Origin of the sequence: Rhizobium sp. NFACC06-2, from assembly GCF_900101425.1 — a bacterium.
Lineage (GTDB): Bacteria > Pseudomonadota > Alphaproteobacteria > Rhizobiales > Rhizobiaceae > Agrobacterium > Agrobacterium leguminum.
The window spans coordinates 558,206-669,729 of record NZ_FMVA01000001.1 but is presented as its reverse complement, the minus strand read 5'-3'; the positions used below and the strand labels follow the sequence as shown (position 1 = coordinate 669,729).

General features: G+C 60.6%; 114 protein-coding genes, 1 tRNA gene and 1 pseudogene (2 of these 116 running past the window's edge). 69 read left to right on the top strand and 47 right to left on the bottom strand.

All coding sequences use genetic code 11. The annotated features are described in order from the left end of the window. The 3 genes in view from F3H58_RS03520 to F3H58_RS03510 are tightly spaced (each overlapping or abutting the next) and all read left to right on the top strand, a layout consistent with a single transcriptional unit that may run on beyond the window. Positions 1–338, top strand: the 3' end of a protein-coding gene (locus F3H58_RS03520) for a heme/hemin ABC transporter substrate-binding protein (RefSeq protein WP_149741211.1). The gene continues 556 nt to the left of window position 1, outside the view; 338 of the gene's 894 nt are visible here — the last part of the coding sequence; its start codon lies beyond the left edge, outside the window; its stop codon occupies positions 336–338. After that, positions 335–1,423 carry a FecCD family ABC transporter permease gene (locus F3H58_RS03515; protein ID WP_149741210.1) on the top strand — a complete coding sequence of 363 codons (1,089 nt, stop codon included), beginning with the start codon at positions 335–337 and terminating at the stop codon, positions 1,421–1,423. Before F3H58_RS03520 ends, F3H58_RS03515 begins: the two co-directional genes overlap by 4 nt. Then, positions 1,420–2,202, top strand: coding sequence for a heme ABC transporter ATP-binding protein (locus tag F3H58_RS03510; protein WP_149741209.1), 783 nt, complete (start codon positions 1,420–1,422; stop codon positions 2,200–2,202). The genes F3H58_RS03515 and F3H58_RS03510 overlap by 4 nt, the downstream gene beginning before the upstream one ends. 16 nt (positions 2,203–2,218) lie before the next feature. Here F3H58_RS03510 and F3H58_RS03505 read toward each other — a convergent pair whose 3' ends face one another. Continuing rightward, a complete protein-coding gene (locus F3H58_RS03505) occupies positions 2,219–2,575 on the bottom strand; it encodes a YbaN family protein (RefSeq protein ID WP_149741208.1) in 357 nt (118 codons plus the stop codon). Between the two features lie 257 nt (positions 2,576–2,832). Between F3H58_RS03505 and F3H58_RS03500 the strand changes: the two genes are divergently transcribed. From F3H58_RS03500 to F3H58_RS03480, 5 genes are all read left to right on the top strand, one after another. Then, entirely contained in the window at positions 2,833–3,228 is a 396-nt protein-coding gene (locus tag F3H58_RS03500; RefSeq protein WP_080815914.1) for a VOC family protein, read from the top strand. 23 nt (positions 3,229–3,251) lie between these two features. Continuing rightward, a complete protein-coding gene (ung, locus tag F3H58_RS03495; RefSeq protein ID WP_149741207.1) occupies positions 3,252–3,965 on the top strand; it encodes a uracil-DNA glycosylase in 714 nt (237 codons plus the stop codon). Between the two features lie 71 nt (positions 3,966–4,036). Further along, positions 4,037–5,113, top strand: coding sequence for a siderophore-interacting protein (locus F3H58_RS03490; RefSeq protein ID WP_149741206.1), 1,077 nt, complete (start codon positions 4,037–4,039; stop codon positions 5,111–5,113). 163 nt (positions 5,114–5,276) lie between these two features. Then, positions 5,277–6,221 carry a VOC family protein gene (locus tag F3H58_RS03485; RefSeq protein WP_149741205.1) on the top strand — a complete coding sequence of 315 codons (945 nt, stop codon included), beginning with the start codon at positions 5,277–5,279 and terminating at the stop codon, positions 6,219–6,221. Positions 6,222–6,475: 254 nt separating this feature from the next. Beyond that, a complete protein-coding gene (locus tag F3H58_RS03480; RefSeq protein ID WP_149741204.1) occupies positions 6,476–7,090 on the top strand; it encodes an alpha/beta hydrolase in 615 nt (204 codons plus the stop codon). A 54-nt stretch (positions 7,091–7,144) separates the two neighbouring features. On the opposite strand, the gene F3H58_RS03475 is transcribed toward F3H58_RS03480, so the two are convergent. Further along, positions 7,145–7,729: a transglycosylase SLT domain-containing protein gene (locus F3H58_RS03475; RefSeq protein WP_149741203.1), complete on the bottom strand. Its 585-nt coding sequence runs from the start codon at positions 7,727–7,729 to the stop codon at positions 7,145–7,147. A gap of 664 nt (positions 7,730–8,393) precedes the next feature. Here F3H58_RS03475 and F3H58_RS03465 point away from each other — a divergent pair. After that, on the top strand, positions 8,394–8,927 hold the full coding sequence (locus F3H58_RS03465) for a transglutaminase-like cysteine peptidase (RefSeq protein WP_149741202.1): 534 nt from the start codon (positions 8,394–8,396) through the stop codon (positions 8,925–8,927). A gap of 90 nt (positions 8,928–9,017) precedes the next feature. Here the strand turns inward: F3H58_RS03465 and F3H58_RS03460 are convergent, their stop codons facing one another. After that, on the bottom strand, positions 9,018–9,905 hold the full coding sequence (locus F3H58_RS03460) for a DMT family transporter (RefSeq protein WP_188128753.1): 888 nt from the start codon (positions 9,903–9,905) through the stop codon (positions 9,018–9,020). Between the two features lie 241 nt (positions 9,906–10,146). Here F3H58_RS03460 and F3H58_RS03455 point away from each other — a divergent pair, with 241 nt between their 5' ends. Both F3H58_RS03455 and F3H58_RS03450 read left to right on the top strand, forming a co-directional pair. Further along, complete coding sequence (locus tag F3H58_RS03455; protein WP_149741200.1) at positions 10,147–11,445, top strand: adenylosuccinate synthase; 1,299 nt, start codon at positions 10,147–10,149, stop codon at positions 11,443–11,445. A 70-nt stretch (positions 11,446–11,515) separates the two neighbouring features. Then, positions 11,516–13,804: a hypothetical protein gene (locus tag F3H58_RS03450; RefSeq protein ID WP_188128752.1), complete on the top strand. Its 2,289-nt coding sequence runs from the start codon at positions 11,516–11,518 to the stop codon at positions 13,802–13,804. Between the two features lie 431 nt (positions 13,805–14,235). Here the strand turns inward: F3H58_RS03450 and rpoH are convergent, their stop codons facing one another. The 3 genes from rpoH to F3H58_RS03430 form a co-directional block, all read right to left on the bottom strand. Continuing rightward, entirely contained in the window at positions 14,236–15,138 is a 903-nt protein-coding gene (gene rpoH / locus F3H58_RS03440) for an RNA polymerase sigma factor RpoH (protein WP_003522581.1), read from the bottom strand. 166 nt (positions 15,139–15,304) lie between these two features. Then, positions 15,305–16,129 carry a class I SAM-dependent methyltransferase gene (locus F3H58_RS03435; RefSeq protein ID WP_149741198.1) on the bottom strand — a complete coding sequence of 275 codons (825 nt, stop codon included), beginning with the start codon at positions 16,127–16,129 and terminating at the stop codon, positions 15,305–15,307. Between the two features lie 274 nt (positions 16,130–16,403). Then, a complete protein-coding gene (locus tag F3H58_RS03430; RefSeq protein WP_149741197.1) occupies positions 16,404–17,426 on the bottom strand; it encodes an RluA family pseudouridine synthase in 1,023 nt (340 codons plus the stop codon). 38 nt (positions 17,427–17,464) lie between these two features. On the opposite strand from F3H58_RS03430, the gene F3H58_RS03425 reads away from it, so the two are divergent. Together F3H58_RS03425 and F3H58_RS03420 are read left to right on the top strand one after the other, a co-directional pair. After that, positions 17,465–17,857: a hypothetical protein gene (locus F3H58_RS03425; RefSeq protein ID WP_149741196.1), complete on the top strand. Its 393-nt coding sequence runs from the start codon at positions 17,465–17,467 to the stop codon at positions 17,855–17,857. After that, positions 17,847–18,701, top strand: a complete 855-nt coding sequence (locus F3H58_RS03420) for a TrmH family RNA methyltransferase (RefSeq protein ID WP_149741195.1) — start codon at positions 17,847–17,849, stop codon at positions 18,699–18,701. Before F3H58_RS03425 ends, F3H58_RS03420 begins: the two co-directional genes overlap by 11 nt. 234 nt (positions 18,702–18,935) lie before the next feature. On the opposite strand, the gene F3H58_RS03410 is transcribed toward F3H58_RS03420, so the two are convergent. Beyond that, the gene (locus F3H58_RS03410; RefSeq protein WP_149741194.1) at positions 18,936–20,162 is read right to left on the bottom strand and encodes a hypothetical protein; all 1,227 of its coding nucleotides are present in this window, start codon (positions 20,160–20,162) and stop codon (positions 18,936–18,938) included. 274 nt (positions 20,163–20,436) lie between these two features. Further along, positions 20,437–21,033 (bottom strand): DUF1134 domain-containing protein, encoded by a 597-nt coding sequence (locus tag F3H58_RS03405; RefSeq protein WP_003522931.1) that lies wholly within the window; start codon positions 21,031–21,033, stop codon positions 20,437–20,439. A gap of 251 nt (positions 21,034–21,284) precedes the next feature. On the opposite strand from F3H58_RS03405, the gene chpT reads away from it, so the two are divergent. The 3 genes from chpT to F3H58_RS03390 all read left to right on the top strand — a co-directional run bounded on the left by chpT (position 21,285) and on the right by F3H58_RS03390 (position 23,732). After that, positions 21,285–21,932: a histidine phosphotransferase ChpT gene (gene chpT, locus F3H58_RS03400; protein ID WP_149741193.1), complete on the top strand. Its 648-nt coding sequence runs from the start codon at positions 21,285–21,287 to the stop codon at positions 21,930–21,932. A gap of 85 nt (positions 21,933–22,017) precedes the next feature. After that, the gene (locus tag F3H58_RS03395) at positions 22,018–22,545 is read left to right on the top strand and encodes a GNAT family N-acetyltransferase (RefSeq protein WP_149741192.1); all 528 of its coding nucleotides are present in this window, start codon (positions 22,018–22,020) and stop codon (positions 22,543–22,545) included. Between the two features lie 140 nt (positions 22,546–22,685). Continuing rightward, on the top strand, positions 22,686–23,732 hold the full coding sequence (locus tag F3H58_RS03390; protein ID WP_188128751.1) for an alpha/beta hydrolase family protein: 1,047 nt from the start codon (positions 22,686–22,688) through the stop codon (positions 23,730–23,732). A gap of 52 nt (positions 23,733–23,784) precedes the next feature. On the opposite strand, the gene F3H58_RS03385 is transcribed toward F3H58_RS03390, so the two are convergent. Both F3H58_RS03385 and ctrA read right to left on the bottom strand, forming a co-directional pair. Continuing rightward, on the bottom strand, positions 23,785–24,300 hold the full coding sequence (locus F3H58_RS03385; RefSeq protein ID WP_149741191.1) for a GNAT family N-acetyltransferase: 516 nt from the start codon (positions 24,298–24,300) through the stop codon (positions 23,785–23,787). Between the two features lie 292 nt (positions 24,301–24,592). Next, complete coding sequence (gene ctrA / locus F3H58_RS03380; protein ID WP_003522926.1) at positions 24,593–25,297, bottom strand: response regulator transcription factor CtrA; 705 nt, start codon at positions 25,295–25,297, stop codon at positions 24,593–24,595. 480 nt (positions 25,298–25,777) lie between these two features. Between ctrA and F3H58_RS03375 the strand changes: the two genes are divergently transcribed. Both F3H58_RS03375 and F3H58_RS03370 read left to right on the top strand, forming a co-directional pair. Beyond that, positions 25,778–26,128, top strand: coding sequence for a flagellar export protein FliJ (locus F3H58_RS03375; RefSeq protein WP_003491821.1), 351 nt, complete (start codon positions 25,778–25,780; stop codon positions 26,126–26,128). A 287-nt stretch (positions 26,129–26,415) separates the two neighbouring features. Beyond that, on the top strand, positions 26,416–26,619 hold the full coding sequence (locus tag F3H58_RS03370) for a DUF1059 domain-containing protein (RefSeq protein WP_003522925.1): 204 nt from the start codon (positions 26,416–26,418) through the stop codon (positions 26,617–26,619). 253 nt (positions 26,620–26,872) lie between these two features. Here the strand turns inward: F3H58_RS03370 and F3H58_RS03365 are convergent, their stop codons facing one another. The 4 genes from F3H58_RS03365 to cysQ form a co-directional block, all read right to left on the bottom strand. Next, a complete protein-coding gene (locus F3H58_RS03365; protein WP_149741190.1) occupies positions 26,873–27,154 on the bottom strand; it encodes a GNAT family N-acetyltransferase in 282 nt (93 codons plus the stop codon). Between the two features lie 225 nt (positions 27,155–27,379). After that, positions 27,380–27,655: a CtrA inhibitor SciP gene (sciP, locus tag F3H58_RS03360; RefSeq protein WP_003491799.1), complete on the bottom strand. Its 276-nt coding sequence runs from the start codon at positions 27,653–27,655 to the stop codon at positions 27,380–27,382. A 191-nt stretch (positions 27,656–27,846) separates the two neighbouring features. Then, on the bottom strand, positions 27,847–28,887 hold the full coding sequence (locus F3H58_RS03355) for a DUF2793 domain-containing protein (protein WP_149741189.1): 1,041 nt from the start codon (positions 28,885–28,887) through the stop codon (positions 27,847–27,849). 323 nt (positions 28,888–29,210) lie between these two features. Next, positions 29,211–29,999 carry a 3'(2'),5'-bisphosphate nucleotidase CysQ gene (cysQ, locus tag F3H58_RS03345; RefSeq protein WP_149741188.1) on the bottom strand — a complete coding sequence of 263 codons (789 nt, stop codon included), beginning with the start codon at positions 29,997–29,999 and terminating at the stop codon, positions 29,211–29,213. Between the two features lie 334 nt (positions 30,000–30,333). On the opposite strand from cysQ, the gene F3H58_RS03340 reads away from it, so the two are divergent. The 7 genes from F3H58_RS03340 to F3H58_RS03310 all read left to right on the top strand — a co-directional run bounded on the left by F3H58_RS03340 (position 30,334) and on the right by F3H58_RS03310 (position 36,859). Continuing rightward, a complete protein-coding gene (locus F3H58_RS03340; RefSeq protein ID WP_004430050.1) occupies positions 30,334–31,236 on the top strand; it encodes a branched-chain amino acid ABC transporter permease in 903 nt (300 codons plus the stop codon). Between the two features lie 49 nt (positions 31,237–31,285). Then, positions 31,286–32,638, top strand: coding sequence for a high-affinity branched-chain amino acid ABC transporter permease LivM (livM, locus tag F3H58_RS03335; protein WP_371259707.1), 1,353 nt, complete (start codon positions 31,286–31,288; stop codon positions 32,636–32,638). Continuing rightward, positions 32,638–33,516: an ABC transporter ATP-binding protein gene (locus F3H58_RS03330; protein ID WP_149741187.1), complete on the top strand. Its 879-nt coding sequence runs from the start codon at positions 32,638–32,640 to the stop codon at positions 33,514–33,516. Before livM ends, F3H58_RS03330 begins: the two co-directional genes overlap by 1 nt. Further along, entirely contained in the window at positions 33,516–34,244 is a 729-nt protein-coding gene (locus F3H58_RS03325) for an ABC transporter ATP-binding protein (protein WP_107341631.1), read from the top strand. The genes F3H58_RS03330 and F3H58_RS03325 overlap by 1 nt, the downstream gene beginning before the upstream one ends. 182 nt (positions 34,245–34,426) lie before the next feature. Continuing rightward, a complete protein-coding gene (locus F3H58_RS03320) occupies positions 34,427–34,780 on the top strand; it encodes a DUF6867 family protein (protein ID WP_149741186.1) in 354 nt (117 codons plus the stop codon). 119 nt (positions 34,781–34,899) lie between these two features. Next, a complete protein-coding gene (locus F3H58_RS03315; protein WP_004430064.1) occupies positions 34,900–36,018 on the top strand; it encodes a branched-chain amino acid ABC transporter substrate-binding protein in 1,119 nt (372 codons plus the stop codon). A gap of 124 nt (positions 36,019–36,142) precedes the next feature. Beyond that, the gene (locus tag F3H58_RS03310; protein WP_149741185.1) at positions 36,143–36,859 is read left to right on the top strand and encodes a polysaccharide deacetylase family protein; all 717 of its coding nucleotides are present in this window, start codon (positions 36,143–36,145) and stop codon (positions 36,857–36,859) included. A gap of 24 nt (positions 36,860–36,883) precedes the next feature. Here F3H58_RS03310 and F3H58_RS03305 read toward each other — a convergent pair whose 3' ends face one another. The 5 genes from F3H58_RS03305 to F3H58_RS03285 form a co-directional block, all read right to left on the bottom strand. Further along, positions 36,884–37,408 (bottom strand): AAA family ATPase, encoded by a 525-nt coding sequence (locus F3H58_RS03305; protein WP_149741184.1) that lies wholly within the window; start codon positions 37,406–37,408, stop codon positions 36,884–36,886. A 281-nt stretch (positions 37,409–37,689) separates the two neighbouring features. Further along, positions 37,690–38,619 carry a response regulator gene (locus F3H58_RS03300; RefSeq protein ID WP_065656763.1) on the bottom strand — a complete coding sequence of 310 codons (930 nt, stop codon included), beginning with the start codon at positions 38,617–38,619 and terminating at the stop codon, positions 37,690–37,692. Further along, positions 38,616–42,011 (bottom strand): hybrid sensor histidine kinase/response regulator, encoded by a 3,396-nt coding sequence (locus F3H58_RS03295; RefSeq protein ID WP_149741183.1) that lies wholly within the window; start codon positions 42,009–42,011, stop codon positions 38,616–38,618. The genes F3H58_RS03300 and F3H58_RS03295 overlap by 4 nt, the downstream gene beginning before the upstream one ends. Before the next feature lie 31 nt (positions 42,012–42,042). Beyond that, the gene (locus tag F3H58_RS03290; protein WP_149741182.1) at positions 42,043–42,813 is read right to left on the bottom strand and encodes an SDR family oxidoreductase; all 771 of its coding nucleotides are present in this window, start codon (positions 42,811–42,813) and stop codon (positions 42,043–42,045) included. 154 nt (positions 42,814–42,967) lie between these two features. Continuing rightward, a complete protein-coding gene (locus F3H58_RS03285; RefSeq protein WP_006700347.1) occupies positions 42,968–44,002 on the bottom strand; it encodes a glutamine synthetase beta-grasp domain-containing protein in 1,035 nt (344 codons plus the stop codon). A gap of 481 nt (positions 44,003–44,483) precedes the next feature. Between F3H58_RS03285 and F3H58_RS03280 the strand changes: the two genes are divergently transcribed. The 21 genes from F3H58_RS03280 to aidB all read left to right on the top strand — a co-directional run bounded on the left by F3H58_RS03280 (position 44,484) and on the right by aidB (position 62,379). Continuing rightward, positions 44,484–44,690, top strand: coding sequence for a DUF2735 domain-containing protein (locus F3H58_RS03280; RefSeq protein WP_065656767.1), 207 nt, complete (start codon positions 44,484–44,486; stop codon positions 44,688–44,690). A gap of 356 nt (positions 44,691–45,046) precedes the next feature. After that, positions 45,047–46,336, top strand: a complete 1,290-nt coding sequence (gene urtA, locus F3H58_RS03275; protein WP_149741181.1) for an urea ABC transporter substrate-binding protein — start codon at positions 45,047–45,049, stop codon at positions 46,334–46,336. Between the two features lie 285 nt (positions 46,337–46,621). Then, complete coding sequence (urtB, locus tag F3H58_RS03270; RefSeq protein ID WP_149741180.1) at positions 46,622–48,235, top strand: urea ABC transporter permease subunit UrtB; 1,614 nt, start codon at positions 46,622–46,624, stop codon at positions 48,233–48,235. Continuing rightward, positions 48,232–49,407 (top strand): urea ABC transporter permease subunit UrtC, encoded by a 1,176-nt coding sequence (gene urtC, locus F3H58_RS03265; RefSeq protein ID WP_149741179.1) that lies wholly within the window; start codon positions 48,232–48,234, stop codon positions 49,405–49,407. The genes urtB and urtC overlap by 4 nt, the downstream gene beginning before the upstream one ends. Positions 49,408–49,414: 7 nt before the next feature. Beyond that, positions 49,415–50,176, top strand: a complete 762-nt coding sequence (gene urtD, locus F3H58_RS03260; RefSeq protein WP_164865521.1) for an urea ABC transporter ATP-binding protein UrtD — start codon at positions 49,415–49,417, stop codon at positions 50,174–50,176. 211 nt (positions 50,177–50,387) lie between these two features. Next, positions 50,388–51,083, top strand: a complete 696-nt coding sequence (gene urtE / locus F3H58_RS03250) for an urea ABC transporter ATP-binding subunit UrtE (RefSeq protein WP_031233384.1) — start codon at positions 50,388–50,390, stop codon at positions 51,081–51,083. 255 nt (positions 51,084–51,338) lie between these two features. Then, complete coding sequence (locus F3H58_RS03245; RefSeq protein ID WP_149741177.1) at positions 51,339–52,592, top strand: CE1 family esterase; 1,254 nt, start codon at positions 51,339–51,341, stop codon at positions 52,590–52,592. After that, entirely contained in the window at positions 52,499–53,350 is an 852-nt protein-coding gene (locus F3H58_RS03240) for an urease accessory protein UreD (protein ID WP_188128750.1), read from the top strand. Before F3H58_RS03245 ends, F3H58_RS03240 begins: the two co-directional genes overlap by 94 nt. Before the next feature lie 107 nt (positions 53,351–53,457). Then, positions 53,458–53,760 (top strand): urease subunit gamma, encoded by a 303-nt coding sequence (locus F3H58_RS03235; protein ID WP_149741176.1) that lies wholly within the window; start codon positions 53,458–53,460, stop codon positions 53,758–53,760. Positions 53,761–53,782: 22 nt separating this feature from the next. Continuing rightward, entirely contained in the window at positions 53,783–54,340 is a 558-nt protein-coding gene (locus F3H58_RS03230) for a hypothetical protein (RefSeq protein WP_149741175.1), read from the top strand. Then, positions 54,337–54,642: an urease subunit beta gene (locus F3H58_RS03225; RefSeq protein WP_149741174.1), complete on the top strand. Its 306-nt coding sequence runs from the start codon at positions 54,337–54,339 to the stop codon at positions 54,640–54,642. The genes F3H58_RS03230 and F3H58_RS03225 overlap by 4 nt, the downstream gene beginning before the upstream one ends. 1 nt (position 54,643) lies before the next feature. Continuing rightward, complete coding sequence (locus tag F3H58_RS03220) at positions 54,644–55,000, top strand: GFA family protein (protein ID WP_149741173.1); 357 nt, start codon at positions 54,644–54,646, stop codon at positions 54,998–55,000. Between the two features lie 3 nt (positions 55,001–55,003). Then, positions 55,004–55,420, top strand: coding sequence for a lysozyme inhibitor LprI family protein (locus F3H58_RS03215; RefSeq protein ID WP_149741172.1), 417 nt, complete (start codon positions 55,004–55,006; stop codon positions 55,418–55,420). Positions 55,421–55,424: 4 nt separating this feature from the next. Beyond that, the gene (locus tag F3H58_RS03210; protein WP_144577071.1) at positions 55,425–56,069 is read left to right on the top strand and encodes a Urease operon accessory protein; all 645 of its coding nucleotides are present in this window, start codon (positions 55,425–55,427) and stop codon (positions 56,067–56,069) included. Between the two features lie 4 nt (positions 56,070–56,073). After that, positions 56,074–57,783, top strand: a complete 1,710-nt coding sequence (gene ureC / locus F3H58_RS03205) for an urease subunit alpha (RefSeq protein ID WP_149741171.1) — start codon at positions 56,074–56,076, stop codon at positions 57,781–57,783. A gap of 9 nt (positions 57,784–57,792) precedes the next feature. Next, positions 57,793–58,476, top strand: a complete 684-nt coding sequence (locus tag F3H58_RS03200; RefSeq protein ID WP_188128749.1) for a TIGR02117 family protein — start codon at positions 57,793–57,795, stop codon at positions 58,474–58,476. A 143-nt stretch (positions 58,477–58,619) separates the two neighbouring features. Continuing rightward, on the top strand, positions 58,620–59,156 hold the full coding sequence (locus tag F3H58_RS03195; protein WP_003520599.1) for a peroxiredoxin: 537 nt from the start codon (positions 58,620–58,622) through the stop codon (positions 59,154–59,156). Between the two features lie 355 nt (positions 59,157–59,511). Next, positions 59,512–59,997 carry an urease accessory protein UreE gene (gene ureE, locus F3H58_RS03190; RefSeq protein ID WP_003520598.1) on the top strand — a complete coding sequence of 162 codons (486 nt, stop codon included), beginning with the start codon at positions 59,512–59,514 and terminating at the stop codon, positions 59,995–59,997. Positions 59,998–60,000: 3 nt separating this feature from the next. After that, positions 60,001–60,672, top strand: coding sequence for an urease accessory protein UreF (locus tag F3H58_RS03185; protein ID WP_188128748.1), 672 nt, complete (start codon positions 60,001–60,003; stop codon positions 60,670–60,672). 267 nt (positions 60,673–60,939) lie between these two features. Beyond that, a complete protein-coding gene (gene ureG / locus F3H58_RS03180) occupies positions 60,940–61,551 on the top strand; it encodes an urease accessory protein UreG (protein WP_003520595.1) in 612 nt (203 codons plus the stop codon). 3 nt (positions 61,552–61,554) lie between these two features. Next, positions 61,555–62,379 (top strand): AidB family quorum-quenching N-acyl homoserine lactonase, encoded by an 825-nt coding sequence (gene aidB / locus F3H58_RS03175; protein ID WP_149741170.1) that lies wholly within the window; start codon positions 61,555–61,557, stop codon positions 62,377–62,379. A gap of 72 nt (positions 62,380–62,451) precedes the next feature. On the opposite strand, the gene F3H58_RS03170 is transcribed toward aidB, so the two are convergent. From F3H58_RS03170 to F3H58_RS03105, 11 genes are all read right to left on the bottom strand, one after another. Continuing rightward, on the bottom strand, positions 62,452–63,141 hold the full coding sequence (locus F3H58_RS03170) for a Crp/Fnr family transcriptional regulator (RefSeq protein ID WP_003520592.1): 690 nt from the start codon (positions 63,139–63,141) through the stop codon (positions 62,452–62,454). A gap of 467 nt (positions 63,142–63,608) precedes the next feature. Further along, entirely contained in the window at positions 63,609–66,929 is a 3,321-nt protein-coding gene (locus F3H58_RS03160; RefSeq protein WP_149741169.1) for an efflux RND transporter permease subunit, read from the bottom strand. A gap of 13 nt (positions 66,930–66,942) precedes the next feature. Beyond that, on the bottom strand, positions 66,943–68,136 hold the full coding sequence (locus F3H58_RS03155) for an efflux RND transporter periplasmic adaptor subunit (RefSeq protein WP_149741168.1): 1,194 nt from the start codon (positions 68,134–68,136) through the stop codon (positions 66,943–66,945). A 556-nt stretch (positions 68,137–68,692) separates the two neighbouring features. Next, positions 68,693–69,685 carry an ABC transporter substrate-binding protein gene (locus F3H58_RS03150; RefSeq protein ID WP_149741167.1) on the bottom strand — a complete coding sequence of 331 codons (993 nt, stop codon included), beginning with the start codon at positions 69,683–69,685 and terminating at the stop codon, positions 68,693–68,695. Positions 69,686–69,706: 21 nt separating this feature from the next. Continuing rightward, on the bottom strand, positions 69,707–70,579 hold the full coding sequence (locus F3H58_RS03145) for an ABC transporter permease (RefSeq protein ID WP_149741166.1): 873 nt from the start codon (positions 70,577–70,579) through the stop codon (positions 69,707–69,709). Then, positions 70,576–71,451 (bottom strand): ABC transporter permease, encoded by an 876-nt coding sequence (locus tag F3H58_RS03140; protein WP_149741165.1) that lies wholly within the window; start codon positions 71,449–71,451, stop codon positions 70,576–70,578. Before F3H58_RS03140 ends, F3H58_RS03145 begins: the two co-directional genes overlap by 4 nt. Before the next feature lie 234 nt (positions 71,452–71,685). Further along, positions 71,686–72,480, bottom strand: a complete 795-nt coding sequence (locus F3H58_RS03130; RefSeq protein WP_080856698.1) for an ABC transporter ATP-binding protein — start codon at positions 72,478–72,480, stop codon at positions 71,686–71,688. Further along, complete coding sequence (locus F3H58_RS03125; protein ID WP_188128747.1) at positions 72,477–72,920, bottom strand: NUDIX hydrolase; 444 nt, start codon at positions 72,918–72,920, stop codon at positions 72,477–72,479. Before F3H58_RS03125 ends, F3H58_RS03130 begins: the two co-directional genes overlap by 4 nt. Further along, the gene (gene hydA / locus F3H58_RS03120; RefSeq protein WP_149741164.1) at positions 72,917–74,374 is read right to left on the bottom strand and encodes a dihydropyrimidinase; all 1,458 of its coding nucleotides are present in this window, start codon (positions 74,372–74,374) and stop codon (positions 72,917–72,919) included. Before hydA ends, F3H58_RS03125 begins: the two co-directional genes overlap by 4 nt. Further along, on the bottom strand, positions 74,371–75,000 hold the full coding sequence (locus F3H58_RS03115; protein ID WP_286169002.1) for an endonuclease domain-containing protein: 630 nt from the start codon (positions 74,998–75,000) through the stop codon (positions 74,371–74,373). Before F3H58_RS03115 ends, hydA begins: the two co-directional genes overlap by 4 nt. Then, positions 74,997–76,244, bottom strand: a complete 1,248-nt coding sequence (locus F3H58_RS03105) for a Zn-dependent hydrolase (protein WP_149741162.1) — start codon at positions 76,242–76,244, stop codon at positions 74,997–74,999. The genes F3H58_RS03115 and F3H58_RS03105 overlap by 4 nt, the downstream gene beginning before the upstream one ends. Positions 76,245–76,504: 260 nt before the next feature. Between F3H58_RS03105 and rutR the strand changes: the two genes are divergently transcribed. The 3 genes and pseudogenes from rutR to F3H58_RS03090 all read left to right on the top strand — a co-directional run bounded on the left by rutR (position 76,505) and on the right by F3H58_RS03090 (position 78,095). Continuing rightward, the gene (gene rutR / locus F3H58_RS03100; protein ID WP_003520582.1) at positions 76,505–77,146 is read left to right on the top strand and encodes an HTH-type transcriptional regulator RutR; all 642 of its coding nucleotides are present in this window, start codon (positions 76,505–76,507) and stop codon (positions 77,144–77,146) included. Positions 77,147–77,500: 354 nt separating this feature from the next. Then, positions 77,501–77,824: pseudogene (locus F3H58_RS03095) on the top strand (DUF2325 domain-containing protein); the annotation flags it as partial. Then, positions 77,805–78,095: a hypothetical protein gene (locus F3H58_RS03090; RefSeq protein ID WP_149741341.1), complete on the top strand. Its 291-nt coding sequence runs from the start codon at positions 77,805–77,807 to the stop codon at positions 78,093–78,095. The pseudogene F3H58_RS03095 and the gene F3H58_RS03090, both read left to right, overlap by 20 nt. 104 nt (positions 78,096–78,199) lie before the next feature. Here F3H58_RS03090 and F3H58_RS03085 read toward each other — a convergent pair whose 3' ends face one another. The 3 genes from F3H58_RS03085 to uppO all read right to left on the bottom strand — a co-directional run bounded on the left by F3H58_RS03085 (position 78,200) and on the right by uppO (position 80,542). Then, on the bottom strand, positions 78,200–78,595 hold the full coding sequence (locus F3H58_RS03085) for a DUF423 domain-containing protein (protein WP_188128746.1): 396 nt from the start codon (positions 78,593–78,595) through the stop codon (positions 78,200–78,202). Next, positions 78,592–78,993, bottom strand: a complete 402-nt coding sequence (locus tag F3H58_RS03080; RefSeq protein ID WP_149741160.1) for a group II truncated hemoglobin — start codon at positions 78,991–78,993, stop codon at positions 78,592–78,594. Before F3H58_RS03080 ends, F3H58_RS03085 begins: the two co-directional genes overlap by 4 nt. A gap of 133 nt (positions 78,994–79,126) precedes the next feature. After that, positions 79,127–80,542 (bottom strand): polysaccharide biosynthesis phosphomannomutase UppO, encoded by a 1,416-nt coding sequence (uppO, locus tag F3H58_RS03075; protein WP_149741159.1) that lies wholly within the window; start codon positions 80,540–80,542, stop codon positions 79,127–79,129. A gap of 257 nt (positions 80,543–80,799) precedes the next feature. Between uppO and uppM the strand changes: the two genes are divergently transcribed. Further along, positions 80,800–82,422, top strand: a complete 1,623-nt coding sequence (uppM, locus tag F3H58_RS03065) for a polysaccharide biosynthesis protein UppM (RefSeq protein ID WP_188128745.1) — start codon at positions 80,800–80,802, stop codon at positions 82,420–82,422. 22 nt (positions 82,423–82,444) lie between these two features. Here the strand turns inward: uppM and F3H58_RS27085 are convergent, their stop codons facing one another. Next, positions 82,445–82,654 carry a hypothetical protein gene (locus F3H58_RS27085; RefSeq protein WP_003509414.1) on the bottom strand — a complete coding sequence of 70 codons (210 nt, stop codon included), beginning with the start codon at positions 82,652–82,654 and terminating at the stop codon, positions 82,445–82,447. A 245-nt stretch (positions 82,655–82,899) separates the two neighbouring features. Between F3H58_RS27085 and uppL the strand changes: the two genes are divergently transcribed. Together uppL and F3H58_RS03050 are read left to right on the top strand one after the other, a co-directional pair. After that, positions 82,900–83,700 (top strand): polysaccharide biosynthesis UDP-hexose transferase UppL, encoded by an 801-nt coding sequence (uppL, locus tag F3H58_RS03055; RefSeq protein ID WP_149741338.1) that lies wholly within the window; start codon positions 82,900–82,902, stop codon positions 83,698–83,700. 176 nt (positions 83,701–83,876) lie between these two features. Further along, on the top strand, positions 83,877–84,125 hold the full coding sequence (locus F3H58_RS03050; protein WP_149741158.1) for a hypothetical protein: 249 nt from the start codon (positions 83,877–83,879) through the stop codon (positions 84,123–84,125). Positions 84,126–84,149: 24 nt separating this feature from the next. Here F3H58_RS03050 and uppJ read toward each other — a convergent pair whose 3' ends face one another. Beyond that, a complete protein-coding gene (gene uppJ / locus F3H58_RS03045; RefSeq protein ID WP_149741157.1) occupies positions 84,150–85,094 on the bottom strand; it encodes a polysaccharide biosynthesis UDP-hexose transferase UppJ in 945 nt (314 codons plus the stop codon). Positions 85,095–85,102: 8 nt separating this feature from the next. Further along, a complete protein-coding gene (gene uppH, locus F3H58_RS03040) occupies positions 85,103–86,014 on the bottom strand; it encodes a polysaccharide biosynthesis endo-1,4-beta-xylanase UppH (protein WP_286168998.1) in 912 nt (303 codons plus the stop codon). 177 nt (positions 86,015–86,191) lie between these two features. On the opposite strand from uppH, the gene uppI reads away from it, so the two are divergent. Next, on the top strand, positions 86,192–87,262 hold the full coding sequence (uppI, locus tag F3H58_RS03035) for a polysaccharide biosynthesis UDP-hexose transferase UppI (protein WP_149741156.1): 1,071 nt from the start codon (positions 86,192–86,194) through the stop codon (positions 87,260–87,262). 2 nt (positions 87,263–87,264) lie between these two features. After that, on the top strand, positions 87,265–88,344 hold the full coding sequence (uppG, locus tag F3H58_RS03030) for a polysaccharide biosynthesis glycosyltransferase UppG (protein WP_188128772.1): 1,080 nt from the start codon (positions 87,265–87,267) through the stop codon (positions 88,342–88,344). Between the two features lie 40 nt (positions 88,345–88,384). On the opposite strand, the gene F3H58_RS03025 is transcribed toward uppG, so the two are convergent. Then, on the bottom strand, positions 88,385–89,455 hold the full coding sequence (locus F3H58_RS03025; RefSeq protein ID WP_188128771.1) for a GNAT family N-acetyltransferase: 1,071 nt from the start codon (positions 89,453–89,455) through the stop codon (positions 88,385–88,387). A gap of 545 nt (positions 89,456–90,000) precedes the next feature. Here F3H58_RS03025 and uppW point away from each other — a divergent pair. The 9 genes from uppW to F3H58_RS02980 all read left to right on the top strand — a co-directional run bounded on the left by uppW (position 90,001) and on the right by F3H58_RS02980 (position 98,855). After that, the gene (uppW, locus tag F3H58_RS03020) at positions 90,001–91,371 is read left to right on the top strand and encodes a Wzy-type polysaccharide biosynthesis protein UppW (RefSeq protein WP_149741154.1); all 1,371 of its coding nucleotides are present in this window, start codon (positions 90,001–90,003) and stop codon (positions 91,369–91,371) included. A gap of 174 nt (positions 91,372–91,545) precedes the next feature. Continuing rightward, positions 91,546–92,325: an ABC transporter ATP-binding protein gene (locus tag F3H58_RS03015; protein ID WP_149741153.1), complete on the top strand. Its 780-nt coding sequence runs from the start codon at positions 91,546–91,548 to the stop codon at positions 92,323–92,325. A 41-nt stretch (positions 92,326–92,366) separates the two neighbouring features. Next, positions 92,367–93,137, top strand: a complete 771-nt coding sequence (locus F3H58_RS03010) for a transporter substrate-binding domain-containing protein (RefSeq protein WP_080815993.1) — start codon at positions 92,367–92,369, stop codon at positions 93,135–93,137. A gap of 22 nt (positions 93,138–93,159) precedes the next feature. Beyond that, positions 93,160–93,882 carry an ABC transporter permease gene (locus tag F3H58_RS03005; protein WP_078051708.1) on the top strand — a complete coding sequence of 241 codons (723 nt, stop codon included), beginning with the start codon at positions 93,160–93,162 and terminating at the stop codon, positions 93,880–93,882. A gap of 12 nt (positions 93,883–93,894) precedes the next feature. Beyond that, positions 93,895–94,584, top strand: coding sequence for an ABC transporter permease (locus tag F3H58_RS03000; RefSeq protein WP_149741152.1), 690 nt, complete (start codon positions 93,895–93,897; stop codon positions 94,582–94,584). Between the two features lie 19 nt (positions 94,585–94,603). Further along, complete coding sequence (locus F3H58_RS02995; protein WP_149741151.1) at positions 94,604–95,515, top strand: homocysteine S-methyltransferase family protein; 912 nt, start codon at positions 94,604–94,606, stop codon at positions 95,513–95,515. A gap of 44 nt (positions 95,516–95,559) precedes the next feature. Further along, positions 95,560–95,763, top strand: coding sequence for a hypothetical protein (locus tag F3H58_RS02990; RefSeq protein WP_149741150.1), 204 nt, complete (start codon positions 95,560–95,562; stop codon positions 95,761–95,763). Between the two features lie 319 nt (positions 95,764–96,082). After that, positions 96,083–98,032: a methyl-accepting chemotaxis protein gene (locus F3H58_RS02985; RefSeq protein WP_149741149.1), complete on the top strand. Its 1,950-nt coding sequence runs from the start codon at positions 96,083–96,085 to the stop codon at positions 98,030–98,032. Between the two features lie 472 nt (positions 98,033–98,504). Next, entirely contained in the window at positions 98,505–98,855 is a 351-nt protein-coding gene (locus F3H58_RS02980; RefSeq protein ID WP_286168991.1) for a hypothetical protein, read from the top strand. 117 nt (positions 98,856–98,972) lie between these two features. Here F3H58_RS02980 and F3H58_RS02975 read toward each other — a convergent pair whose 3' ends face one another. Both F3H58_RS02975 and F3H58_RS02970 read right to left on the bottom strand, forming a co-directional pair. After that, positions 98,973–99,113 carry a hypothetical protein gene (locus F3H58_RS02975; RefSeq protein WP_149741148.1) on the bottom strand — a complete coding sequence of 47 codons (141 nt, stop codon included), beginning with the start codon at positions 99,111–99,113 and terminating at the stop codon, positions 98,973–98,975. Between the two features lie 212 nt (positions 99,114–99,325). After that, positions 99,326–99,402: transfer RNA gene (locus F3H58_RS02970), tRNA-Arg, on the bottom strand. A 520-nt stretch (positions 99,403–99,922) separates the two neighbouring features. Between F3H58_RS02970 and F3H58_RS02965 the strand changes: the two genes are divergently transcribed. Then, entirely contained in the window at positions 99,923–100,429 is a 507-nt protein-coding gene (locus F3H58_RS02965; RefSeq protein WP_003520548.1) for a MarR family winged helix-turn-helix transcriptional regulator, read from the top strand. A 258-nt stretch (positions 100,430–100,687) separates the two neighbouring features. Next, positions 100,688–100,951, top strand: coding sequence for a hypothetical protein (locus F3H58_RS02960; RefSeq protein WP_149741147.1), 264 nt, complete (start codon positions 100,688–100,690; stop codon positions 100,949–100,951). 54 nt (positions 100,952–101,005) lie between these two features. On the opposite strand, the gene F3H58_RS02955 is transcribed toward F3H58_RS02960, so the two are convergent. Both F3H58_RS02955 and F3H58_RS02950 read right to left on the bottom strand, forming a co-directional pair. Beyond that, a complete protein-coding gene (locus tag F3H58_RS02955; protein WP_065655069.1) occupies positions 101,006–101,482 on the bottom strand; it encodes a hypothetical protein in 477 nt (158 codons plus the stop codon). Positions 101,483–101,553: 71 nt separating this feature from the next. Further along, positions 101,554–102,558 (bottom strand): LysR family transcriptional regulator, encoded by a 1,005-nt coding sequence (locus F3H58_RS02950; protein WP_020808912.1) that lies wholly within the window; start codon positions 102,556–102,558, stop codon positions 101,554–101,556. A 255-nt stretch (positions 102,559–102,813) separates the two neighbouring features. On the opposite strand from F3H58_RS02950, the gene chvE reads away from it, so the two are divergent. The 4 genes from chvE (at position 102,814) to araD1 (ending at position 107,815) form a co-directional block, all read left to right on the top strand. Next, complete coding sequence (gene chvE, locus F3H58_RS02940) at positions 102,814–103,878, top strand: sugar ABC transporter substrate-binding protein ChvE (protein WP_065655068.1); 1,065 nt, start codon at positions 102,814–102,816, stop codon at positions 103,876–103,878. A gap of 90 nt (positions 103,879–103,968) precedes the next feature. After that, a complete protein-coding gene (gene gguA, locus F3H58_RS02935; RefSeq protein WP_149741146.1) occupies positions 103,969–105,507 on the top strand; it encodes a sugar ABC transporter ATP-binding protein GguA in 1,539 nt (512 codons plus the stop codon). Further along, a complete protein-coding gene (gene gguB / locus F3H58_RS02930; RefSeq protein ID WP_078051715.1) occupies positions 105,504–106,700 on the top strand; it encodes a sugar ABC transporter permease GguB in 1,197 nt (398 codons plus the stop codon). Before gguA ends, gguB begins: the two co-directional genes overlap by 4 nt. A gap of 119 nt (positions 106,701–106,819) precedes the next feature. Next, the gene (gene araD1 / locus F3H58_RS02925; protein WP_149741145.1) at positions 106,820–107,815 is read left to right on the top strand and encodes a 2-keto-3-deoxy-L-arabinonate dehydratase AraD1; all 996 of its coding nucleotides are present in this window, start codon (positions 106,820–106,822) and stop codon (positions 107,813–107,815) included. A 188-nt stretch (positions 107,816–108,003) separates the two neighbouring features. On the opposite strand, the gene F3H58_RS02920 is transcribed toward araD1, so the two are convergent. The 6 genes from F3H58_RS02920 to F3H58_RS02895 all read right to left on the bottom strand — a co-directional run. Beyond that, positions 108,004–108,657, bottom strand: coding sequence for a histidine phosphatase family protein (locus tag F3H58_RS02920; RefSeq protein ID WP_149741144.1), 654 nt, complete (start codon positions 108,655–108,657; stop codon positions 108,004–108,006). Positions 108,658–108,680: 23 nt separating this feature from the next. Continuing rightward, on the bottom strand, positions 108,681–109,091 hold the full coding sequence (locus F3H58_RS02915; protein WP_149741143.1) for a VOC family protein: 411 nt from the start codon (positions 109,089–109,091) through the stop codon (positions 108,681–108,683). Positions 109,092–109,141: 50 nt separating this feature from the next. Beyond that, complete coding sequence (locus F3H58_RS02910; RefSeq protein WP_149741142.1) at positions 109,142–109,606, bottom strand: GNAT family N-acetyltransferase; 465 nt, start codon at positions 109,604–109,606, stop codon at positions 109,142–109,144. 117 nt (positions 109,607–109,723) lie between these two features. Beyond that, positions 109,724–110,320, bottom strand: coding sequence for a class I SAM-dependent methyltransferase (locus F3H58_RS02905; RefSeq protein WP_149741141.1), 597 nt, complete (start codon positions 110,318–110,320; stop codon positions 109,724–109,726). Positions 110,321–110,324: 4 nt separating this feature from the next. Continuing rightward, positions 110,325–111,146: a transglutaminase family protein gene (locus tag F3H58_RS02900; protein WP_149741140.1), complete on the bottom strand. Its 822-nt coding sequence runs from the start codon at positions 111,144–111,146 to the stop codon at positions 110,325–110,327. A gap of 21 nt (positions 111,147–111,167) precedes the next feature. After that, on the bottom strand, positions 111,168–111,524 hold the 3' end of the coding sequence (locus F3H58_RS02895) for an alpha-E domain-containing protein (RefSeq protein WP_149741139.1). The gene runs 585 nt beyond the window's last position; the window shows 357 of its 942 coding nt (coding positions 586–942); its start codon lies beyond the right edge, outside the window; its stop codon occupies positions 111,168–111,170.

Below are 111,524 nucleotides of genomic sequence, written 5' to 3'. Positions count from 1 at the left end.
GCCGCATCATGGCGGCGGGCAAGGATACCGAAGCGGCCGCAATCATCGAAATGGCGGGCGGCATCAATGCGGCTCAGGAGATCACGGGTTACAAGCCGCTGACGGATGAGGCGGTCATTGCCGCGGCACCCGACGTGGTGCTGACCATGGCGCGCGGCGACCACGCCGCCAAGGCGGATGAGACTTTCGCGCTTCCCGCCTTCCAGTCCACGCCGGCCGCCGCCAGCAAGGCGTTCATCAGCATGGATGGGCTTTATCTCATCGGTTTTGGCCCGCGCACGCCCGCTGCGGGCCGCGAGCTGGCAGCCAAGCTCTATCCTGAGGTGGTGAAGCCGTGAGCCTTGCCGCCTTGAGTTCCGCTGAAGGCAGGGTTGCGGGCGACAGATCCCGCCAGCGGGTCGTCACTCTTGCCGTGCTCGTCGGCATCCTGCTGTTTGCCTGTGGTGTGTCGCTGGTCAGCGGACCCACGGGCGTCGGCATGTCCGAACTCTGGGCCTATTTCACTGGCGGCGCGGATCAGCTCGATGCGCGCGACAGGGTCATTCTTGAGGCGGTGCGCCTGCCGCGCACGGCGCTCGGCATGTTGATCGGCGCGGGGCTTGCCGTTTCGGGGGCGATGATGCAGGGCCTGTTCCGCAATCCGCTGGCCGATCCCGGCATTGTCGGCGTCACCTCGGGTGCGGCGCTGTTTGCGGTCGCGGCCATTTCTCTCGGGGAAGGCGCGCTTGCCACCGTCGCCGTGTTTTTCGGCCCGCATTTCCTGCCGCTCATGGCGTTTTTCGGCGGCTTGCTGAACACCTGGGTACTTTACCTGATCGCGACGAAGGATGGCGCCACCTCCACCACCACGCTCATTCTGGCCGGCATTGCGGTGGCGGCGATCAGCGGTGCTTTGACGGGGCTGATGATTTTCATGGCCGATGACCGGGCGCTGCGCGACATTACCTTCTGGTCGCTCGGTTCGCTCGGCGGGGCCACGCCCGCCAAGGTGCTCGCGACCCTCCCTTTCATCATCGTCGTTCTCGCCATCATTCCCTTCGTTGCCCGCGGGCTGGATGCGCTCATTCTCGGCGATGCCGCCGCCTTTCACATGGGCATTCCGGTGCAGCGGCTGAAGCGGATCGTCATTCTGGCCGTTGCCGCCGCCTGCGGGGCAAGCGTGGCGGCTGCCGGCTCCATCGGTTTTGTCGGCATCGTCGTCCCGCATCTTCTGCGGCTCGCCATCGGCCCGTCGCACCGCTTCCTGCTGCCGGCCTCCGCACTTGGCGGGGCAGCACTTCTGCTTCTGGCCGATAGTTTCGCCCGCACCGTCGCGTCACCGGCGGAACTGCCCATCGGCGTCGTCACGGCGCTCATCGGCGCGCCGGTCTTCCTGGTCCTGCTATTGGGACGCGGCGGTTTTTCCATGCGGAACATGTCATGATCAGGGCCGAAAATCTCACCCTCATCCGCTCCGGCCGCCGGCTTCTCGATGCGGTCAGCGTCGATCTGAAGCCCGGCAAGGTCAATGTCATCATCGGCCCCAACGGTGCCGGCAAATCCACGCTGATGAAGGTTCTCTCGGGCGAGATGCGGGCGGAAAGCGGTTCGGTGACCTATAACGACATCGACCTGCCGGCCTTCACGCCGGTCCAGCTCGCCCGTCTCAGGGCCGTGCTGCCGCAGAGCACCCAGCTTGCTTTCCCCTTCACCGCGCTCGAAATCGTGCGGATGGGGGCTGTCGCACAGGGCTCCCGCGCGCCGGAAGAGCAGGCCCGCCGCGCGCTCGCCAGGGCCGGGCTGCGCGGTTTCGAGCAGCGGTCCTACAACATGCTCTCCGGCGGCGAGCAGCAGCGGGTGCAGTTTGCCCGGGCGCTAGCGCAGGTGCCGAACCCGATGGAAAATGGCGAGGCGCGGGCGCTCTTCCTCGACGAGCCCACCGCAAGTCTCGATATCGGCCACCAGATCGCCGTGCTGGAAACGGCGCGCGATTTTGCAAGCGGCGGCGGGCTGGTGCTTGCCATCCTGCACGACCTCAACCTTGCGGCCGAATTTGCCGATCAACTTATTGTCATGCATGGCGGCCGGGTGACGGCGAGCGGCCCCTCCCTGGAAACGATCAGCGACGAGACGATTGCAAGGGTCTATGGCATTGGCGGTGTCGTCGGCCGGCTGCCGGCGCGGCATATTCCTTACGTGCTGCCGCAGTCGCGCCACCGTTAAGGACCTGTTCTTCGCCTCAGCTTTCCGGCCGGGTGGCGATGAAGAGCGCGGAGCCGAGCATGACGGCGGCGACGATGGCGGCCCGCAGTGGCGGCGGCTCGCTCAGGAACCAGAAAGCGGCGTAGCTGACGGACATGGCCGAAAGCGCCGCGATCTTGGCCTTGCGGGCGATTGCGCCGCGTTCGCGCCATCGCCGCAGCGAAGGTCCGAATCTGGGGTGGGCCAGCAGCCATGCCTCGAGTTTTGGCGAGGAGCGGGAAAAACACCAGAGCGCCAGAAGCAGGAACGGTGTGGTGGGCAAAACGGGAAGAAACGCGCCGACAATGCCGGTCGCGACCATAAGCCAGCCAAGACAGAGGTATAAAAGGCGCATGCCTAGCCGGTATCATGAGTTCACCACTCAGGATAGAGCGGCAGAGCCAAAACCATGCGGTCTCGTTGCCGCAGGTCCCAACCGCACCGGAAAAACTAAGGGGTTTTTGCCATCACATTTGCCGTGATCGGGCCGTTACGTCCTGTCGCAGAGTGCCTTTAGGGTTGAAAGCGAAGCACGCAGTCTTTATCCCCTTGGGCCGCGATGCCCGGAGCATAACCGGGCCGTCAAAGCTTAAGAAGAAGAAGGAAAACACCATGGCCAAGCTGATCCACTCGATGGTCCGGGTGCTGGACGAAAAGCGTTCGGTGGAATTTTACAGGCAGGCTTTCGGGCTTGAGGTTGCGGAACGCGCCGAGTTCGAAAACTTCACGCTGATCTATCTCAGCAATGCCGAGGGCGATTTCGAGCTGGAACTGACCGTCAACCGCGGTCGCGAAGTGCCCTATGCGCTGGGTGATGGTTATGGTCACCTTGCGGTCAGCGTGGCCGATGTGGATGGCGAGCACCAGCGCTTCACCGAGATCGGCCTTTCCCCCGGAAAGATCATCGAAGCCGATTATAAGGGTCAGCCTTTCGCGAAATACTTTTTCATCTGCGATCCGGACGGTTACAAGATCGAAGTGCTGCAACGCGGTAACCGGTTCAAATAAGCGCGATTATGGGAGAGGCGGGCATGGCAGAGGCAGGCGTCAAACTCGAGGATAGCTGGAAACGCGTTCTTTCCGGTGAATTCGCCAGCCCCTATATGCTCAAGCTGAAAGAGTTCCTGCTTGCCGAAAAGACCGCCGGCAAGCGCATCTTCCCCAGGGGTGCGGAATATTTCCGGGCGCTGGATCTCACGCCTCTCGATGAGGTCAAGGTCGTCATTTTAGGCCAGGACCCCTATCACGGGCTCGGTCAGGCGCATGGGCTGTGCTTTTCCGTCCAGCCCGGCGTGCGCATTCCGCCTTCGCTCGTCAATATCTACAAGGAATTGCAGAGCGATCTCGGCATTCGCCCGGTGGGTCACGGCTTTCTGGAAAGCTGGGCGAAACAGGGCGTGCTTTTGCTCAACAGCGTGCTGACGGTGGAAGAGGCCCGCGCCGCCTCGCATCAGGGGCAGGGCTGGGAAAAATTCACCGACGCCGTCATCCGCGCCGTCAACGACGAATGCGACCCTGTCGTCTTTCTGCTCTGGGGCTCCTATGCCCAGAAGAAGGCGGCCTTCGTGGACCAGCGCAAGCACCTCGTGCTGCGTTCGCCGCATCCGTCTCCGCTTTCGGCCCATAACGGCTTTTTCGGCAATGGCCATTTTTCCAAGGCAAACGCCTTTCTCCTCTCCCATGGCCGCCAGCCGATCGACTGGCAATTGCCGGAAACGGTGGGAAGCGACAAAAACCTTCTCTAGGCACTCATAAAATACCTTTACGCTTTGCGGTTGTCGGGATTAAAGATAACCGGACTACGAAGTGAAGGATTATGCCCGTGTCTCTCCTGTCTGCCGAAACCTCCGTCTCGCTGCCCGATCCGCTGTCGATCGTCGATGCTTTCGAGGATCATTTTTCCGAGCATATGGAGATGGAACGCGAAGGTACTACCGTGCGGTTCAAGACGGAATACGGCCATGGCAGCTTCAGCGCCGAGGGCGGGCGTTTCGCCGCAAGGGTGAGCTGCATTTCCGAACATATATTGATGTCGGTAAAGGCGATGGTCGCCGAGCATATCGTCGAATTCTCCGGCGAGACGGGGCTGGATTTCCGTTGGAGCGGCCATGGCGCAGAGCAGCGTGAGCTGCCCAATCTTTTCGTCGGCAAGGTTGCCCGCGCCTATAATCTGACGCCGCATATGCGCCGGCTGGTGGTTTCCGTCGAAAGCGGCATCGAAAGGCTGCTCTCCGGCGGCATGCATGTGCGCCTGCTTCTGGTGCCCGATCAGGCCCGCGCGCCGGTCTGGCCTTATCTAGCGCCCACCGGCGCCATCGTCTGGCCGGCGGGCGACGATCTTCTCACACGGCGTGTCTATACCATCCGTTCCGGCGATATCGCGCGCTGTGAAGTCGATATCGACTTCGTCATGCATGAGGGCGATCACATGCCGGGCGCAACCTTCGGCGCGACGGCGAAGCCCGGCGATGTTCTCGGCATCATCGGCCCGAGCGGTGTCTGCCCGGAAGCCGAGCGTTATGTCTTTGCCGGTGACGAAACGGCGCTGCCGGTGATGCTGCGCATGGCCGCCGAAATGCCGGCCGGCAAAAAACTCAGCGTCTATGCCGAGATCGACGATGAAGCCGAGCGGCAGGAGATCGTCTGCGCGGCAAATGTCGAGTGGACATGGCTTTATCGCCGCGGCAAGCCCGCCGGCACCGCGGGCCTCATCGAAAAGGCGCTGCGCGACCATGGCTGGAGCGCGGATCATGACGGCCTGCATGTCTTTGTCGCCTGCGAAAAATCCGAGGCGAGGGCGGCAAAATCCTTCCTCACCGACGAGATAGCTTTCCCGAAAGCATCGCTGCGCGCTGTCGGCTACTGGACCTTGGGCGTCGCCGACGATCATTGAGCTGCCTTATCGGGCCTGTTGAACAGTCGGTTTTATCGTTCATCATTCGGGAACAATCCGTTCCCGTTGTCCACTCTATGCCTGAGAGCGCTGTTACCCCATCTTTACGCCATGAACAGGGCAGGCCCCAACCGTGAGGCCCGCCAGGCAAAAGGGGTTTATCATGCTCAACCAGATCAAGGGCCTGCACCACGTCACGTCCATGGCGGCGAGCGCGCGCCAGAACAATAGTTTTTTCACCGATACGCTTGGCCTGCGCCGGGTGAAGAAGACGGTCAATTTCGACGCGCCTGACGTCTATCATCTCTATTATGGCGATGAAGTCGGCACGCCCGGCTCCGTCATGACTTACTTTCCGTTCCCGCATATCGCACGCGGCCGTCCCGGCACCGGTGAGGTGGGCACGACGCTGTTTTCCGTTCCAGAAGGATCGCTCGGCTACTGGCAGGACCGTCTTTCCAGGGCCGGCGTGGATGGCCTGAAGGCCGATGAAGCCTTCGGCAACAAGCGCCTGCATTTTGCAGGTCCCGATGGCGACGGTTTTGCGCTGGTCGAGGTCAGGGATGACAACCGTGCGCAGTGGATCGGCAACGGCGTCGGCGTGGATCAGGCGATCCATGGTTTTCAGGGCGCCTCGCTGCGTCTTCGCGATGAAGGTGCGACGGCCGAGCTTTTGAAATTCATGGGCTATCAGGAAGTGGATCGTCAGGATGGCGTTCTGCGCCTCGGCATTCCCGGCGGCAACGGTGCCGACTTCATCGACATCGAAACCATGCCGAATATTTCTGGCGCGCGGCTGGGTGCGGGGTCCGTGCACCACATCGCCTTTGCGGTCGAAAACCGTGAAAAGCAGCTGGAGGTGCGCAAGGCGCTGATGGATACTGGCTATCAGGTGACGCCGGTGATCGACCGCGATTATTTCTGGGCGATCTATTTCCGCACGCCGGGCGGGGTGCTGTTCGAAGTGGCCACCAACGAACCCGGTTTCGACCGCGACGAGGACACCGCCCATCTCGGCGAGGCGCTGAAGCTGCCGACCCAGCACGCGCATCTGCGCTCCGTGCTTGAAGAGCATCTGGAGCCGCTGGGGGACGAGAAGGGAGCTTAACCGCTCGATAGCGCTTGGCAGGACGTTGCGACCTGCTTCTTCTCCCCGCCGGGGAGAAGGTGGCCCGAAGGGTCGGATGAGGGGGTAACGTTGCCGGATTTCGGAGAGCTTGCCCCCTCATCCCGCTGCCGCGGACTTCTCCCCGGCGGGGAGAAGACACAAGCCGCGTCCGTTCGCTTCATATGATTGCTCCGCTTGGCCGAAGAGGCCTTGCGGAAGCCGTTGAACCTCTTCCTTTCAGAAAGGATACTCCCATGACCAGGGATGGCTATTTCCACAAATCCCGCGCCGGCGCTGCCGGTGCACCGCTCTTCGTTTTGCTGCACGGCACCGGCGGCGATGAAAACCAGTTCTTCGATTTCGGCTCGCGCCTGCTGCCTGAGGCGACCATTCTCTCACCCGTCGGCGATGTCTCCGAACATGGCGCGGCGCGGTTTTTCCGGCGCACGGGAGAGGGTGTCTACGACATGGCCGACCTTCAACGGGCGACCGTCAAGATGGTGGATTTCATCAAGGCGAACCGGGAGCATTATCAGGCCGGTCCGGTCATCGGCCTCGGTTTTTCCAACGGCGCGAATATTCTCGCCAATGTGCTGATCGAAGAACCCGGGCTTTTCGACGCCGCGGTGCTGATGCATCCGCTCATCCCGCTCGAACCGAAAATCTTGCCCGCCAAGGCTTCGCGCCGGGTGTTGATCACGGCCGGCGAGCGCGATCCGATCTGCCCGGTGCCGCTGACGAAGGCGCTGGAACAGAGCCTCAAGGCGCAGGGCGGCACGGTGGAAACCGTGTGGCATCCGGGCGGGCATGAAATCCGCTCCGGCGAGATCGATGCGGTCAGGGGTTTTCTGGCGGCTTATAACGCTTAGCTGGATGTCTGCGCTATGCCGGCTTTCAAGCCGGCATTCGCCTGTGCTGCCGCCTCAGCGATATCCGCATTGCTGCAGCTGCGCCTCGTAACGCAGCGCCATGTTGGCGGAGCGGCGGGCGGCCTTCTGGACCGCGGAATTGTTGCGCCAGCTGCCCTTCGCATAACCGGCATGGCCGGAATAATAGGCGAGGTAGAGATTATAGGGGTCGTTCAGCGCAATGCCGTTTTCGCGCCGGCTCTTGGCGTGATACCAGCCGACGAAGTGGATGGCGTCGGTGAAATCGGTGCGGCTTGCCGACCAGCGGCCGGTTTCACGCTGGTAAACACTCCATGTGCCGTCCAGCGCCTGTGCGTAGCCGTACGCGCTCGACTGGCGTGTCCAGGGAATGAAGCCGAGAAGCTTGGTGCGCGGCGGCCGCGCATAGGGGCGGAAGGCGGATTCGGTGTAGATCGTCGCCATCATGACAGGCACGGGCACGCCGAATTCGCGCTCGGCCGCTTTGGCATCGCGCCGCCAGTTGTTGAAGATGCCGTTCCGCTGCTCGAAAATCGCACAGGCATTGGTCACCTGCGACGGTGCGGTGGCGCAGCCGGCCAGAACGAGCATCAGAAAAACAACGGCAAATACGCCACGCATAACGGAACCCTTTCGTTCCGCTATTCTTAAATTGCTAACCATTAACGTCGGGTTTTAAGACAAGGTTAATTCAAATGCCGCCGATCGGCCGGCCGTTAACCCGCTGAAAATTCCTGTGGCCGGGATGGGGCGAGGCCGCCTCCTGAGCGCCTTCTTTCAAGAAGCGTTCATCCCCGCACGTCCACGGTGCCGCCGGCCCGGCTATACTTGGCCCATCCCGGTCATCAGGCGTGCGCGCGGCGCAAGGTGGACGGGGCAGGCGGCCGAAACCGGGGAGTTTCCCGATGTCACGGTTGAGGCGGCCGGCATATGCCCATCCTCCAAACAGGAACCGGTTTGGCGGGCGGGTCATATGTTTCAAGCCGGGGCCGCATCGCCTGCAAACCCTGCAATACCCTTTGATACCCCCGCAGCGATGCGGCCCCCTTTATCGCTTCCCAACGTTGCCGCGGAATTCGCGGTGACGGTATCGGCGCATATTCGAAAAAAAGCGTCCCCTGTACAAAAATGAAAACCGATAAAATTGTAGCAATCGGCTTAAAGCGGCTGAAAACAGTGCTGTGCCATTGTGGGATCACAGACGGGGAGCGACCTCTTCAAGAGGTGCTCCACAAAACAGAAATCGAGACCGGCACAAGCCGGCGGATCGCAAACGGGGTATGAAATGCTGAAGAAGATTATTGCTGCCGCCATCTGCGGAATTGCCGTTGCTTCCATGTCCAATCATGCCGACGCGGCTGGCGCTGCCGGTTTTGCCCGCGGTTTTGCCGCCGTCGAGAAATCCGCGGCGACGCAGATCGGTGTTTCCGCGCGGGGCGGTTTCGATGGCTGCGTTCTTTCCGCCGGCCAATGCGTCTCCACCATCGCCGCGCCGCTGACGGTCGAGCGCCGTGAGGAACTGCTGCGCGTCAACCGCGATGTGAACGCCACCATGGGCGCGCTCGACGATTATTTCTCCGGTTTTACAACCGATGTTCCGGCAACGCCGTCGTTGAGCCTTGGAGATTGCGGTGACTGCGCCGCCATCAAGCGCACGGCCCTTGCCGGCGCCGGCTGGTCTTCCAGCGCGCTGCGCCTTGCCTTTTCCCTGAACAATGACGGATCGCTCGAAAAAGTGCTGATCGTCACCACCGACAAGGGCGATATCGTCCTTGGCAACGCCGTCTTTTCTCCGGCTGAGCGCGAAACCGCGCTCTGACCTTTCGCTCGAGCATCGGAAAGATTTTCGGTCCGATGCTCCATTCTTTCATGCCTGCCAGACTACGCCGGTTTTCCTGACCCTGTTGGTTCAGGAAGCCGGCGATTTTTTTCGTTCCGCGACGGCAATGCCCGCCAGCGCCATGATGAGAGCGACGATCTGATAGGTGTGCAGCGTCTCGCTGAGCACGATAACCGACAGCAGGGTGCCGAAGACCGGAACGAGGTTGATGAAGAGGCCGGCGCGGTTGGCGCCGATCTGTTCAACGCCCTTGATATAGAGGATCTGCGCGATCAGCGACGCAAAAATGGCGGCATAGACCACCAGCACCCAGCCCTTCTGATCCGGCCAGACGACGCTCTCGCGTGAGATTTCCCAGAAGATCAGCGGCACCGAGGTGAGGAGGGCGAAGAAGGCGGGAATGGCCATCAGCGTGCGCCAGTCGACCGCCGGTTTCCAGCGCAGGATGACGGTGTAGATGGCATAGACCAGCACGGCCAGCAGCATGATCGCGTCGCCGACATTCATTTCCAGTTGCAGCAGCGAGACCGGATCGCCATGCGAGGCGAGAAGCGCGACGCCAGCGATGGTGAGGCAGAAGCCGGCGACCTGGCCGAACAGCACACGGGTGCGGAACAGGATGAAGTTCAGCACAAAGATGACCATGGGAATGCCGGCCTGGATGACGGCGGCATTGATGGCCGAGGTGTGTTGCAGGGCCGTGTAGAGAAACACGTTGAAGGCGGTATAACCGACGCTGCCGAGCACGAGGAAATAGGGCAGGCGTTTTTTCACCACCGGCCAGTCCTTAATGAGCTGCGGCACGGAAATGGCGAAGATGATGGCGACGGCGAAGACCCAGCGCAGGAAGGTGAAGGCCATGGGGCTGATGTGGCCGACGGCGAGCTTGCCGGCAACGGTGTTGCCGCCCCAGCAGAGCGTGGCGATGATGAGGGCGATGTAGGCTTTGGAGGGCACGCTGATGTTTCGCTTCTTCACGGGGCGGGAAAACGGCTAAGGGGTGAATGGCGGTCTTGCGCCCGCGCTTGGCCCCCACGGGGCGAGATAATGCGGGAAATCCGCGCCTTGTCACGGAAAAAGCAAAATTCTCCATAAGAAACAGGGTCGCTTTCCGTAAAACAACACAGTATACATTCGCGGGTTTGGGTTTCCCATCGGGTTATCGGGCGCGCAAGCGCCATGAGCAGGAAAGCAAGAAATGACGAATGTTGTGGTGGTCGGCTCGCAGTGGGGCGACGAAGGCAAAGGCAAGATTGTCGACTGGCTGTCCGAGCGGGCAGATGTCGTCGTGCGATATCAGGGCGGCCATAATGCCGGCCATACGCTTGTCATCGATGGCATCAGCTACAAGCTTTCGCTTCTGCCGTCCGGCGTCGTGCGTCCCGGCAAGCTCGCCGTCATCGGCAATGGCGTCGTGGTCGATCCGCATGCGCTGATCGCCGAAATCGGCCGTCTGGAATCGCAGGGCGTGAAGGTTACCCCGGAAAACCTGCGTATCGCCGACAATGCCACTCTCATTCTTTCGCTGCACCGCGAGCTGGACGGCATGCGCGAAGACGCGGCCTCGAACAGCGGCACCAAGATCGGCACCACCCGCCGCGGCATCGGCCCGGCCTATGAAGACAAGGTTGGCCGCCGCGCCATCCGCGTCATGGATCTTGCCGACATGGAGGCGCTTTCCGCCAAGGTTGACCGTATCCTCACGCATCACAATGCGCTTCGCCGCGGTTTCGGTGCAACCGAAGTCTCGCATGAGACGATCATGGAAGAGCTGGGCTCGATTGCCGAGCGCATCCTGCCGTTCAGCGAAACCGTCTGGCTGCTGCTCGACAAGAAGCGCCGCGCCGGTGCGCGCATCCTGTTCGAAGGCGCCCAAGGCTCGCTGCTCGATATCGACCATGGCACCTATCCTTACGTGACCTCATCCAACACGGTTGCCGGCCAGGCCGCTGCCGGTTCGGGCATGGGTCCGGGTTCCCTGGGTTATATTCTCGGCATCACCAAGGCTTACACCACCCGTGTCGGCGAAGGTCCGTTCCCGACGGAGCTGAATGACGAGATCGGCCAGTTCCTCGGCGAAAAGGGCCATGAATTCGGCACCGTCACCGGCCGTAAACGCCGCTGCGGCTGGTTCGACGCCGCACTGGTGCGCCAGTCGGTCGCCACCAATGGTATTACCGGCATCGCGCTCACCAAGCTTGATGTGCTTGATGGTCTCGACGAGCTGAAAATCTGCGTCGGTTACAAGCTGGACGGGCAGGAAATCGACCATCTTCCGGCCAGCCAGGGCGCGCAGGCGCGGGTCGAGCCGATCTACATCACGCTGGAAGGCTGGAAGGAATCTACCGTCGGTGCCCGAAAATGGGCGGATTTGCCTGCTCAGGCAATCAAATATGTCCGTCAGGTCGAGGAATTGATCGGGGCGCCTGTCGCACTTCTGTCGACAAGTCCGGAGCGTGACGACACCATACTTGTGACTGATCCGTTTGAGGATTAATGTCCTCGGCGATCTAGATTCATAAACCATATCGGGCCGGTACGTCGCCGGTCACGACGAGAAAGTGCTTATGGCGGATTTTGTAGCAGTCATTCGCAAGGCCGTGGATGGCTTGGCGAACAATACTCCCGAAAACCGGGCGAAGGTTTACGACAAGGCGCGCAGTGCGGTTGTGCGCCAACTCGAGAATATGAAGCCACGTCCGCCGGAAGAATTGTTGCGCCGGCAGATCGCCAAGCTGGACGCCGCCATAGCCGAGGTGGACAGCGAATATGCCGAGGCGCTTCCGGCGCTGGAGGATGATGACGCTGTCTCTCCCGCCGCGGAAGAGACGGCGGCATCCTATTACCAGCAGGATGCTGCCGACGAAGACGAGGCCCGCGCCGCCGAGCCGGCAGAGGATGCCGACCGGGAAGAGGCGCGGCACGAGCCGGCCTACGAAGAGCCGGCATCCGCTGAACCCGCGCAATCGGAGCCGGCTTACGAAGAAGCGGCCGAAGAGGAAGAGCCCCGGCACGCTGACACCGCTGCCGATGAGGAGCAGCATCACGGCGCGCCGGAAGAGCTTTATGATGCGCCGGAAACGGTTCATGCCGCTCCCGCCCCGGCACACGCTTCCGACGAAACAGTCGGCACCTATTTCACAGGGGCGGATGAAGAGCCGGCTCACCAGTCGGAGCCTGAAACGGCGCTCGGCGCTGCCGATGATTCCGTTCCCTCCCATTGGGCGCAGCCGGTGGATGAGGATGACTGGCGCAAGCTCGATGAAGCGCAGGACGACGATGTGCGTCCGGCCGCCGAGGAATATGAAGAGGTTCGCAACGAGACCGACGACCGTCCGCTCGTTGCCGGTTATGCCGCCCAGCATTACCAGGAGCCGGAAGTAAGTTTCGAGCCCGCCCCTTACGAAAAGGATGAGCGGCGCGAGGCGGACGACCATTTCGGCCCCGCCGCCGTGGAGCATGCTCCGGCGTTTGGCGGCCGGCACGATTTTGACGACCATCGCCAGCCGGAAGAGCAGGCTCCAAAAAAGGCGGCCGTGGTCGAGGATTTCTCGTCCTATTTCCAGGATGCGGATATTGCCATTCCCGCCAAGGACGCGCCGGCGCTGCCGCGCGCGGATAACGATCTCTTCGGCGATCAGGCAGCGGCAAAGGACAACAAGGAACGCACGCCCTGGGACGATCTGGACGAGCTGATCGGTTATGACGGCGCGTCGTCCTCCACCCGTCAGGCTTCGGGCGAAACGAATGGCGTGGGCGCTGCCGCCGCAACCCCCGCCTATATGGTCAAGAAGAAGCCGCGCCGCAATTATGCGTCGCTGGTGCTGGCTCTTGTCGGCGTGGCGCTGCTTGCCGGCGGCGGTTATGCCGTGTGGATGAACCGCGATGCGCTGAACGATATGGTCGGCGGGCTGGTCAGTTCCGCACAGAACGGCGGCACCAGCCAGACGGCTTCGAACGGCACGGGTGAGGCGCAGACTTCGACACCGCCGGCGACCCAGCAGCCGCCCGCCACGGGGCAGCAGCCGACAACCCCGACCAACCATCAGACGCCTACCCATGGCGATGACGGCTCCGTCACCGGCACCAAGTTCACCCAGCGGCTTCTGGCCGACGGCACCGAGCGTGACGAGGGACCTGCCGCCGGTGCGAACGGCCAGCCGGTCACCGCCGAAGGCCAGTCGGTCTATGAGCAGAATGTCGCGCCGCCGCCCGCTGGCGAGGCTCCGGCCAACAATGCCGGTGCGCCCGCCGGAACGCCTGCCGGCACGCCGCCGGCGCAGCAGCCCGCCGCCGCTGCCGGCGACCGCATGTTCCTTTATGAGGAAGTGCTGGGCCAGACGGTGCCGACCGCCATTCAGGGCAGCGTTTCCTGGTCGCTGCAGCAGGAAAACGACGGTGAGGGCAAACCTTCTCCGACCGTGCAGGGCCAGATCACCGTTCCCGGCCGTGGCCTCAGCGCGCTGATCACCTTCAAGCGCAATATCGACCCGTCGCTGCCGGCCAGCCATCTGATCGAGATCGTCTTCTCGGTTTCGCCCGGCTTCGAAGGCGGCGCTATCGACAGCGTCCAGCGCATCGCGATGAAGAGCACCGAGCAGGATCGCGGCAACGCGCTGATCGCGGTTCCGGCCAAAATCACCGACGATTTCCACATGATCGCGCTCAACGACTTCCCGGATGCGATGAAGACCAATCTGGAGCTTCTGAAGAGCCGCAACTGGATCGATATTCCGGTTTCCTACCGCAACGGCCGGCGTGCGCTGCTGACCCTGCAAAAGGGCAATGACGGCATCGCCGCCTTCGACAAGGCGCTCAGCGAATGGGCGGCGGCAACGCCGGCGACCGGTCAGTAATGATTTAAGGGCGGCTCAGGCCGCCCTTTTCGTTATATGGCTGCGGCGGCGTTTTTGCGTTGGCGGGTGATGGGTGGGTTAGTTGGTGCTGGTGGGTGTGGCTTACCCCCCTCTGCCCTGCCGGGCATCTCCCCCACAGGTGGGGAGATCGATATGCCGCGAGGTCGCGGCCAACTCAACGGTCAAGGATGAAGCGGCGGTAGAGCGTCTTGCCAATCTCCCTCCTTATAGGGGAGATGCCTGGCAGGGCAGAGGGGGGTAAACGGCATACTCCGAAGCGCGGATATTTTCCCTACTGCTTTTCCTCCAGAACAATCACGGGTCTCAGAGACAGGCCATTTGCCATCGCCCGCCTTTTACCAACAAAAAATCCCCGGCCGAAGGCCGAGGATGATTCATGGTCAGCGCATTGGCGTCAGGCGCGTGTTGCCTTAGGCATCCACCACGCGCAAGGCGCGCGCAGCTTCCAGCGCTTCCTTCTGCACCGCTTCCTGCACCTTCTCGAAGGCGCGAACCTCGATCTGGCGCACGCGTTCGCGGCTGATGTCGAACTCGGAAGAGAGTTCCTCCAGCGTCACCGGGTCTTCGGCAAGCCGGCGGGCTTCGAAGATGCGGCGTTCGCGGTCGTTCAGCACGCCCATGGCTTTCGCCAGCATGCGGCGGCGGGTTTCCAGCTCGTCCTGTTCGATCAGCACGTCTTCCTGGCTGTCATGGTCGTCCACCAGCCAGTCCTGCCATTGGCCGGACTCGCCTTCGGAGGCCTTGATCGGCGCATTCAGCGAGGCGTCGCCGTGCAGGCGGCGGTTCATCGAGATGACTTCTTCTTCCGACACCTGAAGCTTCGTCGCGATTTCCTTGACGTGCTCCGGCTTCAGATCGCCATCGTCGATTGCCTGGATGCGGCCCTTCAGCCGGCGCAGGTTGAAGAACAGACGCTTCTGGTTGGCGGTCGTGCCCATCTTCACCAGCGACCAGGAGCGCAGGATATATTCCTGGATCGAGGCCTTGATCCACCACATGGCGTAGGTGGCCAGACGGAAACCGCGCTCCGGATCGAACTTCTTCACCGCCTGCATCAGGCCGACATTGCCTTCGGAGACGACTTCGCCGATTGGCAGGCCGTAACCGCGGTAACCCATGGCGATCTTGGCGACGAGACGCAGATGGCTGGTGACGAGTTTATGCGCGGCGTCGCGGTCGCCATGCTCGGCATAACGCTTGCCAAGCATGTATTCTTCCTGCGGTTCCAGCATCGGAAATTTACGGATTTCGTCGAGATATCTATTGAGACCGGCTTCGCCGGCTGTAATCGTAGGCAAACTATTGCGGGCCATAAAGCACCCCCTTATCTATGGTCTGGAACGGCACCCTCTTTGATCGGCGATCAACCCGCCGCAGGCACACCGTAAGCTGCGGGTCGTTACCGACCCCGCACGAACCCATCTGACAGATATGTACGCGCGCGCCGCGTTTCAAGCGAACGCTGCGTTCACACATGCGTTATGTTCCAGTGACACCTTCTTTGACCTGTTTAACTTTCGAACGGTAGATTCGTTCCGAAAAACCGCCAAGGCCGGAGCGCACCATCAGCTCATACATTACCCGCCGGCGCATGGGATTGTGCAGGCGCACAACCTTGGAGCCAAGGAACTGCGTTTCCACATGGGCAAGCGCCTGCAGATCAGGATCGGCGGCAATCGCGTTCGCGTAGGTTGCGTGAAATTCCCGGCGGCAGACATAGGTTTTGTATTTCGTCATGCCGAAGCAAACCAGGCTGTGGCCATGGGTGCGCAGGAAATCGGCGACGCCCACCGTCACTTCCGGCCATGCGGGATTGAAAGTGTCGTCGAAGACGATGACGCCATGCGGCGCGATCACTTCCATTGCCAGTTTCGCATCGGCCAGCACGTGGTGCAGGTTGTGGCCGCCATCGATGCTGAAGAAGCGGGCGGGGCCGATGCGTGAGGTAATGTCGGCGGGTGCCAGCTGCGTGCTGTCGCCCCTGATGATCAGGTCCTCATCCATGGCGAAACCCAGCCGGCGACCGTTTTCCATCAGGCGCTCATATTGGTCGAGGCTGCCATCTTCGGGCGGATCGAGATCGAAGAGATCGACGCCCAGCACCTTTTCCTGCCTCCCGGCGAATTTGCGCAGCAGGAAATAGGAGCGGCCGTAATAGACACCGATTTCCGCCATGCCGCCATGGAGGCCGCTTTTCGTCTGGGCCTGCAACAGCGCCTTGAAGACGAGCGCATCGGGCGGGTCGATATAGCCTTCGACGCTGCGCAACTCCTGAAAGATAAACCGGCGGTCTTCGATATTCATGCGATAGATCCCGTCACCATGCCGGTTCCGTTCGGGGGCGGATCGAACGAATGGCGTCCCTGCGGTTTTGTTTGGCAGGCTTGAAATCGGCACGGTTCGATAGCGGCGATTTCAGGCCTTGCGGGGCCGAGGAGGTGTGACGATTGAAGCGAAATTGGGGCGGTCTATAAAAAGGACCGACTGCGGAATATCGCTATCCGCTAATCTTTTTTTATTATCCGGGGCTTCCGGTAAAATGCATGGCGCAGTTTTTTTGACGGCGCCATGCAGGTTTTCAGCCACGCAATGCGGCGGTCAGCGCTTCCATGTCATCCGGCAGGTCGGTTTCGAATTCCATCACCTCGCCGGTGCGCGGATGTTCGAAAGCGAGCAGATAGGCATGCAGGGCCTGGCGCGGAAAGCCGCGGACGGTGCTTTTTGCCGGTTCTTCGAGAAGGTTCGCCTTGGTGCGGAAGGCTGCGCCATATTCGGGATCGCCGATCAGCGGATGGCCGATATGGGCCATGTGAACGCGGATCTGGTGGGTGCGGCCGGTTTCCAGCCGGCATTCCACCATGGAGGCGAGGCAGGTGGCATCCGGCCGTTCATGGTAACGCTCCATCACCTCGTAATGGGTGATCGCCTCGCGGGCATCGTCCGAATCCTCGTGCTTGACGGCGCGTTTGGTGCGGTCGGCGCTGCGGCCCAGTGCTGCGTCGATGGTGCCGCGCAGGGTGCGCGGGCGGCCCCAGACAACGGCCTTGTAGGCGCGTTCCAGCGGGCCGGTGCGGCCATGGTCGGCAAATTGCGCGGCGAGATGGCGGTGGGCATTGTCGTTCTTCGCCACGACCATGACGCCGGAGGTTTCCTTGTCCAGCCGGTGCACGATGCCCGGCCGCCTGACGCCGCCAATGCCGGAGAGGCTGTCGCCGCAATGGTGGATGAGGGCGTTGACCAGCGTGCCGGTCCAGTTGCCGGCGCCCGGATGCACGACGAGACCGGCGGGCTTGATGAGCACGATCAGGTCTTCATCCTCATATTCCACGTCGAGCGGAATATCCTCGCCCTTGGGTTCCGGGTCTTCCGGCTCTGGCATGACGATCTCGATACGGTCGCCGGGATGCACTTTCTTTTTGGGTTCGGTCACCGGATTACCGTTGAGGGAAACTTCGCCCTGTTCGATCAGCGCTTTCAAGCGGCTGCGGGAGAAGTCGCCGCCCACTTCGCCTGCCAGCCAGGAATCGAGGCGGCCTTCGGCGTCTTCCCCGGCAATCAGGACTTTCCTTGCGTCTCCGCCTTGTTTAAAGGGGTCGTTCATTCTTATTTTTCCGATCCATCAGCATTTCAGGGAACCCGATGACGCAGATCGAGCAAGACGAACAGGAAGACAAGCCGCTTGATCCGGCCATGGAAAAAGTTCGCCGCAAGATGATCCGTTTGCAGATCGTGTCGGGCTCCGTGATGTTTATCAGCCTTATGGCCGTCTTCGGTGCGGTTGTCTACAAGGCGATGGGGCCGTCGAAGGCCGTTCAGACGCAGACGGAAGCGCCGAACCTTGCCGTTCCCACCGGTAATGGCCCGAGGGCCGTCACCGCCAGCCTGCCGCAGGGCTTCGTCATCGATAATGTCAGCTATTCCGGCGGCGACATGCTGTTTTACGGGCGGCTCGCCAATGGCACCCGCAAGGCGCTGGTCTTCAACGTCGCGGCCGGCCGGTTCCTCGCCGATGTGACGGTCGATGGCCAGTGAGGCCGATAAGCTGCTGGAGGGGCGGGCGCTGATCCCGGTCGACGACCCGGCCGATCCGCGCATTGCCGCCTTTCGCGATATTCGCGAGCGCGACCTGACCGGGCGTCAGGGCCGTTTCATTGCCGAAGGAACGGTGGTGCTGCGCATGCTGGCCGCCGCCCATAAAGCGGGCGGCGCCTTTGCGGCCGAGAGCATCCTCATCCTCAGAAACCGGCTTTCCGGCGTCGCGGATATCCTTGCCGATTTCCCGGTCGATGTTCCTGTTTATGTGGCCGAAGCGCCGGTGCTGGATGGCATTGTCGGGTTCCACCTGCATCGCGGCATTCTGGCGCTCGGGCGGCGGATACGCGATGATGGGCTTGAGCAGATGACGGCAGCACTTCCTGCGTCGTCTCTGGTGCTCGTTGGCTGCGGTATTTCCAATCACGATAATCTCGGTGCGATGTTCCGCAACGCGGCGGCCTTTTATGCCGATGCGGTGCTGCTGGACGAAACGTGCTGCGATCCGCTTTATCGCAAGGCGCTGCGCGTTTCCGTCGGCTCGGTGCTTTCGGTTCCCTGGCATCGCGGCGGCGGGGCGGTGGCGATGCTGGAGCGGCTTTCCGAGGCCGGGTTTGCGATCTGGAGCCTTTCGCCGGGTGGTGAGACGGAGATACGCGATATTCCCCGATCCGAACGAATGGCGCTGGTCATCGGTACGGAGGGTGAGGGGTTGCCGCAATCGGTGCTGTCGCGGTTTCATACAGCGCGGATTGCGCAGTCGCCGCAGTTGGACAGCTTGAATGCGGGGACGGCTTCGGGGCTGGCGCTTTATCAGATGGCGGGGGTTGTGGGGCGGGTTTAGATCAGTGCCACTTTATCGCTTCGGCGTATGTGGCTTACCCCCCTCTGCCCTGCCGGGCATCTCCCCCTCAAGGGGGGAGATCTATATGCGGCACTCTTCAGCCCATCTCTAACGTTGCGAATGAGCGAGCGTTAGCTCCCAGCTGATCTCCCCCCTTGAGGGGGAGATGCCCGGCAGGGCAGAGGGGGGTAAGCCGCACACTCAACGCGGCGTACAACCACACCTACCGAAGACCTAATGTTCCCGCTTCTCCATCACCACCTTCGCCCGCTTCGCAAGGCTCTCCCGCCCAGATGAACCGGAGGCCTTGGCCAGCAGCCCCGGAATGGGCGATTTTTCGCCCTCCTGTGCGGCGGTGAGCGCGATCATCTCGGCGGCGATCCTTGCGATTTCGCGGCGGATGGGTTCGTCATTGCCGGTGCCGCGCACGTTCAGCAGGCGTTCGGTGAGCGCGGTGCCCTGATTGCGGATATCCTCGATTTCCTGCTCCAGACCTTGCGACACCGCTGGCTCCGTCACGACCGGGGGAGCTGCTTCTGCGGCCATCGCCGGTGCCGCCTCTTCTTCGGCGGCGGGTGCGGTTTCAAGCGCGGCGGCGGGGGCAGGGGCCGCCGGTTGCGATGGGCTAACCGTTTTCTCGACCGGCACGGCCGGGTTCGGCAGGCGGATAATCATGTCGTTGGCGCGGCCGCCGGTTGCGGCAAGCTGTTCCTTGAGGCGGGCGACTTCCTGGTTGCGCAGCGTCAGCATCGTGTCGAGATCGGCATTTTTCGCCATGAGCGTAGCGACCTGTTCCTCGAGCCGGGTGACCTTGCGGCTTTCGCGCGCAACCGCCGTCATCGCTTCCTTGTTGCGGGCTGCCACATCCTGCAATTCGCGGGTCGCGGTCTCGCCTTCCTTGCGGAAACGCGTGGCGCTCTGCTTGGCCTGCTCGGCTTCCAGATCGCGGGTGGCGGCGAGGATTTTCGAATCGTCCAGCTCGCGCGTCAGATTGGTGAGGTGGGCGGTGAGATCGGACATCTGGCTGGCGCGCTCGTTGGCGGCCTGCTCCTGCTGTGCGAGGTTCGCCTGTATGATGCCGGCGTGTTCTTCGGCGGCATCGAGGGCCGCGCGCAATTCGCCGATTTCCAGCGTCAGTTCCTCGATTTTCAGGGAGAAGCTGCGGTTCTGCTCGCCAAGGCGATACGCATCGCTGGAAGCGGCTTCGTTCGCGAGACGCAGCGAGGTGTTCTTTTCCCGTTCCGTATCCAGTTCCTGGCGGACCTTGGCGTTTTCGGCGGCGTAGAGCGCACGCGCCATGTCCTTCTGGGCGCGCACTTCCTGCGGGCTGATGGGCATTGTCGCGCGTATGCGGTTTTCCGTATAGGCGACGATGCGGCGGTGGATCGCGGGTGCGATCAACAGGGCCAGCAGGGTTGCGGTGAGAAAACCCAATCCGAAGAGAATGGCATATTCGATCACGCGGGACAGTCTCCGAAACTCAGATACGCGCGCATTCGGAAAGAGGGGCGCGAAAGCACGTTACGCTATTATTGCAACCGTGGGGAGGGGGCTCCCGGCAATTGCACAGGCGGTGTCGGCGCCACTTGTTTCTTCTCCCCGAGGGGGAGAAGTCCGCGGCAGCGGGATGAGGGGGCAAGGGTGGTGAGATACGGCAACGGTGCCCCCTCATCCGACCCTTCGGGCCACCTTCTCCCCGGCGGGGAGAAGAAAGATGCCGCACCGTCCCGTCTTATCAGAAGGGGTTCCAGGTCGGCTGCTGGGTGAGTTTCAGGTAACCGACATTGATGCCGAGGCGCGCGCCGATGCCGGTGCGGATGGGGGCAAGCGTTACGTCGCTGCTCTTCAGATAGGTCATGCCGACGCCGGCAACGATGAAGGCGGAGCCGCTCACACCGCCGTAACGGCGGTAAAGCGCATCGACGGAGGGCAGGTTGTAGACCAGCATCATGGCGCGGGTACCCTGGCCGCCATAATCGAGGCCAAGGGAGGGGCCCTGCCAGAAGACGGGGTGCTGGCCGGCATTCTTGGTGTAAAGCGTGCCTTCGCCATAGGTGAGCCCCGCGACGAAGGCGCCGGAGCCTTCCTGGCCCAGAATGTAACCGTTTGGAAGACCGTATTGCTGGAAGGCGCGCTCCACCACCTTGGCAAGGCCGCCGGTGGTTTCACCGAAGAATCCGTGGCCTGCATCCACGACTTCCTGGAAAGAATATTGATCGCTGTTCTGGGCCGCGGCCGGTGCGACCCATATCAGGAGGCTCGCAAGGAGCGCGACAATCTTTCCCAGTCCGAGGCGTGCAATGGTGCGGGTTTTCGTAAGGCGCATCGTCATGTCCGTCCGTCTGTTTCGTTAGCGCATCGGTTCGAAAATCCGAATCGGTTTTCGAAAGGGCCGATGCCCAGAGTCAAAGTTCTACAGCATGTTTCGCGCATCCTTGCGGATACACGGGGCTCCAGTGTGGCCTGTTAAGGCATTTGGCATTTTGAAACCATCCTATTAACAATCGGTTTACCAAATATGGTGTCATTATGGCTTAACAATTTCCACACCGTCCGCGCCTCCCTTGCGCAGGAGAGAATTTTATGACCAGCAAACTCAATATCACGCTGTCCGGTCCCGATCTGGCGGCTCTTCTGTGCAGCCGTGTGTGCCATGATGTGATTTCTCCTGTCGGCGCCATCAATAACGGCCTCGAACTTCTGGACGAGGGCGGCACGGATGACGATGCGCTCGATCTCATCCGCACGTCAGCCCTTAACGCATCCGTGCGGCTGAAGTTCGCCCGCCTTGCCTTCGGCGCTTCCGGCTCCGCCGGCGCGTCCATCGACACCGGCGAGGCCGAAAAAGCCGCCCAGGATTTCGCCGCTGCCGAAAAGAAGGCGGAGGTGAGCTGGAACGGCCCGCGCGCCATCGTTGCGAAGAATCGTGTCAAACTTCTGCTCAATCTCTTCCTCGTGGCTTATGGCGCCATTCCGCGCGGCGGCAATGTGGATGTGCTGCTGGAAAGCCCCGACGGCGACGCCAGGTTCGAAATCACCGTCAAGGGCCGGATGATGCGCGTGCCGGCCAAGTTCGTGGAAATTTACGAGGGCAGGCTGGAAGAGGCGGTCGACGCCCATTCCGTTCAGCCCTATTACACGCTGCTTCTGGCCGAGGAGGCCAATATGGCGGTGGAATACAAGGTGCATGACGACCGCATCGTGTTTACCGCCAAGACGGTTACCGAGTGACCGTTCAATCGCCGATCTGAATTTGTGAAAGGGCCGGGACCGCGTCTGCCGACGCGCCAGCCTTTTTCGTTTGGGGAGCATGTTCATGACACGTCTGACAACCGCTCGCCTTGTCCTGCGGCCGCATGCCATCGCGGATGAAGCGCTTTATCGCGCCTTCTGGGGCGCGGATGTTCCGCAGATCGAAGGGGTCGTATCGATTGCGCCGCTGGACCCGGAACTCGCCTTCGCCCGGCTTTTGCGTTTTCTGGGCCATTGGTCCGCGTTCGGCTTCGGCCCCTTTGTGGTGGAAGAGCTTGCCACGGGGCGCATCGTGGGCGAGGTGGGCTTTGCCCATATGCGCCGTGGCAACCGTGAGGATTTCGACGGCGTGCCCGAGGCGATGTGGAAAATCGACGGGGCGCTTGTGGGCAAGGGTGTCGCGACAGAAGCGGTGGAGGCGGCGCTGCGATGGTTCGATGGTCGCGGGATTTCGCAGCGGACCGTCTGCATGATCAATCCGCTCAACAGCCCGTCGCTGGCCATAGCCGCCCGATTCGGTTTCCGGCCATTTCGCGATACGACGTTCCGCGACAGTCCCGTTCGGCTTTTCGAGCGGATCGTTGATATCTAGAGCATTTCTGAACGCGGCTTTCTCAAGCACACGGTGTTGCTGTCTCCAATCGCGTTTCAGGACGACCTGAAACCTGTTTGAGGTCTCGGCGGGCGGCGGATTGAACCAGGAGTTGGTCCATATCAACTCCGGAGCATCCCATGCGCTATCTTCTTGCGGCGGTCATCGTCATTTTTTCCACTGTCCACTCTTCAGCGGCCGAAAGCGGCATCGGCTTTAAACAGATCGAATTGCCGGATGAGGCCGGTTCGAGAAGGCTAGCCGTTTCATTGTGGTACCCGGCCGCGCCGTCGGGCAAAAGCGAGATCGTCGGCGAAAATGCCGCCTTTTACGGCCTTGAGGTTCAACCGGGCGCTTCCCTTCTTGACGGCTCACGCCCTCTCATATTGCTGTCGCACGGTTTCGGCGGAAGCTGGCGCAATCTGAACTGGATTGCCGGTGAGCTTGTTCGGGAAGGTTATGTCGTAGCCGCCCCGGATCACGGCGGCGAATCGTTCACCGAAGAAAATGCGACCGAGATCGTTCCACTGTGGGAAAGGCCGCGCGACATCAGCAGAACGCTGACCGCATTGCTCGGCGATGACCGATTCGCCGGCAGGATCGACGCGACGCGCATCGCCGTAATCGGCCATTCCCTCGGCGGCTGGACCGCAATGGAGCTGGTTGGCGCGCGATACAGCGCCGATCTTGCCCTGAAGGATTGCCGCGGGGAGAAGCGCCCGCCGCAATGCAAGGCTCCGCGGCTGCTCACCAAAGTCGGGGTAGTCGGTGACGGCAGGGCCGATCCGCGGCTTTCGATGGATTTGAAGGATACCCGCATCCGCGCCGCCATCGCGCTCGATCTCGGGCCGGCCGCCGGTTTCCTGCCGGAGACGCTGCAAGCCGTCGGCGTGCCGGTTCTGGTTCTGGCCGCAGGTGTGGAAACACCGGAGATCGCCGCCATCAAAGCCGATTCCGACTATATCGCCCGGCATCTGCCAAAGGCGACGACTGTTTATCGGGACATACCGGATGCCAGCCATTTCAGCTTCATGCAGATTTGCAGGCCGAACGGCGAAAAGATCGTGGAGGAGCTTTCACCGGGCGAAGGTTTCGTCTGCCGGGATGGCGGCGGCAGGGACCGCGCGGCCATCCATGCGCAGATCGCGGAGGCAATTCTCGGCTTTCTGAAAGCGGAAATGCGCTAGGTCGGGTTTCCGGACGCCTCACGACTGGGATAGTCCTGAGGCGTCCCTTTTTTCAAACGGCGCTTACCGGATGGTGCCGATAAACGAGGTCTTCGGGATCGGAACGGGGGGCTGCCGGGTCGAGCCTGCCGCCGATTCGTTCGGCGACGGCCGCGGATTTGCGGTTCTGCGGCGAGACGTAGCTGACAAGCGTGGGCAGGTTCAGGGTCTTGAAGGCCCAGTTGCGCAGCGCCGAGGCGGCTTCCGCCGCATAACCGCGCCCTTCATGGCCTTCGTAAAGCAGCCAGCCCAGTTCCTTTTCCGGAAACAGCGGGCCGTGATTGATGCCGACCTGGCCGACGCATTGTCCCGTTTCGCCAAGCTCGATCATCAGTGCGCCATGGCCGAAAAAGTACCAGTTAGCCTGATCGTGGCAGAACACGCCCCATGTCGAGGGCAGGTCGTAAGGCCCGCCGACACCGATGGAGCGCAGTGACGTCATGAAATCCCGATAGGCGGGAAAGTCCGTCATCGCCAGCGGGCGCAGCGTCAGGCGTTCGGTCCTGAGGGTGGGGATGGGGTGGTTCATCTGCCGTCGTCCTTTGGCGATGCGTGGCCAGGGTTTTCTCCCCCTCATTCCTGTGCTTGTCACAGGAATCCAGTCGACGCGCGTCTGCGCGGCGGGAGAGTCCTTTCAGCCCAAGGACTTGGGCTGGCTGGATTCCTGTGACAAGCACAGGAATGAGGGAGTATCCATGCGCCGGAATATGATCGTGTGTCGTGATATGCCAATGACACCGTTACCTGCGACCTTCAAATCGCAACAAAAAACCCGCCGTTTCCAGCGGGTCTTTTAAAAAACTGTCCTGTTCCGGAATGGATCAGGCGGTTTCGAGGAATTCCGTCGCGCCATCCGGCTCGCGCAGAACATAGCCGCGGCCCCAGACGGTTTCGATGTAGTTTGCGCCGCCGGCGGCGTTTGCGAGCTTCTTGCGCAGCTTGCAGATGAAGACGTCGATGATCTTCAGTTCCGGCTCGTCCATGCCGCCATAGAGGTGGTTCAGGAACATTTCCTTGGTCAGCGTCGTGCCCTTGCGCAGCGAAAGCAGCTCGAGCATCTGATATTCCTTGCCGGTCAGGTGAACGCGCTGGCCGCCCACTTCAACCGTCTTGGCATCGAGATTGACGATCAGCTCGCCGGTCGCGATGACCGACTGTGCATGGCCCTTGGAACGGCGGACGATGGCGTGAATGCGGGCAACAAGCTCGTCCTTGTGGAACGGCTTCGTCATGTAATCGTCTGCGCCGAAGCCCAGGCCGCGAACCTTGTCCTCGATGCCGGCCATGCCGGACAGGATGAGGATCGGCGTCTTGACCTTGGAGAGGCGAAGCGTTCTCAGAACCTCGTAACCCGACATGTCGGGCAGGTTGAGGTCGAGAAGAATAATGTCGTAATCATAGAGCTTGCCGAGGTCCACGCCTTCCTCACCGAGGTCGGTCGTGTAGACGTTAAAGCTCTCCGACTTGAGCATCAGTTCAATGCTCTGCGCTGTCGCGCTGTCGTCTTCAATAAGTAGAACCCGCATAATTATCCCCTTTGCCGCCCGCGAACCGGTAAATCATTGCCTCGCGCGATGCGGATCCAGACGTTGCCTGATTTGCAGGCTGCCACCAAATGGTTAACAAATTCTAATTGCCTTTGGCAAGGTGTATCGAATTTATTAAGCAAAGTAGGCATTTCGCTGTTTTTGCACGTGAATCCACCATCGCCAAAATTGAAGCTTAACGTGAGGAAATCCCGTTAAGTGATTCAATCGACTCTTACATCGTCGGGTCCATTTTTTTGGACCTGGCATTTACCGACCCTTAAATGATCGTCGTTATCATTAACGATGCCCGTAAACGAAAGGTTAACGACGGCGGTTTTTTATTAACGTCGGGTAACTTTTGGGAATCATTCCGGGACAGGGGTCAACCCTTACGGAAAAACGGGCGGGTTAAACGGGCCGATCAGGGTGGCATAGTGCCTTTTTGATCCGGGTCTCGCTATCCATGGAGTATTGCGTATGAAGTCGCGTGACAGCCTGGTTCGCCTGAAGGAATTTCAGGTCAATGAAAAACGCCGGCAGCTTAACCAGCTGCAGCAGATGATGTCCGAGTTCGAGCGGATGGCAAAGGAACTGGTGCATCAGATATCTCTTGAAGAGAGCAAGTCGGGCATTACCGATCCGACGCATTTCGCCTATCCGACCTTCGCCAAGGCCGCGCGCCAGCGGGCGGATAATCTTCAGGTCTCGATCCGTGAGCTGAAGGCCCAGCAGGAAGCGGCCGAAGCTTCGCTGGAAGAAGTGCAGGCCGAATATGAAAAGGCCGCCGCACTGGAAAACCGCGACGGAGCCATCCGCGCCCGCGCCTGACCTATAGGCGCAGGAAATTACGAAGATCGTCCTCATTGACGGCTGCCGGTGGATCAGGAGGCGGCTTTCAATGACGGGACGCCATGCATTTTTTCGAAAGGCCGCTCCTTAAGGGCGGCCTTTTGTTTTGCCGCGTCGCCGGTGTTTCCCGCCGGGACGGTCAGGCCTGATTTCGATTGTCGGGAGGTGGGGAAAGGGGTATTTTACGGGGGTTCCGACCGTGAGCCGGAGGCTTTTACGCGCACGCGCCCCGTGCGGGTGCGGGCGGCACTTGCAGGGAGGAAAAAATGGCCCGCCAATATATCGATTGCCGCGAATTCCCCAGTGACAGCAGATGCACCGTCGCCATCTCCGCCGATTCTCCGGAGGAGCTTATGGAAGCGGCCGTGCAGCACGCCGTGGCCGTGCACGGCGCAAAGGATACGCTTGAATTCCGTGAAGAAGTCCGCCGGAGCATGCATGCCGGGACGCCGCCATTGAAGGTGGCGTGACGCGGCGGATCGACGCTCTTTTGTATGAATACCGCGATTTTTGGCACGGTTGTGAGGGATTAAGCGTAAGCCGCTTGTTTCTTCTCCCCGCCGGGGAGAAGGTCGCGGCAGCGGGATGAGGGGGCAAGTTCTCGATTTATCGCCAACGTTGCCCCCTCATCCGACCCTTCGGGCCACCTTCTCCCCGGCGGGGAGAAGAAACATGCCGCGACGCTTGCAATTATTCTGCCCTCAGACAGAAGGTAAAGCGCCCTCACCCCTGGATCACATCCGCCCATTCGGCATGGCGCAATGTCTGGGCCTTGAAGAACGGGCAGAGCGGAATGATTTTCCAGCCGCCCCTGCGGGCTTCATCGATCGCATGGGCGGCGAGCGCCTGGCCGACGCCTTTGCCGCGCAGCGCATCGGGCACGCCGGTATGATCGATGATGATGAGGGAAGGGGAGGTGCGCGAATAGGTCATCTCCGCCTTGTGGCCGTCGATGGTCGCCGAATACTCGCCGTGCGATCCGGTTTCGGTTGTCTTGATGTCCATGATGAGCGCCTTCCGCATTGCTGTTCGTTGTCGCCACTGTAACGGCTTGCATCCGAATTGAAACAGCGGGATAGCGAACGCAGCGGACACAAACCGGCGACAATCGCCGGCTTTGTGGGGCAGTTCTCAGGGGGAAATCCGAAATCAAACCGAAAACCCCGTCGATAATCCGGCGGGGCGTTCTGGAAACTCGGTCTGGGCGCGTTTTTGCGCCAGCGCACTGTTTTAGTGGCGATATTGCTGAATGCGCGTGGTGCGCAGGCCGGCAAGGCCATGATCGGCAATCGAGGACTGCCAGGACAGGAATTCTTCGACGGTGAGCGTATAACGCTCGCAGGCTTCCTCGAGGCTCAACAGTCCACCGCGTACCGCTGCAACCACCTCCGCCTTTCTGCGAATGACCCAGCGACGGGTATTGGCAGGCGGAAGATCCGCAATCGTCAGAGGGCTGCCATCGGGGCCGATGACATATTTAACTCGTGGGCGTATCATTTCGGTCATTGGACACTCTATACAAACTCAAGACCATATGACGGGAACTCTATCCCGGTACCTTTAAAAATTGCCTAAGCAGCTCGTGACAATTTATTAAGAATTTGAACGGTTTCGCCTGATTTGTTCGAGTCGCCTTATTTTGCCGGGAAAAAATTTTTCCAAAAATCGCAATTTTTCTCTCTCACCGGTTGTTTCCGTCAGAGTGCCGCAAGCGAAAGGCACGTTTTCCCGCTGCCCTGGGTAAATTCCGCCGTTCCCTCATGCTGCAGCCGCAGGCGGTCGCCGGCATCGAGGGAAAGGATGGAGGTTGCCGACTGCGATGTGCCTGATGTCGATGCATTGCCAGCGATGCCGAAGCTGGCCGCCGCGCCATTGATGAAAAGCGTCACCCGGTGGCCGGAAGAGGAGACCACGGCGAGCGTCAGGGCCGCCAGATAAGGGCCCTTTGCCGGCACCACGAGTTCACGCCCGCCGCCGCTCACCGCATCGCCGAGCGCAAAGCCGCCCTCGGCGATGGAGAGCACGGAAAAACCTGCCGCCGCGCCATTGGCGGGTTTCGTCGTGCCCGCCGGCAGGCCGGCAACGGCGAGCGGGCGGTTCGGCATCGAGACCCGGCCGTCGCCGCTGCACAGAAGTGCGGTGTACCATGAGGCACCATCCTTGCTGGTCTTGATCGAAAACCCGTCGGTGCCGGCAAGGCCCATTTCCGCCCGGCCGCTCCAGCCGGACTGGAACAGCAGCGAGGCGGTATCGCCCTTGCCCGCCTTGTTGATCGTCATGCGGTGGCTGCCGCCTTCTTCGGCGTGGCTGAAGAGGCTGGCGGGGGAAGTGAGCGCCAGCCGGTTGGCGGCGTCGGCCTCGGTGCCGATGCCCAGCCTTTCCAGCCGGCCGGCGGCTGGCAGCGGCATGTCGCGCCAGTTGCCGTCGCGCAGGATGCGGTATCTGCTCTCGGCCGCAAACCATGCCGTCCAGCCGGGCTGCGGCGCGATCAAGAGCCAGGCGCCATCCTGCCGGAAGGCGAGCCTGCCGCCCTTGCCGGCCCAGTCGCCCGCAGCATCGGCGGAGAGGAGGAAACAATCCCCTTCCTTAGCGTTATCGGGCGGTGTGGTGATGATGGCCTGGATGACCAGTTGCACGATCGCATCCAGCCTTTGCAGGGCTTCGTTATGGGTGACGTGTTTCTGTGCCTGCGAGGGGAGGATATAGGGAAGCCGAAGTCTCGCCGTCTGTTCCGTCATGATTTGCCTTCCGCGCTGCGGTGTTTCGTTGCGGGGCATTGTGGGGCAGTGGCGTGGGGTGGGGATGAGTGGGGATGGGATTATTTTTTGGTGGACCTTGGCGGGTGTGGCTTCACCCCCCTCTGTCCTGCCGGACATCTCCCCCTCAAGGGGGGAGATCGGCAGGAAGCGCTACCGCCACTTCATTCGCAAACGTTGAGATGGGCGAGACCTCACCGCAGATCGATCTCCCCCCTTGAGGGGGAGATGCCCGGCAGGGCAGAGGGGGGTGAAGCGGCATACGCCGAAGCTCACCAATGGCCGCAGCAAACGCCGAGCGCCTGTTACCCCGCGTGTTCCACTGCCATCGCCCCTTCGGCAATGAAATCCGGATTGGCCAGCGCGTCCTCGCCATCGCCCCTCACCGCATATGCAAGCGGCCTGCCCTCGCAATCGAGCGTCCTGCCGCCGGCAGCGCGCAGCACGGCGTCGCCGGCGGCCGTGTCCCACATCATGGTGCGGCTGAAGCGGGGGTAGATATCGGCTGCGCCCTCCGCCAGCATGCAGAATTTCAGCGAAGAGCCGACGGAGATGCAGTCCTTCAGCCCATGTTCGGCCACGAAGGCTTCCGTTTTCGCCGTGCAATGCGAGCGGCTGATCAGCGCCACGGGGGAGGCGCCGCGCTGGCGCGCGCGGATGGGGTGGCGCGACAGGATGGCGCCTTCGCCGGAAATGGCGAGCTTTTCGGCGGCATTATCCTCGCCCGTCCAAGCCTGCCCGCGGCAGGGAGCGTAAACCACGCCGGCCACCGGAACGCCGTTGCGGATGAGCGCGATGTTGACGGTGAAATCGTCCTTGCCGGAAATGAATTCCTTGGTGCCATCCAGCGGATCGACGAGAAAGAATTCCGTACCGGTTTCCGGCAGGATGCCGCTCGATACCGCCTCTTCGGCAACCACGGGGATATCGGGAAAATGGGCGGCCAGCGCCGCAAGAATGATCGCCTCGGCGCGCTGATCGGCCTCGGTCACCGGCGAACAGTCGTCCTTATACGACACATGCGGGCCGGCACGGTGAACCGCCATGATGGCCTGCCCGGCGTCCAGCGCCGCTTTCGTCAATATGTCGATCATCTCTTTGCCAATTGATCCCGTCTGCGGGATATCGCCGTTCCGATCTTCGCTACTCCTTTGCCCGCTGCCCGTCAAATAATGGCGTCGGACAATGCTGAAATAAGCATCCGGCCGTCATTTTTTCAGCACTTCCTGCCAAAATCATGGCTCTTTTGACCGGGAAAGCGGCAGTCCATGTGGAAATTCCAAATTTTGTGCAGGATCGCCCGTTTTTGACTTCACATTTTTAACGAACACGATATGCATTTTGAGGGTGGGGGTCTGCCTGCAAGGGCGCCCCTATAATTAACATAACGAGGCGTGGCCCATTCGAGGTCGTGCCCGGGGGAAAGACATGGAGTATTTTATCCAGCAGCTCATCAACGGGCTGACTCTTGGATCGATCTACGGCCTCATCGCTATCGGCTATACGATGGTTTACGGCATCATCGGCATGATCAACTTCGCCCATGGCGATATTTTCATGCTCGGCGGCTTCGCCGCGCTGATCGTTTTCCTGATCGTGACATCCTTTGTCGCCGGCATTCCGGTGGCGCTTCTTCTGCTTCTGATGATGGTCGTCGCCATGCTGATGACCGGTCTGTGGAACTGGGTGATCGAACGCGTCGCCTATCGCCCGCTCAGAGGCTCCTTCCGTCTTGCACCGCTGATCACGGCCATCGGCATGTCGATCGCGCTGTCCAACTTCATTCAGGTGACGCAGGGTCCGCGCAACAAGCCGATCCCGTCGATGGTGACGGAAAGCTATCATTTCGGCGCCATTACCGTATCGCTGAAGCAGCTGATCATCATGGTCGTTACCTCGGTGCTGCTCTTCGCCTTCTGGTATATCGTCAACAAGACCCCGCTCGGCCGGGCGCAGCGCGCCACTGAACAGGATCGCAAGATGGCGGCACTGCTTGGCGTCGATGTCGACAAGACGATCTCCATCACCTTCATCATGGGTGCGGCGCTCGCCGCTGTCGCGGGCACCATGTATCTCATGTATTACGGCGTTGCCTCTTTCAGCGATGGCTTCATTCCCGGCGTCAAGGCGTTTACGGCGGCCGTTCTCGGCGGCATCGGCTCACTTCCGGGTGCTGTTCTCGGCGGTCTGCTGATCGGCCTCATCGAATCGCTGTGGTCGGCCTATTTCTCCATCGCCTACAAGGATGTCGCGGCATTCGGCATCCTGGCTTTCGTGCTGATCTTCAAGCCGACCGGTATTCTCGGTCGTCCGGAAGTCGAGAAGGTGTGATCCCATGACCAATATCGCTTCCGACAACGCTGCTTCCAGCCCGAGCCTGATGGCGGCGGCTGTGAAGGAGGGCCTGATTGCGGGCCTCATCTCGTTCGGCATGTTCATTCTTTATGTCGGCATCGTCACCTATCAGGATATCAACAACCAGCTGATCTGGGGCACCCGCTGGGGGCTTCTGGCGGTCTTCGTCGGCATTGCCGCTGTCGGCCGTTTCCTCGTCGTCGGCTTCATCAAGCCGTCGCTCGATCGTCGCAAGCTGGCCAAGGCCAAGAGCGGCGTGCTGGAGATTTCCGAGGAAAAGGGCTTTTTCCACAAGCACTTCCTGAAGCTGGCGCTGGTCCTGCTGCTGCTTTATCCCGTTATCGCCGTGCAATTGTTCGGCTTTCAGGGTTCGCTGAAATTCGTCGACAATTTCGGCATCCAGATCCTGATCTATGTGATGCTGGCCTGGGGTCTCAACATCGTCGTCGGGCTGGCCGGCCTCCTCGATCTCGGTTACGTGGCCTTTTATGCGGTCGGCGCCTATTCCTATGCGCTGCTCTCCAGCCATTTCGGCCTGTCCTTCTGGGTGCTCCTGCCGGTCGCCGGCATTCTCGCGGGCTTCTGGGGCATCATCCTCGGTTTCCCGGTGCTTCGTCTTCGCGGCGACTATCTGGCGATCGTGACGCTCGCCTTCGGTGAAATCATCCGCCTCGTGCTTTTGAACTGGACGGATGTGACCAAGGGCACCTTCGGCATTTCCGGCATCGCCAAGGCCTCGGTCTTCGGCATCTGGTCCTTCGATGTCGGCGCGTCGAACAATTTCGCCAAGGCCTTTGGCCTGTCGATGTCGTCGGCCTATTACAAGATCTTCCTGTTCTATGTGATCCTGCTGCTTTGCATGCTGACGGCCTATGTGACCATCCGCCTGCGCCGCATGCCGATCGGCCGTGCCTGGGAAGCGCTGCGCGAGGACGAGATCGCCTGCCGTTCGCTCGGCATCGATACCGTCATCACCAAGCTCACCGCCTTTGCGACGGGCGCGATGTTCGGCGGTTTTGCCGGTTCCTTCTTCGCCGCGCGTCAGGGTTTCGTTTCGCCGGAAAGCTTCGTGTTCCTCGAATCCGCCGTCATTCTCGCCATCGTCGTTCTCGGCGGCATGGGCTCGCTGACGGGTATCGCCATTGCGGCGCTGGTCATGGTCGGCGGCACCGAGCTTCTGCGTGAAATGGAGTTCCTGAAGCATGTCTTCGGGCCCGACTTCACGCCTGAACTTTACCGTATGCTGCTCTTCGGCCTTGCCATGGTCATCGTCATGCTGTTCAAGCCGCGCGGCTTCGTCGGCTCGCGTGAACCCACGGCCTTCCTTAAGGAACGCAAGGCCGTCTCCGGCAGCTTTACCAAGGAAGGTCACGGTTGATGGCTTCCGGAACGGCAACAATGACACCCAATACGACTGGCGATACGATCCTCAAGGTCGAACATCTCTCGATGCGCTTCGGCGGCCTGATGGCCATCAACGACTTCTCCTTCGAGGCGAAGCGCGGCGAGATCACGGCGCTGATCGGCCCCAACGGTGCGGGAAAGACCACGGTCTTCAACTGCATCACCGGCTTTTACAAGCCGACAATGGGCATGATCACCATGCGCCAGCAGAACGGCGAGGCGCATCTTCTCGAGCGCCTGCCGGACTTCGAAATCACCAAGAAGGCGAAGGTGGCGCGCACCTTCCAGAACATCCGCCTGTTTTCGGGCCTGACGGTTCTGGAAAACCTGCTGGTGGCGCAGCACAATGCGCTGATGAAGGCCTCGGGTTACACCATTCTCGGTCTTCTCGGCCTGCCCGCTTACCGCCGGGCGGTGGATGCCTCTATCGAAAAGGCCAAATACTGGCTGGAAAAGGCCGATCTGATCGACCGTGCCGACGATCCGGCGGGCGACCTTCCCTATGGTGCGCAGCGCCGTCTGGAAATCGCCCGCGCCATGTGCACGGGGCCGGAGCTTTTGTGCCTCGACGAGCCGGCCGCCGGCCTCAACCCGAAGGAATCGCTGGCGCTCAACGCGCTTCTGCGCGGCATCCGCGACGAGGGCACGTCGCTGCTCCTCATCGAGCACGACATGTCCGTGGTGATGCAGATTTCCGACCATGTGGTGGTTCTGGAATATGGCCAGAAGATTTCCGACGGCACGCCGGACCATGTGAAGAACGACCCGAAGGTCATCGCCGCCTATCTGGGTGTCGAGGATGATGAAGTGGAAGACGTGATTGCGGAAGAACTCGACGGAGGAGCGGCCTGATGTCCGGTGAACCGCTTCTGAAAGTCCAGGGTGTCGAAACCTATTACGGCAATATCCGGGCTCTGGCCGGTGTCGATGTCGAAGTGAAGAGGGGCGAAATCGTCAGTCTGATCGGTGCCAACGGCGCCGGCAAGTCGACGCTGATGATGACCATCTGCGGCAGCCCGCAGGCGCGCGCCGGCCAGGTGATCTTCGACGGCGAGGACATTACCCAGCTGCCGACCCATCTGATCGCCCGCAAGCGCATTGCCCAGTCGCCCGAAGGCCGCCGGATTTTCCCGCGCATGACGGTGCTGGAAAACCTGCAGATGGGCGCCAATCTCGATAACCTGAAATACTTCAAGGAAGACGTCGAAAAGATCTTTGTGATGTTCCCGCGCCTGAAGGAGCGCCAGAGCCAGCGCGGCGGCACGCTTTCCGGCGGCGAGCAGCAGATGCTCTCCATCGGCCGCGCGCTGATGGCACGGCCGAAGCTCCTGCTGCTGGACGAGCCGTCGCTCGGTCTCGCACCCTTGATCGTCAAGGGCATTTTCGAGGCGATCAAGAAACTCAACCAGGAAGAGGGGCTGACCGTCTTCCTCGTGGAGCAGAACGCCTTTGCCGCGCTCAAGCTTTCCGACCGCGCTTATGTGATGGTCAACGGCAAGGTGACGATGAGCGGTTCGGGCAGGGAACTGCTCGCCGATCCGCAGGTGCGCGCCGCCTATCTCGAAGGCGGACGGCACTGAAAGATTTTACTTGCGCCGGAAATTTTGCGGCGCAAGACTGCAAGCGGCGGCCTGTCGTCCTTTCGGCCAAACCTAAAGGATCCATGGCGGGCTGCAAACAATAAAATGCCCGGCGGGAAAACGACGGGACGACAGATAAGGCAGGGTCAGGGCGTTTCAGCCCGGCACTGATGGGGAAAGAGATGCAGGGCCTTTTTTTTGAAACGGATAACGGCGTGCGGTATGTTCTGCGCGCGCTGGTTGTTGTTCTGGGTTTCTGGACGGCATGGCGCACGGGCAAGTCCGTGGCCGATGGCTGGGGCGGTTATACGCGGGTGGTTATCTATACGCTCGCTCTGGGTGTGGTGATGCGGTTTCTGCATCACGCGCTGTTCAACGGGCCGTTCATCAACGGCTTCTATTACGTGTTTGACGTCGTTCTTCTTCTGGTTTTTTCCAGCGTCGGTTTCCGCACGCGCCGGACGAGCCAGATGGTCAATAACTACTATTGGCTTTACGACCGGACATCGGCATTTTCCTACAAGAAGAAAGATTGACAGGCGGATTTTTCCGGCTGCACAATGCTCGTCAGAGTGGAACAGTTTCCTGTTCAGTGAAGGTGGGTACTGAACAGGTCCTTGCAATCAACCCATCCAAAGGAACTGGGAGTAAAGTAATGAAGAAGTCTCTTCTTTCCGCTGTTGCGCTGACCGCCATGGTCGCGTTTGGCGGTTCGGCCTGGGCCGATGTCGTGATCGCTGTCGGCGCACCGCTGACCGGCCCGAACGCTGCTTTCGGCGCTCAGATCCAGAAGGGTGCCGAACAGGCCGCGAAAGACATCAATGCCGCCGGCGGTATCAATGGCGAGCAGATCAAGATCGTGCTGGGCGACGACGTATCCGACCCCAAGCAGGGTATTTCGGTTGCCAACAAGTTCGTCGCTGACGGCGTGAAATTCGTTGTCGGTCACTTCAACTCCGGCGTTTCCATTCCGGCTTCTGAAGTTTACGCCGAAAACGGCATTCTCGAAATCACACCCGCCGCAACCAACCCGGTCTTTACCGAGCGCGGCCTGTGGAACACGTTCCGTACCTGCGGCCGTGACGACCAGCAGGGCGGCATTGCCGGCAAGTACCTGGCCGATCATTTCAAGGACGCCAAGGTCGCCATCATTCACGACAAGACGCCTTACGGTCAGGGCCTTGCCGATGAAACCAAGAAGGCTGCCAATGCGGCCGGCGTGACGGAAGTCATGTATGAAGGCGTCAATGTCGGCGACAAGGACTTCTCCGCGCTGATCTCCAAGATGAAGGAAGCCGGCGTTTCCATCATCTACTGGGGCGGCCTGCACACCGAAGCCGGCCTCATCATCCGCCAGGCGGCTGACCAGGGCCTGAAGGCCAAGCTCGTTTCGGGCGACGGTATCGTCTCGAACGAACTTGCTTCCATCGCCGGCGACGCCGTCGAAGGCACGCTCAACACCTTCGGCCCCGATCCGACGCTGCGCCCGGAAAACAAGGAACTTGTAGAGAAGTTCAAGGCCGCCGGTTTCAACCCGGAAGCCTACACGCTCTACTCCTATGCCGCGATGCAGGCGATTGCCGGTGCGGCGAAGGCCGCCGGTTCCGTGGAGCCGGAAAAGGTTGCCGAGGCCCTGAAGTCCGGCACCTTCCCGACCGCGCTCGGCGACATCTCCTTCGACGAGAAGGGCGACCCGAAGCTTCCCGGCTACGTCATGTACGAATGGAAGAAGGGTCCGGACGGCAAGTTCACCTACATCCAGCAGGGCAGCTAAGCCCTTCTGCGACACCCTATCGAAGCCCGGCAGCGATGCCGGGCTTTTTGTTTGCGGTCTCGGCCATACTAGGGACAACAAGGCAGGAAACTAATCCTCTCGGGAACTGCAATGAGGGATGGCAATGACGACAAAGCGAGCCGTGTCGCTCTTCCTTGTTCTCGCCGTGCTGGCGACGGCGCTCGTCGGCCTGCATTTCTTCAGCAAATCCCGGACGACGCAATTATTCGGCGGCATCATCGCAAGGGTCGAAACAACAAGGCCGATGGTGGCGCTGACTTTCGACGACGGGCCATCGGTGCGTTTTACGCCTGATGTTTTGGCGATCCTGAGGGAGCGCGGGGTAAAAGCGACTTTCTTTTTGACCGGTCAGGAGACCGAAGAAAATCTGCCGCAGGCGCGCATGATCGTCAGCGACGGGCATCAGATCGGCAACCATAGTTACACGCATTCCAACATGATGCTGATGGGGCCGGCGCGGATCGGGGACGAGATCGAGCGCACCGATGCGGCCATTCGGGCTGCTGGTTATGGAAGCGAGATCATGTTCCGCCCGCCCTATGGCAAGAAGCTGCTGACCTTGCCCTGGTATCTTTCCCGGCATGGCCGGAAAACCATCATGTGGGATGTCGAGCCGGAATCCTTTCCCGATGTCGCCGAGGATGCTGCCGCCTTCGCCAGGCACGTCATCGAGCGGACCGGAAACGGCTCCATTATCATCATGCATGTGATGTATCGAAGCCGCGAAGTGTCCCGGCAGGCTTTGCCCTTGATCATCGACGGTTTGCGTCAACGCGGGTTTGAGTTTGTCACCGTCTCGCAATTGCTCGAAAACCGCTGAAGCTCATTCTCTTGCCAGAGCGCCTCAGTCGATCCGCGTCAGAATAAAGTCCGCACGCTCCCCTATGCCGGATTTCGGAAGCACGGAAATATCGTAACCAAGCTCGTCATAGTCGCGGAGCAAACGCTCATATTCCTCGACCGCCGCATCGAAGCCGTGCTTGCGCTCGCTGTCGCCCCTGTAGATTTCCGGCCATGGCGGGGTGAGGAAGACCAGACGGTTATAGCGGTGTGCAGCCCGCAGCGTCTCGATGAAGGCATCGCCGCTCACATGGCGAAGCGCCGAGGCGGCGTCGATCAGGCCGCGATCGAAGAAGACCATGCCTTCCGGCGGGGCCTTTTGCCGGTCTTCGAGCGCCATGGCGATGGCGCGGCGGGCAAAGGCTTCGATGTCGATCCACGGCAGGGCCGTGCCGCCATTGCGGGTTTCCTCAATGACGATGCGGCGGCCGGGCTCTTCCACGGTGGCGAAACCGCGCCGGGCAAGCTCGGCAAGAAGCGTGGATTTTCCGCCGCCGGAGCAGCCGGAAAGGATGATGAAACGGTCCATAGGTGTTTAATCCTGTGTTGGGTTCAGGGGACTAGACGGTGATTTTGGGGTGGTGGGTCGCCGCTTGTTTCTTCTCCCCGCCGGGGAGAAGGTGGCCCGAAGGGTCGGATGAGGGGGCAACGTTGCCGGATTTCGGAGAGCTTGCCCCCTCATCCCGCTGCCGCGGACTTCTCCCCCTCGGGGAGAAGAAACAAGGGGCGGACGCTCGGACTGAAAGCCGATGTTATGCGCTCAAGCGGAAAATATATGTTGGCCGAACCTTACCACACCCAGCGCTGGCGTCACCCCTGATGCAGAATATGCGCCGCCTTCACGGCCGCCGATGCCCGGTTTTCCACCCCGAGCTTCACGTAGATCTGCTCCAGATGTTTGTTCACCGTTCTTGCGGAAAGGCCGAGGATATCGCCGATATCGCGATTGGATTTGCCCTTCGCGATCCACAGCAGCACTTCCGATTCCCGGGCGGTGAGGGAAAAATGCTCGCGCAGCAGGTGGTCGCCGGATTTCTCATTGGCGGCGGTGAGGCGGAAGAGGAATTCATCCGGCCCCATGGCGCCGAGGAAGGACAGCTGCAGGGCGGGCCGCCCGGCCTCGGTGATCGTCAGCGGCACGTCGCGGCCGGTTTCCGCCGCCGCCCGTTCTGCGAGCCAGCGGCCGATATGGCTGGTGACGATCTCCATGCCGTCGTCGCGTCCGGTGGCGGCGTTGACGAGGCGCGTCGCCTGCGGTGTCGACCAGTGGATGGCGCCATTGGCGCGCACGGCAAGCAGGTGGCGGCCAGCGGCATCGAGCGCGACGCGGGCGCTCTGTGCCGAGCGGGCATTGGAGAGATGGACGCGGATGCGGGCGCGCAGCTCGTCTATATTGATCGGCTTGGTCAGATAATCGACGCCGCCGGATTCGAGCGCCCGCACCACATGTTCGGTCTCGGTCAGCCCGGTCATGAAGATGACGGGCACCTGCGCCACCGCCGCATTGGCCTTCAGGCGGCGGCAGGTCTCGAAACCGTCCATGGCCGGCATGACGGCGTCAAGCAGGATGATATCGGGCGTGATGCGTTCGGCAATGTTGAGCGCGGCCTGGCCGGAGGTGGCGATGAGGGCGGAAAAGCCGGATTGTTCCAGTGCATCGGTGAGGAACCCGAGTGCTTCCGGGCTGTCATCCACCAGCAATACGATGTCTCTCGGGGCTGCCGCCGCCTGACCGCTCATGCCTTGCCGTCTCCCGTGTCACTATCCGCAAACCGTTTGAGAAAATGCGCGTAACCGGCCAGATCGAAGGCCTGCACATAGGTGCCGAGCTCCTGCGTGAAGGGCAGGTTTTCCGTGTTGCGGGCAAGATCGGCGAGTTTCGCCTCGATGCCGCGTATGTAGCCTATTTCGCCGAGCCGCTGCAAATCCTGAATGTGGATTGCACCGGGATGGACGATCTGCGCCACGGGCGGCGGCGATGGCGGGGGCGGCATATCCGCCTCGTAAATCCATTTGAGGCCGAGATGCACGGCAAGCCTGTCGCAAAGCTGGCGGATATCGACAGGCTTGGCAATGGCGTCATTGTGGTTGTCCTCGCCCGCGCCCGCCACGGTTCCGTCGCCGATATTGGCCGAGAGCATGATGAGCGGGGCGGTCTGCCCGGCTTCACGCAGTTTCGTCACAAGCTGCCAGCCGGTCATGCCGGGCATGGAAATATCGATAAGGAAGAGGTCGGGCTTCACGCCTTCGATAAGCGTCAGGCATTCCGGCCCGCTTTGGGCGGTCAGCACCACGAAATCGAGCGGCACCAGCACCTGCCGCATCAGCTCGCGATGATCCTCATTGTCATCGACCACGACAATGGTGCGGCGCGGCCCGGAATAGGAGCGGATGGTCTTTTCCGCCGCCGGCGCCGTGCTTGGCCGGTGCACGGCAGAGAGCATGAGGCGCACGCGGAAGGTGGAGCCTTCATCCTTTGTGCTGGAAACGGAAATTTCGCCGCCGAGCGTATTGGTCAGAAGCCTTGTGATGGTCAGGCCGAGGCCGAGGCCCGGCATGGGGCGCACGCTGTCTGCCTCGCCACGCTGGAAGGGTTCGTAGATGCGGGCGAGATCTTTTTCGGCAATGCCGCGGCCTGTATCGGAGACGGTGAAACTCGCCACCTGGCTGCGATAACCGACATCGAAGGTGACGGCGCCCTCATCGGTGAATTTGATGGCGTTAGAGATGAGGTTGACGAGGATCTGCCGCAGCCGCTTTTCATCGGTGCGGACATATTGCGGCAGGGCGCGGGAGCGGTCGTGGCGGAACTCCAGCCCCTTGGCCTGCGCCTGCGGTCGGAACATGTCGACGATCTGGTCGAGGAAATCCTGAATATTGATTTCGTTGGAATAGACCTGTAGACGGCCCGCCTCGATCTTGGAAATATCGAGAAGCCCGTCGATCAGGCCGGACAGGTGATCGGCCGAGCGGCGGATGACCTTGATTGCCGATTGCCGGGGCGGGGGGATGGTGTCGTCGCGCTCGAGAATCTGGGCATAACCCAGAACCGCGTTGAGCGGGGTGCGGAGTTCATGGCTGAGGCCCACCACATAACGGCTCTTGGCGCGGTTGGCGGCTTCTGCCGTTTCCTTGGCGTCCTGAAGGGCGGCGTCGGTCTTTTTGTGGGCGGCGATTTCCTTGAGCAGCAATGTGTTCTGGCGGGAGGATTCCTCTTCCGCCACCACCCGGCTGTCATGGGCAAGCACGAGGAACCAGCAGACGATGCCGGCAATGACGGCGAAGACGAAGAACACGATGAGGATGGTGCGGTTCACCACATCGGCCGTTTCTGGCGAGGCGGTGCCGACCTGATGGGCGATCATCGCCAATATGCCGCCGATGGCGGTGACTGCAATCGCCGCCGCCATGCCGTAGCGGCCGAGCCGGGTAGCGAGTTTGGCCACCAGCTGATCCGGCAGGAAGGATTTCGCGACGGTGGCGACCTGATAGTTCAGCTTTGCCTTCGGCTTGCACATGTCATGGCAGCGGCTGTCCAGCGAACAGCAGAGCGAACAGATCGGCGCGGCATAGGCCGGGCACCAGGCCATGTCTTCCGGCTCAAAAGGATGTTCGCAGATGGAGCAGGTGATGCTGCTTTCTTCACGCCATTTCTGGCGCGGCTTGCGGGCGAGATAAAATTTGCCCTTCGTGCCCCAGGCAATCAGCGGCGAGGCGATGAAAGCGACGATCAGTGTCAGATAGGGCGCGAGCGATGCGGCGAGCGGCCCGAAGGCGCCGAAATGCGCCATCAGCGCGATGGTCGCCGAAAGCGCCATGGAACCGACGCCGACGGGGTTGATATCGTAAAGATGGGCACGCTTGAATTCGATGCCGGGCGGGGCAAGGCCAAGCGGCTTGTTGATGAAGAGATCGGCCGAGATGGTGCAGAGCCACGCCATGGCGATGATGGAGAAGATGCCGAGCGTTTCTTCCAGCAGCCGGTAGATGCCGAGTTCCATCAGAAGCAGCGCGATCGCCACATTGAAGACCAGCCAGACGACGCGGCCGGGGTGGCTGTGGGTGAGGCGCGAGAAGAAGTTCGACCAGGCGAGCGAACCCGCATAGGCGTTCATGACGTTGATCTTCAGCTGCGAGACGACGACGAAGGCGACCATCAGCAGCATGGCGGCCGTCTCGTTGGGGATCATGTAACCGAAGGCGGTGAGATACATCTGCGCCGGATCGGCGGCGCGATCCACCGAGACGCCGGAGCTGAAGGTGAGCACCACGAGGAAGGAGCCAGCGAGCAGCTTCGGCACGCCGACGACGACCCAGCCGGAGCCCGCCAGGAAAACTGCAATGCGGTGGCGCAGGCGGCTTTGCCCTTCGGCCGGCAGGAAGCGCAGGAAGTCCACCTGTTCACCGATCTGCGACATCAGCGCCAGAATGACGGCGGAGGCCGCGCCGAATTCCACGAGGTTGAAATCCGCCACCGTGCCGGGCGGGCCGGAGGCGTGGTGAATGCCGGCAAAAGCCCGCCACAGATCGTATTTTTCCCAGTCCATCAAAGCGATGAACACGAAGGGCAAAATGTTCAGCACGATCCAGAAAGGTTGCGTGACGATCTGGAAACGGCTGATGAGCCGCACGCCATGGGTGACGAGTGGAATGACCATGACGGCCGAGATGATGTAGCCGATCCACAAGGGAATGCCGAGCGCCAGTTCCAGCGCGCCGGACATGATCGACGCCTCGATGGCGAAGAGCATGAAGGTGAAGGCGGCATAGATCAGCGAGGTGATGGTGGAGCCGATGTAACCGAAGCTCGCGCCGCGCGTCAGAAGATCGATGTCGACGCCATGGCGGATGGCATAACGGCTGATCGGCAGGCCGACGGCGAGCATGGCCACAGCAGCGACGAGGATGGCGTAAAACGCGTTGGTGGTGCCGTAGGAGAGCGTGATGGCGCCGCCGATGGCTTCCAGCGCCAGAAAGGAAATCGCCCCGATGGCAGTGTGGGAAATGCGGTTGGAGGAAAATTGCCGGGCGCTCTTGGCGGTGAAGCGCAGCGCATAATCTTCCAGCGTCTGGTTGGCGACCCAGCGGTTATATTCGCGCCTGACGGGGATGATGCGTTGCCGTGCCGCCATACCTATTGAGCGCCTTTCCGCCCGCGGCCGTTCACAGCCGCACCGACATGCCGCCATCCACCGTCAGCACATGGCCATTGACGAAGGAGGCCGCGTCGCTCGCGAGAAACAGGGCGGCACCGGCGATTTCATCCGGCCGGCCCCAGCGCTCCAGCGGCACCCGCAGCTTGGCGAAGGCCACCATCTCAGGATTTTCGGCAAGGGCGGCATTGGTTTCGGTGGCGAACATGCCAGGTGCGATGGCGTTGCTGGTGATGCCGCGTGCGCCATATTCCACGGCGATCGCCCGCATCAGCCCGGTCAGCCCCTGCTTGGCGACGGGATAGATTGCGTCCCCCGGCCGGACGATATGGCCGAGAATGGAGGTGATGGTGATGATGCGGCCGTAACCATTGGTGTTCATGGCCTCCGCGGCATCCCGCGACAGCGAGATGGAGGAGGTGAGATCGGTGCGGATGAGTTCCAGCACGTCCTCGTCGCTGAATTCGGCAAGCGGGCGGCGGTCGCGCGCGCCGACATTGTTGACGAGGATATCGAGGTGGCCGAACTCGTCCATGATGCGGCGGACAAGCGCACTTCCCGCTGTGGTATCGGCGATGTCGAAAGCGGCGTAATCAGCCTTTGCGCCGGCCTTGTGCAGCGTTTCGACCGCCTGTTCCAGCGTTTCAGCATTTCGGCCGGTCAGCCACACATGGGCGCCCGCTTCGGCAAAGGCGCTGGCGATTTCGAAGCCAAGGCCGCGGCCGCTGCCGGTGATGACGGCGGTGCGGTTTTCGAGAGAGAATTTCTGGAGAATGCCCATCGCTCACCTTCTTGCTTGACGTGCCGAAACTTGGAGTTCGCGAAGGAAGAATATGCCGCGTGGGGAAGAGAGCGAAAGGTCGCCCGTCCGGCCCGGCTGTTCGGTGGACAGAAAAATGGCGTCGCCCGGTTCGGGCGACGCCATCAGTTCGATATCAGGCAGCAGCCGACTTTGCGAGCGGCACTTCTGCGATCGTCTTCAGAACGACGGAAGCGATCTGGTAAGGGCAGCCCTGCGAGTTCGGACGACGGTCTTCGAGGTAACCCTTGTAGCCGTTGTTGACGAAGGAATGCGGAACGCGGATCGACGCGCCACGATCTGCCACGCCGTAGGAGAACTTGTTCCACGGAGCGGTTTCGTGCTTGCCGGTCAGACGCAGGTGGTTGTCCGGACCGTAAACGTCGATGTGCTCTTTCCAGTTCTTGGCGAAAGCGGCCATGAGGGCTTCGAAATATTCCTTGCCGCCAACTTCACGCATGTACTTGGTGGAGAAGTTGCAGTGCATGCCCGAACCGTTCCAGTCGGTGTCGCCGAGCGGCTTGCAATGGAATTCGACGTCGATGCCATACTGTTCGCAAAGACGCAGCAGCAGGTAGCGAGCGATCCAGATCTGGTCGGCGGCGCGCTTGGAGCCCTTGCCGAAAATCTGGAATTCCCACTGGCCCTTGGCCACTTCGGCGTTGATACCTTCGTGGTTGATGCCGGCTTCGAGGCAGAGATCGAGGTGCTCTTCAACGATTTCGCGGGCAACCGAACCGACGTTCTTGAAGCCGACGCCGGTGTAGTAAGGACCCTGCGGAGCCGGGTAACCCTGTTCCGGGAAGCCGAGCGGGCGGCCGTCCTGGTAGAAGAAGTATTCCTGCTCGAAGCCGAACCATGCATCTTCGTCGTCGAGGATGGTTGCGCGGCTGTTCGACGGATGCGGGGTGACGCCATCGGGCATCATGACTTCGCACATGACGAGTGCACCGTTGGAGCGGGCCGGGTCGGGATAAATCGCGACGGGCTTCAGCACGCAATCCGACGAGTGGCCTTCGGCCTGCTGCGTGGACGAGCCATCAAAGCCCCAAAGCGGCAGCTGCTCGAGTGTGGGGAATTCGTCGAATTCCTTGATCTGGGTCTTGCCGCGCAGGTTGGGGACCGGCTTGTATCCGTCCAGCCAGATGTACTCGAGTTTGAACTTAGTCATTACGAACCTCTCATAGGTAACAATGCGAAGCCTTGAGGCCTCCCGTGGCTTTGGCCACCGAAGCGCATTCGCGTTCAAGGGCTGACCCCTTAGATGCATGCCGCGTGCCAGATTGGCGATATCAGGCGATTTTTTCGAAAAATCTTTCAGGGGCCCTGTTGCGCAGGAGCCCGGATATCGCGCGCGGATGGTTCTGCTGCACTGCGGAAGGCAAATTCACCCCTCATGTTTCATCTTTGAATCCTGATAGATAGCCGGCGTCTCCCGGTGGAATGCCCTGCTGCGGTGCAATGATTTCGGTTGCGCGCGAGGGATTGGCATTTGCCCCAAAAACCGGCGCTTTCGGAATGGTTTTTCTTGTAGATGAGACGATTAATGCCTATATTTTTCGCAAGGTGATTTTTTTTTAATCAAACGGAGCGAATCTGGGCTTTAAGGGTTTGCTCCTGATACCAAAGTGCTTCGATGCAAACAGAGTGAGATGACCGAAATGGCGACTGGCTTTCATCGTGAGACGGCAACGATCTATCAATTCCCGATTGGCGGGCGCGCGGGCGTGTCTAAATTCCGCAACAGCGGGCTGAGTGACCTCGAGCGCGAGGCGCGCGAGCCGCATGTGGATTTCGGCTCGTGGTACCACGACGAGGCGATCCGCGACGAAGAGCGGAACGACAAGCCGCATTCCTGATGGCCGCATTCCTGATGTGAGACCGTGCCGTGCATTTCTTCTCCCCGCCGGGGAGAAGGTGGCCCGAAGGGTCGGATGAGGGGCAACCCCTCCATATACCGCGGCGCTCGCCCCCTCATCCCGCCGCCGCGGACTTCTCCCCCTCGGGGAGAAGAAACAGGTTGGAGCCTCCTGCTTCACATAGGAGCGCTCTGGCGATTTAGCTCTCTTCAACCCCTCATGCATCTTTCGCCACCCCGCCTACGTCAATTGACGTATACGGTTTCGCTCTCACGAGATCGATAGTCCCTCCCAGCAGCGGCCGCAGATGCCGCTGAGCCTCCACGAGAGGCCAAACAAGGAGAGGGGTTCTTCCGATGATATTCCGCAAGACGCTTAGTGCCGCGCTGCTTGGCGCGATCCTGTCCACCACCGCCTTCCATGGCGCCTTTGCCGCTGACGACACCATCAAGGTCGGCGTGCTGCATTCGCTGTCCGGCACCATGGCCATTTCAGAGACCACGCTGAAAGACGCCATGCTGATGCTCATCGACGAGCAGAACAAGAAGGGCGGCGTGCTTGGCAAGAAACTCGAAGCCGTCGTGGTCGATCCGGCCTCCGACTGGCCGCTGTTCGCCGAAAAGGCCCGTCAGCTGATTTCGCAGGACAAGGTCGCCGCCGTTTTCGGCTGCTGGACGTCCTCCTCGCGCAAATCCGTTCTGCCGGTCTTCGAGGAACTGAACTCGATCCTGTTCTATCCGGTTCAGTATGAGGGTGAAGAATCCTCGCGCAACATCTTCTATACGGGTGCCGCCCCTAACCAGCAGGCCATTCCGGCCGTAGACTACCTCGCCAATACCGAAGGTGTGGAGCGCTGGGTTCTGGCCGGCACGGACTATGTCTATCCGCAGACCACCAACAAGATCCTGAAGGCCTACCTGATGTCGAAGGGCGTCAAGGAAGAGGACATCATGATCAACTACACGCCGTTCGGTCATTCCGACTGGCAGACGATCGTATCCGACATCAAGAAATTCGGCTCGGCCGGCAAGAAGACCGCCGTTGTCTCCACCATCAATGGTGACGCCAACGTGCCCTTCTACAAGGAACTGGCGAACCAGGGCATCAAGGCCGAGGACATTCCCGTCGTTGCCTTCTCCGTGGGTGAAGAAGAGCTTGCCGGTCTCGATACCGCGCCGCTGGTCGGCCACCTTGCCGCCTGGAACTACTTCCAGTCCGTCGATGCGCCGGTCAATGCCGAATTCATCAAGACCTGGCACGCCTTCACCAAAAACGACAAGCGCGTGACCAACGACCCGATGGAAGCCGCCTATATCGGCTTCAACGCTTGGGTTAAGGCTGTCGAGGCCGCCGGCACCACGGATACCGACCAGGTTCTCGACTCGATTATCGGTGTCTCGGTGCCGAACCTTTCGGGCGGTTACTCCACCGTCATGCCGAACCACCACATCACCAAGCCGGTGCTGATCGGTGAAATCCAGGCCGATGGCCAGTTCGAAATCGTGCAGCAGACGCCGCAGGTCGTGGGGGACGAGTGGTCGGATTATCTGCCGGACTCGAAAGATCTGATCTCGGACTGGAGGAAGCCGATGTCCTGCGGCAACTTCAATGTGGCCAGCGGCAAGTGCGGCGGCAAGGGTAGCTGATTAGCGGAAGCGGTTGCCGCCCCCGTTGTTGGGGGCGGTTTTCTCATTGGAAACGGAACAAGCGTGCCCCCCTCTGCCCTGCCGGGCATCTCCCCCTCAAGGGGGGAGATCGACCTGCGGCGAGGTCCCGCCCATCTCAGAGTTCGAGAATGAAATGGCGGGAAAGCATCTTGCCGATCTCCCCCCTTGAGGGGGAGATGCCCGGCAGGGCAGAGGGGGGTGAAGCCGCATATTCAGGTCGCGCCAAATTCAAACGCCCCGTCGTAAACGCCCAAGGAACCCGACATGACGATCCGATCTTTTCTCGGAGCCATCTTCCTCTGGCTCACCCTGGGGATCGCAGCCCACGCCGTCGCGCAAAGCGATCCGAAGGCGCTGATCGACCAGCTCGGCACGGCGGATTTCAAGCAGGCCGAAGTGCTGATCGGGCAGATCGCCGCCACGGGCGATGCGCGTGTCGTGCCGGCGCTCGAGGCTTTTGCGGCGGGCGATCTTTATGTGCGCAAGGCCGACAATCTGGTGTTCATGACGAAGCCGGCAGGTTCCAATTTTACGCTGATCGACCCGCTGACGGGCGAAAGTGCGGGTGAAGCGCCGAAGGCGGCCGTCAGCAAGATCAAGGTCAACAATAATCTGCGCCGGGTCATCCGCGCCGCACTTGGCGGTCTGACCCTGCTCAGCCCCGAAAAATCCGTGCGGCTTTCCGCGGCAGACGCGGTTCTGAAAGCGCCGAGCGCGGAAAATCTCGAATTGCTGGAAGCGGCCATCGCCAGGGAGGCCGATACTGAGGTGCGGACCCGGATGGAGGAGGCGCGGGCTGTCTCGCTGCTCTCCTCCGAACGGTCGCTCGAACAGAAGAAAGAGGCAATCGCCACCATCAAGAGCCTTGGCGGGCGCGATGCCATCGGCATTCTGATGGCGGCTTCCTCGTCGGTGGATCAGAGCCTGAAGCCGGATATCGACAGCGCCATATCGAGCATCGAAAGCTCCCTTGCCTTCTGGGACTATGCGCAGAATGTCTGGTACGGCCTGTCGCTCGGTTCCGTGCTTTTGCTTGCCGCCATCGGCCTTGCCATCACCTTCGGCGTCATGGGCATCATCAACATGGCGCATGGCGAGATGGTGATGATCGGCGCCTATTCCACCTTCATGGTGCAGGAGGTGATCCGCACGCATTTCCCCGGCCTGTTCGACTGGTCGCTGGCGATTGCCCTGCCTGCCGCCTTTCTGGTGACGGCCTTTGTCGGCCTCGTAATGGAGCGCGGAGTCATTCGTTTCCTTTACGGGCGGCCGCTGGAAACGCTTCTCGCCACCTGGGGCATCTCGCTCATCCTGCAACAGGGCGTGCGCTCCATCTTCGGCCCCACCAATCGGGAAGTCGGAAGCCCGAGCTGGATGTCCGGTTCCTTCAGCGTCGGTTATCTCAATTTCACCTGGAACCGGGTGTGGATCGTCTGCTTCTCGCTTTCGGTCTTCTTCGCGCTGCTGGTTCTCCTGAAGCGCTCCGCCTTTGGGTTGCAGATGCGCGCCGTAACGCAGAACCGCCGCATGGCTTCCTCCATGGGCATTCGCACCCCTTGGGTGGATGCCTTCACCTTCGCGCTCGGTTCTGGCGTTGCCGGTCTTGCCGGCGTCGCCCTGTCGCAGATCGACAATGTCTCTCCCAATCTCGGCCAGAGCTACATCATCGACAGTTTCATGGTGGTGGTGTTCGGCGGTGTCGGCAATCTCTGGGGAACGCTGGTCGGCGCCCTGTCTCTCGGCGTGCTCAACAAGTTCCTCGAGCCGACGGTGGGGGCCGTGCTCGGCAAGATCCTCGTGCTCGTCCTCATCATCCTGTTCATCCAGAAGCGGCCGCGCGGTCTCTTCGCACTCAAGGGAAGGGCGATCGAAGCATGATTACCGGCTTCCTCCTGCGCGCGCTCGATCGCCGCATTTCCATCGCCATCGGCATCATTCTCGCCATCGCCGTTCTGGTGCCCGCCTCCAACCTGCTGTTGCCTCAAGACAGCGCGTTCCGTATCCCGACCTATATCATGTCGATGCTCGGCAAATATCTGGCCTATGCGCTTCTGGCGCTGGCGCTCGATCTGGTCTGGGGATATTGCGGCATTCTCTCGCTCGGCCACGCCGCCTTCTTCGCGCTCGGCGGTTATGCCATGGGCATGTATCTGATGCGGCAGATCGGCACGCGTGGGGTTTATGGTCATCCGGTGCTGCCTGATTTCATGGTGTTCCTCAACTGGAAGGAACTGCCGTGGTTCTGGCACGGCTTCGACATGTTCTGGTTTGCGGCACTGATGGTGCTTGTCGTGCCGGGGCTGCTTGCCTTCGTGTTCGGCTGGTTCGCCTTCCGCTCGCGCGTCAATGGCGTTTATCTGTCGATCATTACGCAGGCCATGACCTATGCGCTACTGCTTGCCTTCTTCCGCAACGACATGGGTTTCGGCGGCAATAACGGGCTGACCGATTTCAAGGATATTCTCGGCTATTCCGTGCAGGCGGATGGCACCCGCGCCGTGCTGTTTGCCGTAACCGCCGTGATGCTGGCGATCTCGCTGCTGATTGCGTCGGGCATCGTCAATTCCAAGTTCGGCAAGGTGCTGGTGGGCGTGCGCGATGCCGAAAGCCGGGTGCGCTTCCTCGGTTTCCGGGTGGAAAACATCAAGCTTTTCACCTTTGTCGTCTCAGCCATGATGGCGGGCATTGCCGGTGCGCTGTTCGTGCCGCAGGTGGGCATCATCAATCCCGGCGAATTTTCGCCCGCCAACTCCATCGAAGTGGTGGTGTGGACGGCGGTGGGCGGGCGCGGCACGCTGATCGGGCCGATCATCGGCGCGCTGCTCGTCAATGGCGGGAAAAGCTATTTCACTGGCGCTTTCCCGGAATTCTGGCTGTTTGCGCTGGGCGGGCTGTTCATCGCGGTGACGCTGTTCTTCCCCAAGGGCATCGTCGGCACCCTGCAACACTATCTGGCCCGGCGGCGCGAAAAGCGGGTCGCGCTTGCGGCAGGCGACGCCCAGCCGGGCAATGACAGCGGCTCGACAGTGGCGCAACAGGCGGCGGAGTGAGGCGGACATGAACACGATTTCCGAAAACAGAACGAAAAGCCTGCTCTATCTCGACGGCGTCTCGGTGTCCTTCGATGGTTTTAAGGCGCTCAATTCCCTCTCCTTCGTGGTGGAGCCGGGGGAACTGCGCGCCATCATCGGCCCGAACGGTGCTGGCAAGACGACGATGATGGATATCATCACCGGCAAGACAAGGCCGGATACGGGCACGGTGTTGTTCGAAGACAGTATCGACCTCACCAAAAAGGACGAGGCGGATATCGCCCAGCTCGGCATTGGCCGGAAGTTCCAGAAACCGACGGTGTTTGAGAGCCATACCGTCTGGGACAATCTGGAACTGGCGCTGAACCGCAAGCGCGGCGTTTTTGCGACGCTGTTTTACCGGCTGACGGAGGAAGACAAGGCCCGCATCGAGGAAATCCTCGCTACCGTGCGCCTTAGCCACCGCCGCGGCGATCTCGCCGCCAATCTCTCGCACGGGCAGAAACAATGGCTGGAAATCGGCATGCTGTTGGCGCAGGAGCCGAAGCTGCTGCTGGTGGATGAGCCGGTGGCCGGCATGACGGATGCGGAAACGGCCGAAACCGCCGTGCTTTTGAAGGAAATCGCCAAGACCCGTTCGGTGGTGGTGGTGGAACACGACATGGGTTTCATCCGCGAGCTGGGGGTGAAGGTGACGTGCCTTGCCGAAGGCTCGGTGCTGGCTGAAGGGTCGATTGATTTTGTGTCGAACGATCCGAAGGTGATCGAGAATTATCTGGGGCGGTGATGGTGGTGTTTGCGTTCGCCATACCCCCCTCTGCCCTGCCGGGCATCTCCCCCTCAAGGGGGGAGATCAGATGCCGCACCCACTCGTTCCAACTCGAAGCTGTTGTGGAGCAGGGTGTTCGCCTCTTGCCGATCTCCCCCCTTGAGGGGGAGATGCCCGGCAGGGCAGAGGGGGGTAACGCCGCCCACCGTACCGCCAATGGAGTTTCACCATGCTGAACGTCGATAACATCAACCTCCATTACGGCGCGGCGCAGGCCCTGCGCGGCGTTTCGCTGACGGCGGAGATGGGCAAGATCACCTGTGTCCTCGGCCGCAACGGGGTGGGCAAAAGTTCGCTGCTGCGGGCCGTTACCGGCCAGCACGCCATCAGTGCCGGGACGATCAGCTTTGAAGGGGCGGCGCTGGATGGGCTCGCGCCTTACCACCGGGCCAAGCGCGGTGTCGGCTACGTGCCGCAGGGGCGCGAGATTTTTCCGCTGCTCAGCGTGCAGGAGAATCTCGAGAGCGGCTATGCGCCGCTGCCGCGTAAGGAACGGTTCATTCCGGATGATATTTTCAGCCTGTTTCCGGTGCTGCAATCCATGTTGGGAAGACGCGGCGGCGATCTCTCCGGCGGCCAGCAGCAGCAGCTCGCCATCGGCCGGGCGCTGGTGACGCGGCCGAAAATCCTCGTACTCGACGAGCCGACCGAGGGTATTCAGCCGTCGATCATCAAGGATATCGGCCGGGCGATCAAATATCTGCGCGATTCCACCGGCATGGCGATCCTGCTGGTCGAGCAATATCTGGATTTCTGCCGCGAGCTTGCCGATTACGTCTACATCATGGACCGCGGCGAAATCGTGCATCAGGGGCTGGCCGAAACGCTGGATACGCCGGAAGCGCGGCGTCACCTGACAGTATAAATCGAGACTAAAAAAGCCACACGCCGATCACGGCGTGCAAACGGCCGATTAATATTTTGAAAGCCTATGCGTCTCGGCATGGCTTTCATGCGCAATTTTAGCATTTCATTGAATAAAAGCCTGTGATATTGGCAGCGAAAATGCTGCATGCGAGACACAGGAAAAGTCTATTCGCACGCCGCGACAGTTGATCCCTTACATTCCACGCACGTCCGACGTATCGTCGGGGAAACCGTGCCCAATAAAGGCGTGTCAATGAATCAAGACTTTGCCATTGGCCGGGCCGCCCGGCTGTTCCGCTCCGCCCGCACCCTTTTTCTGGGTCTTGCGATGTGCGCGAGCGCCGGTGTCGCAGCGTCGGCATCGACCTGCGGTCAGTTGCCCGGACCCGGCATGGAGCCGGGCAGGCATGATTTTTCCATTCTCTCCAACGGTGAAAAACGCGACGGCGTCTATTTTGTTCCCTCGGCCTATGACGGAAAAAAGCCGCTGCCCGTGGTGTTCGATTTCCATGGCTCCAACAGCAATCCGCATGGCCAGCTGAACCGCAGCGGCTGGGACAAGCTGGCCGAACGTGACGGTCTGGTGGTGGTGGCGCTGGCCGGCAGCCTGAACGGCGAATTGCCCGGCACCCATGCCTGGAATGTTCCCGGTGTTACCAAGCGTCCGGGCGGGCTGGACGAGGTGGGCTTCATTCGCGATGCCATCACCATGGTGAAGGGCAAGTTCTGTGTGGATGAGGAGCGTTTTTACGGTTCCGGTTATTCCGGCGGCGGGCGCATGCTCTCGCAATTCATCTGCAATGGCAGCGCGGATTTCACCGCTGCCGGTTTCGTCGCCTCGCTGCGCGCGGGTTATCCGCTGGAGACCGAAGGCAAATGGGGACCGGATGTGGCAAGCTGCACACCGGCGCGGCCGATGTCGATCATCGCCTTTGCCGGGCTGAAGGATCCAGCCAACCCCTATCAGGGCGGCGGCAAATCCTACTGGCAATATAGCGGCGAGACGGCGCTGAAGCGCTGGGCCGAGATGGATGGCTGCAAGGGCGCCGCCAAAAGCAAGGTGGGCGAGAGCTTTACCGTCAATTCCTACGATGTCTGCAAGGCAGGCGCACGTATCCAGTCCTATGTCATCAACGACTGGGACCATGCCTGGCCGCGCGCTACGATGAAGGCGGAAGTGCTGGCGGCGAGCGCCGTCGTTACCCGCAAGCCGGGCGGCGAACAGACGCCGAAGGCGGAACCGGCCGTGGAGCGCAAGATGCCCACAGGCGAAGTGACGCGCACGGTTGATGCGGCGGAAAGAATGTGGGATTTCTTCCGCAATACGGAAGGGCAGCTGGTCGTGGATGCCGTCGTCAAGAAGGATTGCGGCGCAAAGGCCTCGTCCACTTCCGCAACCGCTTCGGAGACCGCGTGCAGCCAGAACAGCAAGCCATCGGCCCTTCCGGTCGCCAAGACGCTCAACCTGTCCGGCAGCAGCGCGCCCGTGGCAGAGGACGCATTGTAACCAAAGCGGTTGAAGGGCGCAGCCGGCTGGAGGAACTGTTCCAGGAAGGCTGCGCCAAAATCCGCCTGCCGGATACGTTTTCGAACGAAGCCGAAGCCATTCTCATCAATTCTTCCGGCGGCCTGACCGGCGGAGACGAACTTGAATGGCAGGCGGTTGCCGGCGCCGGCACCTCGCTGGTGGTAACCACGCAGGCCTGCGAGAAGGTCTACAAGGCATCCTCCGGCACAGCCACCGTTACCGCCCGGGTTTCCGCCGGGCCGGGCGCCAGATTGCACTGGCTGCCGCAGGAAACCATCCTTTTCGACCGGGCGTCGCTGACCCGCCGACTGGAAGCCGATCTCGACCAGTCTTCCGAATTCATCGCCGTCGAAGCCGTGCTGCTCGGTCGCCAGGCCATGGGCGAGGCGATGGCGCATGGTCTTTTCCGCGACCGCTGGCGCATTCGCCACGGCGGCAAGCTGGTGCATGCCGAAGAGCTTCTGCTGGAAGGCGAGGTGGCGGCGCTGACCGCGAAACCGGCGGTTCTGGCCGGTCAGGTCGCCTTTGCGACGCTGCTTTATATCGGGCCTCTGGCCGAGGCGCTTCTGCCTAAAATCCGGGCGATTGCCGGGGAAAGCGGCGGCGCCAGCGAATGGCAGGGCAAGCTTGTCGTTCGCGTCTCTGCCGCCGATGGTTTCTCCTTGAGAAAATTGCTTTTTCCGATCATTTCGCTCTTGCGAAACGGCGCGCCAGTGCCGAAAGTCTGGAATCTGTAAACCCTTCGGATCGTCTCGTGACAGGCGTTCTTCGGGGTCTGTCAAATGTCGGATCTGGTCTCCAGCAAACCTTGTTTGCGGAGCAGATGCCAAGCTGTGGGACGACGATGAACCTTAGCCCAAGAGAAAAAGACAAGCTGCTGATTTCCATGGCCGCCATGGTGGCGCGCCGCCGGCTGGAACGCGGCGTGAAGCTGAATTATCCCGAAGCGATTGCGCTGATTACCGATTTCGTGGTGGAGGGCGCCCGCGACGGCCGTGCCGTGGTGGAACTGATGGAAGCCGGCGCGCATGTCATTTCCCGTGATCAGGTGATGGACGGCATTGCAGAGATGATCCACGATGTGCAGGTGGAAGCGACATTCCCTGATGGCACCAAGCTGGTGACCGTTCACGAACCGATCCGGTGACCAGCAGAAGCGAGTCTTTGCGATGAATGATGAAGACCACACTTCCAGCGCCAGTAAAACGCCGATTCAAACCCGTGCTAGCGCAGATGTGAGATACCAGTACCTCCTCGAAGAAATGAAGGCCGCGCGTTTTAGGATCGATGAAGAAATCAGAACTATGAATCAGTTCGAGATTCTAACGATCATAGCGATAGGTCTTATATATTGGCTAATATTGAGTGCAGAAAATATTAGCCACCTATCACTAGGTTTTGCATCATTTTTTCCAGTGTTGATAACGGCGTATGGAATATTTCGTTATCGAGCGCATGCACATGTTGTCAAAGTTCATGAAGCTTATGTCAAAATGCACGTGGAACGAACGGTTTTTGGGAAGATGAGCCTAAAAGGTCTCGTTAAGTATTATGACCGAAAAAAGAACGGTACTCTCAAAACTGCCAGATTTGCTTTCTGGGTCACCACTTTTTGCATATCGCTAAGCTTATTCGTTATCTGTTTGGTCGCGCCGGAGAAAGTTCGCCAGATGGAGGATGATCTCCAGCAAAACCATAAACTTCTGAGGGTAGAAATACTGCTATGAACCCAGGCGAAATCATTGCCGCAGAGGGCAGCATCGAACTCAATGCCGGCCAGCCGACCGTGACCATCGAAGTCGCCAATTCGGGCGACCGGCCGGTGCAGGTGGGCAGCCACTACCATTTTTTCGAGACCAATGCGGGTCTCCTTTTCGATCGCGACAAGGCGCGCGGCATGCGTCTCGATATTCCTGCCGGCACGGCAGTGCGTTTCGAGCCCGGCCAGAAGCGGGAGGTAACGCTGGTGCCGCTGTCCGGCAAGCGCGAGGTTTACGGTTTCCGTCAACAGGTCATGGGGAGGTTATGAAATGGCGACGGCGCATTATCACGGAAGCTGCCAGTGCGGCAGCGTCAGCTTCGAGGTCGATATCGATCTCGACCATACCGTCATTTGCAATTGTTCGCGCTGCAAGCGTCTGGGCTCGACACTCGCCTTTGCGCCGCGGGAGAAATTCACGCTGCTTTCCGGAGAGGACAAGCTGAGCGAATATCTCTTCAACAAGCACAAGATCCATCATTTTTTCTGCTCTACCTGTGGCATCGAAAGCTTTGCCTATGCCGATGGGCCTGACGGTACGCCGATGGTGGCGGTCAATGCCAATTGTCTCGATGGCGTCGATCCAAGAGCGTTGAAGCCGCAGGCTTTTGACGGCGCGGCGGCCTGAACGATGGCGATCAGCAAAAACAGCCTTGCCGCTGCCACCGTCTTCTGGGTGGCTGCAGGCATCTCTGGCCCGGCCGCCGCACAGGAGCCGGATTGCAAGGAACCACAGACACAGGCGGATATGACGATTTGCGCGGGCAAGGATTACGAGAGGGCCGACAAGAAGCTCAATGTCGAGTACCAGAAGCTGCGCAAGCTGCTTACCGAACGTGACAAGGCGGCGGATGCGGATGGCAAGGGCGCGGCCGATGCACTGGTCACTGCCCAGCGCGCCTGGGTGGCGTTTCGCGATGCCAATTGCGCGCTATCAGGCTTTCAGGCGCGGGGTGGTTCGATGGAGCCGATGCTGATTTCTTCGTGTATGGCCGAGATGAGCACAAAGCGGGCGGATGATCTGCGCCAGCTGTCGGAAGGCTTCTGAACGCATGGGGCGGCGGATCGCGATCGTCGGAAATGGGGAGTTGCCGCCCGGCACCGCCCGGCTTATCGACCGTTCGGATATCGTCATCCGTTTTAACGACTGCCGCTCGCTGGGGCTTGGCGGCACGCGCACCGATGTCGTGGCCGTCTGCAATACAGGACGGCCTGGTCGTGAGATGACCGAAGGAGCCGAATGGCGCGAGAGCGACGGCGTGCGACAGGCCGCTGCCATCTGGTCGGTGCGCGATCCCGCAAAATTTGCGGAAATGGAACCTGATATCCGCGCGCGGTGGCCGGAGCTCACCGATTTCTGTGTGGATTACACCGCTGCCTTTGCAGCAATCGCGCGGGCCGGCGGCAAAAGCCACGTCGTTATCCATCGGGAGGTTCATGAACGGCTCGATGTCGCGCTCGAAGCTTACAAGCCGGAACCTTACGTCTGCCCCAGCACCGGGCTTGTCGCCATTGCCCATGTTCTTGAGACTGTGAGCGGCGAGGATGACGAGGTGGCGATTGCCGGTTTCGGCCACCAGGGTTGGAGTGGCCATCCATTTTCCGCCGAAAAGCAGCTGGTTGAAACCCTTGCGGTTGCACGCCGGCTTAAACGAATTTCTCCCACATCGATTTTCTCCGCGTCCGAAGGAGCCTGAGCCCATGCCCTACAAGATTTCCCGCGCCGCCTATGCCGGCATGTTCGGCCCGACCGTTGGCGACAAGGTGCGTCTTGCCGATACCGAACTCTTCATCGAGATCGAGAAGGACCACACGATCTATGGCGAGGAAGTGAAATTCGGCGGCGGTAAGGTCATTCGCGACGGCATGGGCCAAAGCCAGGCGACGCGGGCCGAAGGCGCGGTCGATACCGTCATCACCAATGTGGTGATCGTTGACCATAGCGGCATCTACAAGGCGGATGTGGGCCTGAAGAACGGCCGCATTCACGCCATCGGCAAGGCGGGCAACCCGGATACGCAGCCCGGCGTGACGATCATCGTCGGCCCCTCGACCGAGGCGATTGCCGGCGAAGGCAAAATTCTGACGGCCGGCGGCATGGACGCGCATATCCACTACATCTGCCCGCAGCAGATCGAAGAAGCGCTGATGAGCGGTGTGACCTGCATGCTGGGCGGCGGCTCCGGTCCGGCGCATGGCACGCTCGCCACCACCTGCACGGGCGCATGGCACATCGAGCGGATGATCGAAAGCTTCGATGCTTTTCCGATGAATCTGGCGCTTGCCGGCAAGGGCAATGCCTCGCTGCCTGCCCCTCTGGAAGAGATGATCCTTGCCGGAGCGTCGTCGCTGAAGCTGCATGAGGACTGGGGCACGACGCCTGCCGCCATCGACAATTGCCTGACGGTGGCCGATCAATACGATGTGCAGGTGATGATCCACACCGACACGCTGAATGAAAGCGGTTTCGTGGAAGACACGGTTGCCGCCATCCGTGGCCGCACCATCCACGCCTTCCATACCGAAGGGGCGGGCGGCGGGCACGCGCCCGATATCATCAAGGTCTGCGGCAATCCCAACGTCATTCCGTCTTCCACCAACCCGACACGGCCCTATACCGTCAATACGCTCGCCGAACATCTCGACATGCTGATGGTGTGCCACCATTTGTCGCCGTCCATCCCTGAAGATATCGCCTTTGCCGAAAGCCGCATCCGCAAGGAAACCATCGCGGCGGAGGATATTCTTCACGATATCGGCGCGTTTTCGATCATCTCTTCCGATAGCCAGGCCATGGGCCGCGTCGGCGAAGTGGCAATCCGCACCTGGCAGACGGCCGACAAGATGAAGCGCCAGCGCGGCCGCCTGAAGGAAGAGACCGGCGAAAACGACAATTTCCGTGTCCGCCGCTATATCGCCAAATATACCATCAACCCGGCCATCGCCCAGGGTGTCAGCCACGAGATCGGCTCCATCGAAGTCGGCAAGCGCGCCGATCTGGTGTTGTGGAACCCGGCCTTTTTCGGCGTGAAGCCGGAGATGGTGCTGCTCGGCGGCTCGATTGCCGCCGCCCCGATGGGCGATCCGAATGCCTCCATTCCCACGCCGCAGCCGATGCATTACCGGCCGATGTTCGCCGCCTATGGCAAGCTGCGCACCAATTCCTCGGTCACTTTCGTGTCGCAGGCGTCGCTGGATGCGGGCCTTGCCCAGCGCCTCGGCGTCGCCAAGAAGCTGTTGCCGGTGAAGAATGTGCGCGGCGGCATTTCGAAGGCGTCGATGATCCACAATTCGCTCACCCCACATATCGAGGTCGATCCGGAAACCTACGAAGTGCGGGCGGATGGCGAGCTTCTGACCTGCGAACCGGCAACCGTGCTGCCGATGGCGCAGCGTTATTTCCTGTTCTGACGGCATTTCGTGTTGAGACTTCTCACAAGGTGGATCGGTGGCGGCATGCTGCTGATCCTTCTGTTCCTTCTGCTCGGCACTGTCGTGCCACGCCCGTTTTTCGCCGGGGATGTGAGCGACGGCGCGGCGGGCCGCGAAATCCTGCTGTTATCCAACCCGATTCACACCGATATCGCCCTGCCGGTTGATGACGATCTGCGGCGGGACTTTTCCAAGTTGCAGGAGGGCGGCATTGCCGTCAACCATCCGGCGGCGGCCTATCTGGTGTTCGGCTGGGGCGGCCGGTCGTTTTATACCGAGACACCCACCTGGGCCGATCTGAAACCCATGCCGGTCCTGCGTTCGCTGACGCTCGACCGGTCGGTGATGCATGTGGATGTGACGGGGGATTTTCCCACCGATCTTGCCGGGGTAAAGCGCCTTCGCATTTCCGAAGCGGGTTATCGACGTCTCGTGGACGCCATTCGCGCAAGTTTTCTGCGGGACGATGGCGGGGGCGGCGGCAAGGTGCGGCTGATACCCGGCGTTTCTTATGGTCTGACGGATGCGTTTTTCGAGGCGAATGGCCGGTTCAACGCCCTTGTCGGCTGCAACACATGGTCGGCTGCCATGTTGCGAGAGGCCGGCATTCGCACGGGCTGGTGGACACCGTTGCCGCCATTTCTGCGCTGGTCGGTGGCGCTGCATAATTGATCCTCGCAAGCCGCGGTTTTCCTCCGGCAAAGCCTATTTTTATGCTGCACCGCAGCGCGTCTTGCGCTATGGAAACGGCAAAAGAATTCCGCGCGGATCGATCCCAAGCGATCCTCGTAAAACGCCAGAACAGGAGACAAGACATGCTCGGCAAAAAAGTGCCCGCCGTAACCTTCCGCACGCGCGTTCGCGATGAGGCTGTCGGTGGCCCCAACCCGTTCCGTTGGCAGGACATGACCTCCGACGATTATTTCAAGGGCAAGAAGGTCGTTCTGTTTTCGCTGCCCGGCGCCTTCACGCCGACTTGCTCGACCTACCAGCTTCCCGATTTCGAAAAGCTGGCGGGCGAGTTCCGCGCGCTCGGCGTCGATGACATCTATTGCCTGTCGGTCAATGACGCCTTTGTCATGAATGCCTGGGCAAAGGGCCAGAACCTCGAAAACGTCAAGGTCATTCCGGATGGTTCGGGTGAGTTCACCCGCAAGATGGGCATGCTGGTCGCCAAGGACAATCTCGGTTTCGGCATGCGCTCCTGGCGTTACGCCGCCGTCGTCAACGATGGCGTCGTCGAGCAGTGGTTCGAGGAAGAGGGCTATTCGGACAATTGCGAATCCGACCCCTATGGCGTTTCCGCGCCGCAGAACATTCTGGAAAACCTGAAGGCACGCGCTGCGGCCTGATTTGGGTTTTAAGATTTTTGCGAAGGCCCGGCCGCAATGCCGGGCTTTTTTCGTTTTATGGAACGTGATTGTTTTTTGCGGTGCCGCCTCATCCGCACACCGTCACCCCGGACCAGATCCAGGGTCCAGCGCGATCAAGTCCTTGATCGCGAAAGACTCTTCTCACGGCGCGGACGCGCCGTGGCTGGATGCCGGATCCAGTCCGGCATGACGGGGGAGTGGTTGCCGGACGCCTCAAGTCTTTCTGCCGGCAATGCCGGCCTTTTTCACGCCTTGCATTGTATCCACCTTGAAATCACCCCGCCTATCCGGCAAAAATCAGACCCCCAAGACTGTTTCTGAAACGGATCATCCCATGCTGCGCGTCACCTCCTATCATCCGGCCGGAACTCCTGCCGACGAAGCTTCCGGTTATGTCACCCTGGCGCATGACCAGCGGCATCTGCGCCGCAAGCTGCTGCATCTGCAAAATGACGAGATGGTGATGCTGGACCTGAAGGAAGCGGTGCTGTTTGCCCATGGCGATCTTCTGGTGGTGGAAAACGGCGACTTGATCGAGGTCCGGGCGGCGGATGAAAAGCTGTTCGAAATCAAGGCGAAGGACCGCCTTCACCTGATCGAGCTCGCCTGGCATCTGGGAAACCGGCATCTTTCCGCGCAGATTGAGGAAGAGCGTATTCTCATCCTGCGCGACCATGTCATTCGCGCCATGCTGGAAGGTCTGGGCGCCACCGTGCGTGAGGTGGAAGAGCCATTCCAGCCGGCGCGCGGCGCTTACCACGCCCATGGCGGCCATTCCCATGGTCATGACCACGGGCATCACCATCACGATCACGGCTGAGCCGTGAGTGAAGATCGCGGCGTTGCCGCGTTGCTGCGGCTCATGGCCTGGATGTCGCCGGCCTTTCCCGTCGGTGGTTTTTCCTATTCCGGCGGGCTTGAAAAGGCGGTGGAAGATCGGCGCGTCGGCGATGCGGCGGCTTTGCGCGACTGGCTCGAAACGCTGCTGCGCCACGGCAGCCTGTGGAACGATGCGGTGTTTTTGGCGCATGCCTGGCGCAGCGCCGAGGATGCGGCCGTGTTGAGCGAAACGGCCGATCTGGCGCGGGCGCTGGCCGGTTCGGCAGAGCGATACCGCGAGACGGTGCTACTGGGCGATGCCTTCGTTGCCGCCGCCGGCGCATGGCCGCATGCCGTTCTGGACCTGCTGCCGAAAGACGTTCCTTATCCCATCGCCGTCGGGGCGGTTGCCGCCGGTCATGCGGTGCCGCTCAGGGAAACGGTTGCCGCCTTTTTGCATGCCGGCGCCTCGCAGATCGTTTCAGCGGGCATCCGCCTCGGGGTCGCGGGACAGAAGGATGGTGTTACCATTCTGGCCGCAAGCGAGGCCATCATCGCGGCGATGGCGGCGCGGGCGATGCAATCCACGCTCGACGATCTCGGCAGCGCGACGATCATCGCCGATACGGCAGCCATGCGCCATGAAACGCAGGGCACCCGGCTTTTCCGTTCCTGATCGCGCTGCATGACGATCGTATTGAACGAGCGGATGCCGCCTGTTTCTTCTCCCCGCCGGGGAGAAGGTCGCGGCAGCGGGATGAGGGGGCAAGGGTAGCAGTATTCGGAGAGGGTGCCCCCTCATCCGACCCTGCGGGCCACCTTCTCCCCGGCGGGGAGAAGAAACTCGCGGCACGATCCTTGCATATATTGAAGCGTCCCGCTGAGGGACTATGGTGAGACAATAGCGAAGCATATCGAAGGGAATATGGTTGTGACATCGGGCATGAAATCGGGTAATGGGCCGCTGCGCGTCGGCATTGGCGGGCCGGTCGGTTCTGGCAAGACGGCGCTGACGGAAAAGCTCTGCAAGGCAATGAGCGCCGATTATTCGGTCGCGGTCGTCACCAACGATATCTACACCAAGGAAGATGCCGAGGCGCTGGTGCGCATGCAGGCGCTGCCGTCCGAGCGTATCGTCGGGGTCGAGACGGGCGGTTGCCCGCATACCGCCATTCGTGAGGATGCGACTATCAATCTGCAGGCGATTGCCGGGCTCAATGCGCGGTTTCCCGATCTCGATGTGGTCTTCATCGAATCCGGCGGCGACAATCTCGCCGCGACCTTTTCGCCTGACCTCGCCGACATCACCATCTATGTGATCTCCGTCTGCCAGGGTGAGGAAATTCCGCGCAAGGGCGGGCCGGGTATCACCCGCTCGGACCTGCTGGTCATCAACAAAAAGGACCTTGCGCCCTATGTCGGCGCTGACCTCACCGTCATGGACAGCGACGCGACCCGTATGCGCAACGCCATGCCCTTCGTCTTCACCGATATGAAACGCGGCGACGGTGTGGATCGCATCGTCGGTTTTCTGAAAGAGCAGGGCGGTCTCTGAAATATGGCTATCTCCCGCCGTTTCGGTGCTTACGAGGTTTCCCGTTTTGTCGACGGTGTCTACAAAGCGCCGGTCGGCCATCTCATCCATCGTCGGGGCGCCGAAGCGCTGGCTGCGGCCCTTGCCGGCCATCAGGGCGAAACGGTGGATATGGACGTCAACTGCTTTGCGCTGTCCTGGCCTGACCGCATCTGGCTGTTCGATGCCGGTTGCGGCACGGCCTGGGGTGCAGCCTATGGCCATGCCCGCGCGGCGATGATCGCCGCGGGGATCCAGCCGGCCGATGTGACGCGTGTCATCCTCACCCATATTCATGGCGACCATGCGCTTGGCCTCATCGACGGTGACCAGCCTTATTTTCCCAATGCCGACATATGGGTTCCCGAGGTCGATCTTGGCTTTTTCAGCAGCGCGGAGGCGCGCAAGAGCCTGCCGGCGGCCCGGCAGGGCGGTTTCGACCTTGCCGCGCGGCTGCTCGACATTTGCGGCCCGATGCTGCGGCCGATCCCCATGGGCGTGGTTGCCGAGGGTATCGAGGCAGTCGCCATGCCCGGCCATACGCCGGGGCATACCGGTTATCTGATCGGCAGTGGCGACGAGCGGCTGTTATTATGGGGCGACGTGCTGCATGTCAGCGAGTGGCAGGTGAAAGATCCCGGCGTCGGTTTCGTCTATGATATCGATTCCGCGCTTGCTTATGAAACACGCCTCAAGGCGCTGGCCGAGGCCGCCGACCATGGCTGGCTCGTTTCCGGCGGTCATCTCGGCGGATTTTTCCGTGTCGAGCGGCAGAACGACAGCTTCCGCTTCGTGCCGCAGCCGGGCTGATTTTCCGATTTCGGACATGCAGAAGGGCGAAATACCTGATGGCATCCCGCCCTTCATCCTCTCCCAGTATTTTCAGATCTGCTTCAATGCGGCGACGTCATTGACCTGCACGATGCGTCCGCGCACGGTAACGCCAGCCTTTTTCAGTGCCGAAAAGGCACGCGACAGCGCTTCCGGCGCGAGGCCGAGCTTGCCGGCGAGCAGGCTTTTCTGGAACGGCAGCCGCAGCGAAAAGGATGTCGCGTCGCGCGGGCCCTGATTGATGAGGTAATGGGCGACACGTTGCGGCGCCGTCTGTAGCCGGTCGTTGGCGATGCAATCCATCGTGGCCAGCAGGCTGTTGGAGAGGCAGCGCATGACGGCCTTGGCGATGGCCGGCTCCTGATCGATCAGGCTGCGGATTCTTGCAAGTTCGAACCGCGCCACGGTGCAGCTTTCCGCCGCCTGCGCGCTGTAGCGATAGGTATCGCTGCCGAAAATAAGGCATTCGTTGAAGGTATCGCCGGGGCCGCTGACGCGCACATCCGCCTCGCGCCCATGCCGGTCGAGCCGGTAAAGCCTGATGTAACCCGACAGCACGCAGTAGAAATGCTGCGCCGCTTCGCCTTCCTTGAAGAGCACATGGCGGGCGTTCACATTGGTGATGGTCGCCGCCTCCATCAGCTTCAACGCCGCCGCATCATCCGCTATCCCGATCAAGGGTGCACGCAGCAGAATGTTCCTGTCCCTGTTGCTCAGCTTCACGGTCTTGTTCACGTCCATCCGGCTCCCGCTCATACCTTTTGCCGGGCTGTCCGAAGCGAGACGAAAATGGGGATGTTCGTGTTCCCGCACGCCTATCTGAAAAGAGCTCATCGCATTATCCTTCGACCGGCAATTCCCGATGCGAGGGAGATTAGCAGTTCACCTGGAAAGCGAATTGATTTCGATCAAACAGGATTGCAGTCGTTACGGGAGGAAATGGTTCGTCCATTCGGGCTTAGAAGCACAGGGGGAATATGGAGCGGGCGAGCGCCGCCTGTTTCTTCTCCCCGAGGGGGAGAAGGTCGCGGCAGCGGGATGAGGGGGCAAGGGTAGAGATGTGCGGAGAGCTTACCCCCTCATCCGACCCTTCGGGCCACCTTCTCCCCCTCGGGGAGAAGAAACAGGCGGCGCCGTTTTGCCCTTAAACACTCCCAAAAGAAACGCCGGGCACAGGGCCCGGCGTCTCAATCGTTATTCTGCAAGCTTCACTCCGCAGCAAGCGGTGGCAGCCGCAATATGTTGCTGCCCTTGTCCGCGGCCTTGTCGCCGGTGCCCTTTTCCATGCTGGCGACGCGTGCCTCCAGCGAGGAAAGGGCCAGGCTGTTTTCGCGGGCGATCTCTGAGAGTTTCTCGTTGGAGAGGGCCTCTTCCTCCTCTTCCTTCTTGCCGACGAAGCGGCCGAAGAGGTGGGCGAGCAGGCGCGACAGGTCGTCCATGATGAGGAAGAAGGCCGGCACCACGATGAGGGACAGCACCGTCGAGACGATGATGCCGCCGATCACCGCAATCGCCATCGGCGCGCGGAACGAACCGCCTTCGCCGACGCCGAGCGCGGAGGGCAACATGCCCGCCGACATGGCGATGGAGGTCATGATGATCGGGCGGGCGCGCTTGCGGCCGGCCTCGACCATGGCATGCACCCGTTCCATGCCGTGGCGGCGCATTTCGATGGCAAAATCCACCAGCAGGATGGCGTTCTTCGTCACGATGCCCATCAGCATCAGGATGCCGATGAGAACGGGCATGGACAGCGCGTTCTGCGTGATGATGAGCGCGACCGCCACGCCGCCGATGGCAAGCGGCAGCGAGAACAGGATGGTGAAGGGCTGGATGACATCCTTGAACAGCAGGATGAGCACCACCAGCACCAGCATCAGGCCGAGCAGCATGGCGTTGACGAAGCCCTGCTGCATTTCGCCCTGCACCTTGGCGTCGCCGCTTTCGGCAAGGCGAACGCTTGCCGGCAGGTCGGTTTCCGACACGATGCGCTTGAACTCGGCCGTCGAGGTGTCGAGCGCCGTGCCGAAGGGCACGTCGGAGCCGATGGACACGACGCGGTTGCGGTCGTTGCGCTTGATCGAGCTTGGACCTTCCGAATAGTCGATATCGGCAACGCTATAGAGCGGCACCAGCGACCCGGAGGCGGTCTTGATCTTCAGCGCGCGGATGGTGGCGAGATCGCGGCGGGTATCGAGCGAGGCCTGCACGCGGATCGGGATCTGCCGGTCATCCAGCGAAATCTTCGTCAGCTGCGCATCGATATCGCCGATGGTGGCGACACGCACGGTCTGCGAAATCTGCTGCGGCGTGATGCCGAGACGGGCGATCTCATCCTTGCGTGGGCGAATCTGCAGTTCGGGGCGCGGCAACGCACCTTCCGAGCTGACATTGGCGAGGATCGGCGAGGCGCGCAGGCGGCTTTCGAGAATACCGACGGCGTCGTTCAGGTCCTTCTCGTTTGAGGAGAGGAAGTTGAAGGAGAGCTCGCGTTCCGCACGGTCGTTGAGCTTGATGATGCGCACATCGGGAATGCCGCGCACCTGCGCGAAAATATCCCGCTCCACATCCCATTGCGGACGTGTGCGACCCTTTTCCTCCACCTTCGGCAGATATTGGCCGATGAGCGGAATGGAGCCGAGGCCTTTGTTGACAAGGGTTTTCAGCAGCGAATGGTCGATATGCTGCAGGATGACGTTGACGGTGGCGCGACGCAGTTCCAGGTCCCCCTTGGGCGAAGCGCCGCCGAGGATAAAGACGCTTTCCACGCCATCGATGTCGCGGATGGCGTGATAAATCTGCGTTGTCGTGTGGTCGGTTTCGTCGAGCGTCGCATTGGGCGGCAGTTCCACCGAAAGCGTCACGCGTGAGGCGTCGTCCGGCGGCAGGAAGCTGCCCGGAACGCCGGCGAGAAGAATGACGGAAGCGACGAGGAAGCCGATGGCGCCGAGCAGCGTCAGATAACGCGCCCACCATTTGCGGGTGGTGGCGGTGACCATGCGCGTATAGGCCTTCATCAACCGGCTGTCATTGTCGTGGTGATCGTCCATCGCATCTTCGGCGCGCATCAGATAGGCCGCCATCAACGGTGTGATGAGACGGGCTACCGCCAGCGAGAAGAACACCGAGAAAGCGACGGTGAGGCCGAATTGGATGAAGTACTGGCCGGGAATGCCGGGCATGAACGAGACGGGCACGAAAACGGCGATGATGGTGAAGCTGGTGGCGATGACGGCGAGGCCGATTTCATCCGCCGCTTCCAGCGCTGCCCGATAGGGCGTCTTGCCCATCTTGATATGGCGGGCGATGTTCTCGATTTCCACGATGGCGTCATCCACGAGAATACCCGTGGCGAGGGTCAAGGCCAGGAAGCTGACGAGGTTGAGCGAGAAGCCCATGATATCCATGATCCAGAAGGTCGGGATCGCGGAAAGCGGCAGCGCCACGGCGGCAATCAGCGTTGCACGCCAGTTGCGCAGGAAGAGCAGGACGACGATAACGGCAAGGATAGCGCCTTCGATCAGCGTATGCAGCGCCGCCTCGTAATTGCCATAGGTGAAATAGACGGCGTCATCGACCATTTCGATCGAGACGTCGGGATGATCCTTGCGCACCTGATCGAGGCTTGCCGCCACGGTTTCGGCGACCGAGACCTCGCTCGCGCCCTTGGAGCGGAACACCGCGAAGGTGACGGCGGGATTGCCGTTGAAGCGCGAGAAGGATTTCTGCTCCTCATAGGTGTCGGTGACCGTGCCGAGTTCGGAGAGCTTGACGAAACGACCGTTGGACAGCGCTATCGTGGTATTGGCAAGCTGGCTCACGTCGCGCGTATCGCCGAGCGTGCGGATGGTCTGTTCGTTGCCGCCAACCTGGCCTCGGCCCGAGCCGAGATCGACGTTCGTGCCGCGCAGCTGGCTGTTCACCTCGGTGGCGGTAATGCCATAGGCATCGAGCTTTTCGGGGTTCAGCGAAACGCGCACTTCGCGGTCAGCGCCGCCATAACGGTCCACCTTGCCGATGCCCGACTGGCCCTGGAGCGAACGCTTGATCGTGTCATCCACGAACCAGGACAGTTCTTCCAGCGTCATGTTGGGCGAGGAGACGGCGAAGGTCTGGATCGCCTGACCCTCGACGTCGATCTTGCTGACAATCGGTTCCTCGATATCGGCGGGAAGATCGCTGCGGATCTTGTCGATGGCGTCCTTCGTATCCTGAACCGCTTCTTCCGTCGGCTTTTCGATGCGGAAGACGACCGTGGTGGTGGACTGGCCATCGACCACGGTGGACTGGATTTCGTCGACGCCGCTGATGGCAGCGACGGCGTCCTCTATTTCCTTCGTCACCTGCATTTCCAGCTCGGACGGCGAAGCGCCGCTCTGGGTGACCGTGACGGCCACGACGGGAACGTCGATGTTCGGAAAACGGGTGATGGGCAGGGTGTTGAACGCCTGCATGCCGAGGATCATCAAAAGCGCGAAGCCGAGCAGCGGCGCAATCGGGTTACGGATTGACCATGCGGAAAAGTTCATCTCATTCCCTCAGTCAGTTGGACGCAGCCGTCTGGGCTTCCACCGGTCTGATCCGGTCCCCATCACGCACGAATGCCCCAGCTTTCTCGACAACCTTGTCTCCAGCGGCAAGACCGCTGACAATCTCGATAAAACCGCCGTCTTCGATGCCGGTCTCGATCTTTACCTGTTTGACGACGTCGCCTTCCACCTTGCGGGTGGTTGAACCTTCACGCCCGGAGGTGACGGCCGACAGCGGCAAGGCGAGCGCATTCGTCTCCTCGACGATGATCGCCGCGCTGGCATACATGCCGGATCGCGCCGGGCTACCTTCGGGCAACACCACATGCACGGAACCGAGGCGCGTGGTCGGATCGACGGTGGGCGACACGAGGCGCACCTTGCCCTCTATTTTCTCAGCTCCGCCGGCAACCGTCAAATAGGCTTTCTGGCCGACTTTCACCTTCTGGATGTCAGTCTCGGACAGATCGGCCACGAGTTCGATCGCGCCGTCCTTAATGACGGTGAAAAGCGGATTACCGGCGCCGCTGGCGATGGCCCCAACCTTGGCGTTCTTGGCGGAAACGATGCCGGCAACGGGGGTTTTCACGCCGGTGCGCGTCAGTTTCAGATCGATGTCGGCGATCTGGGCATCGACCACCTTGATGTCGGCTTCGCCGGCGGAAACGGCCTGGCGGGCGGCATTCAGCTTGGCGGCGGCGACTTCCGCCTGCGCCTGCGTCTGCTCAACCTGGGAGACGGAACCGGAACCGCTCTGGCCGAGCTTTGCGGCGCGGTCACGCTGGCGGTTCGCGTCGTTCGCACTCGCCTCCGCTTCCAGAACCTGTGCTTTCGCCTGCGCAACGGCAGCCTGTGCCTTGGCCTTATTGGCTTCAAGCTGGCTTTTCTGAAGGATCAGACTGTCCGATGAAAGGACAGCGAGGACGGCATTTGCCTCCACTTTGTCGCCAATATCGACGTTCAGCGTGTCGATCGACAGGCCGTCGACCAGTGGCTGGACATAGATTTCATCGACCGGGCGAATGGTGCCGGTCGCGATGATGCGGTCCACGAGATCGCGTTTTGCCGCATGCGCGACGATGATCGAGGGCAGGTTCTGCTGTTTGACCGGCGCCTGCGCCTCTCCCTCGGCGGCTGCGGAGAGGGGAAGCGCCGTTGCGGAAAGAAGAAGGAATACAAAGCGGTTAAACGTGACTTTATGCTGCATGTGTCTTGGCTCGCGCAATATCCGATCGCATGTCCTGCAGCCCCAAGGCTCATTTAGAAGGTCATGCGATAGCTAATGTGAAACAAGGGATCACAATACTTCCTTTTCGATCCTCCCGATTCAAACGCCCCTCAACGCGAATCTTAAGCACCTTTGCCCTGTGCTTATTTTACAAGATCAAATTTGGCAGTCTTGTGGGCGGGACTGTAATTCTTGTTGTCGTACAAATCAATCCGCATAGCCGCGATGGTTGATATACATTTTTGTATAGGTGGGGATATTGTAATTCGTCAAATGGGTTACCAGTGAAATAGGCGCATTCCGGCAAAGCCTCCAAAAGAAGATCGACGCCAGATGGGAAATCGAGTTAAGCGATTCTCACCGACGTCATCCTCGGCCTTGTGCCGAGGATCTGCAACGTTGTGATTTTGTTGACGTGGTTAGATCCTTGGGACAAGCCCAAGGATGACGTCGAGAGAGTTGTCGCCCTGGTACCAATCATAAATCAGAACGCGCGGACCTCCCGCGCGCTCCATTATCTAGGCGTCACTTCGAACTATTTCAGCGCCGCATCGGTGATTTCGGTGGTGAAGGCGCCTGTCGGTTCCTTGGTGATGACCGGATCGGAGCCGCCGCCCAGCAGCGTCTTGACCGTGCGGTCATAGTCCGCCTTGTCGAGCGCGCCTTTCGAGCCGGCGGTGAGTTTTGCCACTTCGCCCATCATGCGCTTCTGGTGTTTTTCGGTCTGGGCGCCGGAGGCGTCGTTTTCGAGAACGATATCGGCGGCGTCGTCAGGGTTTTCTTCGGCCCATTTCCAGCCCTTCATGGAAGCGCGGACGAATTTGACCATGTCGTCCTTGAACTTGGCGTCCTTCAGCTTGTCTTCCAGAACGTAAAGCCCGTCTTCCAGCGTCGCGACGCCTTCCGCCTCGTATTTGAAGGTGACGAGTTCCTCCGGCTTGATGCCGGCATCGATGACCTGCCAATATTCATTATAGGTCATGGTGGAAATGCAGGCGGCCTGTTTCTGCAGCAGCGGATCGACATTGAAGCCCTGTTTGAGAACAGTCACGCCATCGGCGCCGCCGGTTGTCGGGATTTTCAGGTGCGCCATCCAGGACAGGAATGGATATTCATTGCCGAAGAACCAGACGCCCAGCGTCTTGCCCTTGAAATCTTCCGGCTTGGTGATGCCGGTTTCTTTCAGGCAGGTCAGCATCATGCCTGACGATTTGAACGGCTGGGCGATATTGACCAGCGGCACGCCCTTTTCGCGGGTGGCGAGTGCGGATGGCATCCAGTCGACGATGACGTCAGCGCCGCCGCCGGCCAGAACCTGCGCCGGTGCAATATCCGGGCCGCCGGGCTTGATGTCGACATCGAGGCCTTCGGCTTCGTAAAAACCCTTGTCCTTGGCGACGTAATATCCGGCGAACTGCGCCTGGGTGACCCATTTGAGTTGAAGGGTGATCTTGTCGGCGGCCTGCGCTCCGAATGCGGTCAGGAGTGACGCGCCGGCAAGAAGCATGGATGCAAGTTTCATTTTCATCGCTGTTCCCTTTTTCGTTATTTACGTTCGTCCCCCACGGACGGACGGATGCCAGAAGGTGACGGCCCGCTCTGCGAGCGCCACCAGACCATAAAAGCCGGAGCCGGCGAGCGCGGCGACCGCGATTTCGGCCCAGACCATATCGACATTGCTGCGGCCCATTTCCGCCGAGATGCGGAAACCCATGCCAACGATGGGCGTGCCGAAAAATTCCGCGACGATGGCGCCGATCAGCGCCAGCGTGGAATTGATCTTCAGCGCGTTGAAGATGAAGGGCCAGGCGGCGGGCAGGCGCAGTTTCAGCAATGTGTGCCACCAGCCAGCGGCATAGGTGCGCATCAGGTCGCGTTCCATGTGGCTGGAAGCGGCAAGCCCCTGAACCGTGTTCACCAGCATGGGGAAGAAGGTCATGATGACGACGACGGCGACTTTCGACTGCCAGTCGAAGCCGAACCACATGACCATGATGGGTGCTACGCCGACGACCGGCAGAGCCGAGACGAAATTGCCGATGGGCAGCAGCCCGCGCTGGAGGAAGGGCGACCGGTCGATGAGGATGGCGACGGCAAAGCCGAGGCCGCAGCCGAGCACATAACCCGTCAGTACCGATTTGATGAAGGTCTGGCGGAAATCCGCCCAGAGGATCGGCAGGGAGCCGGCAAGGCGCGCGAGGATGGCGCTGGGGGCCGGCAGCAGGATGGGCGGCACGGAAAAACCGCGCACCACGCCTTCCCAGAGTGCGAGGATGGCAAGCCCGAAGAGGAGCGGCACGGCGATGCGGCCGATGCGTTTTGCCGCTGGCGTGGAGACGCGGCGGCGCACCAGCCATTCGTTGAAGGCCCAGGCGGCAAGCCAGAGCAGGATCGCGCCGAAAAACCAGCCGGGATGGGTCATGGCCGGGCTCCCATTCTCTTGAGGACGGCGGCATGGGCGATGCCGATGATGGATACGAGCAAGGCGGCCACACCGGCGGCCATGAACAGCGCCGCCCATATCTGCACCGTCTGGCCGTAATAGGAACCGGAAAGCAGGCGCGCGCCAAGCCCGGCAACGGCGCCTGTCGGCAATTCACCGACGATGGCGCCGACCAGCGCAATGGCGGCGGCGATCTTCAGCGAGGTGAAGAGATACGGCAGCGCCGAAGGCCAGCGCAGCTTCCAGAATATCTGGCCGGGCGAGGCATTATAGGTGTGCATCAGGTCGAGTTGGATCGTCTCCGGGCTTCGGAGGCCCTTCACCATGCCGACGACGATGGGGAAGAAGGAAAGATAGGTGGAGATCAGCGCCTTCGGCAGCAGCCCGGAAATGCCGATGGAATTCAACACGACGATGATCATCGGCGCGACGGCGAGGATGGGGATGGTCTGGCTGGCGATGATCCACGGCATGACGGAGCGGTCCATGGCGCGGTTATGCACGATGGCGACGGCAATCAGGATGCCAAGTACCGCGCCGATGGCGAAACCGAGCAGGGTGGCCGAGAGCGTAACGCCGGCGTGGTAAATGAGGCTGCGCTTGGAGGTGACGGCCTTGTTGACCGTGGTGTCCCACAGTTCCGCGGCAATCTGGTGCGGGGCGGGGAGAACCGGACGCTCCTGGGCGAAGGTTTGCGGCAGGAGTTCGAAGAAGCCCGGCGTCTGGCCGGCGCGGGTGGCCTGGTCGCGGGCGAAAGGCATGTTGAGGTAGATGACGGCGAGGTGCCAGAGGATGAGGATGGCGAGAAGGACGGTTAGGATGGGGAGGATGCGGTGGCGGAGGAGGGTCATGGGTTTTCGCTCCCTCGCTTTTGCCGCGGGTGAGGTTTAGCGGTGCCTTGTGGGTGTGGCTTACCCCCCTCTGTCCTGCCGGACATCTCCCCCTCAAGGGGGGAGATCGACTCGTGGTTGGGTCTCGCCCATCTCAACGCTTGCGAATGGAGCGGTGGTAGGGCCTCCTGCCGATCTCCCCCCTTGAGGGGGAGATGCCCGGCAGGGCAGAGGGGGGTGAAGCTTGCGATGACCTCACCCCTCATAGCTATGCCCCGCCTTCAACCCCTCACGCACCCGATGCGCAATCGCCAGAAACTCCGGCGTCTCACGAATCTCAAGCGGTCTTTCCCGCGGCAATGTGGATTCAATCACATCCGTCACCCGACCCGGCCGCGGCGACATCACGACGATCTTGGTCGAAAGATAGACCGCTTCGGGAATGGAATGGGTGACGAAGCAGATGGTCTTGCCGGTCGTATCCCAGAGTTTCAGAAGCTGTTCGTTGAGGTGATCGCGCACGATCTCATCCAGTGCGCCGAAGGGCTCGTCCATCAACAGCAGGTCGGCATCGAAGGCGAGAGCGCGGGCGATGGAGGCGCGCTGCTGCATGCCGCCGGAAAGTTGCCAGGGATATTTCTTGCCGAAACCGTTGAGATTGACGAGATCGAGCGTGCGCTCGATGCGCTCGCGCTGCTCGGCCTTGGTATAGCCCATGATTTCGAGCGGCAGCGCGATGTTCTTTTCGATGCTGCGCCAGGGATAAAGGGCGGCGGCCTGAAAAACGTAACCGTAAGAGCGGTCCCGGCGGGCGTTTTCCGGCGTCGTGCCGTTGACGGTGATGTCGCCGGATGTGTGTTTTTCCAGATCGGCGATCACCCGCAGAAAGGTGGTCTTGCCGCAGCCGGAAGGGCCGATGAAGGAGACGAAATCGCCTTTGCCGACCTCCAGGTCGACATTGGAGAGTGCGTGCACCGGGCCATCGCCCGTTTCGAAAGTGAGGCCGAGGTTTCGGGCGGAAACGACGGAATAGGGGGAGGCCTGGTTCATCTGGGCTTGGTTTCGCTTTCCGTCAGGGCCGCGCGCGCCAGCGGCAGCATTTGGGTTTCCGTAAGCCTTGCGATCGTTATGCCGGTGTGGCGGTCGAGATCGAGCCAGCGCACTTCCTCTATTTCCGCCTGCGGGGCGACCTCTGTCTGAAGTCTGGCGATGAATGTGTGGGCGACGACGTCCGCCCCCGTCTCATTGGCGGCCTCCTCGCGAAAGACGCCTTCATAACGGGCGGCATTTTCGGGCAGCGTCAGGCCGATTTCCTCGGCAAGTTCGCGGTGAAGCGCCTGTTCCGGCGTTTCGCCCGGATCGATCTTGCCGCCCGGCTGCATGAATTGCGTGGTGCCGCGCTTGCGCACGACCAGCATCTGCCGCCGCTCATTGAGGAGAACGGCTGCGGCGATGACGATTTCGCGTTTCGGCCCGGCGCTCACGGTCATACACCCGATGCCGGAATGCCGCTGCGCTCCACCTTGCGCGGCGCGACGAGTTCCTTCCAGGTGGAAAGCGCCCGGCTGACGGCTGGATAAGCATCGCGGGCGATGAACTGGCCGTGACCCGGCTGCGTTTCGATGGTGGCCTCCTCGATGCTAACGAGACCGCGCGACAGGGTGTAGCGCGGCAGGCCCTTCACCTTCTGGCCTTCGAACACGTTGTAATCGATGGCCGATTGCTGGCTCGCCGCGCTGATGGTCTTTTCCAGCGCCGGATCCCAGACGACAATATCGGCATCGCTGCCGACGAGGATCGCGCCCTTTCTGGGGTAGATGTTCAGAATCTTGGCGATGTTGGTGGAGGTAACGGCGACGAATTCGTTCATCGTCAGGCGGCCGGTCGCCACGCCATGGGTCCAGAGCAGCGGCATGCGATCTTCCAGCCCGCCGGTGCCGTTCGGAATCCTGCGGAAATCGCCAAGGCCGAAGCGTTTCTGCTCGGTGGTGAAGGCGCAATGGTCGGTCGCCACGCATTGCAGCGAGCCGGAGGCGAGGCCCGCCCAGAGGCTGTCCTGATGCTGCCGGTTGCGGAAGGGCGGCGACATCACCCGGCGGGCGGCGTGATCCCAGTCGGCATTGGCATATTCGCTTTCATCGAGGATCAGGTGCTGGATCAGCGGCTCGCCATAGACCCGCATGCCGTTTTGGCGGGCGCGGCGGATCGCTTCATGCGCCTGTTCGCAGGAGGTGTGGACGACATAAAGCGGCGCACCCGCCATATCGGCGATGATGATGGCGCGGTTGGTGGCCTCGCCTTCCACAGAGGGCGGGCGTGAATAGGCATGCGCCTCCGGCCCGACATTGCCTTCCGCCATCAGTTTTTCCTGCATCTGCGCGACGATATCGCCGTTTTCCGCATGCACGAAGGGAATGGCGCCCAGTTCGGCGCAGCGCGAGAAGGAGGCGAACATCTCGTCGTCATTCACCATCAAGGCGCCCTTATAGGCCATGAAGTGCTTGAAGGAGTTGATGCCCTTTTCCCGAACCACCGACTTCATTTCGTTGAAGACCTGCTCGCCCCACCAGGTGACGGCCATGTGGAAGGAATAATCGCAATTGGCGCGCGTCGCCTTGTTGTCCCATCGCTGCAGGGCATCAAGAAGCGACTGCCCGGGCTCCGGCAGGCAGAAATCCACCACCATGGTGGTGCCGCCGGCAAGCGCCGCGCGCGTGCCGCTCTCGAAATCATCGGCGGAATAGGTGCCCATGAAGGGCATTTCCAGATGCACATGCGGATCGATGCCGCCGGGCATGACGTAACATCCGGTGGCATCGAGTACCGTGCCGCCGGTCAGATCGGGGCCGATCTCGGTGATCCTGCCGCCTTCGATCTTCACATCGGCTTTATAGGTGAGGTCGGCGGTGACGATGGTGCCGTTCTTGATGATGGTGGCGGTCATTGGTGCATGTTCCCGGTAACGAGGACTGGCGAATAACGGTCGGGATGATCGGGCAGGAAAGTCTCGGCGTTCAGGACGGCCAGGATGGTATTGAGCACAGAGGAGCGCTCTTCGAAAACCTCATGGTTCCAGAACCGCAGCACCGCATAGCCCTGTTTATTCAGCCATAGCGTCCGCTGCCGATCATGTGTGGAAGAGGCGTGCTGCGATCCGTCCAGCTCGACGATCAGCATTTTCTCGCGGCAGACGAAATCCGCGATGTAAGGGCCAAGAGGAACTTGCCGGCTGAATTTGAAGCCGTTGAGTCCTCGACTCTTGAGTTCGTACCAGAGGCGATATTCCGCATCGGTTTCGTTGCGGCGGAGTTTCCGCGCTTGCGTGGTTTTGCCGGAATGGCGTTTCGATACTTTTTTGCCCGTGTGATCGGCCATGACGCTTGCCCCCTCATCCGACCCTTCGGGCCACCTTCTCCCCGGCGGGGAGAAGAAATGGGAGGCACCGTCGCAGGTTTTTATGACGTCGGTGGTGGTGGTGGCGAAAACATTGCCGCGCGTTTCTTCTCCCCGCCGGGGAGAAGGTGGCCCGAAGGGCCGGATGAGGGGGCCTGCCATCGTGGGTACGATCATTCAACGATCTCCGCAGTCTCCAGCACCGCATGCAGCAGCACATCGCAGCCGGCGGCTGCCCATTCCGGCGAAATTTCCTCGGCTTCGTTGTGGGAAAGCCCGTCCACGCAAGGGCAGAAGATCATGGTGGAAGGGGCGACCCTTGCCGTCCAGCAGGCATCGTGGCCGGCGCCGGAGATGATATCCATGTGGCTGTAGCCGAGTTTTTCGGCGGCGGAGCGCACGCGCCCGACCAGAACGGGGTCGAAGGTGACGGGATCGAAATGGCCGATCGCCTCGATCGAGCAGCCGACGCCGAGTTCTTCGGCGATCTGCGGCACCTCGCGTTCGAAGATGGCGCGCATGCTGTCGAGTTTCGCCTGTGAGGGGGTTCTAAGGTCGATGGTGAAGACCACCTTGCCGGGCAGCACATTGCGGGAATTGGGCGTGAAGATCATCTGGCCGACGCCGGCGACGGCGCCGGGCTGGTGGGCCATGGCCACCTCCTGCACCTTTTCGAGAATGCGGGCGGCGGCAAGACCGGCATTGATGCGCATGGCCATAGGCGTGGAGCCGGTGTGGGCTTCCTTGCCGGTCAGCGTCACTTCCAGCCACCACAGGCCCTGGCAATGGGTGACGACGCCGATCTGTTTGTTTTCCGCCTCCAGGATCGGCCCCTGTTCGATGTGATATTCGAAATAGGCGTGCATTTTGCGCGCGCCGACCTCTTCCTCGCCCAGCCAGCCGATGCGCTTCAGCTCTTCGCCATAGGTTTTGCCGTCGGTATCGGTGCGGCCATAGGCATAATCGAGATCGTGAATGCCAGCGAAGACGCCGGAGGCCAGCATGGCCGGGGCAAAGCGTGCGCCTTCCTCGTTTGACCAGTTGGTGACGGTGATCGGGTGTCTGGTTTTGATGTTCAAGTCATTCAGGCTGCGCACCACCTCCAGCCCGGCCAGCACGCCGAGCACGCCATCGAATTTGCCGCCGGTCGGCTGGGTGTCGAGGTGGCTGCCGATATAAACGGGAAGCGCATCCGGGTCCTCGCCGGGGCGGGTTGCGAACATGGTGCCCATGCGGTCGACGCCCATCGTCAGGCCCGCCGCTTCGCACCAGCGCTGGAAGAGGCGGCGGCCTTCCGCATCCTCATCCGTCAGCGTACGGCGATTATTGCCGCCGGCAATGCCGGGGCCAATCTTCGCCATATCCATCAGACTGTCCCACAGACGGTCGCCATTGACCGTCAAGTTCTTACCCGCCGCCATGAAGTGTCGTCCTCACCTGTTTTGTTTTTATCGAAGCAAAGCTTGTGCCGTTCCCTTTTTTGCCGGTTAAGATAACAGCCATTGCCTTGTGATGGCGATGGGGGATAAATTGACCGGCTGGTAAACATTGCAAATTCGCGGTGCCGTCAGCAAGGGATTTTCGTGACGAATCGCAGTAATTTTGCCTAAACTGTACGCGTAGATTATTTTTTAAGCATACTGTAACGGCAATTGCATGGAAAAGAAACAGAGAGCTGAGAATGGCCATACCGCGCGCAGCGAAAACACAGAAGCGGACCCGCATTCAGGAAGAAAAGCAGGAAGCGATTCTTGAAGCCGCGCTCAGTGTTTTTTCCACAAACGGGTTTCGCGGCTCCACCATCGATCAGATTGCCGAGGCGGCCGGCATGTCGAAACCGAACGTGCTTTATTATTTCCGCACCAAGGAGGCGATGCATCGCGCGCTGATAGAGCGGGTGCTGGACACATGGCTTGACCCGCTGCGCGCTTTCGATGCCGAGGGCAATCCTGAAAGCGAGATTCGCTCCTATATTCGTCGCAAGCTGGAAATGTCGCGCGATTTCCCGCGTGAAAGCCGCCTGTTCGCCAATGAAATCCTCCAGGGCGCGCCGCATATCGAGGATGAGCTGAAGGGGCCGCTGAAACAACTGGTGGATGAAAAGGCCGAGGTCATCCGCGCCTGGGTGAAGGCCGGACGGATGGCCAAATGCGATCCTTATCACCTCATTTTTTCCATCTGGTCTACCACGCAGCATTATGCGGATTTCGATGTGCAGGTGCGGGCGGTGCTGGGCGAGAAGAATGGCGGCGAGGGCCGTTTTGAGGATGCGGCCCGGCATCTGGAGCAGCTTTTCATGGGCGGATTGCGGATAAACGGCTGAACCGGGCTGTTCTCGCGCCTAGAGTGTTTTCGCGTTCTTCGAATCGCGAAAACACTCTAACTCTTTGTTTTGGCGCATTTCCGGACGGAAAACCGGGTCCACTTTTCCTGGTAATGCTCTAAGTGATCGATTCTTTATGTAAAAACATGAGGAAAATTATCACCTTTATACTTTACTCCAAAACTCATCTTTATTATGGTGCCGGCATCCCGAACGTCCGGGGCATTGAAAAATCAACCGGCAGGTGAGGGAATGGCACGCAAGGAAAAGAAGAAGGCCGAACGTGGCGGCAAGCATGGCAAGGGCGTTCCCCAGACCGAGCGGGATGTAGTCGAACAGCAGCTTTCCGGTCCCAAAAGCTTTCTTTATGTCGGCGGCCGTGACTGTCAGGTTGCGCATCTTCGCCAGATCGCCAGCAACTTCGGCGCGGAGCTCATTCATCACGATGGCGGCCTGCGTGAAGCCGTCTCCCGCATCGATACCGTACTTCCCTCCGTCGACTGCGTTTTCTGCCCGATCGACTGTATCAGCCACGATGCGTGTCTGCGGGTGAAGTCCGGTTGCAAGAAATTCGGCAAGACGTTCATTCCGCTGCGCAACGGCAGCAAATCCAGTCTGGAGCGGGCGCTGCAGACCATGAATGAACGGACCTCCAGCGATGAGCGACGAGCGCAATAATTTTAAGGGTGAAGAGCCGGCGGCGGAAGCCTGCCGTGTGGAACTGCACAAGATGGCCGAACAGGCTGCCGATCCGGCCCTGACGGATATCTATGAAATCATCGGTGAACGCGAAAGGCGCAACCGCCTTGCCAGAAGCGGCGGCAATGTCGTGACCTTTCCCTATCTGCGCACCCGCCAGCCCGGTGAAACGCCGTCCTTCGAGATCGGCACGGCGGCCGAAGAGGGCCGCAATATCCTCTCGTTTCGCTGGACGCGGCGCAAAGGCTAAAGCCGAAGCATTTCCAGTCAAAGTGCGAAGCGGTTTTACGTCCGGAAATGCGTAAAACAAAGAGGCAGGGCACGTCCGACGGTTCGGTTTAAACCGAACGCGCTCTAGCCCTTCGGCTTCAGAAACGCTCCCGCGCACAGCACCAGCCATCCGCCGATCATGCCGAGGCCGCCCGTGGGTGCGGCGTAGGGAAACAGGCTGTGGCCGGAAAAATGCCTGGTAACGAGATCGCCGACAAAGATCGCGGTGCCGAGGCCGAGGATCAGGCCTGCCGGAATGGCGGTTCTGATGCGATCCCCGCCGATATGAAGCGCCACCAGCACCGGTGCATGCGCCAGCGCCATGGCCGAGGCATTGCCGAGCATATAGGTTTCGCCGGTATGCGTGGCGGCGGCGGCAAGCATGACGCCCGCAGCACCCAGGAGGCCGCCCAGCAATAGAATGAAGGCCCGCAATCTTTCGCGCGGCAGGCTTGCGATGGTCGCGCTCTGCGTGGTCATTGGCTGTCCGCCTCCTGGTTCTGCATGTGAAAGGCCAGCCGCTCGACCGGCGTCCAGATGATCTCGCGCAGCTTCGGGTTTTCGATGGTCTCGTCCATGGCGCGGCGGAAGCAGAGCAGCCATTCATCCCGCTCGGCCTGGCCGATAGGGGCGGCGAAATGACGCCGCCGCAACATCGGATGGCCGTGTTTTTCGACATAAACGGGCGGTCCGCCAAGATATCCCGTCAGATAATCGTAAAACTTCGCCTCGCTGCCGGAAAGATCGGCGGGATGGATGGCGCGGCAGCGCGCCGCTTCCGGCAGGGTATCCATCAATTCGTAAAAGCGCCGGGTCAGCGCCCTGACGGTCGCATCGCCACCTATCGCTTCATAAAGGGTAATGGTCTCGCCGCTCATCGTCCGCCTCTTGTGGCCCTCCGGTCCTTATCGCTCCATGGAGCCGGAAGAGCAACAGGGCACGGGCGGGGTGCGACATTTGGGACAGGTCAAGGAGGACAGATGCCGGGCAAGCCCGGCATCGCGCAAAGCGTCACCCAAAATTGCGAATGAGATCGAGCCCCTTGTTCAGAAGCGTTTCGGCCTCGTCCTGATTGGCGGCTTCGACGTAGCAGCGCATTTCGGGAGCATTGCCGGATGGGCGGAAATGGATGGTGCTGCCATCGGTGAGCGCGACGCGCAGGCCGTCGATGTCGCTCAGCGCCTTCACGGTGCCGACCGGTGCGAGGAAGGCTTCGAGATTGCTGCGCGAGGCGCGCAGATGCGTCATCAGGGCGGCGCTCTTTTCCTGCGCGAAATTTTCCAGGCGATCGGCGGCGGCGACCGGCAGGTTATAGGCAGCGGCGATCTGCGACAGCGGCTTTTTCTGTTCTGCCGAGAGAAGCAGCACGGCGAGAACCGGCAGGAAGCTGTCACGCGTCGGCAGCGGCGAAAGCGCCCTGCCGTTCAAGGTGAAGGCGGAGGCCGTCAGCAGGCCGCCATTGGCCTCGAAGCCCATGACGCCGTTCTTGCCGGCGGCGAGCGCCTCAGCCATGCCCGCGATCACGAAGGGGGAGCCGACTTTGGTGCGGACGACGTCGAACGAACCGCTCGCCTCGATGCCGGAATTGGAGGTGACGGGGGTGACGACCACACCGGCGCCGAGGAAATTGGCGGTGATCAGGCCGATGAGGTCGCCGCGCAGCGGCACGCCGTTTTCATCGGTCAGCAGGGGACGGTCGCCGTCGCCATCGGCGGAAACGATGGCGTCGAGACCGTGCTCCGGCGACCATTTCTTGAGAAGGGCCAGCGTTTCCGGCGAGACCGCTTCGGTATCGACAGGGATGAAGGTCTCGGAGCGGCCGAGCGGAACGACATCCGCACCATAATGAGCAAGCACGTCGACAAAGAGATCGCGCGCCACCGTGCTGTGCTGGTAAACGCCGATCTTGAGGCCGGAGAGCGCCTTTTCCGGCAGCAGCGCAATGTTGCGCTCGTAGAAAAGTTCGGTTGCCGCGGCGGAATGGTCCTCGGCGGTCGCCGCTTCATCGCTGATGCCTTCGGCTTCGATTTCGGCGGCAAGAGCGGCAATCGCCGTCTCGTCCTGCTTGTCGATTTCACCGTCCGGGCGGTAGAACTTGATGCCGTTGCGGTCGGCCGGGATATGCGAGCCGGTGATCATCAGCGCGCCGGCCTTGAGCGACAGGCCGTAAAGCGCCAGCGCCGGTGTTGGCACGGTGCCGCAATCGAACGGGGTCAGCCCGGCTTTTTTGAGCGCGGCGATGCAGGTGGCGGAAACATCCGGGCTCGAATCGCGGAAATCGCGGCCGACGAGAATGGGATCGCCCGCCTTTGCCTGGCCCGATGTGAGAAGGTGCCTCGCAAATGCCGTGGCATAGACGGCGGAAGCTTTTCCTTTCAGATCGACGGAGAGGCCGCGAAGGCCGCTCGTTCCAAATTTCAGGCTCATTCCAAACTCCGTTTCGATAAAATCTTTGAGGGTCAAATGGATAATGCAAAAATATAACGGTTGAAAGAACCGTATCGATCCATTCAAGTCAATCATCCCTTTCAACGTGGCCGCGAATAGGCGATGATGGCGGGACTGATGCGGGTAACCTAAAATTCACCCGTCATATTTAAACTTGTCCGTCGATAGCGGCTCTGGCGACGATGGGAACCCTCTGTTGCCGGCCTTTTTGTGGTTCGTTCGAGTTGGATTGGCTGATGTACAGGCTTCAAAAGGCGGGACATAAGCAGGCACGTCCGCTCGATGAAAAAACGGCGCCTGCCGCGAGAACCCATGGTTCCCTGCTGGACGATCTGGTGGATGAGGACGAGGTTTTCGAGCGCACGGTGCTGAAGGAGCATCTGGAGCCGAAGCCGGCGAAGACCGTCGCCGAGCCGGCTGCGGCCGAGACGCCGGTGAAGGCGGCTTCGCCGAGCGGCAGTCTGGCGGCTGCGCTGCCGGGCCTGAAACATATCGACAGGATCGGTGTGGATGACGTCATCCTCTGGCTTCGCAAGGGCATCGTCTGGATCATGCTGGCAATCGTTCTCTGCGTTGCCGGCGCGCTGACCTATGCCTCCATGACGCCGCCGCGCTACAAGGCCTATACGGATATCGTCGTCAATCCCTCCAACCTGAATGTCGTCAATGACGGCGTGTTTTCACCCAACCAGCAGCGCGACACGCAAATCCTCGAGGTGGAAAGCAAGCTGCGCACCATCACCTCGCGCAACGTGCTGGCGCGGGTGGTGGACGAGTTGAAGCTCGATCAGGATCCTGAATTCATCAGCCCGCCGCCGCTCGCCCGGCTGAAGGCGATGTTCTCATCGAAACCGGAAGATGACGACAACCGGGTCGGCGCGCTTCGTTCGCTCGGCGATCGGGTGGCGGCGGAACGCGACCCGCGCTCCTTTGTCGTGACGCTTTCGGTCTGGACCAATGATGCCGAAAAATCCGTGACTGTCTCCAAGGCCATCGTGAAGGCTTTCGAAAGCGAGCTATTCCAGACAAACTCCGACAGCAGTCAACGCGTCGTTGACGATCTCAGGAAGCGGCTCGAGGAAATGCGCGAGAATGTGACCGCCGCCGAAAAGCGCGTGGCCGATTTCCGCCGCGAGAACGGCCTGCAGGAAAATAACGGCCAGCTCGTCAGCAATCTGGCTTCCGGTGAGCTGAACGCTCAGGTGCTTGCGACCCAGCAGCGCCTCATTCAGGAAGAATCGCGCCTCAAGCAGATGGAGGCGGCGATTGCGCAGAACCGCACCCAGAGCGACGCCATATTCGACAGCCAAACGATGAATACGATCCGCGCGCAATACAGCACGCTGCAACAGCAGATCGGTGCGATGACGCTGACCTATGGCGCGCGCCATCCGCGTCTTGCGACCGCGGGTGCGGAGCGGGCGATGCTGGAGCAGGGAATGGCGGATGAGGCGCGGCGTATCCTTCAAGCGGCAAAGATCAATGTCGCGGAGGCGCGCTCCTCACTCGATGCCCTGCGGCTGAAAGCGGTGGCTGAACGCGCCAATGTCTTTACCGACAATGAGGCGCAGGTGCGGCTGCGTGATCTCGATCGTGACGCCCGCTCGGCGGCGGCGATCTATGAGACTTATCTCACCCGCTCACGCCAGCTGGCCGAACAGCAGTCGATCGATTCCACCAATGTACGGGTGATTTCGCAGCCGGTTGCGCCCAATTCCAGAAGCTGGCCGCCGGGCAAGCTGACCTTCCTGATTGCCGGCGGCATGGGCGGCCTGTTCCTTGGTCTCGCAATTGCCGTGGCGCTTGGGCTCTGGGGTTATCTTCGCCGGGACGATCACGCGGATGTCGCGGCGCGGTAAGAGAAGGCGGCTGCGTGCCGCCTTATTCTTCCGAAATCAGACCGTCATAAACCTCGAGCAGCGCGGCGGCGATGGCCGCGCCCAGCGCATTGCCGGCATCGCGAATGCCCGCCTCGTCGCCGTCGCGAACCGAAATGGCAAGGTCGGACGCTTCGTTGGCGACGATTTCTTTCGCCCGTTCTATCGCCCAGAGGCCGAAATCGCCGCGATTGTCGATCGAGATTGTTTCCATGGCCGGAGCCCTTCCGTGGTTTGATTTCCGCGTCCCTTAACCCATCGGCTGGAAAACCGGAATAGGCGGAAAATGTGGCGCACAACCTTCAGGCGTGTAAAATGGCTGCCGCATACGGGGATTTATAAAAATATTAATGATAGTTCTTCGTAGTGTTTGAAGCCTTATACCCTAAGCATAAGCGTGAATATAACAATGAAACGATGCCTATCTTGGACACCGGACAGATCATGACAGGGAGAGAGATGCCGGATGTGGGAGCGCCGGGCCAGGTCTGGCCGGTCATTCCCCTTGCGGCGTTGCCCATCACTGACGCGACCATCGATGAAACGGCGCGGGATTTCATCCTGCGCGCGACGACAGAGCGCGTGGCCGATGCAAGACCGTTTTATTCGACCTCGGCGAACGGCCAGGTCATTGCTCTCTGCCATCACGACCGGGAATTCGACGCCATGCTGCGGCAGGCGGACCAGATTCACGCCGATGGCATGTCGCTGGTGATCTTCTCCCGCAAATTCTGCCCGAAGGCATTGAGAGAACGGGTTGCGACCACGGATCTCGTTCATGCGGTTGCGAAGCGCGCCGAAGAGACGGGTAGCCGGTTCTATTTCCTCGGCGGCTCCGAAGAGGTGAACCGTGCGGCGGTCGAGGAAATGCAGAGGCTTTATCCGCGCCTCGTATTTGCGGGGCGGCGCAACGGTTATTTCAGCCGGGCCGAGGAAGAGGCGATCCTCGCCGATATCGCCGCGTCGAAAACGGATATTCTCTGGGTTGGCTTCGGCATACCGCTGGAGCAGCGTTTCGTCTCGCGCAATCTGGAGAGGCTTTCCGGTGTTGCCGTGATCAAGACCTGCGGCGGCCTTTTCGATTTCCTTGCTGGCAAGAACAGCCGGGCGCCGCAATGGATGCAGGATATGGGGCTGGAATGGCTCTACCGGGCCATGCTCGAGCCAAAGCGGCTCGGAAAACGTTACCTGCTGACCAATCCTATCGCCATATATTCGCTGCTGAAGCATCGCTTCGGGGCGTCGGGTGAGGGCGGTTAAAGCTGCGACGAGCCTCTTCCGCAGCAGGCATATCGCATTGCATCACTTACATCAGTTTTCCCTAACTTATTGAGGAAACGGGCTTTGCTGCGGAAATTCGTTGCAACTGCGAAGGAGCGCGCTACACTGTCCCAATATTAGAAATTTATTCGAATCAGAGATATTTGGGGACACCCATGGTGATTACGTCCATTTCTCTTTTCATATATGGAATTGGCACCGCCGCCTCTCTCGCCATGACCTATATTGAAGGTGCACGCCGCGACAAGAGCTGGGATTTTTACCGGGTGACCGGCATTGTCCTTTGTTTCTTCTGGCCGGTGCTGGTGCTGCTCCTCGTTCTTGCTACGGCCTTTTCATCGCTCGGTTTGCAGAAACGGCGCATGAACCCGCTGTCGTTTGGCCGGGAAAAGACCCTCAGCTAACCCCGTGGCGGGAACGATTGTGGGTCAACTCTTCTTCGCCGGAGCCTTGTAGGGCGTGAGCGTTATTCCGAGGCTTGCCATCACACGGCCGATGGACATCAGCGGCGGATGTGTTGCGGGCAGGAATGTGCCGGTTTTCAGCCCGGCGGAAACGGCGCGCACCAGAGACAGGCACAGGCTGACGGCGTTTTTGGCGGCGAGAAGCAGCCCGCCCTTCAGGCCGGGGCGGCGGGCGCGATCGATGCTGTAATTGATGATGCCGGTGCGGAGCGAGCGCTCCATGATCCAGCGCGGCGCCATGCGGCTTTCCGGCACATATTCGACGATGACGGCGCGGGCATTCCAGGCAAACTTAAAGCCGGCCTTGCGGCAGCGGGTGAAGAAATCCATGTCGCCGCCGCCGAGGAAGTTGAACTGCACATCGAATTCCGGTTTCGGCAGGGTCTCGAATACCCGGCGCGCGATCAGGCAATTGCCCGATCCGTGGATTTGCTCGACAAGACCTGTCGGCGCTTCGATGGAGCCGAACAGCGGATGCGACAGGACCGCCTTCGAAGCCGGTGCGTCGAATTCGCGGTTGACCGGTCCGCCGACGATATCGACGCCGAAGGATCTTGCCGCCGACACCATTTCTGCCAGCCAGTCCTGGGAGGCGGCCTCGTCGTCATCGATCATCAGGAACCACTCAGCCGAAGCATAGCTTTGCCGGGCGGTGCGGAAGGCGGTGTTGATGGCGTAACAATTGCCCTGCGTCGGTTCGACCAATGCCTCGCCGGCCATGCCGCTTTCGGCGAAAAAGGCGCGCGCGACCGCAAGGCCCGCCTGGCCCGCGCCGTCATTATCGACCACGACGATGGCGAAGGGAAAATCGACCTTCTGGGCTGCGAGTGACCGAAGCGTCTTTTTCAGGCCTTCCGGCCGGCGGAAACTCGGAATGCACACCACCGCTTCCGGCATGATCTCGGACATGGAAACTCCTAAATTCCGGCAAGCGCTGCGGCGGAAAAAACGACGGCCCTGAGGCTCTGGCGCGGGCGATTGAGGAAGGTATCGGCAAGCGCCGAAAAGGCCTCGCGGTAGCGGCGGGCGCGGAAGGCCTGCGCCACGGTATAGGCATTCATGTGGTTTTCGGACCGGCGGCGAAGCCGTCGCAGCTCCGGCGGCGAAACGGCGGCGACGATGGCCGGGTCGGAAAACACGGCCTCGATTGCCGGTTCGCAATCCCGGAAGGTCAAAAGCCGGTTCATCATCACGCTCGTTCTGTGCACGCGGTAATCCAGCACATGGCAGCCGGGCAGGTAAACGAAACGGCCGGCGGCGGCGAGCCTGCACCAGCCATACCAGTCTTCGGCATAACGCAAAGTCTCGTCGAAACCGCCGAATTCCTGAAAGATGCGGGTCCTGACCAGCATGATGCCGCCATTGACGATGAAGTTGCCGCCGAGCAGCGGCTGGAGAATGAAACCATCGGGTTTTTCCCGGCGGCGAATGAGGTTGCGCCGACCGATCTTGACGCCGTTTTCATCGATGCGCTCGTAATCGCCATAGACGGCGACGACATCCGGCTCGGAAATGCCGGCGCAAAGGGCCGCGATGGCGCCCGGTTTCAGGCGATCGTCGGCATCGAGAAACATCGTCCATTCGCCGCGCGCCTGCGACAGGCCGAAATTTCGCACGGCGGAAACGCCCTGCCTTCCCTGCGGCCGGGCCAGCAATTTGACGCGAGGATCGGAAAAACCCTCCACCTTTTGTGCGGTGGTGTCGGTGGAGCCGTCATCGACCACCAGTACTTCGCCGATGGTCTCGCCCTGCAGCAACACGCTTTCGATCGCTTCCACGATGTAACGCTCGCCATTGCGAACGGGAATGACAATCGAAACGGAAACCAAGACTTCAAACTCCATGCGGCGTGGGCCAAGAATTCGCACAGCGAAGTTACTACCGCATTAAGCGGGTCTGGCCAATTATGACGTGGTATAACGTCGGTTAACCTTGCAAATCTTTAATATCCTTTTCCTATGATCGGAATGTTATGTTTTGGGAATAAAGGTTGCGGAGGCGGGTGCATGCGGATTGGGCGGCGGAATTTTATGGGCGGTGCGGCAAGCGCTGGCCTGCTGCATGCCGTGGCCGGCCCGGCCTTTGCCGCGCAGAAGAAAGCGGCGAGCAAAACCGCCCCTTACGGCGCGGCCGTTTACCTGCCGGATCTCACCGCCGATAGCCGCATCGGCGAGGCGGTGGTGAAATATTGCTCGCGCATCACCCCCGTTACCGAAATGAAATGGGAGGTCCTGCGGCCTTCGGCGGAGGTGTTCGATTTCGCCGCTGCCGATGCAATCGCCAATTTTGCCCGCCAGCACAAGCTTTCCATGCACGGCCATCCGCTGATCTGGTATGCCTCCAACGCGCCCTGGCTTGCGAGCATCGGCGGCGGCGTGAAGGTCGAGAAGCTGATGGAGAAACACATCGTCACCGTGATGGAGCGTTATAAGGACGTCATCCATAGCTGGGACGTGGTCAATGAGCCGATCCCCGACGTGCCGGGCAATGTGCGCGCGCGGCGCGATGCCTGGTATTACGGCGCCGGGCCGGACGCCATCAAGAAGGCTTTCGACATCGCCCATGCGGTCGATCCGAAAGCGCAGCTCGTGCTCAACGAATATGATGTGGAATTTGCCGCCGAGAAATCGCCGGCCAAGCGCGCGGCCTTCCGCAATCTCATTCTCGAACTGCTGGAGAAGGGGGCGCCGATCAACGCCGTCGGGCTGCAGGGGCATTTGCGCGGCGGCTGGCCGATCGCCAAGGACGAGCTTGCCGCCTTCACGGCGGAAATGCGCAGTTACGGTCTTGCCGTTCTGGTGACGGAACTCGATGTGATGGACCAGACGCTGCCCGCGCCGGAAGCCGAACGCGATATGCTGATCAACGGCCAGGTCCGCGAGTTTCTGGAGGCGGCTTCTGCGGGCGGCGCGCTTTCCTCCATCACCACATGGGGCATCTCGGATCAATATAGCTGGATCCGCTGGGCCTATCCGCGCCGGGACGGCACCGCCAACCGGCCGTTGCCGCTGGACTGGAGTTTCAACGAAAAACCCATGATGGCCATCATCAATGAATTCCGGAACCGTGGTGCATGACTATGAATGCTGAAATGCCGCTTCCTCCCGTGCGAAAGGCGCTGCAAATCAACCTGCACCCCTTCGATGCCCCGCATGCGGCCCTGACCCTGCCGCATCAGCTCAGGGTCTGGGGCGGACAGGTGGACCGCATTCTGCTGACCGTCGATACGGGGCAGGTGGGCGCCGGCCGCTACAAGGGCAACGGTTTCGATGCGGCGCGCCAGCGTCTCTTCGACATGCTGGAAGAAATGCAGACCAATTATCCGCATCTCTCCGTGGATATCGTCGATTACAGCGATGCGGCGCGCAGCGCCGTGACGGAAACCTTCTTTCCCCGCTCGCCGATCCCCTATCCCGCCAAGGCTTTCGATGGCGGGCCTTTCCATGTCTATTTCTACGGGCTGAAACGCGCCAATGCCCGTTATGTGCTGCATATGGACAGCGACATGATGTTCGGCGGCGGCAGCCAGAGCTGGTTCGGCGAGGCCATCGCGCTCCAGAAGGCCAATCCGGATGCGCTGTGCATCACGCCCTTTTCCGGGCCGCCGACGGTGCGCGGCGATCTGGATATTTCCCGCCATGTCGGCATGCCCGGCGTAAAGAACATACCTGCGCCGCGCAAGCTGCCGTCGCGCATTCCCACCTGGCGTTTCGCCACCGTTTCCACCCGGCTTTTCATGATCGACATGGAACGTTTTGCGAAACGCATCGGCTCGCTGGAACTGCTCAAGCCAGATGTCAAACGGCGCATCCGCTCCTATGCCTATAACCAGCAGCCTGTCTCGATGCCCGCCGAGGAGGTGCTGAGCACGAACATGATGCGCACGGGTGCTTATCGTCTCGATTTTCTCGGCACGGGCAAGGGCATGTATTCACTGCATCCGCCCTATCGTTCGCCGGAATTTTATGCGGCGCTCGCCTCCATCGTCGAACGCATCGAAAAGGGCGATATTCCGGAAGGCCAGCTCGGCGATTTCGATATTAACGAGTCGATGGTGGACTGGACCAGCGCGCTGGCGGCCAAGACGCGCTCCAAACGTTACGCGAAAGCGCTGCGCCATCTCATCTCGGCCAATGTCGGGCGGTTCAGCAAGGCTTGAGGGTCTCGATCCGTCTACCGTCGTGAGGCGGGGCGGGGGCTCAATAGTCGGTGATGAGCTTGCTCCAGCTCTCCGAGCACAGTCCGCCAATATAGATGTCGCCGGCCAGCGCCCTTTCCCGCAGGGCGTCATCGCGCGTCGCCATGCAGAAATAGCCGTCATGGCGGAAGCTCATGTGGTTCTGGCGGTAAAGCGCGTTGATGAGAAAGGGCTGCGCCATGCCGGTGACATGGGCATAGTTCTCGTCATCGAAATGGCGGAACAGGGTGTTGAGGACATCGTTTTCGCAACCGGCATCGCAGACGAGATTGAGCACATAGGCCGTTCTGCCCCGCTGGCCGAAAAAAAGCGCAGCGCCCATGGCATGGCCTTCGGCATTCTCGATCACCACGCCTTTCAGTTCGCCGAGGCTTTCATTGGCCCTGCTCATCTCTATCAGCCAGTGGAATTCCTCGTGAGACCATTCCGGGCGAATGGAAAAACGCTCGATCATCGCGAGCGCCCTGCGGCGGAAGGTTTCGTAATCCACGGTTCTCACCGTAGCGCCGGCGGCCTCCTGCGGTCTCAGACCCTTTTTCCACCGCCGCAGAATTCCATCCACAAATCCGAGCGCGGCGAGCGCCAGCGTGGTTTTGGCCAGTTTCGAACGGCGCGGCATGCGCAGCGCGATGGTGCAGAAGGGCTTGAGCGCCTTGTGCCATTGCAGGCTTTCAATCGGCAGCATGTTGCCGCCGGTCGCCACCCAGTGATCGGCGCTGACGGGTGAAGCCGTATCCGAGAACAACATGTCGTGTTTGGAGGCCCGCATGCCGCGGGACAGGCGCGCCGCGCCGAGTGCGCCGCGTTTGCCGTCCGATGCGAAGGCGCAGAGCAGCCTTGCGGTGATGGTTTTTCCATTCGCAACGAAGCGCATGGGCACGGCGAGGATGACGCTGGTGACCCCGTTCTCCCCGGCATCGTAGACAACGCTGCCGTTTTCCGGGCTGAAGGCGGGGCTGCCGAAAAACAGTTTTTCGATATAGGAGCCGAAATCGAAGTTCCGCTCCTTCCCGGTCTTTCTGAAAGCGCTGTTGAGCACGGCCTCGACAGCCGGGACGTCTTCCCTGCGCATGGGGCGGATGCCGGACACACCGATTTGAACCGGGCGTTGTGTCAAGTGACCGCTATCGCCATCGTCCATATGGGTGTGTATCGGAACGTCCACCGTCGGCCCCCACCTTTTTACGCATTGACGAAATCAACCATAGGCAGCGTATATTTGAATGTCTTAATATAGATATAAAACCCGAAATCCGGTGGGATGTGAAATGTCCAATAAGATATAAAATTGTTTTATATCAACGCATTAATTTAATGTCGCTGCATTATTTGAGGTTAACAAAATATACTTAAGTAAGCAACCGATGGATGAAATATGGAGCATTTTTTGTGGATGTTTTTTTGGGGTTTTGAAGTATAGCCTCTAGAAGCAGCGGCTTTGTCCCCTGTCTCCCGGCTCCGATTCCCCGAGGAAAAGCGCACAATCGCGGTGCTATTTTCCCGTGCATGAAGGATAACTAAAAAATAGGATTTGCGGGGGATATTCGTATTATCGAATATGCGAAGCACGAGTCTCGATGCGGGTGGCTTCAGGAAAGAGGGAGAGAAAAACCCCTTATGGATGCAGCGCATGGCGAACAGGGGCGTGGTTACTGGCGGGACGCGTTGTTTTACGTGACGTTCCTGTTTTTCACGGTCGGCTTTTCGCCCTATATCTCGCTCTCATCGACCTATCAGGGCTCCGCCATGGCGGCCGGGTCCAACCTGCTCAACCAGTTGACCGCGATCATCCTGTTTTTCAGTTTCCTGGCCTTCATGGCGAAGGAGCGGTCGTTTTCCATCCTCTTCATGCCGCGCCTGCTGATGGCGGCGATTTTCGGCTGGTTTGTCCTGACCTCGCTTGCGGGCGAAGCGCCGCTATTTTCGCTCAGGCGGCTGGTCATGTGCGCCATCATCTGCGTGCTTGCCGGCGGCTTCCTGCAATTGCCGCGCACCGAGCGGCATTTCACGACGCTGCTTGCCACATGCGCCCTGATCATATTGTTCCTGTGCTATTTCGGAATCACCGTGCTGCCCTCGCGCTCGATCCATCAGGCCAGCGATGCGCTGGAGCCGCTGCTGGCGGGGGACTGGCGCGGGGTTTTCCGCCATAAGAACGAAGCCGCCTCCGTCATGGCGGTGTTGATTATCGTCGGTATTTATCTCTGCAAGCGCTGGTCCTTCATCGGCGGGCTGTCGGTACTGTTGCTGTCGCTGGTCTTTCTGGTCAAGTCGGGCGGCAAGACCGCGCTCGGGCTGATGCCGATCATCATTGCGGCAGGCTGGTTCATCCTGCGCTGGCCGCGCTGGCGTTATACGGTCGTCACCCTGTTTCTGGCGGTTTTTGCGCTGGTGACCGTCGGCACCACGGTCGATCCCGTCTTTTCGCAGATGCTGACGAAGCTGGGGCTCGACGCCAGCTTTACCGGCAGACGGGATATCTGGACCGTCGCCATCGATTACATCCGTCAAAGCCCGCTCCTCGGATACGGCTATCAGGCCTTCTGGCGCAGCGATGCCCTGATGTCGAGTTTCACCGAGAATAATACCTGGGCGACGACCGCGCCGGATTCGCACAATGGTTATTTCGACCTTCTGCTGGCCGGCGGCGTGCCGGGGCTGGTGCTGGTGATGGTGTGGATCTATCTCCTGCCGTTGCACTATCTCGGCAAAATGAACGAGGCCACGCGCAACAGTCCGCTGACGCGGCTTTATGTCGGCGTATGGCTTTATGTGTTGCTCTACGGCTTTCTGGAAACGCTGTTTTTCCTCAGCACCGGCTTCGTCTGGTTCTTCCTCATCGTCGCCGTGATGGGTCTGCACCTTCAGGCCAATGCCAGCCTCGTGGAGGACGAGGTGGATGGGGAACCGGAGAGAGCCGTCGGTGGAGCGGGCATTGCCCCGATACCGCTGCAAGGGCAGGTTTCCCCTGTCGTTCGCTCCAGATGATATTTTGAAATGATTTTTCGTTGCAAATATGTAAAAGAGCCGATTGTTGCGCGCGTCTGCGGCTATTTTCGCTAAACATGCGCGGCTCAAGTCTTTGTTATTGTGCACGTCGCACCGCGAAACCCCGGCTATTGGCGCGGCGGCACTAAAAAAACGGATCGGCTAGGTCAATCGATGGCAGATACAGGCGCCTGCGCGCTCGAGGCGGATGACATCCACAAGAGCTTCGGCACGCATGAAGTTTTGAAGGGCGTTTCCTTGCAGGCCCACAAGGGCGATGTCATCTCGATCATCGGGTCTTCCGGTTCCGGCAAAAGCACCTTTCTGCGCTGCATGAATTTTCTCGAAACGCCGGATCGCGGCCGCGTCATCGTCAATGGCGAGGAAATCGCCACGAAAACCGGCCGCGACGGCAAGGCCGTGCCGAAAAGCTGGCGGCAGGTGGAAAAACTGCGCACCGGCCTTGGCATGGTGTTCCAGAATTTCAATCTCTGGGCCCATCGCTCCGTTCTCGAAAACGTCATCGAGGCGCCCGTTCATGTTCTCGGCGTCAGGCGGCAGGAGGCGGTCGAAAAGGCCGAAGCCCTGCTGAACAAGGTCGGGCTTTATGACAAGAAAAACGCCTATCCGGCATTCCTGTCCGGCGGGCAGCAACAGCGTGCCGCGATTGCGCGTGCGCTCTGCATGGAGCCGGCGGTGATGCTGTTCGACGAACCCACTTCGGCGCTCGATCCGGAACTGGTGGGCGAGGTGCTGAAGGTCATCCGCGATCTGGCCGAGGAAGGCCGCACCATGCTGCTCGTCACCCACGAGATGCGCTTTGCGCGCGATGTATCCTCGCAGGTCGTGTTTCTGCATCAGGGCAGGGTGGAGGAGGCGGGGCCGCCGGCGCAGGTGTTCGGAAACCCCTTGAGCGCCCGCTGCCGGGAATTTACCGGCGCACTCGCCAATTGACCCTTTTGCCTGACAATCCGTATTTAACAGGAGAGACTTGAATGAAATTTTTCGCCACGCTGCTTGCCGGAACGGCATTTGCGTTTTCCGCCTTCACCGCCAGCGCCGACGTGCGTTTCGGCATCATGAACGAGGCCTATCCGCCCTTCTTCGCCAAGGATGCCAGCGGCAAGTGGCAGGGCTGGGAAATCGACCTCATGGACGCCGTTTGCGCGGAAATGAAGGAAAAATGCTCGATCGTCGAGCTCTCCTGGGATGGCCTCATCCCGGCGCTGCAGACGAAGAAATTCGACGTCATCTGGTCGTCCATGTCGAACACGGAAGAGCGTCAGAAGATCATCGATTTCACCGATAAATATTACAACACACCGAGCAAGCTGATCGGCGCCAAGGGCGAAAAGGCGGGTGCGACGGCCGAGGACGTCAAGGGCAAGACCATCGGCATTCAGGTGGCCACCATCCAGTCCGAATATTACAAGAAATATTTCGCCGGTGTCGCCGATGAGAAGACCTACCAGACGCTGGACGAGGCGTTTCAGGATCTCGCGGCCGGCCGCATCGATTATGTCTTCGGCGATTCCATCGTTCTCGACGCTTTCGTGAAGAGCGATGCGGGCAAGGATTGCTGCGCCGACATGGGCGATGTCGCCGACGACAAGGAGATCCTCGGTCTCGGCGTTTCCGGCGGCCTGCGCAAGGAGGACACCGAACTCAAGGCCAAGCTGAATGCGGCAATCGCCGCCGTGCGCGCCAGCGGCAAATATGACGAGATCACCAGGAAGTACTTCAGCTTCAATATTTACGGACAGTAATTCGGTCTGATCGGTCACGCATATGGCAAGCCTTGAAACCACGTTGCAACTTCTGTCTCCCTATCCTCCGGGATGGGGCGGCACCCTGTTGAAGGGTGCGGCGTCGACGCTTGCCATTTCCGCCGGCGCCTATCTGATCGGCCTTGCCATCGGCATGGCCGGGGCGCTCGGCAAGCTTTCGGGCAACAGGCCGCTTGGCCTGCTGCTCAACCTCTATACCACCGCGATCCGCGCCGTTCCCGAGCTGATCCTCATCGTCGGGCTTTATTATGCCGGTACGGACGGCCTCAACCGGCTGCTGCTGCTCGCCGGCATGCCGCCGCTGGAGGTGAACGGTTTCGTTGCCGCCGTTGCGGTTCTGGGTTTCGTGCAGGGGGCCTATATGACCGAGGTGCTGCGCGGTGCGATCCTTGCCATTCCGAGCGGCCAGATCGAGGCGGCGCGCGCCTTCGGCATGTCGCCGGCCTTACGTTTCCGCCGGGTGGTCTTGCCGGCGCTTTTGCCGAACGCCTTGCCGGGGCTCGGCAATCTCTGGCTTGCGGTGACCAAGGATAGCGCTCTGGTGGCGGTCGTCGGTTATCAGGAACTGGCGCTCGCGACGCGTCTCGCCGGGGCCAGCACCAAGCAATATTTCCTGTTCTTCCTTGCCGCCGCCCTGCTTTACCTTGCCATCACGCTCGTTTCGAACCTCGTTTTTTCGCTGATCGAGCGCCGCGTGCGGCGCGGCCAGCCGGCGCTGGCCTGAGGAGGGAACGGCATGGATTTCTCATGGGTCGCGAAATATTGGCCGCTGCTTCTTTCGGGTGCATGGCAGACCGTGGCGCTGCTCGCCATCTCCGTCAGCATCGGGTTTCTTCTGGCCATCGGGCTTGCCTTTGCGCAGGTGAGCGGCGGGCGGATGACGAAAATCCTGGCGCGGGCCTATTGCACCTTCTTCCGGGGCACGCCGCTGCTCATCCAGCTCTGGCTGCTTTATTACGGCGTCGGCTCGCTTCTGCCGATGATCCCCGGCCTGCGCCAGAGCTTCATGTGGCCGGTGCTGCGCGAAGGGTTCTTCTTTGCGGCCGTCAGCTTCACGCTGAATTATGCGGCCTATGAGGCGGAAGTTCTGCGCGGCGCGCTGCTGGCGGTGCCGAAAGGCGAGCTGGAGGCGGGCAGGGCTTTCGGCATGGGCGGTTTCACCCTTATTCGCCGCATCTGGCTGCCGCGCGCCATCCGCATCGCGCTGCCGACCATTGCCGGTGAGGTGGTGATGCAGCTGAAGGCCACGCCGCTTGCTTTCACCGTGACGGTGATGGACCTCTACGCCGTCGCCTACAAGGTGCGGCAGGATACGCTTCTGGTCTATGAGCCGCTGATCGTCGTCACCGTCTTCTATCTCATTCTCACCGCCATCATCGCCCGCTGTTTCGGCCTTGTCGAACAGCAGGTGCCGGTCAGGCGATAAACACTCAGGGAGTATGACCATGAGCACAATCCGTATCCTCGACGGCGGCATGAGCCGCGAATTGCAGCGGCTCGGGGCCGAGCTGAAACAGCCGGAATGGTCGGCGCTGGCGCTTATCGACGCGCCCGATATCGTGCGGCAGGTGCATGCGGAATTCATCGAAGCCGGCGCCGATGTCGTCACCACCAATTCTTATGCGCTCGTCCCCTTCCACATCGGCGAAGAGCGTTTCCAGACGGATGGCGCATCGCTGATCGCTCTTTCCGGCAGGCTGGCGCGCGAAGCGGCGGATGCTTCCGGCCGCAGGGTGCTGGTGGCGGGTTCGCTGCCGCCGATTTTCGGTTCCTATGAGCCGCAGAATTTCGATGCCACGCGGGTGCAGGCTTATTTGAAGGTGCTGGTCGACAATCTCGCGCCTCATGTCGATGTCTGGCTCGGTGAGACGCTCAGCCTGATCGCCGAGGGTGAGGCGGTGCGCGAGGCCGTTGCCGCAACCGGCAAACCGTTCTGGATTTCCTTCACGCTCAACGACGATGCGGCTGCGGCCGGCGGCGAGCCCGCGCTTCGCTCCGGTGAAACGGTCAGGGCGGCCGCCGAATGGGCAGCGCAATCGGGTGCCGCCGCGCTTCTGTTCAATTGCAGCAAGCCGGAAGTCATGAAGGCCGCCGTCGAGACGGCCGCCGCCGTCTTCGCGGAAAAGGCTGTTTCGCTGGAAATCGGCGTCTACGCCAATGCCTTCGAAGGCGAGCAGGGCGATTCCGCCGCCAATGAAGGGCTGCATGGCACGCGCGCGGATCTGACCGGCGATGTCTATTCCCGTTTTGCCTGCTCCTGGGCGGATGCGGGCGCGACCATGATCGGCGGCTGCTGCGGCATTGGTGCGGCGCATATCCACACGGTTGCGACAGCGCTGCGGCGCGCGGCGGCCTGAACGCCCGGCGTCACTTTTGACGCCACGTTCTGCCGGCGCTTCGGATGTTTTCCGGCAGCGTTGCGGAATACGCCATCTGGATTTTTAATCTTGCCGGGACGCTGGCGCGCAAGGGCCAGCATTGCCGCCATCGTTCAGCGATGGGCGGCCACGCGAAGGGCGCGGCCCTTTGCGCCGGGCGGTTGACGACCGGTCTGCGGGGGCAAAAAAACCGGCGCTTTGCCCGCCGTGGCGTGAAGAAATTGTAAAGTTTTTGACTATAATCATTTTACTGGAAAATAACCGGGAGCGACGGCTGAAAATTCGCTCGCTTCCGCTTTTTTTCAGGGAATTCGGCCTGGCGTTTCCGTCTGCTGGCGGGTCACCGCGCCAACCGTGGTGAGCGGCCTCGCCGTATTGGAAGGGACAGGCGGTTTTCTGCGGCGCATGCATGATGCAGATGCGGCCAGAGCCTATGATGCGGCTAGTGAAGTCTCGATGATCGGGGCGTTCGACGTGCAATGTCAGTCTTGCCGAACACCTCCGGCACGGGGAAGGAGCGGTTTTTTCAATGACGTGAGGCTTTCCGTGTCGTTTCTTCAAAACGCCAGTATCCGCACCAAAATCCTGTCGCTCATTCTGCCGCTCTGCATCGTCGGCCTTGGCGCCGCCGCCTTCATGTCCACCCGCTACAAGGAAGCGGACACGGCCTACTCGCTCTTTATCGCCAACGACAACGCAGCTCTGGTGGAGCTTGCGCGTGCCAACCGAAATCTGATTGCCTTGGCCTATGGCGCCTATCAGGTCATGGCGTATGACGGGAACGGGCTGGAGATAAAGGCCGCCAAGCAGGCCTACAGTGACAGCAAGGGCGCGCTCCTCCAGCGTCTCAATAATGTGAAAACTGTTTTTCCCGAAGAGTCCGCCGCCATGGAAGCCTTCATCGCTCAGTCGCAGGCCATAACCGCCATGACGGATAAGGCTGTCGAACTTGGTATGGCAAACCGTAATGACGAATCCGCTGCCCAGTTGCTCAAGGCGGACGCCTCCATTCACGCGACCTCGGTTGCCATGACGGCGCTGCTGGACAAGCTTGCCGAGGGCGTCGTCCAGGGAAGCGACGAACTGACGGACCAGACCAATTCGACCATCTTCACCTCGCTGGTGGTTGTCGGCATCGCATTTGCGGTCGGCATCATTCTGGCGCTGTTCGTGGCGTCCCGCGGCATCACAACCCCGATCGCCCGCCTGCGCGAGCGCATGGTGTCGCTTGCCGGCGGAGAGACGGCGACGGAAATCGACGGCATGACGCGCCGCGACGAAGTGGGTCAGATGGCGAAGGCCGTGCAGGTCTTCCGTGAAAACGCCATCGAGCGCATTCGTCTCGAGCAGGAAACCGAAGCCAATCGCAGCCTCTCGGAGAAAGACCGGATGGAGCGCGAGCAGCAGAAGGCAAGAGAAGCGGCCGACGTCAAGTTCGCCGTCGACAATCTCGCAGCCGGTCTCGCCAAGCTTTCGGAAGGCGATGTTTCCTATCGCATCGGCCAGCCGTTCACCGCCACGCTCGACGCCGTTCGTAACGATTTCAACATGTCCGCCGAAAAGCTGCAGGCGGCCCTGACCAAGGTGGCCCAGAACGCCAGCGGCATCGGCGCGGGTGCGGACGAGATCAAATCTGCCGCCGACGATCTGGCCAAGCGCACCGAACAGCAGGCTGCGGCCGTGGAGGAAACCGCCGCCGCTCTGGAAGAAATCACCACGACAGTCAGGGATTCCACCAAGCGTGCGCAGGAGGCGGGCCTGATCGTCAGCCGTGCCAAGGCGGGCGCCGAACAATCCGGCGATGTGGTGCGCCGCGCCGTGGTCGCCATGGAGCAGATCGCCAAATCCGCCAATGAGATCAGCAACATCATTGGTGTGATCGACGAGATCGCCTTCCAGACAAACCTTCTGGCGCTGAATGCCGGCGTGGAAGCCGCGCGTGCGGGCGAGGCCGGCAAGGGTTTTGCCGTCGTCGCGCAGGAAGTGCGTGAGCTTGCCCAGCGCTCCGCCCATGCCGCCAAGGAGATCAAGGCGCTGATCAACGCCTCGAACGATCAGGTGCAGCAGGGCGTTCAGCTGGTGGGCGACACCGGCAAGGCGCTGGCGACCATCGTTTCGGAAGTGCAGGAAATCAACCGGCACGTCGTCTCCATCGTAGAGGCCGCGCAGGAACAGTCTTCCGGACTGCAGCAGATCAATACGGCGGTCAACCAGATGGATCAGGACACGCAGAAAAATGCGGCCATGGTGGAAGAAACCAACGCCGCAAGCCACAGCCTCGCCAAGGAAGTGGCGTCGCTCAACCAGCTGCTCTCCCAGTTCCGGCTCGCCGATGGCGCGTATCAGCCAAAGAGCCAGCCTGCGCCGGTCCGCAGCGCCGGTGGTAGCGACAAATATGTCGCCTCTCCCGTCCGTGCACTGGGCCGCAAGATCGCCTCGGCGTTTTCGGGCAATGCCGCCGTCGATACATCGAAGGGCGACTGGCAGGAGTTCTGAGCGGCGATCCGTTTCCAACATGCGTTTCGGCGGGGAGACATCCCCGCCGGCGTTCAACGGCAATGCGGCGCAATCGAGAGCCGTTCCGGTAAAATCGATGTCCATCGCGTGACCCCCGACATCTTCTCCCCGGGTCAATCATCCGCATCGACGCCATCGCCGGGAGGGGCATCAGCATCGGTTCACGCGAGAAAACATCCATCTGGTGAAATCCGAACTTTTTGCTGCCGGGCCTGAGCATATTCATGCTCGATTTACTTTGTTCGATGCATTGAACTTAATAAGTCGCGAGACTCGCGGAAAAGAGTGGTTTCTCGCGACGTCGTTTTGCGAAGGTGGGTTTTGGCGTTGATGCGCGCGCAGCGATCTTTCCGGAATCTTTCCGGCTGTTCAGGCGAAGATCAAAGCGGCCGTGGGGTTGAGGAACATGTTCAGTCGTTTTTGTTACACGTCATCATTCAGGCGGCACCTCTTGCCCATCGTCGCAGGGACGCTTCTGCTCGCCGGCAGGCTGGAGCCGGCATTGGCCATGGACATGGAATCGCGCGCCCTGTGGGGTGCATCGGCGATGGCAGAGGCCGATTATCATCGCAGCAATCCCTGCGCGCAGTGGAAGGTCGATGAACAGGCGGTCAAGAAAGTAATTGCCTGGAGTGGCCGAACGCTTGAGGAACTGCGCGCATCCGAGGATTATCGCGAGCAGCGCGACGCCATAAAGGGCGTGACCAAGCAGTATGGTATCGACATGGCCTGCGACGCGGGCGGCGCCAATTTCGCGGTCGGTGACCATGATTACGGCGTTCTGCGCCATGCGGGCTGGTAGGCCGCCGATCTTGATGTCTCACGGTGACGGCAGCAAACACGCATCTGTGCGGGCATCCGCAAACGATCTTGATGTCGGCCGACTGATCTGACGCGTCGAGGGCGGTTCGGCGGGCACTTACCCTCCGTTGGTTTCTTTTTCTTTCTTCGCTTGATCGTGATGCCACTTGATGGCGAAGTACATGCCCGTACCCAGCACGATAATCTTGAACGGAAGGAAGACTATAGGGAAGAAATCCACCCAATCCCAATCCATCATTTTAGTATTTCCAGTCTATTACTTGACGAAATCTGCCTGGCTAGCGCTATCTTAAAATGGTTGCTTCAACAACGTCATTTTAGGGATTCAGGCAGGGTCTTTTTGACGCAGCCTTCGCCGGTTCGCTTCACCCGAGGCTCTCGACGCTCATCCTCGACAGGCTTCCTGGGATTGTTTCAGGGGTCGTATGAAACGCTGAAGCCCCTGAGAAATGGCGCACCCGACAGGATTCGAACCTGTGACCTTTGGAATCGGAATCCAACACTCTATCCAGCTGAGCTACGGGTGCAGCGGTCACGCTTGAATCGCGTGCAGCGGTTGGTTCATACCCCAGCTTTGTTTTCGCATCAATGTCTAAAAATCAGAGATTTGCGAAACGTTGCCTGTTTTTGGGCGGGGTGGGGTGCGGGGCCTGTTTTGGGGTGGTCGCGGGTCTTTGCGCGGTGGTAGGGCGATGCGTCGTTTGACGTATTGTCTTTTTGCCGGAACAGGGTTTCCCTTATAAGTAGTATGTTATTGCCGGGGCGGGCCGCTGTTTTGCCGCTTTCACGAAGAGGCGGTCGGATGAGGGCAACACCTTTCAAATACGGCGCGGGACGCGATTTTATCCCCTCAAAATTGGCGGGTAAATAGTCATACTTTTTTCGTTGGCGGGGTGACCATACAGAGTCCGGATTTGCTTTTCCGGCGATTAACTGTCAAATTATTATACAATATTAGTATCATCTACATTTATTTGGGATACAGTTTCATGACGTTGTCGGTTATAATTTCGACAAGGTAAAGGAACGAATCAGGCGGGGGATCGGATGGCTTTGCGATTGGCACACAGCAACGGGCCGCGGACGGAAAAGGCCGAAAGCGGCAGCGCGGAAGCGGCGCATATCACGGCTATCGACTATGGGTTGCTGACGACTGCGATCAGCTATCATTTGCGGCACTCGCAACTTGCCGTGGCAAACGGTTTTGCCGATGTGCTGGCGGAGCAGGGATTGCGGCCGGCTGATTTTTCCGTACTCGTCATCGTCGGCGGCAATCCGGGTCTCAAGCAGAGCGATGTGGCCGAAGCGCTCGGCATACAGCGCGCCAATTTCGTCGCCATCGTCGATAGCATGGAAGAGAAGGGACTGCTCGTCCGCCGCAAATCGGAAGAGGACAGGCGCGTTCATTTCCTCGACATGACGGAGGAGGGCAGCAGCCTCCTCGACCGGCTTTCCAACACCTGGCGGGATCGTGAGGAAAAGCTGATCGACAGGATCGGCGGCAAGAAGGCCCGCGACCAGCTTCTGGCGCTGCTCGGACGCCTGCGCGACTGAGCTTCGACGACAGCGGGGCAATCCGGGCGCTGGCCGCCGCAGGGTGCGGCCTGTGACGCGGGTGTTCCGTCTTGCCATTGCCTTCGGCACCGGCGACGGTCTTCCTGCGCGGGTCTTTCACGCCAGCCTGATCGGCAGCGGGGCTGAATTGCGTTGCAATTTTCCTGTGAAACCGCCAAGACGCATAAGCATCTTCACGCCTTTGGACGTGGAACCGCAATCATGCGATCGACTGGAAAGGCCCGGGACGGGAATGCCATGCTGAATATCGATACGAGTCATCCGCTTTATCGTCCCCTATGGGTCCGGTTGCTCATCGTCGGCTTTTGCGCCGCGTGGGCCGTCATCGAATTCGTCAATCGCGAGTTTTTCTGGGGAACCATCGTTGCCGGCATCGGCGCTTATGCGGCCTATGAATTGCTGCTGAAGTTCAAACCCGCAAGCGATGCTGCCAAAAGCGGAAATGGTGCGGATGAGCCTGCCGCCGAAAGCGCGCCCACCGACAAGAACGATGTGGGCTGAAGCGCTTCCTGTCTTTCGTTTCATGTATTTTACGAGATAAGGCCGTCCGGCGCTTTACCGGAAATGCTCCCGCGCCCGCAGCATCCGTATCGCCTGGTCGATCAGGAGATTGGCCGCCGTCATGCGCAGCGTCGCATTGTGCCGGAACTGCGGTTTCACCCGGTCGGGATGATTGAGGCGGGCAAAGGCGCGGCGCTTTTCCGCAAGCGTTGCGGCCGTGTCGGTGTCGTGGATCGCCAGTTCCGCCGAAACATCGGCAAGCGACGTCTTTTCGAGATGGGCCGGCATCGGTTCCGGTTCGGGCTCCGGTTCGGGCGGTGGTGCGGGGTCGGCCAGGAAGGCGAGATAGGCATCGAGATTGCCGTTAGCGGGCGGCGGCGTTTCAATATGTGTATCGATAACGAAGCCCGAGCTGAAACCGGCAATGCGGTGGCCGGCAGGCGGTGGCGGCTCGGCGCCTTCCTCTTCCGTTTCTTTTTCGTGTTTCAGCCTGTCGACGACCGACTGGAAAACGGATTGTCCGAAGAGCATGCGGCTTTTCCCTCGCCGGTCTGACTATCCGGCCTTTATGGATCATGAAGGTGGTGTCTGGCTTGCCGCCGTCACGGGCCGGTCAGCTTGCGGCTTTCATCCAGAACCAGATCGTAGAGCAGGCGGGCGCTGGGCGGCAAAACACGGCCCTTGGTGGTGATGATGCTGTAAGGCTTTACGACGAGCTCGAAATCCGTCGGCAATATCCGGGTTCGGCCGATATCGGCCTGCTGGCCGGCAACGAATTCGGCCATGTCCTGCGCGATCGGGGCGATGGCGTCCGTGTTGCAGACAAGTGCAAGGGTGAGCACCACGGATGGCGTGTTGATGACGTTGCGCGGCATGGCGACGCCATGGGTGAGGAACACATCCTCCATGGTTCTGCGCAAAAGCGCGCCGGGCGGCTGGAAGACCCAGTCGTAACCGGAGAGATCCTGCAGCGTCACGGGCTCGCCGCGAAGCAGCGGGTGGCCTTCGCGCACCACAAGACAGGCGCGCTCTATGCCGATTTCATGGATGGAAAAGAGGCCGGGATCGAAATCGTCCGGTATCCGGCCGATGATGAAATCGTGCCGGGCCGCCAGCAGTTCGCGGGCCAGCACGTTGCTGCTTTCCACCTGCACGTTGATTTCGATGCCGGGATAAGTGTCCATAGCACGCCTTATGGCGGGGACCACGAGGCTGATCGCAGGTGCTGTGACGGCGCCGATATAGACCGAGCCGCCGCTACCGGATTTCATCTGGTTCAGCTCGCGGCTCGCCTCGCGCAGTTCCAGCAATATGGTGCGTGCCCGCCGCGCCAGCGCCTCGCCGAATTTCGTCAGCACCACGCCGCGCGAGGCCCGCTGACAAAGGGGTGATTTGACGATCGCCTCCATTTCCGAGAGCATGCGAGAGGCGGCCGGCTGCGTCATGTTCATGGCGGCGGCCGCCGCGCTGACCTGCCCGTGCTCCTCGATCATGACCAGCATGCGCAGGTGGCTCATCTTCAATCCGGCCCGCAGCAAAGGGTTGTCCTCAAAGACGAAAAGGGCATCCGTTGTTTGCGCCTGCTCATACACTTTTTGGTTGTTCATTCGTGGTTTTATACCCCTCATCGGTTTTTGTATCGATTTAATATATCATAATTGATATATGGAAACTGATTTATTCTATTTGACAGTTATATGGATTCAGAACAATTTGCGGAATGCCGGGGAGGAGCGGCAGCTGTTCCATTTCGCAATTGCGAAATCGGGGTGAGCGCAATGCGGCTTCTTCCTCTGACGGCATGAATTTCATGGTGCACCGCAGCATGCGGGCTCCAGAGAAGGGCTCAAGGGAGAGAGTTAATGAAGTCCATTATTTCGCTGATGGCGGCTTGTGCCATCGGTGCTGCTTCTTTCGCAGTGCCGGCTTTCGCACAGGACAAGGGTTCCGTTGGTATCGCCATGCCGACCAAGTCGTCCGCACGCTGGATCGACGACGGCAACAACATCGTGAAGCAGCTTCAGGAAGCCGGTTACACGACCGACCTGCAATATGCCGATGACGATATTCCGAACCAGCTTTCCCAGATCGAAAACATGGTCACCAAGGGCGTCAAGGTCCTCGTGATCGCATCGATCGACGGCACGACGCTGTCGGACGTGCTGAAGCAGGCCGGCGAGCAGGGCATCAAGGTCATCGCTTATGACCGCCTCATCCGTAACAGCGGCGACGTCAGCTACTACGCCACCTTCGACAACTTCCAGGTTGGCGTTCTGCAGGCGACTTCGATCGTCGACAAGCTCGGCCTGAAGGACGGCAAGGGTCCGTTCAACATCGAGCTCTTCGGCGGCTCCCCGGACGACAACAACGCCTTCTTCTTCTATGACGGCGCGATGTCGGTTCTCCAGCCTTACATCGACAGCGGCAAGCTCGTCGTGAAGTCCGGCCAGACCGGCATGGACAAGGTCGGTACGCTGCGTTGGGACCCGGCAACGGCCCAGGCCCGCATGGACAACCTGCTGTCCGCTTATTACACCGACGCCAAGGTTGACGCCGTTCTGTCGCCTTACGACGGTCTCTCCATCGGCATCATCTCCTCGCTGAAGGGCGTTGGTTATGGCACGAAGGACCAGCCGCTGCCGGTCGTTTCCGGTCAGGACGCTGAAGTTCCCTCGGTCAAGTCGATCATTGCCGGCGAACAGTACTCCACCATCTTCAAGGACACCCGCGAACTCGCCAAGGTGACCGTGAACATGGTCAACGCCGTGATGGAAGGCAAGGAGCCTGAGGTAAACGACACCAAGACCTATGAAAATGGCGTCAAGGTCGTTCCGTCCTACCTGCTGAAGCCTGTTGCAGTGACCAAGGAGAACTACAAGCAGGTTCTCGTCGATGGCGGTTACTACAAGGAAGACCAGCTGAAATAAGCTCGACACACATGCGGGGATGACTTGGCGTCATCCCCGTTTTTCCATAAAAATAAAAACGCCGGAATTAATCGGGCGCTGGATTGCGATATGGCCAATACCATTCTCGAAATGCGGAACATCACCAAGACGTTTCCGGGCGTGAAAGCGCTTGAGAACGTCAACCTCAAGGTTAAAGAGGGTGAGATCCACGCACTCGTCGGTGAGAACGGCGCGGGAAAGTCGACCTTGATGAAGGTCCTTTCCGGTGTTTACCCCGCCGGCACCTATGAGGGCGAAATCCACTATGAAGGCGCAGTGCGGAATTTTCGCGCCATCAACGACAGTGAAGATATTGGTATCATCATCATTCACCAGGAGCTGGCGCTCGTGCCGCTTCTGTCGATTGCGGAAAACATCTTCCTTGGCAACGAGGTCGCTTCGAACGGCGTCATCAGCTGGCAGCAGACCTTCAACCGTACCCGCGAACTTTTAAAGAAGGTGGGTCTGAAGGAATCGCCCGAGACGCTGATCACCGATATCGGTGTGGGCAAGCAGCAGCTGGTCGAAATCGCCAAGGCGCTGTCGAAGAGCGTGAAGCTGCTCATTCTCGATGAGCCGACGGCTTCGCTCAACGAGAGCGATTCCGAGGCGCTGCTCAATCTCCTGATGGAATTCCGCAATCAGGGCATGACCTCGATCATCATCACCCACAAGCTGAACGAAGTGCGCAAGGTGGCCGACCAGATCACCGTTTTGCGCGACGGCATGACGGTGAAGACGCTCGACTGTCACAAGGAAGAAATCAGCGAGGATGTCATCATCCGCAACATGGTGGGGCGCGATCTCGAAGACCGTTATCCGCCGCGCGATGTGCCGATCGGCGAGACCATTCTCGAAGTCAAGAACTGGAACGCCTATCACCAGCAGCATCGTGACCGCCAGGTTCTGCACGACATCAACATTACCGTGCGCAAGGGCGAAGTCGTCGGCATTGCCGGTCTGATGGGCGCGGGGCGCACCGAATTCGCGATGAGCGTGTTCGGCAAGTCCTATGGCCACAAGATCAGCGGCGAAGTGCTGATCGACGGCAAGCCCGTGGACGTCAGCACCGTGCGCAAGGCGATCGATGCCGGTCTTGCCTATGTCACGGAAGACCGCAAACATCTCGGTCTCGTGCTCAACGACAACATCCTGCACAATACCACGCTTGCCAATCTGGCCGGCGTGTCGAGTGCCAGCATCATCGACGACATCAAGGAAATGAAGGTGGCGAGCGATTTTCGCACGCGCCTGCGCATCCGCTCATCGGGTATCTTTCAGGAAACGGTCAATCTTTCGGGCGGCAACCAGCAGAAGGTCGTGCTCTCCAAGTGGCTGTTCTCCAATCCTGACGTGCTGATCCTCGATGAACCGACCCGCGGTATCGATGTCGGCGCGAAATATGAAATCTACACCATCATCAACCAGCTCGCTGCCGACGGCAAAGGCGTTCTGATGATCTCATCGGAAATGCCCGAACTGCTCGGCAATTGCGACCGCATCTACGTCATGAACGAAGGCCGCATCGTCGCTGAATTGCCGAAGGGAGAGGCGAGCCAGGAAAGCATCATGCGCGCTATCATGCGCTCAGGGGAGAAGAACTCATGAGTTCGGCAAACACCACAAACGAAGAAAGTAACGTCGTCTCGATCTCGTCCTATATTCGCGCCAATATTCGCGAATACGGTATGCTGATCGCACTCGTCGCCATCATGGTTTTCTTCCAGTTCTACACCGGCGGCATCCTGTTCCGCCCTGTGAACCTGACCAACCTCATCCTGCAGAACTCGTTCATCGTCATCATGGCGCTGGGCATGCTGCTCGTCATCGTGGCCGGGCATATCGACCTCTCGGTCGGCTCCATCGTCGCCTTTGTCGGCGCGATAGCGGCCATATTGACCGTGCAATGGGGCATGAACCCGTTCCTTGCGGCGCTGATTTGTCTCGTCATCGGCGGCATCATCGGTGCTGCACAGGGTTACTGGATCGCCTATCACCGCATCCCGTCGTTCATCGTGACGCTGGCGGGCATGCTGGTGTTCCGCGGCCTGACGCTGTTCGTGCTCGGCGGCAAGAACATCGGTCCGTTCCCGACCGATTTCCAGATCATCAGCACCGGCTTCCTGCCTGATATCGGTGGTATTGAAGGTCTCAACACCACCTCGATGATCCTGACGGTCTTGATTACCGTCGTGCTGTTCTATCTCGCATGGCGCCGTCGCGTCGTGAACGTGAAGCACGGTATCGATGTCGAGCCTTTCGGTTTTTTCATCGCCCAGAACCTTTTGATCTCGGCCGCGATCCTGTTCCTCGGCTACCAGCTTTCCACTTATCGCGGCCTGCCCAACGTGCTGATCGTGATGCTTGTTCTCGTTGCGCTCTACAGCTTCGTGACCCGCCGCACCACCATCGGCCGTCGCATCTACGCCATGGGCGGCAATGAAAAGGCGACCAAGCTTTCCGGTATCAATACCGAACGCCTGAGCTTCCTGACCTTCGTCAACATGGGCGTTCTGGCCGGTCTTGCCGGCATGATCATCGCGACACGCCTCAACTCGGCGACGCCGAAGGCGGGTGTGGGCTTCGAGCTTGACGTTATCGCGGCCTGCTTCATCGGTGGCGCTTCGGCATCCGGCGGCGTTGGCAAGATCACCGGTGCGGTCATCGGCGCCTTCATCATGGGCGTCATGAACAACGGCATGTCGATCGTCGGTCTCGGCATCGATTTCCAGCAGATGGTCAAGGGCCTCGTGCTGCTCGCCGCCGTGTTCTTCGACGTTTACAACAAGAACAAGGGCTGATCGGCTCACCCCTATCGCAGTCCAAAAAGTGGCCGGTTTCCGGCCACTTTCATAAGATGCAGGCCTTATGCGCCGCGTAGAAGAGATAAAGGCGCGTTGCGCCGGAGGAAGGAAATCCCGTGCTCATTTCACAGATCAAAGATGCCAGTGGCAAGATCACCGTAGCCGTTCGCGAAGAAGGCGGGCAGGCGCAGGCCGTCAAGGGTGCGGCGTCGGTTTATGCGCTTGCCATGGAAGCCGCCAATGGCGGCAAGAGCCTTGCCGATGTCATTTCCGCCCATGGTCTCGGCGATGCCGTCGATCTCGAAAAGGCCTATGCCGAAGGCCGTTTCCTGCCGCCGATCACCCATCCCGATCCGGCTCATCTGCATCTGACCGGCACAGGGCTTACTCACCTTGGCTCCGCCGCGACCCGCGACAGCATGCACAAGAAGACCACGGAAGCGGCGGAAGAAAGCCTGACGGACTCCATGAAGATGTTCCGCATGGGTCTCGAAAACGGCAAGCCCAAGGCCGGTGAAAAGGGCGTTCAGCCCGAGTGGTTCTACAAGGGCAACGGCCATGTGGCGGCAGCACCGGGTGCGGCGCTCACCTCTCCCTCCTTCGCGCTCGATGGCGGCGAAGAGCCTGAGATGGCCGGCATCTATGTGATCTCCGACAAGGGTGAAGCGGTTCGCATCGGCTTTGCCGTCTCAAACGAATTTTCCGATCACGTTACCGAGCGGATCAACTATCTCTATCTCGCCCATTCCAAGCTGCGTCCTGCAAGCTTCGGCCCGGAAATCCGCGTCGGTGCCCCGCCGTCGGATATTCGCGGCACATCGCGCATCCGTCGTGGCGACAAGGTCATCTTCGAAAAGCCGTTCGTTTCGGGCGAGGACAACATGTCCCACACCTTCGCGAACCTCGAATATCACCACTTCAAATACGGCCTGTTCCGCGCGCCCGGCGACGTCCATGTGCACATGTTCGGCACTGCGACGCTCTCCTTCGCAGAAGGCATCAAGCCGGAAGCGGGCGACGTCTTCGAGATCGAAGCCGCCGGCTTCGGCCTGCCGCTGAAGAACCCGCTGGCTGTGGATGCGGAAGAAGAGATCACCGTTCGCCAGATCTGATCTGGGGACTGCGCGTGAAAAATGGTCGGGGGCGGGTCATCCCTCCCTCGACGTCATCCTCGGGCTTGTCCGGAGAATCTGCGACCGATTGATTTTACGCGACGTGGATAGATCCTCGGGACAAGCCTGAGGATGACGCCAGATGATAGCTCTTTCATCCGATTATCCCTTTGTGCGTCGGGCAACTTTCAGGCGCTTGCCTCACCCGAACCCCCACAGTTTGCCTTCAGGTGGGAAACATCCGCCAAAGCAATAACGGATCGACTTTGCCAATAGTCATCTTGTCTTAGGTGAGTAATGCTTCCAGACCGCGCCGGAAAGCTGACATAGCCGGCGCTTTCTATTGGCATCTTGATCCATGCTGCGATGACGAAGGTAAGGGCAAAGCCATGGGTAACGATGATCTGTGTTGGGCATGGCCGCGAAATAATGGTGTTAACAGAGCGATACACTCTTTCCGCCACCTCACGTCTCGTTTCGGCATCGGCGATTCCGCCTCGGTGATCCATCCGATTGTGGTCCTGAGCGGGGATTTGGCGGGCGTCGAGCCATTCCTGTGGCATGCCGCCAGCCGAACCGTAGCTGATTTCTCGCAGGTCATTTGTTATTTCAAAAGGGCGCTTGAGATGTTCAGCAACGATTGCCGCAGTCTGGGAGGCCCGGAGAAGATCGGAACTGAAGATTTCGATTGATGCACTGCCAATCAAGGTCATAAGCTTGGCAGCTGTTGCTTCCGCATCTGCCACGCCTTTGGGTGTCAGCTGGGTGTCATACCAACCCCCCACCTTGTTTTCGACATGGTGGATGGACTGAGTGTGCGTGACGACAAAAATGTTCTTCATAGCGTTTCTTCCGGGTATTGGGCTTACCCGAACCCCCACAGTTTGCCTTCCCCAACCTCCACCGAATTACCAGCCGGATCGCGGATATAGACGGAATAGCTGTCATTCGGCCAACGGTGATAATGTTCGATGGGAATTCCGAGCGCTTCGAAGTGCGCCTTCCAGCCGTCCACCTCGGACTTGTCTCTGGCGTAAAAGCAGAAATGACCTTGCCCCACCGCGCCGTGGCGGGGGATCGGATTGTCGGGGTCGGCCCGGCGGGATTGCTCGGGGTCGAAGAGCAGCAGCATCTGCTGCCCGCACTTGAAGAAGATGAATTGCCCCGGCAGCCTGCGCACCACTTCCAGCCCAAAAACATCCCGGTAAAAGGCTTCGGCGGCGTCGAGATCGTCGGTGTAGAGCGCGGTTTCCATAATGGCGGTTGGCGGTTGCATGGTTCCTCCCGGCGGGTCAGGGGTTTCCGGCGGCGGATCGCGGCGGAAACCTATTTGTCTGTTGTGCAGGTCAGCACCGTCAGGTCGTGTTTGCCGACGCCACGTTCCAGAACGGTCCAGCCGCAGTTGACATAATAGGCTTCGAGACCCCGCTGGCAGCAGAGATAGCTGGTCTCGTGGCCAAGTTCGGCTGCCCTTTGCGTCGCGGCCTGCATCAAGGCTCGCGCCACGCCCGAGCGCCGGCGGTCTTCTTCCACCCACAGGGCTGCGACCCAGGGCAGATATTGCGGACGTTCTTCCAGATCGCAATGGATGAGGAATGCGGAGCCGACATAATCGCCGCCGTCATGGGCGACGAAGCCGGTGGGCAGCGTATGGGGGTTGGTCATGTCCTTCAGGTGATCGGCCACGTCGCCCACCTGAAGGCCGCTATCCTGCCACCATGCCGTCCAGACCCGTTCGGCGATGACGGGTCCATGCGACTGGCAGTCGCGATAGTCGGAAATGCTGTACAAAGCCGTCCCCCGGCCGGCTTTCCTCCCGCAGGCTGAAGCCGGATCATGCTTTCAAATCGATGCGGGGATTAAACCGGGTGGGACGGGGTTTCGCAACCGTCAAGTTGTCGCGCCGGATCAGGGTTTCGTTGCCGTCACATGCAGCCATGCGGTCGGGAGTTTGTCATAACCGCTGCCCTGCCTTGCCTCGATCTCCACCACCGCCCAGTCAAACTGTCTGTAAACGTCTTCCAGCCAGGGCTTCGAAGGATAATTATAATAACGGCCGAACATGTCGCGGCCTTCCGCTTCTCCTGCCTTGAAGCTGGCATAAAAAACGCCGCCCCGCTTCAGCGCGGTGTGGATGCGGCCGATAATGCCCGGCAGGGCAGGGCGAGGTACATGCAGCAGGCAGGCATTGGCCCAGACGCCGTCATATCGCGCACTCTCATCGATATCCTCGAACAGCAATGTCCGGACGGGAATGCCGAGCCTGGCTTGCGCCGCTTTGGCGATTTCAGGCGTTCCGTCGGTGGGGTGGACATCGTAACCGGCGGCCAGCATGAATTCGCTGTCCTGCCCGCCGCCGCACCCCAGCTCGAGAATGCTTGCACCCTCTCGCAGCCGCGCCAGGAATGTTTCCAGATGCGGGCGATCCGCCGCCTGCCCGCGCGAGGTATAGGCCGCGGCGTTACCCGTATAAAAGCCGATTGTGTCGTCGTCCCTGCCGGCCATCATCTCAACTCTGCGACTGGCTCTGGCCCTGCGATTGCTGCACGGTGACCGACACATTCAGCGTCTCACCGGCGGGGCCTATGCGCATGCCAGATATCGGCGCGCAATCGCGGTAGCAGAGGCCCGATGCGATGCGCACATAGCGGTCGTCGGGGCAGATATTGTTGGCGGCGTCGAAGCCCACCCAGCCGAGCCCCTGAAGATGCACTTCGGCCCAGGCGTGGGTGGCCGTCTGTTCCTCCACTTCTTCCATCATCAGATAACCGGAAACGTAACGGGCCGGCAGGCCCATCAGCCGGGCGGCGGAAATCAGGATATGGGCGTGGTCCTGGCACACACCCTTGCCCGCTTCCAGCGCTGTTTCCGCCGTGGTTTCGATATCGGTCGCGCCCGGCACATACTCCACCTTGCGGTGAATATTTTCCATGAGGTCATGCAGGCGGGCCAGCTCGCTGTCGCCGGCGCTCACCTTCACCAGTTCGCGCACGAGCTTTCCCGGTTTGGTGCGCGGCGTCTCGCGCAGGAAAAGCCACAGCGGCGCATTGCCGATGTGGTAACCGAACACGCCCGCCTTGTCCTCGGTGTTCACGGTGCCGCTCGCCACCACCTTCACCTGCTGCTGCGGACCTTCCGTTTCCACCAGCGCAACGCGGTTGCCGAAATGGTCGTCATAGGCCACTTCGACGGTGGCGCCATCGACCGAGACATCCCAGTTCTCCACCGTCTGGCCCGGGCCGGTCTGTGGCGTCAGGCGCAGCCGCTGCAACGCATAGGGCATCGGCTCGTCATAGACATATTCCGTCGTATGGGTGATTTTCAGACGCATAAGCTGTCCCCGTCCACGCGCTTATTGATAGAAGCGGTAGCCTTCCGTGATTTCCTGTCCCAATTGTCCGTTGCGGTTGACAAATCTCTCCAGAAATTCGTGCAAGCCTTCATCCATCACCCGGCTGATGGTGGTCGCGCGCAGGCTGTCGCGAATGCTCTCGGCCGTGTCGTGCGCCTTGTGCCTCTCGCTGTAATCCTCGGCGATGTAATTGAGGTTGCTGGCGATCTTTTCATAACAATAGGCCAGCGAGCGCGGCATGCGGCCATTGAGAATGAGGAAGTCGGCAATGTTGGAGGGCTTGTATTCCGCATCGTAGACCCAGCCATAAGAGCGGTGCGCCGAGACCGAACGCAGGATGGATTCCCACTGCGCATT

Bases quoted from the DNA above. Each gene is read 5' to 3' on its own strand.
- F3H58_RS03365 (WP_149741190.1), bottom strand. From the start codon at position 27,154: ATGGACATCAAGACAACCGAAACCGGATCGCACGGCGAGTATTCGGCG.
- F3H58_RS03235 (WP_149741176.1), top strand. From the start codon at position 53,458: ATGAACCTTAGCCCAAGAGAAAAAGACAAGCTGCTGATTTCCATGGCC.
- urtA (WP_149741181.1), top strand. From the start codon at position 45,047: ATGATATTCCGCAAGACGCTTAGTGCCGCGCTGCTTGGCGCGATCCTG.
- F3H58_RS03220 (WP_149741173.1), top strand. From the start codon at position 54,644: ATGGCGACGGCGCATTATCACGGAAGCTGCCAGTGCGGCAGCGTCAGC.
- F3H58_RS02995 (WP_149741151.1), top strand. From the start codon at position 94,604: ATGAGCACAATCCGTATCCTCGACGGCGGCATGAGCCGCGAATTGCAG.
- F3H58_RS03140 (WP_149741165.1), bottom strand. From the start codon at position 71,451: ATGACCCTCCTCCGCCACCGCATCCTCCCCATCCTAACCGTCCTTCTC.
- uppM (WP_188128745.1), top strand. From the start codon at position 80,800: ATGTACAGGCTTCAAAAGGCGGGACATAAGCAGGCACGTCCGCTCGAT.
- chpT (WP_149741193.1), top strand. From the start codon at position 21,285: ATGACCAGCAAACTCAATATCACGCTGTCCGGTCCCGATCTGGCGGCT.
- F3H58_RS03115 (WP_286169002.1), bottom strand. From the start codon at position 75,000: ATGATCGTACCCACGATGGCAGGCCCCCTCATCCGGCCCTTCGGGCCA.
- F3H58_RS03295 (WP_149741183.1), bottom strand. From the start codon at position 42,011: ATGGCGGCACGGCAACGCATCATCCCCGTCAGGCGCGAATATAACCGC.
- F3H58_RS03370 (WP_003522925.1), top strand. From the start codon at position 26,416: ATGGCCCGCCAATATATCGATTGCCGCGAATTCCCCAGTGACAGCAGA.
- urtC (WP_149741179.1), top strand. From the start codon at position 48,232: ATGATTACCGGCTTCCTCCTGCGCGCGCTCGATCGCCGCATTTCCATC.
- urtB (WP_149741180.1), top strand. From the start codon at position 46,622: ATGACGATCCGATCTTTTCTCGGAGCCATCTTCCTCTGGCTCACCCTG.
- ctrA (WP_003522926.1), bottom strand. From the start codon at position 25,297: ATGCGGGTTCTACTTATTGAAGACGACAGCGCGACAGCGCAGAGCATT.
- F3H58_RS03435 (WP_149741198.1), bottom strand. From the start codon at position 16,129: ATGAATATCGAAGACCGCCGGTTTATCTTTCAGGAGTTGCGCAGCGTC.
- F3H58_RS03245 (WP_149741177.1), top strand. From the start codon at position 51,339: ATGAATCAAGACTTTGCCATTGGCCGGGCCGCCCGGCTGTTCCGCTCC.
- F3H58_RS03355 (WP_149741189.1), bottom strand. From the start codon at position 28,887: ATGACGGAACAGACGGCGAGACTTCGGCTTCCCTATATCCTCCCCTCG.
- F3H58_RS03210 (WP_144577071.1), top strand. From the start codon at position 55,425: ATGGGGCGGCGGATCGCGATCGTCGGAAATGGGGAGTTGCCGCCCGGC.
- F3H58_RS03005 (WP_078051708.1), top strand. From the start codon at position 93,160: ATGGCAAGCCTTGAAACCACGTTGCAACTTCTGTCTCCCTATCCTCCG.
- uppJ (WP_149741157.1), bottom strand. From the start codon at position 85,094: ATGTCCGAGATCATGCCGGAAGCGGTGGTGTGCATTCCGAGTTTCCGC.
- F3H58_RS03490 (WP_149741206.1), top strand. From the start codon at position 4,037: ATGCCCGTGTCTCTCCTGTCTGCCGAAACCTCCGTCTCGCTGCCCGAT.
- F3H58_RS02950 (WP_020808912.1), bottom strand. From the start codon at position 102,558: ATGAACAACCAAAAAGTGTATGAGCAGGCGCAAACAACGGATGCCCTT.
- F3H58_RS03050 (WP_149741158.1), top strand. From the start codon at position 83,877: ATGGTGATTACGTCCATTTCTCTTTTCATATATGGAATTGGCACCGCC.
- F3H58_RS03160 (WP_149741169.1), bottom strand. From the start codon at position 66,929: ATGAACTTTTCCGCATGGTCAATCCGTAACCCGATTGCGCCGCTGCTC.
- aidB (WP_149741170.1), top strand. From the start codon at position 61,555: ATGGCTATCTCCCGCCGTTTCGGTGCTTACGAGGTTTCCCGTTTTGTC.
- F3H58_RS03290 (WP_149741182.1), bottom strand. From the start codon at position 42,813: ATGGGCATTCTCCAGAAATTCTCTCTCGAAAACCGCACCGCCGTCATC.
- F3H58_RS03505 (WP_149741208.1), bottom strand. From the start codon at position 2,575: ATGCGCCTTTTATACCTCTGTCTTGGCTGGCTTATGGTCGCGACCGGC.
- F3H58_RS03325 (WP_107341631.1), top strand. From the start codon at position 33,516: ATGTCCGGTGAACCGCTTCTGAAAGTCCAGGGTGTCGAAACCTATTAC.
- ung (WP_149741207.1), top strand. From the start codon at position 3,252: ATGGCAGAGGCAGGCGTCAAACTCGAGGATAGCTGGAAACGCGTTCTT.
- uppG (WP_188128772.1), top strand. From the start codon at position 87,265: ATGAATGCTGAAATGCCGCTTCCTCCCGTGCGAAAGGCGCTGCAAATC.
- F3H58_RS03430 (WP_149741197.1), bottom strand. From the start codon at position 17,426: ATGAACGACCCCTTTAAACAAGGCGGAGACGCAAGGAAAGTCCTGATT.
- ureC (WP_149741171.1), top strand. From the start codon at position 56,074: ATGCCCTACAAGATTTCCCGCGCCGCCTATGCCGGCATGTTCGGCCCG.
- F3H58_RS03155 (WP_149741168.1), bottom strand. From the start codon at position 68,136: ATGCAGCATAAAGTCACGTTTAACCGCTTTGTATTCCTTCTTCTTTCC.
- F3H58_RS03385 (WP_149741191.1), bottom strand. From the start codon at position 24,300: ATGAACCACCCCATCCCCACCCTCAGGACCGAACGCCTGACGCTGCGC.
- chvE (WP_065655068.1), top strand. From the start codon at position 102,814: ATGAAGTCCATTATTTCGCTGATGGCGGCTTGTGCCATCGGTGCTGCT.
- F3H58_RS03485 (WP_149741205.1), top strand. From the start codon at position 5,277: ATGCTCAACCAGATCAAGGGCCTGCACCACGTCACGTCCATGGCGGCG.
- F3H58_RS03130 (WP_080856698.1), bottom strand. From the start codon at position 72,480: ATGAACCAGGCCTCCCCCTATTCCGTCGTTTCCGCCCGAAACCTCGGC.
- F3H58_RS03420 (WP_149741195.1), top strand. From the start codon at position 17,847: ATGGCCAGTGAGGCCGATAAGCTGCTGGAGGGGCGGGCGCTGATCCCG.
- F3H58_RS03195 (WP_003520599.1), top strand. From the start codon at position 58,620: ATGCTCGGCAAAAAAGTGCCCGCCGTAACCTTCCGCACGCGCGTTCGC.
- F3H58_RS03085 (WP_188128746.1), bottom strand. From the start codon at position 78,595: ATGACCACGCAGAGCGCGACCATCGCAAGCCTGCCGCGCGAAAGATTG.
- F3H58_RS03480 (WP_149741204.1), top strand. From the start codon at position 6,476: ATGACCAGGGATGGCTATTTCCACAAATCCCGCGCCGGCGCTGCCGGT.
- F3H58_RS03320 (WP_149741186.1), top strand. From the start codon at position 34,427: ATGCAGGGCCTTTTTTTTGAAACGGATAACGGCGTGCGGTATGTTCTG.
- uppI (WP_149741156.1), top strand. From the start codon at position 86,192: ATGCGGATTGGGCGGCGGAATTTTATGGGCGGTGCGGCAAGCGCTGGC.
- livM (WP_371259707.1), top strand. From the start codon at position 31,286: ATGGCGGCGGCTGTGAAGGAGGGCCTGATTGCGGGCCTCATCTCGTTC.
- F3H58_RS02905 (WP_149741141.1), bottom strand. From the start codon at position 110,320: ATGGCCGGCAGGGACGACGACACAATCGGCTTTTATACGGGTAACGCC.
- F3H58_RS03025 (WP_188128771.1), bottom strand. From the start codon at position 89,455: ATGCGCAGGGAAGACGTCCCGGCTGTCGAGGCCGTGCTCAACAGCGCT.
- F3H58_RS03425 (WP_149741196.1), top strand. From the start codon at position 17,465: ATGACGCAGATCGAGCAAGACGAACAGGAAGACAAGCCGCTTGATCCG.
- F3H58_RS02955 (WP_065655069.1), bottom strand. From the start codon at position 101,482: ATGCTCTTCGGACAATCCGTTTTCCAGTCGGTCGTCGACAGGCTGAAA.
- F3H58_RS02965 (WP_003520548.1), top strand. From the start codon at position 99,923: ATGGCTTTGCGATTGGCACACAGCAACGGGCCGCGGACGGAAAAGGCC.
- F3H58_RS03285 (WP_006700347.1), bottom strand. From the start codon at position 44,002: ATGACTAAGTTCAAACTCGAGTACATCTGGCTGGACGGATACAAGCCG.
- F3H58_RS03015 (WP_149741153.1), top strand. From the start codon at position 91,546: ATGGCAGATACAGGCGCCTGCGCGCTCGAGGCGGATGACATCCACAAG.
- F3H58_RS03375 (WP_003491821.1), top strand. From the start codon at position 25,778: ATGAAGTCGCGTGACAGCCTGGTTCGCCTGAAGGAATTTCAGGTCAAT.
- sciP (WP_003491799.1), bottom strand. From the start codon at position 27,655: ATGACCGAAATGATACGCCCACGAGTTAAATATGTCATCGGCCCCGAT.
- ureG (WP_003520595.1), top strand. From the start codon at position 60,940: ATGAAATCGGGTAATGGGCCGCTGCGCGTCGGCATTGGCGGGCCGGTC.
- F3H58_RS03330 (WP_149741187.1), top strand. From the start codon at position 32,638: ATGGCTTCCGGAACGGCAACAATGACACCCAATACGACTGGCGATACG.
- F3H58_RS03010 (WP_080815993.1), top strand. From the start codon at position 92,367: ATGAAATTTTTCGCCACGCTGCTTGCCGGAACGGCATTTGCGTTTTCC.
- F3H58_RS02920 (WP_149741144.1), bottom strand. From the start codon at position 108,657: ATGAAGAACATTTTTGTCGTCACGCACACTCAGTCCATCCACCATGTC.
- ureE (WP_003520598.1), top strand. From the start codon at position 59,512: ATGCTGCGCGTCACCTCCTATCATCCGGCCGGAACTCCTGCCGACGAA.
- urtE (WP_031233384.1), top strand. From the start codon at position 50,388: ATGCTGAACGTCGATAACATCAACCTCCATTACGGCGCGGCGCAGGCC.
- F3H58_RS03500 (WP_080815914.1), top strand. From the start codon at position 2,833: ATGGCCAAGCTGATCCACTCGATGGTCCGGGTGCTGGACGAAAAGCGT.
- F3H58_RS03280 (WP_065656767.1), top strand. From the start codon at position 44,484: ATGACCGAAATGGCGACTGGCTTTCATCGTGAGACGGCAACGATCTAT.
- F3H58_RS03300 (WP_065656763.1), bottom strand. From the start codon at position 38,619: ATGAGCGGTCAGGCGGCGGCAGCCCCGAGAGACATCGTATTGCTGGTG.
- F3H58_RS02960 (WP_149741147.1), top strand. From the start codon at position 100,688: ATGCTGAATATCGATACGAGTCATCCGCTTTATCGTCCCCTATGGGTC.
- F3H58_RS03340 (WP_004430050.1), top strand. From the start codon at position 30,334: ATGGAGTATTTTATCCAGCAGCTCATCAACGGGCTGACTCTTGGATCG.
- F3H58_RS03225 (WP_149741174.1), top strand. From the start codon at position 54,337: ATGAACCCAGGCGAAATCATTGCCGCAGAGGGCAGCATCGAACTCAAT.
- F3H58_RS02900 (WP_149741140.1), bottom strand. From the start codon at position 111,146: ATGCGTCTGAAAATCACCCATACGACGGAATATGTCTATGACGAGCCG.
- F3H58_RS03230 (WP_149741175.1), top strand. From the start codon at position 53,783: ATGAATGATGAAGACCACACTTCCAGCGCCAGTAAAACGCCGATTCAA.
- F3H58_RS03310 (WP_149741185.1), top strand. From the start codon at position 36,143: ATGACGACAAAGCGAGCCGTGTCGCTCTTCCTTGTTCTCGCCGTGCTG.
- F3H58_RS03305 (WP_149741184.1), bottom strand. From the start codon at position 37,408: ATGGACCGTTTCATCATCCTTTCCGGCTGCTCCGGCGGCGGAAAATCC.
- uppW (WP_149741154.1), top strand. From the start codon at position 90,001: ATGGATGCAGCGCATGGCGAACAGGGGCGTGGTTACTGGCGGGACGCG.
- hydA (WP_149741164.1), bottom strand. From the start codon at position 74,374: ATGACCGCCACCATCATCAAGAACGGCACCATCGTCACCGCCGACCTC.
- F3H58_RS03475 (WP_149741203.1), bottom strand. From the start codon at position 7,729: ATGCGTGGCGTATTTGCCGTTGTTTTTCTGATGCTCGTTCTGGCCGGC.
- urtD (WP_164865521.1), top strand. From the start codon at position 49,415: ATGAACACGATTTCCGAAAACAGAACGAAAAGCCTGCTCTATCTCGAC.
- F3H58_RS03000 (WP_149741152.1), top strand. From the start codon at position 93,895: ATGGATTTCTCATGGGTCGCGAAATATTGGCCGCTGCTTCTTTCGGGT.
- F3H58_RS03465 (WP_149741202.1), top strand. From the start codon at position 8,394: ATGCTGAAGAAGATTATTGCTGCCGCCATCTGCGGAATTGCCGTTGCT.
- F3H58_RS03145 (WP_149741166.1), bottom strand. From the start codon at position 70,579: ATGACCCATCCCGGCTGGTTTTTCGGCGCGATCCTGCTCTGGCTTGCC.
- F3H58_RS03390 (WP_188128751.1), top strand. From the start codon at position 22,686: ATGCGCTATCTTCTTGCGGCGGTCATCGTCATTTTTTCCACTGTCCAC.
- uppO (WP_149741159.1), bottom strand. From the start codon at position 80,542: ATGAGCCTGAAATTTGGAACGAGCGGCCTTCGCGGCCTCTCCGTCGAT.
- F3H58_RS03510 (WP_149741209.1), top strand. From the start codon at position 1,420: ATGATCAGGGCCGAAAATCTCACCCTCATCCGCTCCGGCCGCCGGCTT.
- F3H58_RS02915 (WP_149741143.1), bottom strand. From the start codon at position 109,091: ATGCAACCGCCAACCGCCATTATGGAAACCGCGCTCTACACCGACGAT.
- F3H58_RS03215 (WP_149741172.1), top strand. From the start codon at position 55,004: ATGGCGATCAGCAAAAACAGCCTTGCCGCTGCCACCGTCTTCTGGGTG.
- F3H58_RS02975 (WP_149741148.1), bottom strand. From the start codon at position 99,113: ATGATGGATTGGGATTGGGTGGATTTCTTCCCTATAGTCTTCCTTCCG.
- F3H58_RS03315 (WP_004430064.1), top strand. From the start codon at position 34,900: ATGAAGAAGTCTCTTCTTTCCGCTGTTGCGCTGACCGCCATGGTCGCG.
- gguB (WP_078051715.1), top strand. From the start codon at position 105,504: ATGAGTTCGGCAAACACCACAAACGAAGAAAGTAACGTCGTCTCGATC.
- F3H58_RS03090 (WP_149741341.1), top strand. From the start codon at position 77,805: ATGAGCGACGAGCGCAATAATTTTAAGGGTGAAGAGCCGGCGGCGGAA.
- F3H58_RS27085 (WP_003509414.1), bottom strand. From the start codon at position 82,654: ATGGAAACAATCTCGATCGACAATCGCGGCGATTTCGGCCTCTGGGCG.
- F3H58_RS03080 (WP_149741160.1), bottom strand. From the start codon at position 78,993: ATGAGCGGCGAGACCATTACCCTTTATGAAGCGATAGGTGGCGATGCG.
- rutR (WP_003520582.1), top strand. From the start codon at position 76,505: ATGGCCATACCGCGCGCAGCGAAAACACAGAAGCGGACCCGCATTCAG.
- F3H58_RS03395 (WP_149741192.1), top strand. From the start codon at position 22,018: ATGACACGTCTGACAACCGCTCGCCTTGTCCTGCGGCCGCATGCCATC.
- F3H58_RS03150 (WP_149741167.1), bottom strand. From the start codon at position 69,685: ATGAAAATGAAACTTGCATCCATGCTTCTTGCCGGCGCGTCACTCCTG.
- F3H58_RS03125 (WP_188128747.1), bottom strand. From the start codon at position 72,920: ATGACCGTGAGCGCCGGGCCGAAACGCGAAATCGTCATCGCCGCAGCC.
- F3H58_RS03105 (WP_149741162.1), bottom strand. From the start codon at position 76,244: ATGGCGGCGGGTAAGAACTTGACGGTCAATGGCGACCGTCTGTGGGAC.
- gguA (WP_149741146.1), top strand. From the start codon at position 103,969: ATGGCCAATACCATTCTCGAAATGCGGAACATCACCAAGACGTTTCCG.
- cysQ (WP_149741188.1), bottom strand. From the start codon at position 29,999: ATGATCGACATATTGACGAAAGCGGCGCTGGACGCCGGGCAGGCCATC.
- F3H58_RS03405 (WP_003522931.1), bottom strand. From the start codon at position 21,033: ATGACGATGCGCCTTACGAAAACCCGCACCATTGCACGCCTCGGACTG.
- F3H58_RS03455 (WP_149741200.1), top strand. From the start codon at position 10,147: ATGACGAATGTTGTGGTGGTCGGCTCGCAGTGGGGCGACGAAGGCAAA.
- F3H58_RS02990 (WP_149741150.1), top strand. From the start codon at position 95,560: ATGTTTTCCGGCAGCGTTGCGGAATACGCCATCTGGATTTTTAATCTT.
- F3H58_RS03450 (WP_188128752.1), top strand. From the start codon at position 11,516: ATGGCGGATTTTGTAGCAGTCATTCGCAAGGCCGTGGATGGCTTGGCG.
- rpoH (WP_003522581.1), bottom strand. From the start codon at position 15,138: ATGGCCCGCAATAGTTTGCCTACGATTACAGCCGGCGAAGCCGGTCTC.
- F3H58_RS03170 (WP_003520592.1), bottom strand. From the start codon at position 63,141: ATGGACGTGAACAAGACCGTGAAGCTGAGCAACAGGGACAGGAACATT.
- uppL (WP_149741338.1), top strand. From the start codon at position 82,900: ATGCCGGATGTGGGAGCGCCGGGCCAGGTCTGGCCGGTCATTCCCCTT.